Origin of the sequence: Acidovorax sp. 59, assembly GCF_002754175.1 — a bacterium.
GTDB classification, from domain to species: Bacteria; Pseudomonadota; Gammaproteobacteria; order Burkholderiales; family Burkholderiaceae_C; genus Acidovorax; species Acidovorax delafieldii.
On sequence record NZ_PEET01000001.1, the window covers coordinates 4317270 to 4430771 of the forward strand.

At 66.6% G+C, this 113502-nt stretch carries 105 protein-coding genes and 1 riboswitch (2 of these 106 running past the window's edge); of the genes, 49 read left to right on the plus strand and 56 right to left on the minus strand.

Annotated elements, in window-relative coordinates:
- From glcF to CLU87_RS19790, 6 genes are all read right to left on the minus strand, one after another.
- Window positions 1-113 carry the beginning of a glycolate oxidase subunit GlcF gene (gene glcF / locus CLU87_RS19765; protein ID WP_099731534.1) on the minus strand. The gene continues 1141 nt to the left of window position 1, outside the view, so only the first 113 of its 1254 coding nucleotides appear in the window; it begins with the start codon at window positions 111-113; its stop codon lies off the left edge, out of view.
- Between the two features lie 45 nt (window positions 114-158).
- Window positions 159-980, minus strand: coding sequence for a YoaK family protein (locus CLU87_RS19770; RefSeq protein WP_099732258.1), 822 nt, complete (start codon window positions 978-980; stop codon window positions 159-161).
- A gap of 43 nt (window positions 981-1023) precedes the next feature.
- Entirely contained in the window at window positions 1024-2151 is a 1128-nt protein-coding gene (gene glcE / locus CLU87_RS19775) for a glycolate oxidase subunit GlcE (RefSeq protein WP_099731535.1), read from the minus strand.
- 257 nt (window positions 2152-2408) lie between these two features.
- Window positions 2409-3956, minus strand: a complete 1548-nt coding sequence (amt, locus tag CLU87_RS19780; RefSeq protein ID WP_056057224.1) for an ammonium transporter — start codon at window positions 3954-3956, stop codon at window positions 2409-2411.
- Between the two features lie 36 nt (window positions 3957-3992).
- Window positions 3993-4331 carry a P-II family nitrogen regulator gene (glnK, locus tag CLU87_RS19785; protein ID WP_015012094.1) on the minus strand — a complete coding sequence of 113 codons (339 nt, stop codon included), beginning with the start codon at window positions 4329-4331 and terminating at the stop codon, window positions 3993-3995.
- A 43-nt stretch (window positions 4332-4374) separates the two neighbouring features.
- On the minus strand, window positions 4375-5085 hold the full coding sequence (locus tag CLU87_RS19790; protein WP_056057222.1) for a TorF family putative porin: 711 nt from the start codon (window positions 5083-5085) through the stop codon (window positions 4375-4377).
- A gap of 214 nt (window positions 5086-5299) precedes the next feature.
- On the opposite strand from CLU87_RS19790, the gene CLU87_RS19795 reads away from it, so the two are divergent.
- Both CLU87_RS19795 and CLU87_RS19800 read left to right on the plus strand, forming a co-directional pair.
- Complete coding sequence (locus tag CLU87_RS19795; RefSeq protein ID WP_099731536.1) at window positions 5300-6844, plus strand: YifB family Mg chelatase-like AAA ATPase; 1545 nt, start codon at window positions 5300-5302, stop codon at window positions 6842-6844.
- Between the two features lie 182 nt (window positions 6845-7026).
- Window positions 7027-7524, plus strand: coding sequence for a MarR family winged helix-turn-helix transcriptional regulator (locus tag CLU87_RS19800; RefSeq protein WP_056057218.1), 498 nt, complete (start codon window positions 7027-7029; stop codon window positions 7522-7524).
- Window positions 7525-7566: 42 nt separating this feature from the next.
- On the opposite strand, the gene CLU87_RS19805 is transcribed toward CLU87_RS19800, so the two are convergent.
- The gene (locus CLU87_RS19805) at window positions 7567-8454 is read right to left on the minus strand and encodes an amidohydrolase family protein (RefSeq protein WP_056057215.1); all 888 of its coding nucleotides are present in this window, start codon (window positions 8452-8454) and stop codon (window positions 7567-7569) included.
- A gap of 160 nt (window positions 8455-8614) precedes the next feature.
- Here CLU87_RS19805 and CLU87_RS19810 point away from each other — a divergent pair, with 160 nt between their 5' ends.
- The 6 genes from CLU87_RS19810 to CLU87_RS19835 all read left to right on the plus strand — a co-directional run bounded on the left by CLU87_RS19810 (window position 8615) and on the right by CLU87_RS19835 (window position 16918).
- Window positions 8615-9397: a crotonase/enoyl-CoA hydratase family protein gene (locus CLU87_RS19810; RefSeq protein WP_099731537.1), complete on the plus strand. Its 783-nt coding sequence runs from the start codon at window positions 8615-8617 to the stop codon at window positions 9395-9397.
- Window positions 9398-9437: 40 nt separating this feature from the next.
- Window positions 9438-11315, plus strand: coding sequence for a feruloyl-CoA synthase (locus CLU87_RS19815; RefSeq protein WP_099731538.1), 1878 nt, complete (start codon window positions 9438-9440; stop codon window positions 11313-11315).
- A 29-nt stretch (window positions 11316-11344) separates the two neighbouring features.
- Window positions 11345-12109, plus strand: a complete 765-nt coding sequence (locus CLU87_RS19820; RefSeq protein ID WP_099731539.1) for an SDR family NAD(P)-dependent oxidoreductase — start codon at window positions 11345-11347, stop codon at window positions 12107-12109.
- Between the two features lie 98 nt (window positions 12110-12207).
- Window positions 12208-13197, plus strand: coding sequence for a Bug family tripartite tricarboxylate transporter substrate binding protein (locus tag CLU87_RS19825; protein WP_056057208.1), 990 nt, complete (start codon window positions 12208-12210; stop codon window positions 13195-13197).
- A 124-nt stretch (window positions 13198-13321) separates the two neighbouring features.
- Complete coding sequence (locus tag CLU87_RS19830; RefSeq protein WP_099731540.1) at window positions 13322-15049, plus strand: acyl-CoA dehydrogenase family protein; 1728 nt, start codon at window positions 13322-13324, stop codon at window positions 15047-15049.
- 153 nt (window positions 15050-15202) lie between these two features.
- Window positions 15203-16918, plus strand: a complete 1716-nt coding sequence (locus tag CLU87_RS19835) for a tannase/feruloyl esterase family alpha/beta hydrolase (RefSeq protein WP_099731541.1) — start codon at window positions 15203-15205, stop codon at window positions 16916-16918.
- A gap of 58 nt (window positions 16919-16976) precedes the next feature.
- On the opposite strand, the gene CLU87_RS19840 is transcribed toward CLU87_RS19835, so the two are convergent.
- From CLU87_RS19840 to pobA, 5 genes are all read right to left on the minus strand, one after another.
- On the minus strand, window positions 16977-17426 hold the full coding sequence (locus CLU87_RS19840) for a carboxymuconolactone decarboxylase family protein (protein ID WP_099731542.1): 450 nt from the start codon (window positions 17424-17426) through the stop codon (window positions 16977-16979).
- A 537-nt stretch (window positions 17427-17963) separates the two neighbouring features.
- Window positions 17964-18608 carry a DUF2971 domain-containing protein gene (locus CLU87_RS19845; RefSeq protein ID WP_158236089.1) on the minus strand — a complete coding sequence of 215 codons (645 nt, stop codon included), beginning with the start codon at window positions 18606-18608 and terminating at the stop codon, window positions 17964-17966.
- 67 nt (window positions 18609-18675) lie between these two features.
- A complete protein-coding gene (locus CLU87_RS19850) occupies window positions 18676-19821 on the minus strand; it encodes a hypothetical protein (protein ID WP_099731544.1) in 1146 nt (381 codons plus the stop codon).
- A 344-nt stretch (window positions 19822-20165) separates the two neighbouring features.
- Window positions 20166-20435 carry a hypothetical protein gene (locus tag CLU87_RS19855; protein WP_099731545.1) on the minus strand — a complete coding sequence of 90 codons (270 nt, stop codon included), beginning with the start codon at window positions 20433-20435 and terminating at the stop codon, window positions 20166-20168.
- 313 nt (window positions 20436-20748) lie between these two features.
- Window positions 20749-21921: a 4-hydroxybenzoate 3-monooxygenase gene (gene pobA, locus CLU87_RS19860; RefSeq protein ID WP_099731546.1), complete on the minus strand. Its 1173-nt coding sequence runs from the start codon at window positions 21919-21921 to the stop codon at window positions 20749-20751.
- Between the two features lie 213 nt (window positions 21922-22134).
- Between pobA and CLU87_RS19865 the strand changes: the two genes are divergently transcribed.
- From CLU87_RS19865 to CLU87_RS19875, 3 genes are all read left to right on the plus strand, one after another.
- Window positions 22135-23016, plus strand: a complete 882-nt coding sequence (locus CLU87_RS19865) for a helix-turn-helix domain-containing protein (RefSeq protein ID WP_099731547.1) — start codon at window positions 22135-22137, stop codon at window positions 23014-23016.
- A gap of 110 nt (window positions 23017-23126) precedes the next feature.
- Complete coding sequence (locus CLU87_RS19870) at window positions 23127-23504, plus strand: VOC family protein (protein WP_099731548.1); 378 nt, start codon at window positions 23127-23129, stop codon at window positions 23502-23504.
- A gap of 38 nt (window positions 23505-23542) precedes the next feature.
- Window positions 23543-23971 (plus strand): VOC family protein, encoded by a 429-nt coding sequence (locus CLU87_RS19875; RefSeq protein WP_099731549.1) that lies wholly within the window; start codon window positions 23543-23545, stop codon window positions 23969-23971.
- Window positions 23972-23979: 8 nt separating this feature from the next.
- Here the strand turns inward: CLU87_RS19875 and CLU87_RS19880 are convergent, their stop codons facing one another.
- Window positions 23980-24429 (minus strand): Lrp/AsnC family transcriptional regulator, encoded by a 450-nt coding sequence (locus CLU87_RS19880; RefSeq protein ID WP_099731550.1) that lies wholly within the window; start codon window positions 24427-24429, stop codon window positions 23980-23982.
- A 101-nt stretch (window positions 24430-24530) separates the two neighbouring features.
- On the opposite strand from CLU87_RS19880, the gene CLU87_RS19885 reads away from it, so the two are divergent.
- On the plus strand, window positions 24531-25151 hold the full coding sequence (locus CLU87_RS19885; RefSeq protein ID WP_099731551.1) for a LysE family transporter: 621 nt from the start codon (window positions 24531-24533) through the stop codon (window positions 25149-25151).
- Between the two features lie 101 nt (window positions 25152-25252).
- Entirely contained in the window at window positions 25253-25792 is a 540-nt protein-coding gene (locus CLU87_RS19890; RefSeq protein ID WP_233193825.1) for an EVE domain-containing protein, read from the plus strand.
- Window positions 25793-26240: 448 nt separating this feature from the next.
- On the opposite strand, the gene CLU87_RS19895 is transcribed toward CLU87_RS19890, so the two are convergent.
- From CLU87_RS19895 to CLU87_RS19955, 13 genes are all read right to left on the minus strand, one after another.
- Window positions 26241-26951, minus strand: coding sequence for a hypothetical protein (locus tag CLU87_RS19895; RefSeq protein WP_233193826.1), 711 nt, complete (start codon window positions 26949-26951; stop codon window positions 26241-26243).
- A gap of 162 nt (window positions 26952-27113) precedes the next feature.
- Complete coding sequence (locus tag CLU87_RS19900; protein ID WP_099731553.1) at window positions 27114-30857, minus strand: molybdopterin cofactor-binding domain-containing protein; 3744 nt, start codon at window positions 30855-30857, stop codon at window positions 27114-27116.
- Window positions 30854-31360, minus strand: coding sequence for a (2Fe-2S)-binding protein (locus CLU87_RS19905; protein ID WP_099731554.1), 507 nt, complete (start codon window positions 31358-31360; stop codon window positions 30854-30856). Before CLU87_RS19905 ends, CLU87_RS19900 begins: the two co-directional genes overlap by 4 nt.
- Before the next feature lie 21 nt (window positions 31361-31381).
- Window positions 31382-32554, minus strand: a complete 1173-nt coding sequence (locus CLU87_RS19910; protein ID WP_082522292.1) for an ABC transporter substrate-binding protein — start codon at window positions 32552-32554, stop codon at window positions 31382-31384.
- A gap of 120 nt (window positions 32555-32674) precedes the next feature.
- Window positions 32675-33400 (minus strand): bifunctional nicotinamidase/pyrazinamidase, encoded by a 726-nt coding sequence (gene pncA / locus CLU87_RS19915; protein WP_099732261.1) that lies wholly within the window; start codon window positions 33398-33400, stop codon window positions 32675-32677.
- Between the two features lie 75 nt (window positions 33401-33475).
- Window positions 33476-34219, minus strand: a complete 744-nt coding sequence (locus CLU87_RS19920) for an ABC transporter ATP-binding protein (RefSeq protein ID WP_099732262.1) — start codon at window positions 34217-34219, stop codon at window positions 33476-33478.
- Window positions 34220-34221: 2 nt separating this feature from the next.
- A complete protein-coding gene (locus tag CLU87_RS19925) occupies window positions 34222-35004 on the minus strand; it encodes an ABC transporter ATP-binding protein (protein ID WP_099731555.1) in 783 nt (260 codons plus the stop codon).
- On the minus strand, window positions 35001-36908 hold the full coding sequence (locus CLU87_RS19930) for an ABC transporter permease (protein ID WP_056057173.1): 1908 nt from the start codon (window positions 36906-36908) through the stop codon (window positions 35001-35003). The genes CLU87_RS19925 and CLU87_RS19930 overlap by 4 nt, the downstream gene beginning before the upstream one ends.
- A gap of 167 nt (window positions 36909-37075) precedes the next feature.
- Window positions 37076-38287, minus strand: coding sequence for an ABC transporter substrate-binding protein (locus tag CLU87_RS19935; protein ID WP_063461057.1), 1212 nt, complete (start codon window positions 38285-38287; stop codon window positions 37076-37078).
- An 80-nt stretch (window positions 38288-38367) separates the two neighbouring features.
- On the minus strand, window positions 38368-38952 hold the full coding sequence (locus tag CLU87_RS19940) for an amino acid synthesis family protein (protein ID WP_099731556.1): 585 nt from the start codon (window positions 38950-38952) through the stop codon (window positions 38368-38370).
- A gap of 55 nt (window positions 38953-39007) precedes the next feature.
- A complete protein-coding gene (locus CLU87_RS19945) occupies window positions 39008-39649 on the minus strand; it encodes an amino acid synthesis family protein (RefSeq protein WP_099731557.1) in 642 nt (213 codons plus the stop codon).
- Between the two features lie 21 nt (window positions 39650-39670).
- Window positions 39671-40591: a UPF0280 family protein gene (locus CLU87_RS19950; RefSeq protein WP_099731558.1), complete on the minus strand. Its 921-nt coding sequence runs from the start codon at window positions 40589-40591 to the stop codon at window positions 39671-39673.
- A gap of 152 nt (window positions 40592-40743) precedes the next feature.
- Window positions 40744-42363, minus strand: coding sequence for a 6-hydroxynicotinate reductase (locus CLU87_RS19955; protein ID WP_099731559.1), 1620 nt, complete (start codon window positions 42361-42363; stop codon window positions 40744-40746).
- Between the two features lie 175 nt (window positions 42364-42538).
- On the opposite strand from CLU87_RS19955, the gene fdxA reads away from it, so the two are divergent.
- From fdxA to CLU87_RS19975, 4 genes are all read left to right on the plus strand, one after another.
- Window positions 42539-42868 carry a ferredoxin FdxA gene (gene fdxA, locus CLU87_RS19960; protein WP_056057161.1) on the plus strand — a complete coding sequence of 110 codons (330 nt, stop codon included), beginning with the start codon at window positions 42539-42541 and terminating at the stop codon, window positions 42866-42868.
- Between the two features lie 66 nt (window positions 42869-42934).
- A complete protein-coding gene (locus tag CLU87_RS19965; protein WP_056057159.1) occupies window positions 42935-43711 on the plus strand; it encodes a ferredoxin--NADP reductase in 777 nt (258 codons plus the stop codon).
- A gap of 50 nt (window positions 43712-43761) precedes the next feature.
- The gene (locus tag CLU87_RS19970) at window positions 43762-44478 is read left to right on the plus strand and encodes a TetR/AcrR family transcriptional regulator (RefSeq protein WP_056057157.1); all 717 of its coding nucleotides are present in this window, start codon (window positions 43762-43764) and stop codon (window positions 44476-44478) included.
- A gap of 68 nt (window positions 44479-44546) precedes the next feature.
- Window positions 44547-45734 (plus strand): amidohydrolase family protein, encoded by a 1188-nt coding sequence (locus CLU87_RS19975; protein WP_099731560.1) that lies wholly within the window; start codon window positions 44547-44549, stop codon window positions 45732-45734.
- Between the two features lie 83 nt (window positions 45735-45817).
- On the opposite strand, the gene CLU87_RS19980 is transcribed toward CLU87_RS19975, so the two are convergent.
- Both CLU87_RS19980 and CLU87_RS19985 read right to left on the minus strand, forming a co-directional pair.
- Entirely contained in the window at window positions 45818-46609 is a 792-nt protein-coding gene (locus CLU87_RS19980) for a glycine zipper 2TM domain-containing protein (RefSeq protein WP_099732263.1), read from the minus strand.
- 316 nt (window positions 46610-46925) lie between these two features.
- Window positions 46926-47900 (minus strand): YihY/virulence factor BrkB family protein, encoded by a 975-nt coding sequence (locus tag CLU87_RS19985; protein ID WP_099731561.1) that lies wholly within the window; start codon window positions 47898-47900, stop codon window positions 46926-46928.
- 327 nt (window positions 47901-48227) lie between these two features.
- Here CLU87_RS19985 and CLU87_RS19990 point away from each other — a divergent pair, with 327 nt between their 5' ends.
- From CLU87_RS19990 to CLU87_RS20005, 4 genes are all read left to right on the plus strand, one after another.
- Complete coding sequence (locus CLU87_RS19990; protein ID WP_056742279.1) at window positions 48228-49001, plus strand: SDR family oxidoreductase; 774 nt, start codon at window positions 48228-48230, stop codon at window positions 48999-49001.
- A 70-nt stretch (window positions 49002-49071) separates the two neighbouring features.
- A complete protein-coding gene (locus CLU87_RS19995) occupies window positions 49072-50763 on the plus strand; it encodes a long-chain fatty acid--CoA ligase (RefSeq protein WP_099731562.1) in 1692 nt (563 codons plus the stop codon).
- A gap of 105 nt (window positions 50764-50868) precedes the next feature.
- Complete coding sequence (locus tag CLU87_RS20000; protein ID WP_099731563.1) at window positions 50869-52023, plus strand: serine hydrolase; 1155 nt, start codon at window positions 50869-50871, stop codon at window positions 52021-52023.
- A 238-nt stretch (window positions 52024-52261) separates the two neighbouring features.
- The gene (locus CLU87_RS20005; protein ID WP_099731564.1) at window positions 52262-52804 is read left to right on the plus strand and encodes a shikimate kinase; all 543 of its coding nucleotides are present in this window, start codon (window positions 52262-52264) and stop codon (window positions 52802-52804) included.
- 123 nt (window positions 52805-52927) lie between these two features.
- Here the strand turns inward: CLU87_RS20005 and CLU87_RS23210 are convergent, their stop codons facing one another.
- Window positions 52928-53353 carry a hypothetical protein gene (locus CLU87_RS23210; protein ID WP_143227305.1) on the minus strand — a complete coding sequence of 142 codons (426 nt, stop codon included), beginning with the start codon at window positions 53351-53353 and terminating at the stop codon, window positions 52928-52930.
- Window positions 53354-53560: 207 nt separating this feature from the next.
- Here CLU87_RS23210 and CLU87_RS20010 point away from each other — a divergent pair, with 207 nt between their 5' ends.
- Window positions 53561-54040, plus strand: a complete 480-nt coding sequence (locus tag CLU87_RS20010) for a VOC family protein (protein ID WP_099731565.1) — start codon at window positions 53561-53563, stop codon at window positions 54038-54040.
- A gap of 111 nt (window positions 54041-54151) precedes the next feature.
- On the opposite strand, the gene CLU87_RS20015 is transcribed toward CLU87_RS20010, so the two are convergent.
- On the minus strand, window positions 54152-55075 hold the full coding sequence (locus CLU87_RS20015) for a LysR family transcriptional regulator (protein ID WP_056742290.1): 924 nt from the start codon (window positions 55073-55075) through the stop codon (window positions 54152-54154).
- A gap of 158 nt (window positions 55076-55233) precedes the next feature.
- Between CLU87_RS20015 and CLU87_RS20020 the strand changes: the two genes are divergently transcribed.
- The gene (locus tag CLU87_RS20020; RefSeq protein WP_056742291.1) at window positions 55234-55635 is read left to right on the plus strand and encodes a RidA family protein; all 402 of its coding nucleotides are present in this window, start codon (window positions 55234-55236) and stop codon (window positions 55633-55635) included.
- 75 nt (window positions 55636-55710) lie between these two features.
- Here CLU87_RS20020 and metH read toward each other — a convergent pair whose 3' ends face one another.
- From metH to CLU87_RS20035, 3 genes are all read right to left on the minus strand, one after another.
- Window positions 55711-58464, minus strand: coding sequence for a methionine synthase (gene metH / locus CLU87_RS20025; RefSeq protein WP_255409870.1), 2754 nt, complete (start codon window positions 58462-58464; stop codon window positions 55711-55713).
- Between the two features lie 20 nt (window positions 58465-58484).
- Window positions 58485-58584, minus strand: a riboswitch (S-adenosyl-L-homocysteine riboswitch).
- Window positions 58585-58625: 41 nt separating this feature from the next.
- Window positions 58626-59381, minus strand: coding sequence for a hypothetical protein (locus tag CLU87_RS20030; RefSeq protein WP_099731567.1), 756 nt, complete (start codon window positions 59379-59381; stop codon window positions 58626-58628).
- 252 nt (window positions 59382-59633) lie between these two features.
- The gene (locus CLU87_RS20035) at window positions 59634-60089 is read right to left on the minus strand and encodes a PACE efflux transporter (RefSeq protein ID WP_099732264.1); all 456 of its coding nucleotides are present in this window, start codon (window positions 60087-60089) and stop codon (window positions 59634-59636) included.
- Window positions 60090-60163: 74 nt separating this feature from the next.
- Between CLU87_RS20035 and CLU87_RS20040 the strand changes: the two genes are divergently transcribed.
- Window positions 60164-61105: a LysR family transcriptional regulator gene (locus CLU87_RS20040; RefSeq protein ID WP_099731568.1), complete on the plus strand. Its 942-nt coding sequence runs from the start codon at window positions 60164-60166 to the stop codon at window positions 61103-61105.
- Between the two features lie 33 nt (window positions 61106-61138).
- On the opposite strand, the gene CLU87_RS20045 is transcribed toward CLU87_RS20040, so the two are convergent.
- Window positions 61139-61975 carry an MBL fold metallo-hydrolase gene (locus CLU87_RS20045; RefSeq protein ID WP_099731569.1) on the minus strand — a complete coding sequence of 279 codons (837 nt, stop codon included), beginning with the start codon at window positions 61973-61975 and terminating at the stop codon, window positions 61139-61141.
- Between the two features lie 98 nt (window positions 61976-62073).
- Here CLU87_RS20045 and CLU87_RS20050 point away from each other — a divergent pair, with 98 nt between their 5' ends.
- Both CLU87_RS20050 and CLU87_RS20060 read left to right on the plus strand, forming a co-directional pair.
- Window positions 62074-63063 (plus strand): GlxA family transcriptional regulator, encoded by a 990-nt coding sequence (locus CLU87_RS20050; RefSeq protein WP_199170852.1) that lies wholly within the window; start codon window positions 62074-62076, stop codon window positions 63061-63063.
- Window positions 63064-63378: 315 nt separating this feature from the next.
- Complete coding sequence (locus tag CLU87_RS20060; protein ID WP_099731571.1) at window positions 63379-64290, plus strand: PPK2 family polyphosphate kinase; 912 nt, start codon at window positions 63379-63381, stop codon at window positions 64288-64290.
- A gap of 57 nt (window positions 64291-64347) precedes the next feature.
- Here the strand turns inward: CLU87_RS20060 and CLU87_RS20065 are convergent, their stop codons facing one another.
- Window positions 64348-65100 carry a hypothetical protein gene (locus CLU87_RS20065; protein ID WP_099731572.1) on the minus strand — a complete coding sequence of 251 codons (753 nt, stop codon included), beginning with the start codon at window positions 65098-65100 and terminating at the stop codon, window positions 64348-64350.
- Between the two features lie 282 nt (window positions 65101-65382).
- Here CLU87_RS20065 and CLU87_RS20070 point away from each other — a divergent pair, with 282 nt between their 5' ends.
- From CLU87_RS20070 to CLU87_RS20080, 3 genes are all read left to right on the plus strand, one after another.
- Window positions 65383-66690, plus strand: a complete 1308-nt coding sequence (locus CLU87_RS20070) for a Glu/Leu/Phe/Val dehydrogenase (protein WP_056057120.1) — start codon at window positions 65383-65385, stop codon at window positions 66688-66690.
- 295 nt (window positions 66691-66985) lie between these two features.
- Window positions 66986-68671 (plus strand): class I adenylate-forming enzyme family protein, encoded by a 1686-nt coding sequence (locus tag CLU87_RS20075; RefSeq protein WP_099731573.1) that lies wholly within the window; start codon window positions 66986-66988, stop codon window positions 68669-68671.
- Window positions 68672-68679: 8 nt separating this feature from the next.
- The gene (locus CLU87_RS20080) at window positions 68680-70206 is read left to right on the plus strand and encodes an MFS transporter (RefSeq protein WP_099731574.1); all 1527 of its coding nucleotides are present in this window, start codon (window positions 68680-68682) and stop codon (window positions 70204-70206) included.
- Between the two features lie 19 nt (window positions 70207-70225).
- On the opposite strand, the gene CLU87_RS20085 is transcribed toward CLU87_RS20080, so the two are convergent.
- Window positions 70226-71392 (minus strand): hypothetical protein, encoded by a 1167-nt coding sequence (locus CLU87_RS20085; RefSeq protein ID WP_099731575.1) that lies wholly within the window; start codon window positions 71390-71392, stop codon window positions 70226-70228.
- Window positions 71393-71599: 207 nt separating this feature from the next.
- Here CLU87_RS20085 and CLU87_RS20090 point away from each other — a divergent pair, with 207 nt between their 5' ends.
- Entirely contained in the window at window positions 71600-72244 is a 645-nt protein-coding gene (locus CLU87_RS20090; RefSeq protein WP_099731576.1) for a hypothetical protein, read from the plus strand.
- Window positions 72245-72308: 64 nt separating this feature from the next.
- On the opposite strand, the gene CLU87_RS20095 is transcribed toward CLU87_RS20090, so the two are convergent.
- From CLU87_RS20095 to CLU87_RS20115, 5 genes are all read right to left on the minus strand, one after another.
- The gene (locus CLU87_RS20095) at window positions 72309-73019 is read right to left on the minus strand and encodes a hypothetical protein (protein WP_099731577.1); all 711 of its coding nucleotides are present in this window, start codon (window positions 73017-73019) and stop codon (window positions 72309-72311) included.
- Window positions 73020-73086: 67 nt separating this feature from the next.
- Complete coding sequence (locus CLU87_RS20100) at window positions 73087-74463, minus strand: SH3 domain-containing protein (protein WP_233193827.1); 1377 nt, start codon at window positions 74461-74463, stop codon at window positions 73087-73089.
- Between the two features lie 21 nt (window positions 74464-74484).
- Window positions 74485-75924, minus strand: coding sequence for a tRNA 5-hydroxyuridine modification protein YegQ (gene yegQ, locus CLU87_RS20105; protein WP_099731578.1), 1440 nt, complete (start codon window positions 75922-75924; stop codon window positions 74485-74487).
- A 36-nt stretch (window positions 75925-75960) separates the two neighbouring features.
- Entirely contained in the window at window positions 75961-76911 is a 951-nt protein-coding gene (gene ttcA, locus CLU87_RS20110) for a tRNA 2-thiocytidine(32) synthetase TtcA (RefSeq protein WP_099731579.1), read from the minus strand.
- Window positions 76912-77088: 177 nt separating this feature from the next.
- Complete coding sequence (locus CLU87_RS20115) at window positions 77089-78153, minus strand: homocysteine S-methyltransferase family protein (RefSeq protein WP_056057104.1); 1065 nt, start codon at window positions 78151-78153, stop codon at window positions 77089-77091.
- Between the two features lie 185 nt (window positions 78154-78338).
- On the opposite strand from CLU87_RS20115, the gene recQ reads away from it, so the two are divergent.
- Complete coding sequence (recQ, locus tag CLU87_RS20120; protein ID WP_099732267.1) at window positions 78339-80198, plus strand: DNA helicase RecQ; 1860 nt, start codon at window positions 78339-78341, stop codon at window positions 80196-80198.
- A 140-nt stretch (window positions 80199-80338) separates the two neighbouring features.
- On the opposite strand, the gene CLU87_RS20125 is transcribed toward recQ, so the two are convergent.
- Window positions 80339-80767 carry a hemerythrin domain-containing protein gene (locus CLU87_RS20125; RefSeq protein ID WP_099731580.1) on the minus strand — a complete coding sequence of 143 codons (429 nt, stop codon included), beginning with the start codon at window positions 80765-80767 and terminating at the stop codon, window positions 80339-80341.
- 72 nt (window positions 80768-80839) lie between these two features.
- Window positions 80840-83137, minus strand: coding sequence for a nitric-oxide reductase large subunit (locus CLU87_RS20130; RefSeq protein ID WP_099731581.1), 2298 nt, complete (start codon window positions 83135-83137; stop codon window positions 80840-80842).
- Between the two features lie 238 nt (window positions 83138-83375).
- Between CLU87_RS20130 and norR the strand changes: the two genes are divergently transcribed.
- The 5 genes from norR to CLU87_RS20150 all read left to right on the plus strand — a co-directional run bounded on the left by norR (window position 83376) and on the right by CLU87_RS20150 (window position 89473).
- On the plus strand, window positions 83376-84941 hold the full coding sequence (norR, locus tag CLU87_RS20135; protein ID WP_099731582.1) for a nitric oxide reductase transcriptional regulator NorR: 1566 nt from the start codon (window positions 83376-83378) through the stop codon (window positions 84939-84941).
- A 121-nt stretch (window positions 84942-85062) separates the two neighbouring features.
- Complete coding sequence (locus CLU87_RS20140; RefSeq protein ID WP_099731583.1) at window positions 85063-86262, plus strand: threonine ammonia-lyase; 1200 nt, start codon at window positions 85063-85065, stop codon at window positions 86260-86262.
- 88 nt (window positions 86263-86350) lie between these two features.
- Window positions 86351-86497, plus strand: coding sequence for a hypothetical protein (locus CLU87_RS23375; protein ID WP_165836532.1), 147 nt, complete (start codon window positions 86351-86353; stop codon window positions 86495-86497).
- 92 nt (window positions 86498-86589) lie between these two features.
- Window positions 86590-87297, plus strand: coding sequence for a 7-cyano-7-deazaguanine synthase QueC (gene queC, locus CLU87_RS20145; protein ID WP_099731584.1), 708 nt, complete (start codon window positions 86590-86592; stop codon window positions 87295-87297).
- Between the two features lie 304 nt (window positions 87298-87601).
- Window positions 87602-89473 (plus strand): phosphoenolpyruvate carboxykinase (GTP), encoded by a 1872-nt coding sequence (locus CLU87_RS20150; RefSeq protein ID WP_099731585.1) that lies wholly within the window; start codon window positions 87602-87604, stop codon window positions 89471-89473.
- Window positions 89474-89659: 186 nt separating this feature from the next.
- On the opposite strand, the gene CLU87_RS20155 is transcribed toward CLU87_RS20150, so the two are convergent.
- The gene (locus CLU87_RS20155; RefSeq protein WP_056057089.1) at window positions 89660-90100 is read right to left on the minus strand and encodes a hypothetical protein; all 441 of its coding nucleotides are present in this window, start codon (window positions 90098-90100) and stop codon (window positions 89660-89662) included.
- A 137-nt stretch (window positions 90101-90237) separates the two neighbouring features.
- Between CLU87_RS20155 and CLU87_RS20160 the strand changes: the two genes are divergently transcribed.
- The 5 genes from CLU87_RS20160 to CLU87_RS20180 all read left to right on the plus strand — a co-directional run bounded on the left by CLU87_RS20160 (window position 90238) and on the right by CLU87_RS20180 (window position 94250).
- Window positions 90238-91215, plus strand: coding sequence for a LysR family transcriptional regulator (locus CLU87_RS20160; protein ID WP_015012001.1), 978 nt, complete (start codon window positions 90238-90240; stop codon window positions 91213-91215).
- Window positions 91216-91227: 12 nt separating this feature from the next.
- Window positions 91228-92073: a metallophosphoesterase gene (locus tag CLU87_RS20165; protein WP_099731586.1), complete on the plus strand. Its 846-nt coding sequence runs from the start codon at window positions 91228-91230 to the stop codon at window positions 92071-92073.
- Window positions 92074-92186: 113 nt separating this feature from the next.
- Window positions 92187-92609: a universal stress protein gene (locus CLU87_RS20170; RefSeq protein ID WP_015011999.1), complete on the plus strand. Its 423-nt coding sequence runs from the start codon at window positions 92187-92189 to the stop codon at window positions 92607-92609.
- A 191-nt stretch (window positions 92610-92800) separates the two neighbouring features.
- The gene (locus tag CLU87_RS20175; RefSeq protein ID WP_056057084.1) at window positions 92801-93256 is read left to right on the plus strand and encodes a fasciclin domain-containing protein; all 456 of its coding nucleotides are present in this window, start codon (window positions 92801-92803) and stop codon (window positions 93254-93256) included.
- 55 nt (window positions 93257-93311) lie between these two features.
- The gene (locus tag CLU87_RS20180; RefSeq protein WP_099731587.1) at window positions 93312-94250 is read left to right on the plus strand and encodes a fasciclin domain-containing protein; all 939 of its coding nucleotides are present in this window, start codon (window positions 93312-93314) and stop codon (window positions 94248-94250) included.
- 101 nt (window positions 94251-94351) lie between these two features.
- Here the strand turns inward: CLU87_RS20180 and CLU87_RS20185 are convergent, their stop codons facing one another.
- Window positions 94352-94975: a TetR/AcrR family transcriptional regulator gene (locus tag CLU87_RS20185; protein ID WP_082522288.1), complete on the minus strand. Its 624-nt coding sequence runs from the start codon at window positions 94973-94975 to the stop codon at window positions 94352-94354.
- Between the two features lie 116 nt (window positions 94976-95091).
- Window positions 95092-96003, minus strand: a complete 912-nt coding sequence (locus CLU87_RS20190) for a LysR family transcriptional regulator ArgP (RefSeq protein ID WP_056057711.1) — start codon at window positions 96001-96003, stop codon at window positions 95092-95094.
- A gap of 176 nt (window positions 96004-96179) precedes the next feature.
- On the opposite strand from CLU87_RS20190, the gene CLU87_RS20195 reads away from it, so the two are divergent.
- Complete coding sequence (locus CLU87_RS20195; protein WP_099731588.1) at window positions 96180-97517, plus strand: D-amino acid dehydrogenase; 1338 nt, start codon at window positions 96180-96182, stop codon at window positions 97515-97517.
- Between the two features lie 48 nt (window positions 97518-97565).
- Window positions 97566-98141: a flavodoxin family protein gene (locus CLU87_RS20200; protein ID WP_099731589.1), complete on the plus strand. Its 576-nt coding sequence runs from the start codon at window positions 97566-97568 to the stop codon at window positions 98139-98141.
- Window positions 98142-98186: 45 nt separating this feature from the next.
- Here the strand turns inward: CLU87_RS20200 and CLU87_RS20205 are convergent, their stop codons facing one another.
- Window positions 98187-98945 (minus strand): YdcF family protein, encoded by a 759-nt coding sequence (locus CLU87_RS20205; RefSeq protein WP_056057075.1) that lies wholly within the window; start codon window positions 98943-98945, stop codon window positions 98187-98189.
- Window positions 98946-99006: 61 nt separating this feature from the next.
- Window positions 99007-99798 carry an alpha/beta fold hydrolase gene (locus tag CLU87_RS20210; RefSeq protein ID WP_099731590.1) on the minus strand — a complete coding sequence of 264 codons (792 nt, stop codon included), beginning with the start codon at window positions 99796-99798 and terminating at the stop codon, window positions 99007-99009.
- A 104-nt stretch (window positions 99799-99902) separates the two neighbouring features.
- Here CLU87_RS20210 and CLU87_RS20215 point away from each other — a divergent pair, with 104 nt between their 5' ends.
- Both CLU87_RS20215 and CLU87_RS20220 read left to right on the plus strand, forming a co-directional pair.
- The gene (locus tag CLU87_RS20215; protein ID WP_015011990.1) at window positions 99903-100424 is read left to right on the plus strand and encodes a flavin reductase family protein; all 522 of its coding nucleotides are present in this window, start codon (window positions 99903-99905) and stop codon (window positions 100422-100424) included.
- Window positions 100421-101011, plus strand: coding sequence for an MOSC domain-containing protein (locus CLU87_RS20220; RefSeq protein ID WP_099731591.1), 591 nt, complete (start codon window positions 100421-100423; stop codon window positions 101009-101011). Before CLU87_RS20215 ends, CLU87_RS20220 begins: the two co-directional genes overlap by 4 nt.
- Window positions 101012-101051: 40 nt before the next feature.
- Here CLU87_RS20220 and yccS read toward each other — a convergent pair whose 3' ends face one another.
- From yccS to minC, 4 genes are all read right to left on the minus strand, one after another.
- On the minus strand, window positions 101052-103250 hold the full coding sequence (yccS, locus tag CLU87_RS20225; protein WP_099731592.1) for a YccS family putative transporter: 2199 nt from the start codon (window positions 103248-103250) through the stop codon (window positions 101052-101054).
- Between the two features lie 172 nt (window positions 103251-103422).
- Window positions 103423-103689 carry a cell division topological specificity factor MinE gene (gene minE / locus CLU87_RS20230; RefSeq protein WP_015011987.1) on the minus strand — a complete coding sequence of 89 codons (267 nt, stop codon included), beginning with the start codon at window positions 103687-103689 and terminating at the stop codon, window positions 103423-103425.
- 2 nt (window positions 103690-103691) lie between these two features.
- The gene (minD, locus tag CLU87_RS20235; protein ID WP_099731593.1) at window positions 103692-104507 is read right to left on the minus strand and encodes a septum site-determining protein MinD; all 816 of its coding nucleotides are present in this window, start codon (window positions 104505-104507) and stop codon (window positions 103692-103694) included.
- 47 nt (window positions 104508-104554) lie between these two features.
- Window positions 104555-105319 carry a septum site-determining protein MinC gene (gene minC, locus CLU87_RS20240; RefSeq protein WP_056057065.1) on the minus strand — a complete coding sequence of 255 codons (765 nt, stop codon included), beginning with the start codon at window positions 105317-105319 and terminating at the stop codon, window positions 104555-104557.
- A gap of 173 nt (window positions 105320-105492) precedes the next feature.
- Here minC and CLU87_RS20245 point away from each other — a divergent pair, with 173 nt between their 5' ends.
- Window positions 105493-106416, plus strand: a complete 924-nt coding sequence (locus tag CLU87_RS20245) for a DMT family transporter (RefSeq protein WP_099731594.1) — start codon at window positions 105493-105495, stop codon at window positions 106414-106416.
- A gap of 102 nt (window positions 106417-106518) precedes the next feature.
- On the opposite strand, the gene CLU87_RS23280 is transcribed toward CLU87_RS20245, so the two are convergent.
- Window positions 106519-107031, minus strand: a complete 513-nt coding sequence (locus tag CLU87_RS23280; protein ID WP_158236090.1) for a hypothetical protein — start codon at window positions 107029-107031, stop codon at window positions 106519-106521.
- 55 nt (window positions 107032-107086) lie between these two features.
- A complete protein-coding gene (locus tag CLU87_RS20250) occupies window positions 107087-108232 on the minus strand; it encodes an MFS transporter (RefSeq protein ID WP_369804344.1) in 1146 nt (381 codons plus the stop codon).
- Window positions 108233-108298: 66 nt separating this feature from the next.
- On the opposite strand from CLU87_RS20250, the gene CLU87_RS20255 reads away from it, so the two are divergent.
- Window positions 108299-109180, plus strand: coding sequence for a LysR substrate-binding domain-containing protein (locus tag CLU87_RS20255; protein WP_099732269.1), 882 nt, complete (start codon window positions 108299-108301; stop codon window positions 109178-109180).
- Window positions 109181-109298: 118 nt separating this feature from the next.
- Here CLU87_RS20255 and CLU87_RS20260 read toward each other — a convergent pair whose 3' ends face one another.
- Together CLU87_RS20260 and pssA are read right to left on the minus strand one after the other, a co-directional pair.
- Window positions 109299-110141, minus strand: a complete 843-nt coding sequence (locus CLU87_RS20260) for a PhzF family phenazine biosynthesis protein (RefSeq protein ID WP_099732270.1) — start codon at window positions 110139-110141, stop codon at window positions 109299-109301.
- A gap of 42 nt (window positions 110142-110183) precedes the next feature.
- Window positions 110184-110810, minus strand: coding sequence for a CDP-diacylglycerol--serine O-phosphatidyltransferase (pssA, locus tag CLU87_RS20265; RefSeq protein WP_056057700.1), 627 nt, complete (start codon window positions 110808-110810; stop codon window positions 110184-110186).
- A 273-nt stretch (window positions 110811-111083) separates the two neighbouring features.
- On the opposite strand from pssA, the gene CLU87_RS20270 reads away from it, so the two are divergent.
- Window positions 111084-113036, plus strand: coding sequence for an AMP-binding protein (locus CLU87_RS20270; RefSeq protein WP_099732271.1), 1953 nt, complete (start codon window positions 111084-111086; stop codon window positions 113034-113036).
- Between the two features lie 90 nt (window positions 113037-113126).
- A protein-coding gene (locus tag CLU87_RS20275; protein WP_056742365.1) for a tripartite tricarboxylate transporter substrate binding protein crosses the window boundary here: on the plus strand, window positions 113127-113502 show its beginning. The gene runs 626 nt beyond the window's last position; the window shows 376 of its 1002 coding nt (coding positions 1-376); it begins with the start codon at window positions 113127-113129; its stop codon lies beyond the right edge, outside the window.

Here is a 113502-nt window from a genome sequence, read left to right on the forward strand (position 1 = left end):
TAGGTGGGGCAGGTGGCGGTGCAAAAGCCGCAGTGCACACATTTGCGCAAGATGGATTCGGCCTCCAGGCCATCGGCGCGGGCGCGGTATTCGGGGGAGAGCTGGGTTTGCATGGGGTGCAGCCTGGGCGAAGAGACAAAAATTTCGGCGGAGGTTGGTCAGCGCGCGGCCGGTGGGTCCGCTGGCGGGGCCAGGCTGGGGTCGCCCGGCGCGGCCGGCGCCGAGGGCTTGCGCAAGGGGCGGCGCAGCCTGGCGCGGTCGGCCCACAGCGGGGGCAACGACAAGGCCAGCAGCACCAGCGCCAGCGGCACCACAAACACAAAGCCCACGTGCTTGAAGCCCGCAGCCCCCGCAATACCGCCCACCAGAAACATGCCCACCAGCCCGGCAAACAGCCGCAGCCGGGCCTGGTTGGCACGCACCTGCGATTCGGGCGCAGTGCCCGTGCGGTTCCAGTAGAGCATCTTGCCCATCTCGATGCCCAGGTCGGTCACCACGCCCGTCATGTGGGTGGTTCGGATCTGGGACGAGGACATCTTGGTCACCGTGGCGTTCTGCAGTCCCATGATGAAGGACAGCAGCAGCACCGTGAGTGGCACCGCAAAAGGCGTGGGCCAGCTGAGGGTGATGGCGCCCACCAGGCCAAACAGCAGCATGAGCACGGACTCCAGCAGCAGCGGCAGCGCGTAGGTGCTGCGCAGCCTGCGCTGGCGCGCCCAGTTGACCATGATGGCCGTGGTGCCCGCCCCCGACATGAAGGCCCAGAGCGCGCCCACGGCGCCCAGCACCAGCTTCATCTGCCCCAGCACCAGGTTGTCGGCCAGCGACGACAGGAAACCCGTCATGTGCGAGGTGTAGAGGTGCACCACCAGAAACCCCCCGGCATTCACCGCCCCGGCGTTGAACGCCAACAGCAGGCCCAGCACCTGGTTGCTCGCAACCGTGCGGTGGTGTCCGGTGAGGTGAAAAAGGCGTCGCATGGCCAGGGTGGCGGTGGTGGCTGTGAGCGGGGGGTTGGCCTGCCTACCAGGCCCGCGCCATGCGGCCGGGGTTGAAGATGCCGGCAGGGTCAAAGCTGTGCTTGAGGCGGGCGTGGATTTGCTCCAGCGCCTTGGATTGCAAGTCAAAAGCACCGCTGGCGCCGGATTTATTTGCCTCGGCAGCTACAAAAAGAGAAGCACGCCCACTCGCCGCCCGTGCGGCTTCGCGCAGCGCGTCTCCGGCGGACTCGGGGGCCTGCACCCAGCGCAACGCCCCATGCCATTCCACCAGGGGCTGCACGCCGCCGGGCAAGGCCAGCACCGGCGCGGTGGCGGGCACCGACAGGCGCCACAGGGCGTGGTCGGGGCGCGTGACCCGGTCGGCGAACCACGGCAGGGTCTGCTCGCGGCAGGCGGTCCAGTCAGCGGCCACGGTGGCGTTGTCCATGCGCGTGCCACCCATGGTTTTGCACGCGGCCTCCACCGCCGCCACGGCGCCGCGCAGGCGCACATAGAGCGTGCCCACGCCCTGATCCTGCACCCAACAGCTGGCGTTGAGGGGTAGCGGCTGGCCGCCCCAGGCGTGCAGCTTGCGCAGGGCGTCGGCCTGGTTGATGCCCTCGAACCGGAGCGTAGCCTCGCCGGGCGCCACGGGCAGCACCTTGAGGCTCACTTCGGTCAGCAGCCCCAGCGTGCCCCAGGCACCGGCCATGAGGCGCGCCACGTCATAGCCCGCCACGTTCTTCATGACCTGGCCGCCGAAGGTGAGCAGCTCGGCCTTGCCGTTGAGCAGGGTCACGCCCAACAGATAGTCACGCACCGCCCCCACGCTGGCGCGCGCCGGGCCCGACAGGCCGGCCGCCACCATGCCGCCCACGGTGGCAGCGCCCGAAGGGGGCTTGGCGAAATGCGGGGGTTCAAAAGGCAGGCACTGGCCCTGCTCGGCGAGCGCGGCCTCCAGCTCGGCCAGCGGGGTGCCGGCCCGCACGGTGACGACCAGCTCGCTGGGCTCGTAGCTCACGATGCCACGCAGCACCCGGGTGTCCAGCACCTCGCCGTGCAGCGCCAGGCCATGGAAGTCCTTGGTGCCCCCGCCACGGATGCGCAACGGGGTCTGGTCGGCGGAGGCAGCGCGCACGCGCTCAGTGATCGGGGCGAGGGAAAAGTCCATCCGTGCATCGTAGCGGCAGCGGTCCGCCGCACGGCATGCAGGGGGCGTGAATTTTTTGAACAGCGGACGTGCAAAGGACTGGCGGATGCCACGGGACCTTTGGCCCCCTGGCGCGCCAGTCCCACACGCGTCACCCACCGGTACGAAAAAAGCCCGCCGGTGGTCGGCGGGCTGAAGTAACCAGAGGAGTAACTCGCTTGTTCTTATTGCGACGCCACGGTGCCACCAGACACCGCAGCGCGTAGGGCGCAGAGCGATCAGCGGTTGTACGCCGTTTCGCCGTGCGAGGTGATGTCCAGACCTTCGCGTTCGTCTTCTTCCGAGACACGCAGGCCCACCGTCAGGTCAACCACCTTGTAGGCCACGAAGGACACCACGCCCGACCACACGATGGTCAGCAGCACGGCCTTGGCCTGTGTCCACACCTGGGCAGCGATGGAGTAGTCGGCAGAGGTCACCATGGTGGCGGTCACCCAGTCGGCCACGTAGCCAGGGCCACCCAGACCAGGGGCGTTGAAAACGCCGGTCAGCAGGGCACCCACGATACCGCCGATGCCGTGCACGCCGAACACGTCGAGCGAGTCGTCCGCACCCAGCAGCTTCTTGAGGCCGTTGACACCCCACAGGCAGGCAAAACCACCCACCAGACCGATGACCAGCGCACCGCCGATACCGACGTTGCCTGCAGCCGGCGTGATGGCCACCAGGCCCGCCACAGCACCCGACGCTGCACCCAGCATCGAAGCCTTGCCGCGCATCAGCGCTTCACCCATGCACCATGCCAGCACGGCTGCAGCGGTAGCCACCAGCGTGTTGATGAAGGCCAGGGCTGCAAAACCGTTGGCTTCCAGGGCAGAGCCGGCGTTGAAACCGAACCAGCCCACCCACAGCAGCGAGGCACCGACCATGGTCAGCGTCAGGCTGTGAGGCGCCATGGCTTCCTTGCCGTATCCAATGCGCTTGCCCACCATGAACGCACCCACCAGGCCCGCCACAGCGGCGTTGATGTGCACCACGGTACCGCCAGCGAAGTCCAGAGCACCCCACTGCCAGATCTGGCCTGCCTTGCTGGTCATGGCGTCGGCCACTTCCTTGGAGGCGTAGGCATCAGGACCCATCCAGAACCACACCATGTGGGCGATCGGCAGGTAACTGAACGTGAACCACAGGACCATGAACAGCATGACGGCGCTGAACTTGATGCGCTCTGCGAACGCACCGACGATCAGGGCGCAGGTGATGCCGGCGAACGTGGCCTGGAAGGCGGCAAACACCACTTCCGGAATCACGACACCCTTGCTGAACGTGGCAGCGTTGGCAAACGTGCCTGCGGCGTTGTCCCAGATGCCCTTCATGAACAGCCGGTCGAAACCACCGATGAAGGCACCGCCTTCGGTGAAGGCTAGGCTGTAGCCGTAGATGAACCACAGCACCACGATCAGCGAGAACGTGACCATCACCTGCATCAGCACGGACAGCATGTTCTTGCTGCGCACCAGGCCACCGTAGAACAGCGCCAGGCCGGGCAGGACCATCAGGATCACGAGGATGGTGGAAGTCATCATCCACGCGGTGTCACCCTTGTTGGGGACAGGAGCAGGCGCTTCTGCGGCGGGCGCTGCAGGCGCAGCGGCGGCAGCAGCAGCCGGTGCAGCCGCTGCGGCAGGGGCAGCAGGGGCTTCAGCCGCTGGTGCAGCCGCAGCGGGTGCCGAGGCCTCTGCCGTGGCGGGCGCCTGGGCGAGGACAGCCGATCCGCCGGATAGCAGACTCAGCCCCAGAATGAAGGAAGCAAGCAGTTTTTTCATGGCGTTTCTCTTCTTGGATGGGATGCGGCCTCGCCCTTACAGGGCTTCCTTGCCGGTTTCGCCAGTGCGGATGCGCACCACCTGCTCCAGGTGGGTCACGAAAATCTTGCCGTCACCGATCTTGCCGGTGCGCGCTGCGGTCTCGATGGACTCGATCACGCGGTCCACCAGGTCGTCGGCCACGGCGGCCTCGATCTTGACCTTGGGAAGAAAGTCCACCACGTACTCTGCACCGCGGTACAGCTCGGTGTGGCCCTTTTGGCGGCCAAAGCCCTTGACTTCGGTCACCGTGATGCCTTGCACGCCGATGTCGGAGAGCGCTTCGCGCACTTCGTCGAGCTTGAAGGGCTTGATGATGGCTGTCACCATTTTCATTTTCAGTTCCTCCGGAATGGGCGCCACCGGCGCCCATTGAGACTTACAGGGTTTTGGTGAGCGTGACGATCACGCGCGACTTGTTGACCGGGCCGTAGAAGGCCTTCTTGGTGGCGCCAACCACGGCAGCGCCGAGGGACACGCCGCCGCCGAAGTCGTACGAACCGCCCAGGCTGTAGTCCATGAAGTTGGGGGCCGTGATGTCACCACCAAAGCGGGTGAAGCCGACCGACGCCTTCAGCGTGGTGCTGGGGGCCACTTCCTGGGCAAACGCCAGGTTCAGGTAGCCGGTGTTGCGGCCCTTCATGCCAGGACCTGCGTAGGCAAAGTAGTCCTTGGACAGGGTGTGCGAGTACTTGGCCGTCACGGGGCCGAAGGTGGCAGCGCCATAGACTTCGGTGGTGTTGCCCGCGCTGTTGCCGGGGTAGATGTAGGTCAGCAGGCCCACGTCCAGGTCCACGTCACCGGCCTTGAACTTGTAGCCGCCGTAGATGTCGGATTCGAGCGAGTTGCCGGACAGCCAGTTGACGCTGGAGTTCCAGTTGCCCACGTAGAAGCCGGTTTCGCCGAAGGTGTAGTCAAAGCCGCCTTGCAGTGCGGGCTTGACGGCCTTGACCTTGGACGTGTCCTGGTCCTGGCCACGGAACTTGTAGTTCGTGGTCAGGCTGACGTTGGCGGTAAGCTGGGCGCTGGCCAGCATGGGAAGGGTTGCAACAAGGGCAACGCCCAGGGTCTTGATGATGGCGCGGGTCATGTTTCCTCCGGTTGGACAAAGTAGGGACAAGCGCTTTAAGCACGGACCGTGCCACACCAAGGTGCACGGCGCGCTGCACGGTTGCGTTGCGTTACAACAATCCCCAGTACAGTGGCGGTGACCGCGTCCGGCATGTTGCACCCAACTGGTGCAGACATCCAACGGGCCGCGCTAAAAAACCGCAAAACGCACCCATCTGGGGAGAAATCGCTTCATGAGTCTTGCTTTGGTGCAAAGCCGCGCCCTTCTGGGGCTGCAGGCGCCTGCAGTCACCGTCGAAGTGCATCTGGCCAACGGTTTGCCCAGCTTCACGCTGGTCGGGCTGGCCGAGGTGGAGGTGAAAGAAGCCCGCGAGCGCGTGCGCTCCGCGCTGCAGAACGCGGGGCTGGAGTTCCCGTCGAACAAGCGCATCACCGTCAACCTGGCCCCCGCCGACCTGCCCAAGGATTCGGGCCGCTTCGATCTGCCGATTGCGCTGGGCATCCTCGCCGCCAGCGGTCAGGTGGATGCCAGCCGCCTGGCAGGCTACGAGTTTGCGGGCGAGCTGTCGCTGTCCGGCGAGCTGCGCCCCGTGCGCGGCGCGCTGGCCACCAGCCTGGCACTGCAGACCCAGCAGATTGACGCACAGCTGGTGCTGCCGCCCGGCAGCGCCGAAGAGGCCGCCCTGGTGCCCGCCGCGCGCGTGGTGCGTGCGCGGCACCTGCTGGATGTGGTGCGGGCGTTCCTGCCACCCGGCAGCACGGCCGGTGGCGATGCCGATGTGGCCAACGACGGCTGGACCCGCCTGCAGGCCACCGCGCTCACCGCCAGCACCACCGGGCCCGACATGGCCGACGTGAAGGGCCAGGCGGGCGCCAAGCGCGCGCTGGAGATTGCAGCGGCTGGCGGCCACAGCCTGCTGATGGCCGGGCCACCTGGCTCGGGCAAGTCGATGCTGGCGCAGCGTTTTGCCGGGCTGCTGCCCGCGATGACGGTGGATGAAGCGCTGGAGAGCGCCGCCATTGCCAGCCTGGCGGGGCGCTTTCGGCCCGAGGCTTTTGGCGTGCGCCCCACCGGCCAGCCCCACCACACGGCCAGCGCGGTGGCGCTGGTGGGCGGTGGCTCGCCACCCCGGCCGGGCGAGATCTCGCTGGCCCACCAGGGCGTGCTCTTCCTTGATGAACTCCCGGAATTCCCCCGCGCTGCGCTAGAGGCTCTGCGCGAGCCGCTAGAGACCGGCCACATCACCATCGCCCGGGCAGCGCAACGCGCGGAGTTTCCGGCCCGGTTCCAGATGATCGCGGCGATGAATCCGTGCCCCTGCGGCTTTCTGGGCTCCACGCAGCGCGCCTGCCGCTGCACGCCCGACCAGGTGCACCGCTACCAGGCCAAGCTCAGCGGCCCGCTGCTGGACCGCATCGACCTGCATGTGGAGGTGCCCGCCCTGCCCGCCGAGCAGCTGGTGCAGGCGGCTGCGGGCGAGTCCACCGCCAGCATCCGCGCCCGGGTGGAGCAGGCCCGCGCCAAGGCGCTGGCGCGCCAGGGCAGCACCAACCAGGCGCTGCAGGGGCAGGCCATCGACGCCCACCTGCACCTGGACGATGCGGCCGCCAAGTTCCTCAACACCGCTGCCGCGCGCCTGGGCTGGTCGGCACGCAGCACGCACCGGGCGCTGAAGGTGGCGCGCACCATCGCCGACCTGGCCGGCGCGCCCACCACCGAGGTCAGCCATGTCGCCGAGGCCGTGCAATACCGCCGCGTACTGCGCAGCCCGGTGTGAGGGGCGCTGGCGGCCCTTGAGGCACATCAGCACCTTGACCGAGGCAGATATCAAATTGATAGCACCTGGCGCATGTATCACTAGCGCCTGCGGCTGATTTTGATCAAAAAGAGGGTGCGCAGCACCCAGCGGGCGCTGCGCACCGGCCGCAGGGGCCCGGGCGCCCGGCACAATCTCCCCCCATGTCCAGCGTCCGCTCCCCCAAGAAATCCCCGTCGGTCCCCGCCCCCACAGACACCGCAGCCCCCGCCAACGAGCCCGTGGACACCGGCTTTTTGCGCACGCTGGTGGGCTACAACACGCGGCGCGCGGCGCTGTCCATCATTGCCGTGTTCATGGAACGCATGGCCGTGTACGACCTGAAGGTGGTGGATTTCTCGGTGCTGTCACTGGTGGCGCACAACCCGGGCATCACCTCGCGCCAGCTGTGCGCCACGCTCAGCGTGCTGCCGCCCAACATGGTGGGCTTGATTGCGGCGCTGGAACGGCGCGGCCTGATCGAGCGGCGCCCGCACCCGAGCGATGGGCGCGCCATGGGCGTGCACCTGACGCCCGCCGGGGTGGAACTGACGGCGCAGGCCGAGCAGACGGCCGCGCAACTGGAAGAAGACGCCACCAACCGCCTGACGGCGGCCGAGCGCAAGACGCTGATCCGGCTGCTGCAAAAAGTCTACGACTGATCCAGCGGCCGCTCAGCCGGCCACAAGAGGCCTGGATGCGTATCAGGCGGCCGGCGCTGCCGGGGCCTTGTCCAGCCCCAGCAAGCGCACCGCGTTGCCCTTCAGGATGCCGGGCATCACCTCGGGCTTGAAGCCCGCTTCCTGGAAGTCCTTCATCCAGCGCTCGGGCGTGATCAGCGGGTAGTCGCTGCCGAACAGCACGCGGTCCTTCAGCAGCGTGTTGGCGTACTGCACCAGCTGCTTCGGAAAATACTTGGGACTCCAGCCCGACAGGTCGATCCAGACATTGGGCTTGTGCGTGGCGACCGACAGCGCCTCGTCCTGCCACGGAAAGCTGGGGTGGGCCATCACGATCTGCATGTCGGGGAAGTCAATCGCCACATCGTCCAGGTGCATGGGGTTGCTGTACTCCAGCCGCAGGCCGCCGCCGCAGCGCATGCCGCTGCCAATGCCGCTGTGGCCGGTGTGGAAGATGGCGGGCATGCCGTACTCGGCGATCACCTCATAGATAGGCCAGGCCATCTTGTCGTAGGGGTGGTAGGCCTGCACCGTGGGATGGAACTTGAAACCCTTGATGCCGAACTCCTCGATCAGGCGGCGGGCTTCGCGCGCGCCCATCTTGCCCTTGTGGGGGTCGATGCTGGCGAAGGCCGTCATCATGTCGCTGTTGGCCTTGGCGGCCTCGGCGATCTCTTCGTTGGGGATGCGGCGGCGGCCCATCTTGGACTCGGCGTCCACGGTGAACATCACCAGGCCAATCTTCTGCTCGCGGTAGTAGGCCACCGTCTCGGCAATGGTGGGGCGGCGGCCGTTCTTGAAGTACTTGTCGGCGGCGCGGTCGTACTCCTCGCCGTAGTTGTCAAACGGGTTCCAGCAGCTCACCTCGGCGTGGGTGTGGATGTCGATGGCGATCAGATTGGCGTGGTCCATGCGTGTCTCCTGGGTTGGCGCCCGCCGGTGCAGCGTCAAACCCCCAGCATGCGCCACGGCGCGTGACGCAGATCAAGGGTAAACACCAATAAAAAACGGGCTTGGCTTGCTTGAATTGGTTATGAACTATAACCACAATTCAACCAACACGAAAGCCTCTATGACCCATCCAGACATCCATTTCGAGCTGCGCGGCGACCACCAGGAAGTGGCCGTGATCCGCCTGACCCGCGCGGCCAAGCGCAACGCGCTGAACGACGGCCTGATCCTCGCGCTGCGCGACCTGTTCGAGAAAATGCCCAGCACCGTGCGCGCGGCCGTCATCGATGGCGACGGCCCCCATTTCTGCGCCGGGCTGGACCTGTCGGAGCTCAAAGAGCGCGACGCCGGCCAGGGCCTGCACCACTCGCGCATGTGGCACGCCGCGCTGGAGCGTGTGCAGTACGGCCCCGTGCCGGTCATTGCTGCGCTGCATGGCGCCGTGGTGGGCGGCGGGCTGGAGCTGGCCAGCGCCTGCCATATCCGAGTGGCCGACGAGTCCACCTTCTACGCACTGCCCGAGGGCTCGCGCGGCATCTTCGTGGGCGGCGGCGGCGCGGTGCGCATCCCCAAGCTCATTGGCGCCGCGCGCATGACGGACATGATGCTCACCGGCCGCGTCTACAACGCGCAGGACGGCGAGAAGGTCGGCTTTGCCCAGTACCTCGTGCCCGAAGGCCAGGCCTTTGAAAAGGCCTTCGAGCTGGCCGTGCGCGTGGCGCAGAACGCGCCGCTGACCAACTACGCGCTGATGCACGCCCTGCCCCGCATTGCCGAGCAGCCCGCCGACCAGGGCTTCTTCACCGAAGCCATGATGGCCGCCATCGCCCAGAGCGCCCCTGAAGCCAAGTCCCGCCTCGCCGACTTCCTGGAAGGCCGCGCCGCCAAGGTCCGCAAGGACTGAGCCCGCCCCCAGTCACCCCTTGCCCCTGCTGGAACCCCCTATGAGCGACCTCTCCACCCCCCTCGCCCCGGCCCGCTACCGCCCCGTGACCTTCGGCGTGACCCGCGTCAGCCTGCGTGACGGTGCACCGGGCGTGCGTTACCTGCAGGCGGACCTGCCCCTGGGCGCCTTTGCGCGCCGCGTGACGGACTACCTGGTGCACTGGGCGGAGACCACGCCCGACCACAGCTTTCTGGCACGCCGCGAACAGCTGCCAGGAGGCAAGACGGGTGACTGGCAGCATGTGAGCTACGCCCAGGCGCTCGACGCCGCGCGCAGCATCGGCCAGGCCCTGCTGGACCGGGGCCTGAACGCAGAGCGCCCGGTGGTGGTGCTGAGCGAGAACACCGTCGAGCACGCCCTGCTGGCGCTGGGCTGCATCTACGCCGGTGTGCCCTACTGCCCCGTGTCGCCCGCCTATGCCACCGTGAGCCAGGACTACGACAAGCTGCGCCACGTCATCGACACCCTCACCCCCGGCCTGGTGTTTGCCGCCGACGGCGCACGCTACGGCAAGGCCATCGCAGCCACCGTGGCGGCCGATGTCGAAGTGATCCTGGCCCAGGGCGCGCTGGAGGGCCGCAAGGCCGGCACCTTCCAGAGCCTGCGCCACACCACCGCCACCCCGGTGGTGGACGCGGCCATGCACGCCACCGGCCCCGGCACCATCGTGAAGTTCCTGTTCACCAGCGGCTCCACCAAGATGCCCAAGCCGGTCATCAACACCCAGCGCATGTGGTGTGCCAACCTGCAGCAGATCACGCTGTCGCTGCCCGTGCTGGCCGAGGCCCCGCCCGTGCTGGTGGACTGGCTGCCGTGGAACCATACCTTCGGCAGCAACCACAACTTCGGCCTCACGATGATGCACGGCGGCACGCTGTACATCGACGACGGCAAGCCCACGGCGGCACTGATTGGCGAGACCCTGCGCAACCTGCGCGAGATCGCACCCACGGTGTACTTCAACGTGCCCACCGGCTTTGAAATGATTGCCGAGGCCATGAAGACCGACGCCCAGCTGCGCGCCAACCTGCTGTCGCGCGTGCGCCTGTTCTTCTACTCCGGCGCCGGCCTGGCCCAGCCCGTGTGGGACAGCCTGCACGCCACGCAGGAAGCCGCCATTGGCGAGCGCATCGTGATGTGCACGGGCCTGGGCATGACGGAATCCGCCCCCTCGGCCATGTTCTGCAACAGCCCCGACGTGCGCTCCGGCCACATCGGCGCGCCCGTGCCTGGCATGGTGCTCAAGCTGGTGGAGGTGGACGGCAAGACCGAGGTGCGCTACCGCGGCCCCAACGTCACACCCGGCTACTGGCGCTCCGACGCCGCCACGCGCGACGCGTTTGACGACGAAGGCTACCTGTGCACCGGCGACGCCGTGAAGTGGATCGACGAGAACAACATCCACCGTGGCCTGGCGTTTGACGGCCGCATTGCCGAGGACTTCAAGCTCTCCACCGGCACCTTCGTGAGCGTGGGCCCCATGCGCGCCAAGATCATCGTGGCGGGCGCGCCCTACATCCAGGACGTGGTGCTCACCGGCCTGAACATGAAAGAAGTCGGCGCCCTGCTGTTCCCCTCCCCCGCCTGCCGCGAAGTCGCCGGCCTGGGCCCGGACGCCCCCTGGGCCGACGTGGTGGCCCACCCCGCCGTGCGCCAGCGCATCGAGGCGGTGCTGGACGGGCTGGCCCGCGAAGCCACCGGCAGCGCCAGCCGCGTGGCCCGTGCGCTGCTGATGGCCGAGCCGCCCTCCATCGACAAGGGCGAGATCACCGACAAGGGCTCCGTCAACCAGCGTGCCGTGCTCAAGCACCGCGATGCGCTCGTCACGGCCTTGCACGACGACACGGCACCGGGCATCCTCAAGCCCGGCGCCTGAAACCCCACCCCGAACAGGACAGACCCACCATGCAGATTCAAGGACAAGCCGCCCTCGTGACCGGCGGCGCATCGGGCCTCGGCGAGGCCACCGCACGCGAACTGGCCCGCCTGGGCGCCAAGGTGGCCGTGCTCGACCGCAATGCCGAGCTGGCCGAAAAGGTCGCCGCAGACATTGGCGGCGTTGCCTGCCCCTGCGACATCACCGACGCCGCCAGCGTGACCGCCGCGCTGGAGAAGGCCGCTGCCGCCCACGGCCCTGCCCGCATCCTCATGAACGTGGCCGGCATTGGCAGCGCCAAGCGCGTGGTGCAACGCGACGGCAGCGCCGCCCCGCTCGAAGACTTCGTGCGCGTGATCAACATCAACCTCATCGGCAGCTACAACGTGAGCCGCCTGTTTGCCGCCGCCTGCAGCAAGCTGCCCGTGCTGGACAACGGCGAGCGCGGCGTGATGATGTTCACCGCATCCGTCGCCGCCTTTGATGGCCAGGTGGGCCAGCAGGCCTACAGCGCCTCCAAGGCGGGTCTGGCCGGCATGACACTGCCCATGGCGCGCGACCTGGCGCAGCACGCCATCCGCGTGTGCACCGTGGCGCCCGGCCTGTTTGCCACGCCGCTGATGAAAGAGCTGCCCGAGGCCGTGCAACAGTCGCTGGCGGCCAGCATCCCCTTCCCGCCACGCCTGGGCAAACCCGAAGAGTTTGCCGAGCTGGCTTGCCATATCGTGACCAACGGCCACCTGAACGGCGAAGTCATTCGCCTGGATGGCGCCCTGCGCATGGCGCCGCGGTAAACGATCAGCGCCACACATCAGTAAATAACAAGAGGGCGCGAAAGCGCTCCAGCTTGACCCCCGAGATTTCCGTCAGACACACACCAGGAGACATCAGCATGACCACCACCCGCCGTCAATTCGTTCAGGCCCTTGGCGCCAGCGCCGCGCTGGGCGCCTTCCACCCCTTTGCCGCCCATGCCCAGGTGGACCAGGTGAAGGTGTACTTCGGCTTCCCCGCCGGCAGCTCGGGCGACACCGTGGCCCGCCGCGTGGCCGAGAAGTGGGCTGGCAGCGCGTTCAGCAAGAACCCTGGCGTGGTGGAAAACAAGCCCGGCGCGGGCGGCCGCATTGCGCTGGAGACGCTCAAAGCTGCGCCAGCAGACGGCTCGGTGCTGGCCGTGGCACAGGTGTCGGCCCTGGCCAACTACCCGCACATCTACAGCAAGATGAACTACACCGACAAGGACTTCGCGCCCGTGTCGATCGCAGCCATCATGCACCACGGCCTGGCCGTGGGCCCCATGGTGCCCGCCAGCGTGAAGAACGTGAAGGACTTCCTGGCCTGGGCCAAGGCCAACCCCAAGGACGCCAGCTACGGCTCGCCCGGCGCGGGCTCCACGCCCCACTTCCTGGGCGCACTGCTGGGCATCAACAGCGGTGTGGACCTGCGCCACGTGCCCTACCGTGGCTCCATCCCTGGCGTGACGGACGTGGTGGGCGGCCAGGTGGCTGCCATGGTCACGCCGCACGGTGACTTCATCGCCAACTACAAGGCTGGCAAGCTGCGCATCCTGGCCACCTCGGGCCCCAAGCGCTCCATCTACGTGCCGGATGTGCCCACGTTTGCCGAACAGGGCTTCCCTGAGCTGACCACCGAAGAATGGTTTGGCTTCTACGCCCCGGCCGCCACGCCCAAGCCGGTAATTGCTGCCGCCAACGCCGCCATCAACGCTGCGCTGAAGGAAAAGTCGGTCATCGACAGCCTGGCCATCGTGGGCCTGATGCCCCATGGCTCCACCCCTGAAGAACAGGCCCGCTGGCAAAAGGCCGAGTACGACAGCTGGGGCCCGCTGATCAAGAAGATCGGCTTTACCGCAGAGTCCTGATTTCCCCTGCGCCGCAGGTCCGGACTGGCACCCCAGTCCGGGCCGCCGCATGGCAAAAAATAGAAGAAACAGCCGCTAGCGCCCAACCGTCAAGCGCAAACAGCTACTAATAAGAGAGCAAACCATGCAAGCCCGCCAGACCCTTGCCGACATCCAGCACCTGCTGACCACCGTGCTGAAGGCGCCCACGCGCTGGCAGGGCCTGGCGCCGTTTGCGGATACCGACGGCGACCTGGCGGCCCAGGTGCTCGACGAGGCGGCCAAGTTTGTGGACAGCGCCATCGCCCCGCTGCAGCGCAGCGGCGACGAAGAAGGCTGCCGCTTTGACGGTGGGCGCGTGCACACACCCGCAGGTTTTCGCGATGCGTACCAGGCCTTCTGGCAGGCGGGCTGGCCGTCGCTGTCTTGCGCGCCCGACGATGGCGGCCAGGGCCTGCCTGCGGTGCTGGAGTGTGTGCTGTTTGAATGGCTGGCCGGTGCCAACCACGGCTGGACCATGGCGCCCGGCCTGCTGCACGGCGCGTACGAATGCATCAAGCACCACGCCAGCGATGCCCTGAAGGCGCAGTACCTGGAGAAGGTCGCCACCGGCGAATGGCTGGCCACCATGTGCCTGACCGAAGCCCACGCCGGCAGCGACCTGGGAATGGTGCGCACACGCGGCGTGCCCCAGCCCGACGGCAGCGCGCGGGTGAACGGCAGCAAGATTTTCATCTCCGGCGGCGAACACGACCTGACGGACAACATCGTGCACCTAGTGCTGGCCCGCCTGCCCGATGCGCCTGCGGGGCCCAAGGGCCTGTCGCTGTTCCTGGTGCCCAAGATTCTTCAGGATGGAAGCCACAACGCCGTGGTCTGCGAGCGCATCGAAGAAAAGATGGGCCTGCACGGCAGCCCCACCTGCGTGATGCGCTTTGACGACGCCACCGGCTGGCTGGTGGGCGAGCCGAACAAGGGCCTGAACGCCATGTTCGTGATGATGAACGCCGCCCGCCTGCACGTGGGTCTGCAGGGCATTGGCCTGCTCGAAGCCGCCTGGCAAAAGGCCAGCACCTATGCGGCCGAGCGCCGCCAGATGCGCGCGCCCGGCGCCAAGGACACCAGCCTCATTCAAGACCACCCCGCCATCCGCCGCATCCTGCACACGCAACGCGCCTGGATCGACGGCGGCCGCGTGCTGGCCTACCACACGGCCCTGCAACTCGATGTGGCCAAACACAGCACCGACGCCGGCGAACGCGCCGCCGCGCAGCGCTGGTGCGCGCTGGTCACGCCCGTGCTCAAGGCCGCGCTCACCGACCAGGCCTTTCACGGCGCCAGCGCCTGCCTGCAGGTGTTTGGCGGCCACGGCTATGTACGTGAATGGGGCATCGAGCAGATCGTGCGCGACGCGCGCGTGGCCATGATCTACGAGGGCACCAACGAGATCCAGGCCATCGACCTGCTGGTGCGCAAGGTGCTGGCCGATGGCGGCCAGGGCCTGGCAACGCTGCTGACCACACTGCCCGGCGCAGCCCCCAGCGCCGCTGCCAGCGCACGCCGCCATGCGCTGGTGGAGATCACGCAGACCCTGGCGATTGCCGCCCAGTCCGACCCCGAGCTGCCCTACTGGGTGGCCGACGACTACCTGCGCGCCGTAGCGCTGGTGCTGCTGGAATGGGCCTGGGCCCAGATCGGCGCCGCCCGCTCCCACCGCACCGAGCAGTCCACCGCCGCTACAGACCGCTGGACCCCACCCGCTCAGGCCTTCGCCCAGTGGGTGCTGCCCGAGTTCGATCTGCGCACCACCATCCTGCGCCAGCGCATTGCCCAGGCGTTTGAATTCAGACCCCAGGAGGCCGCAAGCGCATGATTCATATGCACTAGCAGCTCCTGATTCAGTAGCAAAACACAAGCTTCATCCATCTCCCTCCCACAGCGTGTTGAGGCCACGTTGCGGGGTTCCTTGCGCCTCAAAAAAACCACTGGAGACAACACCATGCGCTTGAAGATGAGAAGAAACCGGATGCGTGCCCACCACCCCCTGGCACTCTCGGCTGCGGCTGCTGCCTTGCTCATGGGCTGTGGCGGCTCGTCCGATGCCGCCCTGCCCCAGCTCTCCGCCGCCACACCGGCCACCCTGCAGTCGTGCGCCACGCTCGCCAGCAGCCTGGCGTTGCCCGACACGCGCATCACCTCGGCCGAGCAAGTGCCCGCAGGCCCCATCACCGTGCAGGGCGTGACCACCCAGGCGCCTGCGCACTGCCTCGTCAAAGGCAAGATGAAAGAGCGCACCGGCCCCGTGGACGGCGCCAGCTACGCCATCGGTTTTGAAATGCGCCTGCCCGTGGAGTGGAACGGCCGCTTTCTGCACCAGGCCAACGGCGGCCTGGACGGCAGCGTGGTCACCGCGCTGGGCTCGGTGAGCGGCGGCGCCCCCGTGGCGCCCGCCCTGGTGCAGGGCTTTGCGGTGCTCAGCTCTGACGCAGGCCACAGCGCACCCACGCCCTTCTTTGGCGTGGACCCGCAGGCCCGGCTGGACTACGGCTACCAGGCCGTGGGCACCCTCACCCCCATGGCCAAGAACCTCATCAAGAGCGCCTACGGCAAGGCGCCCGACCGCTCGTACCTGGCCGGCTGCTCCAACGGCGGCCGCCACGCCATGGTGGGCGCGTCGCGCTATGCCGAGCAGTACGACGGCATCCTGGCGGGCAACCCCGGCTTTCACCTGCCCAAGGCCGCCACCACGCAGCTGTGGAAGGCCCAGCAATACGCCAAGGTGTCCACCAAAGACGCCACCACCGGCCTGCCCGACCTGACCACCGCCGTGAGCCCGACCGAGTTCAAGCTCATCAGCAGCAAGATCGTCGCCAAGTGCGACGCACTGGACGGCGTGGCCGACGGCCAGGTCAACGACGTAGCCGCCTGCCAGGCCGCCTTCAACCTGCAGACCGACGTGCCCACCTGCACCGGCGCACGCGACGGCAGCTGCATCACCAGCGAGCAAAAGGGCGTGCTGGCCAGCATCTTTGCAGGCCCCAAGAACAGCAAGGGCGAGGCGCTGTACACCGGCACCTGGTTCGACCCCGGCGTTGCGGGCGCCAACTTTGCATCGTGGCACTTTGGCGCGCCCGCCACGCGTGACGCCGGTGCGGTGGCCTTCATCTTCACCTCGCCCCCATCCACCGTGGCAGCGTTCACCGCCATCCCCGGCATGCAGTACGCGCTGAACTTCAGCATGGAGACGGACTACCCCAAGATGTTCGCCACCAACACCACCTACACCGAGTCGCCCTGGTCGTACATGACCCCGCCCAATGAAGCCGACCTGAGCGCCCTGAAGAACCGGGGCGCCAAGATGATCGTCTTCCACGGCGTGGCCGACGGCGTGTTCTCGCCCATGGACACCGCCAACTGGATGGACCGCCTGCAGGCCAACCACAGCGGCAAGGCCGACGCCTTTGCCCGCCTGTTCCTGGTGCCCGGCATGAACCACTGCTCCGGCGGCCCCGCCACCGACCAGTTCGACATGCTGGCCCCGCTGGTGGCCTGGGTGGAACAAGGCAAGGCACCCGACAGCGTGACGGCGAAAGTGCGCGGCGCAGGCGCCAACGTGATCAACGCCGAGCTGCCCGCCAGTTGGTCCGCCAACCGCACCCGGCCACTGTGCGTGTACCCCAAGGTGGCCCGCTACAACGGCACGGGGGATGTGGAGAGCGCAAGCAGTTTCAGCTGCAAGTGATGGGCGCTTGAAAAGCGGGAAGCCCAGCGCAAGCGGGGCTTCCTCTTTTCTTTTCCTTTTACGCCTTGGCGCGAGGCTTCATGCGAAAGCTGACGCCCATGCGGTTGATGGCATTCATGGTGGCAATCGTGAGCGTCAGGTCCACCAGGTCCTTCTCGCCAAACACGGCCAGCGCGGCCGCATAGGCCTCATCAGAGGCATGGGTCTCGCTCACGCGCGTCACCTCCTCGGCCCAGGCCAGCGCAGCGCGCTCCTGCTCGGAGAACAGATACGCCGCCTCATGCCACACGGGGACGAGCACCAACTTCTCCACCGACATGCCTTCGGCCAGCAGGTCACGCGTGTGGATGTCGATGCAGTGCGCGCACCCGTTGATCTGCGACACGCGCAGGAAGACCAGGTGCGTCAGCAAGCTGGGCAGGCCCGTGCCCTGGGTGACGAAGTGGTGCAGCGTCCCGATGGCCTTGGCACCCTCGGGCGATACGTTGAACCAGACAGCGCGATTCATACAGCAGTTCCTTCACATTGAATGTTGAGCAGAGGGCGATATCGACCTCCTGCTACCAAGACGTGTGATGTGAGGGTGCTGTGACAGATGCTGGCGAAACGGGTGCGGATCTCGCCATAACCGCCTGGGTAGCACTGGGCAAGACATCCGACAGCGTGACCGCTAAGGTACGCAGCGCAAGTGCCAATGTGGTCAACAACGAGTTGTCCGCGAGCTGGTCTGAAAGCGGAATCGGGCCGCTGCGCTACAACAGGACGAGGGACGTGGAGAGTGCTAGCAGTTTTAGCTGCGAGTTGGGATATTGAAATTGGGAAGCCCGGCTTGTGCCGGGCTCTTTCCTCTCACAAGAATCCGGCGAAAAAACCTGCTCAGCGAAGTAACAGGCGTTCGTAGCTGTCCGCAACGGCGAGAGATGGGCAGTGCTGATTTGCAAGCAGCTTGGCAGCGGTGCCAGGTATCAATTCCGTGCCATCAAACGGGACCTGTCAGCTAGGAGCGGCCAATCGACACTGTCTGTTCACGCGATCTACCCAATTGCTAGATATTGAGTTCTTCGTCTGCCTTCGTTGCTTGCTTGTTCTCAAGAACCTGGAAACGCGAAAAGGCTATGCGTGATTGAATAACCCTGATTTCGCCCTCACCGGAGACTTTCTTGGCAAGATTTCGAATGTCGCCAATCTTGTAGTTGCTGCGCGGCCCAAGAATAATTTCCCGGAACTTGAGGTCCTTGGAAAACGGTACGAAATACATGCCACCCTCGCATTCACTTGGATCCAAGTCTACGAACATTCGGCACTCCTTTTCGTAGCGCCAATCGGCGAACTTTGTCGCAATGAGCATATCCACGGTTCCCTGGACAGGCTTCTTGGTTTTGGGATCAAGCTGGAGATCGAACAAGCGAGTCGCATAGTTCACGTCAGTGAGCAATTCAGAGGGTATATCGAAGCCTAGAGCCATCCCGGAGTGCTTTTCTGCATAGTGCCCCCACATAAGCGGACTTTTCCAATCCTGGGTGAAGCAAATCAGGCCCTTGGTCCTGTTTAACTCGTCCCGCGTTTCCCTAAAGGCCTTTCGCACCACCGTGTTGTTAACGTTGACACCCATCAGTTCGAACGGGTCATTCAGTTCGTTAAAGCGCGATACCTTAAGCCGCTGCATTGATATACAGGCAATGCCAGTCATTGAGCCTGTCAAGTAATAAAGTCGCCTAATCTTCTCCATCGCATCCCCCCGCTCTTGAATCACTTTTTTATACCTCACGTAGCTCTCTGCCGAGTCGCACGTAATGAATATCCGTTAGGACCACCTGCCAGTACATGTGCCCCTCTGCGTCGCGAGCCGTGATGTCGTACGCGAAGAAAAGCTCGACATTCTGAAGCTCGTCCTTATCGCATGATGTAAGGGTATACAGGCCCTCATTGGCGAGAACGACTTTAACAATGCGCCCCATAAGCCAACTCGTGAACAAAAGATGATTCCAGAGGGACCAGACTGGGTCGGGGTGCTTTTGGGATTCAGTTTTACCGTGCGCACCTTCGTTCCGCCAGTGGCAAAAGTCTTCGATCCACGCAGAGAAAGGGCGCAGCTCACTCTTCCATCGACCCTGCCACCTACTGGGCTCAATATGCACGTTGTGCCACTTGACCGGACCCAGATGCGGGGCCAGGAGCTTTACCAATTTGGCCTTCAGGTCCGACGTCTTATGACTGGCTCCTAGCAGCGTCTCTAGTGCGGCACGCATGAATACGATTTCCGCAGAGGGTGGAACGTCGTTAGAGTCGGTGTTGGCTTTATTGAACAGAGTGATTGCGTCCAATATGCGGTTCCGCGTATGTCCGTCCGGGACATTTAGCAGAGCAAGGGCAAGGTTGTTATCTATGTTTAGCGAGTACCTTTCCGAGACATGCAAGGGCCGCAAGAAGAGCGGCTTACCGGTGCCGCCGGTCATGTAGTTCATGCTGTTCCCATCACGGCGTCGAGTAGTTATCGCCGTAGCCGCTGGGTTGTCTTCTGAAAAGTGCTGTGCAATGGCAATCAAGCTATCGGCGTTGCAATAGTTCCGGTGCATGCCAAACTGCCGCGCAGAAAGCGCGGCAAAGGTCAGCAACTGCGTTTGCTCCAACCGCTCTTGAATTTCTCTATCGATGAGCAAGCTTTTGCGCTCGTTATCCCCAGCCCATCGCAGGATGAGCGCTTTGCGCACCGGCACCGTGGAATCTGGGTTCTGAGCGAAGGCTCGATCAGCATAGTTTCCAATGATGGCATCAAGGCTACGTTGCGTGGTGTCACCCAGAGGGCCAGGACACGCTTCTCTTTCATACGGAACAAAAGCAATTGGTCCGACTTGGCCTGCCTCTTCGACATACGTCCACGGCATAAAAAACAGGGTGGGCATGTTTCTCTTTCATTTTTTGCGAAGTGTCCCATACCCCTATCCGCAGGCCCGACAGTGACAATCTGTGTGAGCACAGGCGCCGCTTTAGAAAATCCTGATCCAGGCTTAGGGGTGGCTATCAGGCACTTATGCCAGCCCACTTGACATCTGCGAAATACATTGACTAAGAGACTGCAGAGACGTTATCTAAGGCGCGCGCGGATACTCAAAGCCGAACCCAAATAGTTATCCGGCCACGACCGCAGTGCCTTCTTGGATAAGAGTCCTTGCGCAGTCGCTTCTAGTCGTAGGCCAGGGACTCGGGGAAGGTGTGCTGGGCCTTCCAAATGCGGGGCGGCAGCCGCCTACTCCGCCGCGCCCGGCGTGCGTTCAGCCGGCGCCCGCGATCTGCGGGCCTCTTCTTTCGCCTTCTTCCCTTGGTCGTGGTGCCACTTGATGGCGTAGAACATGCAGGTGCCAAACACGAGCACCTTGAAGGTGATGAAGACTATCGGGACCCAATCCATTTGTGATGGCTTTCCAAGTTGTTGATGGGCGCCCACTACCGTCAAGTGCAGTGCCTCAAAACGCTGCGTCAGCAGCTTCATCGTGTTCAAGCCATCGTCGATTTGCACATCGACAGCACGGGGCCAATGATCTGAAAACTTGGTGCGATGCTATCGAGCCTGCTGTGCGGGCGTAAGCATCAGTTCTGCCTAAATTATGCGTAGCAGATGGAGATTGCCGTGCACGGGGGAGCTGCATAGAAAGCGGCTTTGTCATTGGGTCCCGCAAGGGGGCCGCAGTACGCAAGCCGTAGGGCGCGCCGCGTGAGCAGACGGAACGCCGGTTGCACGCAACGCCTACCGGGCACACACAAAAGAAGAAGCCTGCATGAGAGAACCCCATGCAGGCCTTTGATTAGATAGCAGTGCTACTGCCAGGTGCTCAGAACGGCAACCCCACATAGTTCTCCGCCAGCGATCCCAGCGCCTTCTCCGACGAGAACAGGTACGCCAGGTCCGTGTCCTGCAGCTTCTGGTCGTACGCGATGGAATCCGGGAAGGTGTGCAGCATGGTCGTCATCCACCACGAGAAGCGCTGGGCCTTCCATACGCGGGCAAGGGCCTTTTCCGAGTATTTGTCGAGGCCGGTGCTGTCGCCATCCTTGTAGTGCGCCACCATGGCGTGGTACAGGTAGTAGATGTCCGACGCCGCGCTGTTCAGGCCCCGTGCGCCTGTGGGCGGCACGATGTGGGCGGCGTCGCCCGCCAGGAACAGGTTGCCGTAGCGCATGGGCTCGGCCACAAAGGAGCGCAGGGGGGCGATGGACTTTTCGATGGAGGGGCCGGTGATGAGCTGCTCGGCCACTTCGGCGGGCAGGCGGCGCTTCAGCTCGGCCCAGAAGGCTTCGTCGGACCAGTCTTCCACGTTGTCGGTCAGCGGCACCTGGATGTAGTAGCGGCTCAGCACCTGCGAGCGCAGCGAGCACAGCGCAAAGCCGCGTTCGTGCTTGGCGTAGATCAGCTCGGGCGAGACGGGCTTGGTGCGCGAGAGCACGCCCAGCCAGCCGAAGGGGTAGACCTTTTCGTATTCCTTGAGCACGTCGCGCGGGATGGACTTGCGGCTCACTCCGTGGAAGCCGTCGGCGCCGATGACGAAGTCGCAGTCGATGCGCACCACCTCGTCGCCACTGCGGTAGGTCACATACGGGTTGGCGCTTTTCAGGTCGTGCGGCTGCACGTCTTCGGCGTTGTGGATGACGACGCCCTTCATACGGTCGCGCGCTTCGTACAGGTCGCGCGTCAGCTCGGTCTGGCCGTAGACCACTACGGAGCTGCCGCCGCTGTACTTGTGCAAATCGACCCGGTCCATTTGGCCGTCGTGGGCAATGATGAAGCCGTCGTGGATCTCGCCTTCCTTGTCCATGCGCTCGCCGCACTGGGCCTCGCGCATGAGTGCGGCAAAGCCATGCTCCAGCACGCCGGCGCGGATGCGGCCCAGCACGTATTCACGGCTTTGGCGCTCCAGCACGATGGTGTCGATGCCCTTGAGGTGCAAGAGCTGCGAGAGCATGAGGCCCGAGGGGCCTCCGCCGATGATGCAAACCTGGGTTTTCATGGTGTCTCCTTTGTGGCGAGCGACTCACAAAACTCCCCTGGCGTTGTTGTCCCGCCTTGCCGTACTACTTGTACTGTCTGCGGCAGGACGCCTGGCCAGGGCGCTTCGCTGAGTTGTGTGAGCCGCTCTGTTGGGTTGATGACATGGGTCAAAACGACCACCCAAAGATACGTGGCACAGTCGCCGCGTTGAATGGACGGATGGAGCCAGAACATGCACTTTTCGAACATCGGAACCATCCACTCGTACAGCCTGTTCGGCGAGTCGCAGCACCTGCCCGATGTGCTGCACTGCGAGACGATTGCCGAGCGATCGGCGCTGCACGACTGGGAGCTGGCGCCGCACCGGCACACGCGGCTGCATCAGGTGCTGCTGATCACCTCGGGCGGGGGCGTGGCGCACCTGGATGGCGAGCGGATTGCGCTGTTTGCCGGTGCGCTCATCAACGTGCCGCAGGGGCATGTGCACGCATTCCGCTTTACGCAGCACACGCAGGGCTGGGTGGCCACGCTGGCCGATGAATTGATGGACGAGATTTTTGTGCGCGTGGGCGATGTGCGGCGCGACCTGGCGCGGCCCGCCGTGGCGCCTGCGCCGCCAGAGTTGCACCAGGCCATCGGCCAGGTCTGGCAGGAGTTCTCGGGCCGCGCCAAGGCGCGTGCGCTGGTGCTGCGGGGCCTGAGCGCCACGCTGCTGGGCTGGGTGGCGCGCGCGATGGACGAGCACAGCCCGGACGACACCCACGCGCCAGAGTCCAGCCTGGTGCAGCGGCTGGAGGCGCTGATCGAGGCGCATTTTCTGGAGCACTGGCAGGTGGCCGACTACGCGCGGGCGCTGGCCGTGTCGCCCACGCACCTGAGCCGCGTGGCGCGTGCTGCCACGGGCGTGTCGGCCCAGCGGCTGATTGAGGCGCGCCTGATGCGCGAGGCGCGGCGTAACCTGGCCTACACGCACCTGGGCGTGGCCACCATTGCCTACACGCTGGGCTATGCCGACCCGGCGTACTTCACCCGCGCCTTCACGCGCGATGCGGGGCTGTCGCCGCGTGCGTTTCGGGCGCAGGTGGCGGCGTCCGCGCCCGCTCCGGCAATGTGATGCGGGGTGACAGGCTGCTGACACTCCGCTGTCAGCAGCCCCCGCTCACCATCGGGGCTTCGTTTGTTTGTCTGTTCGTTGATTCTTTCTTTCACACACAAGGAGCCCCCATGAAAAACGCTATCGCCTGGTTTGAGATCCCCACCACCCAGCTGGACAGCGCCCAGGCCTTTTACGAAGCCGTGCTGGGCCAGCCCATGCGCCGCGAGAACATGGGCCCGAGCGAAGGCGCCGTGTTTGCCTACGACCCTGAGGCCGATGGCGCAGGCGGCGCGCTGATGATGGGCCCCACGGCGCCCCAGGTGTCGGGCAGCGGCACGCTGGTGTACCTGGACGCATCGCCCTCGCTCGACGCCGCGCTGGAGCGCGCGGTGGCCCAGGGCGGCCGCGTGGCCCTGCCGCGCCAGGCGCTGCCGCCGGGCATGGGCTTCTTTGCACACATCCACGACCTGGATGGCAACCGCGTGGGTCTGCACGCGCTGGCTTGAAGCCACAACGCACCGACGGTCTACGAAAGGAGCACAGCATGGAAGCGCAAGAAATCCACCGGGGCAGGCTGTTTGACCATGTGCAGCTGGTCGTGCGCGACCTGGCGGCCAGCCAGGCCTTCTACACGGCGGTGCTGCAGGCCCTGCAGGTGCCCATGGGCGGGGCGGACGAGGGCTACTTCTGGGCCGACGAGCTGTTTGTGTCGTCGGCCGACAGCCCTGCCGCTCAGGGTCACCTGACCGGCCGCACGCACCTGGCGTTTCAGGCCCGGGACCGGGCGATGGTGGATGCCTTCTACCAAGCTGCGCTGGCCCACGGCGGCATCGACAACGGCGCGCCGGGCGAGCGGGCTTACCACCCCGGCTACTACGCCGCGTTTGTGCTGGACCCGGATGGCAACAACATCGAGGCGGTGTTCCATGGCGACGCGCAGCGCAGTGCGGCGTCGGTGAAGATCACGTTCTGAGGGGTGGGTCAGCCCGCCTCAGGGCGGGCCAGGCCGCGCAGCGGGATGGGGGTGGAGAACACGATGGACGTGCGCGTTTCGCCATAGCCGTTGATGTCGCCCAGAAAGCGCTCCAGATCGGGCAGGTCGCGCGCCACGACCTGCATCACATACGAGTCGTTGCCGCTGACGTGGTGGCATTCGAGCACCTGGGGCGACTGGCGCAGCTTGTCGATCAGCGCCTTCTTGCCGGGCTGCGGCACGTTGATGCCCACCACGGCGCGCACGCCGTAGCCGACCTTGGCGGGGTCGACATCGGCATGCACGCCGCGCACCACGCCCGCCTCCTGCAGGCGGCGCAGGCGCTCCAGCGTGGCGGGCACCGACAGGCCCACGGCCTCGGCCAGTTCCTTGAGCGAGGCGCGGCCATCGGCCTGCAGCGCGCTGATCAGGCGCCAGGCTTTGTCATCGACTTCCATAAAAGCCTTTATCGATTGGCACAGAAAAAACCGAAACCAATTTCTGGATTCGCCGAATTTTCTGCATTCTCCACCGCCCGCCGCCGGCCTAGCATCGGTGCATGGACTTGACCTCACTCACCGTGTTTCTGCAAGCCGCCGTGATCGGCGTGCTCATCGCGGCCCCTGTGGGCCCCATTGGCCTGCTGACCATGCAACGCACCCTGGAGCGGGGCCTGGCAGCCGGGCTGGCCACGGGCCTGGGCGCCGCTGCGGCCGATGCGGTGTATGGCGCCGTGGGTGCCTTCAGCGTGCGCTGGCTCATCGATGGGCTGACGCAGGCCAAGACGCCGCTGGCGCTGGGCGGCGGCGCACTGCTGCTGGTGCTGGCCTGGCGCACCTGGCACGCGCCGGCGGCCCACACCGCAGCCCCGGCCCGCGATGCGCGGGGGCTGCTGGGCCTGGCGGCCGGCACGTTTGCGCTGACGCTAGCCAACCCGGCCACCATCGTGTCGTTCATTGCGGTGTTTGGCTCGCTGGGTGGCGGCCGGCCCAGCCTGCCGTCTCCGCTGTGGATGGTGGCGGGCGTGCTGGTGGGCTCTGCCGCCTGGTGGCTGCTGCTGACCGGCGCGATTGCCTACCAGCGCCAGCGCTTTACGCCCGCCTGGCGCCAGCGCATCAACCGGGCGTCGGCCCTGCTGCTGGGCGGGTTTGCACTGTGGCAGTGGGGGCAGCTGGTCTGAGAACCCGCGCGCTGCTGACAGGGATGCTGCAAAGGTACTGACACTGCGGTGTCAGCAGCACGCCCGCACCATCGGTGGCTTCTTTGATCAGGAGCTTTCTCATGACCGACGCCGTGCTGCAACACCCCCTTTGGCCGGATGCCGCGCCTGCGCGCAACGACATGCCCCTGCCGGCAGCGCCCCCTGCAGCCGCCACGCGCCGCAACTGGATCGCCGTGGCCTGCGCCCAGCACGCCCGCCGGGGATGCGCCACGCCGGGTGCGGGCTACATGCAGGTGTGCCATGGCAAGGTGGCGCCGCTGCAGCGCATACGGCCCGGCGACCGCGTGGCGTATTACGCGCCGACGGTGACCATGGGGGGCAAGGACCGGCTGCAGGCGTTTGTCTCCATCGGCATCGTGTTGCCGGGCGCGCCGTATGCGTTTGACATGGGCGGCGGGTTTGTGCCGTCGCGGCGGGATGTGGCCTATGTGCCTGCGCGTGAGGCGGCGATTGCGCCGCTGCTGGACGCGCTGGAGTTTGTGGACGACCGCCAGCGCTGGGGCAGCAAGTTCCGCTTTGGGCTGTTGGCCGTCAGCGACCGCGACATGCGCCTGATTGCGCAGGCGATGCAGGCCGAGCTGCAGTTACTACATTTTTGATAGCTATTCAGGCAATCAGCACTAGCGCATCCGGCCCAAAAGGCTTCAAACGGATCGCAAAAAGCCCCGTGGGGCCCTCGAACAGCCGCAGGCAGGCGTCAGCACACCGCCATCAGCGTGTCCACCACCCGGCGTTGGGCGGCGGTCAGGGCCGTATAGCCTTCGCGCAGCAGTCGCAGCACGATCGCGTGGATTTCAATTTCGCTAGCGGGCATGGTCTTCTCCTTGAACGGACAACAGTGGGCGGCCGCCGCAGGGGCTGGCCGATGACATGGGCGCCAGCCACGACAAAAAGAGGCGGGCGCCCGGGCCTGCCCCACCATGGACCAAGCCCCGATGCCACTGTGCCGAGGAGGCGGCGCAGGCGGTGGCGCGATAAACGGGGAAGTTCGCGGCCTTTTTCGCGCGCCGCAGCCAAGCCGAAGCGCCTAGGGACCCTCTGCACGAATCAGGGCGAGGTGGCCCCAGGCACGTAGGCGTCGATGACCGGCGGCTCGCTGTCCCCCGCAGCGGTCCGGGCCAGCTTGAACCAGGTCCAGGTCTCCACATCGGGCGCGTCGTAGCTGCCGTAGGACTGTCCACCCCACGAGAAGTACGAGCCCTTGTTGCCCGTGCTGACGGTGCGCTTGCCCACGGCCAGCCCGCCATCCTTGAGCAGCGCCAGCCTGAAACCCTGCAGCACGCCCGAGGCCCCAGGCTCCTTGTCCGGCGACACGGTCTGCGGGACCAGGTCGAGCATGCCGGAGCTGCAGCGGGCCTGCGCGCCGCTGTAGGTGACGAGGCTCCACTGCCGGGTGAGCGAGGTGCGCACGTTGCGCGCGCGGTTGACGGTGCGCGTGCGCAGCGTGGTTTCGCCGCGCTGCTGCTGCACCCAGACCTGCATCTCGGCCGAGCCGGTGAAAAACGGCAGGCTGCCCCGCACGCCAGCGGGCTCCACCGGCGGCCAGGCGTACACGCCTTGCAAGGACGGGCAGCCGAACCAGCTGCTCTGCACGGGGCCAAACGCCGGAGGCGGCTTGGGCGACCCCTGCACATCCGGCCCGCAGGCCGTGAGGGCCAAGCAACACAGGGCCAGCGTTGCGGCGCCGCCGATGCGCTGCACGCGCCGGTGCGGGGTGCGCAAAGCACTGTGCGATGGCAAGGGAGCGGCAGCTGTCATGGTGTCAGGGCGGTGGTGCAGCCCGATTGTCGGGCCGAACACTGCACCTGCGGTCGCTCTATTTTTGATAGCAGTTTGCGCATATTCCACTAGCGCCTCAGCACCCAAAGGCTCCAAAACCGTGTTGACGATCGCCCAGAGGGGGGCTGCGAGATCGCCAGGCTACGGATGTGCAGGCCCCGCCCGCACACGGGCCAGCGCCTCGGGCACATCGCGCCACGCCGGGCGGCCGGGGGCGTAGCGCTGGCGCATGTAGCCCGCCAGCTCGGTGATCTGCGCGTCGCTGAGCGCGTGGCCAAAGCCGGGCATGAAGCCGATGTCCCGCGCGGCGGGCTCGCGGATGCCGTGCACGATGACCTGCAGCAGGTTGTCGGGTCGGTCGCTGTGCAGGTTGCTGTTGAGCGCTAGGGACACGTTCACGCCCAGCAGGCGCGGCCCATCGCCGTCGTGGTGGCAGGCCGCGCAGGCGCCATCGAACAGCCGCTGTGCCTGGCCGGGCTGCGGGGCCAGCGCGGCGGCCTGGGCCACGGCGGCTTGGGCGCGCTGCTGCGGGTCAGACACTGGCAGGGTGGCTGGCTGGGTAGCCGCTTCCGTAGCGGTGAACGAGGCCAGGTAGCTTGCCATGGCGCGGATGTCGTCGTCCGGCAAGTGGGCCAGCTCGCGCACCACAGGCGCCATGGGGCCGGAGGCGCTGCCGTGCTGCGGGCTGTGGCCGTGGCGCAGGTAGCCGTACAGCGCATCGGCCGTCCAGGGCACGGGCGCCTTCGACAGGCCGGTGAGCGCAGGCGCCTCCCAGCCATCAATCATGGCCCCGGAGAGGAACGCAGCCCCGCCCAACTCGGCCCCCAGCGCATTGCGCGGCGTGTGGCAGGCGCCGCAGTGGCCCACGCCCTGCACCAGGTAGGCGCCCCGGTTCCATTCGGGCGGGCGGGTCGGGTCGGGCTTGAACGGCGTGGCGTCGTGGAACAGCGCGTTCCAGCCCGCCATGAGGGGGCGCACGCTGAAGGGGAAGGTCAACTGGGTCTTCGGCACCTCGGCCCGCACGGCCGGCTGCGCCATGAGGTAGGCGTACAGCGCGGTCAGGTCGTCGTCGCTCATCTTGGCGAACGAGGTGTAGGGGAACGCGGGGTACAGGTGCTTGCCGTCACGCGAGATGCCTTCGCGCATGGCGCGCTGGAAAGCGCTGAAGGACCACTGGCCGATGCCGGTCTCGGCGTCGGGCGTGAGGTTGGTGGTGTAGACCTTGCCGAACGGCGTGTCCATGGCGCGGCCACCCGTGTTGGGCGTGCCGCCCGGGGCGGTGTGGCACACCACGCAGTCGCCCGCAGCGGCCAGCAGGCGGCCCCGCTCGATGGTGGCAGCGTTGTAGACCGAGGCCCCTGCCGTCTGCACCACGGGCGCGATGGAGGGGCGCCAACCCAGCAGCGCCGCGCCCATGGCGATGCCACCGGCGACGAGAGCCAGGGCGCGCGCCCAGGGGCTGCGCTGGGTGGGCCATGTGGCGCTGGCGGGCACGGTGGGTGCGGGCAGCTCCAGCGTGGGCAATACCTCGGCCTGCTCAGTGGGTGCGGTGCTGCCTGCAGCCGCCTCGCCTGCGCCACCGGGCAAGGGGTTGAGCCCGGCACGCACCACCTCGGGCGTGAACGGCGGCGCGCGAAAGCGCACGCCCGTGGCGTCAAAAATTGCATTGGCAATGGCCGCCGTGCCCGGCACAGACGACGACTCGCCGGAGCCCAGCGGCGCCTCGTCCTGCCGGGGCATGTGCATGACCTCGATGACCGGCACCTCGCGGAAGCTCAGGATGGGGTAGCTGCCCCACTCGCGGTTGTCCACGGCCTGCTTGACGGGCTCGAACGTCACCTGCTCCTTGAGCGCGCGGCTGGTGGTCTGCAGCACGTTGCCGTGCACCTGCTGCTCCACACCGGCGGGGTTCACCATCAGGCCCGCATCGTGCCCCACGACCACGCGGCGCACATGCACCTCGCCGGTCTTCTTGTTGACCTCCACATCGGCCACCCAGGCGGCCCAGGCGGCGCCAAAGCCGGGCCATTTGCTGTGGATGTAGCGGGCGTAGGCAAAGCCCTGGCCCTGCACCCAGTCCCCATCCAAGGGGCGCTGCTGGGGGCCGGTGCGGCGAATCCAGCCCGCCTTCTCGGCCGTGGCCTGGACCAGCTCGGCAGCGCGCGGGTCGTTCAGCAACTGCAAGCGAAACTGCACCGGGTCCACCCCCGCCGCCGTGGCCAGCTCGTCCACATAGGACTCGTGCGCAAACGAATTGGGCAGCGCCGACACGCCGCGCAGCCACGACGCGCGCACGATGGGCGGCATGTCGTTGACGGCCACGCGCAGGTTGTCGTACTGGTAGGGCGGGCGCGCGGTGCGGTCGCCCATCTCGTAGGCCTGGGCCACGGGCTCGATGGTGCGGGTGAGCAGCAGGGCCAGCGTGGGTGCGCCGTTGGAGGGGTAGGACGTTTCAAAGTCGTACGCCGCCACGGTGCCATCGGCCTTGAGCCCGCCGCGCACCTGCATGAGCTGCGCCGTGCCCTTGGGCTCCCACAAATGCTCCTGCTCGCGCGTGAGCTGCACGCGCACCGGGGCACCGACGGCGCGCGAGAGCAGCGCGGCATCGGCGGCCACGTCATCGGCACCGTTGCGGCCATAGCAGCCTGCGGCCTCCATGCGGATGAGGTCGATGTCCACATCGGCCAGGCCCATCAGGCGAGCCAGGTCGGCGCGCAGCACATGGGGGTTTTGCGTGCCTGCCCACACGGTCATGCGCGGGCGGCCGGTGCTGTCATCACTGCGCCATTCGGCCACCGCGCAGGACGGGCCGATGGAGCCATGCATCTGGTACGGCCACACGTAGGTGCGCGGCATCGGCTGGCCGTTGGCAGACAGCGCGGCCAGGGCACCCTCCACATCGCCCTCGTCCACCAAGCGGCGCTGCGTGGCGGGGTTGGCGCGGATGGCTTGTTCCAGCGCCTCGGCGCTGTCCTGGCGCGGAAAGCCGGGCCAGTCCTTCCAGCGCACTTTCAGCTCGCGCAGCGCCTGCTCGGCCTGCTCCTCGCGCTCGGCGACGATGCCCACAAAGTCGCGGACCACCACCACGGCGCGGATGCCGGGGATGTGGGCGATGGACTGCTGGTCTACCGATTCGAGCGTGTTACCGATGAAGTCGCCATGGTCGGCCCCCGCATACGGCGGGCGCACCACGCGGCCGTGCAGCATGCCGGGCACGCGCATGTCGTGCACAAACACCAGCTCGCCACTGACCTTGGCGGGGATGTCCACGCGTGGCACGGACTGGCCGACCACGGTGTAATCGGCGGCGGCCTTGGTGGGCGTGGCGTCCACCAGATCCAGCGTGGTGTGCGCGCCCGCCAGCAGCGCGCCGTAGGCCACTTGGCGCGATGGGTCTGCAGTGACCTGCACGATCCCCGCACGCACCTGCAATTGATCCACTGGCACGCCCAGCCGCTCTGCGGCCTGGGCCACCAGCCAGTGGCGCGCCTGCGCAGCGGCGATGCGCAGGGGCTTGGCGTGGATCTGGATGGATGCGCTCGCGATGGTGGCGCCCTGGTTGGGCGCGCGGGTGGTGTCGCCCAGCACCATGTTCACCTGGGCCAAAGGCACATCCAGCTCTTCGGCCACGATCTGCGCGAGTGCGGTGCGGATACCGGTGCCCAGGTCCACATGGCCGTTGAGTGCGGTCACGCTGCCGTCGTCCCACACGGCGACCAGTATCTCCACGCCCTCGGCCGGGTTGCCCGCCACCAGGGCGGGCTGGCCCTTGACGGGCGGTGGTGCGGGCGGCGGGTTGCGCACCACCAGCAGCACGCCCTGGGCGGCATGGAAGTCGGCGCGGGTGAGCGGGCTGTGGGCGCGCAGGGGTGGAGGCGTGTTCATGCCTGGGCCTCGCGCATCAACTGGGCCGCGCGCAGTACGGCGCGGATGATCTCGACATGTGTGCCGCAGCGGCACAGGTTGCCCGACAGCTCGCGGCGCACGGCGGCTTCGTCGGGGTCAGGATTGCGCTCCAGCAAGGCCACGGCCATCATCACCATGCCGTTCAGGCAATAGCCGCATTGCGCGGCCTGCTCATCCACAAAGGCTTGCTGCACCGGGTGAAGTCCTGCGGTGCGGCTGCAGCGTCCGGGCAGCCCTTCCAGCGTGGTCACCTCGCGACCTGCCACGCCCTGCGCCGGGATCACGCAGGCCCGCGCGGCAATCCCATCCACCAGCACCGTACATGCACCACACTGCCCCAGGCCACAGCCGTACTTGGGGCCGTTGAGCGACAGGTCGTTGCGCAGCACGTGCAGCAGCGTGGCGCTGGCCAAGGTGCTCTGCGGCAGGGCAAACGGCTGGCCATTAACGACGACCGGGGAGAGTGAAGCGGGCGCGTGCATGTCTCGGTGGGTTGTTCTCAGTCAACGTCGCAGCGACCCGCTGCGCGTGTACATCTCCAGGTCCACAAAGTTGGAGCCATTGTGGTTGCCCGGGCCGTACACCAGCGGAAAGTCGCCGATCTTGGTGGTGCCCATGTCTTCCATGGCCTTGATGAAGCCTTCACGCGTGAGCGCTTTGCCTGCGCGCTTGAGGCCCTCCACAAACACGCGCGCGGCGATATAGCCCTCCAGCATGGTGTAGCTGTCGATCTTTTCGCCCGCGTCCGCGCGGTCCTTGCGGTAGTCGGCCACGATGGCCAGGCGGCTGGCCTGCGGCGACGGCACGATGCTGGCCGTGACCAGCCCTTCGATGCCGCCGTTCAGGCGCTGCGCAGAGCCCGGTGCGTCGGTGATGCCCACCGAGATGGTGTACAGCGGCGACGCCGCGCCCGCCGCCCGGTAGTCGCGCAGGAACACCTCCACCATCTTGCCCGCCATGATCATCACCACCGCGCCCGGCTGGGCCTTGGTGAGCTGCGCCACCTGGGGCTTGGCGTCGGTGGCGGCGATCTCCATGGGCACGGAATCGACCACCTTGACCTTCAGGCCCTGAGCGATCTGCAGGCAGGTGTCGAGGTTGGATTTGCCAAACGCGCTGTTCTGGTAGATGACGGCGATGTTGTTGATGCCCAGCGTGGCGAGGTGGCCCACGATCTTGCGCAGCTCGGTCTCATAGCTGGCGCGCACGTGGAACAGGTAGCGGTTGTGCGTGGTGCGAAACGACGTGGTGCCCACCAGCGGCGCGAACATGGGCACGCCCGCCTTCTCTGCCAGGGGCATGGCGGCGATGAGGTTGCCGGTGGCCACGTAGCCGATCAGGGCGAAGACCTTGTCTTCGTCAATCAGCTTGGCCGTGTTCTCGGCGGTCTTCTTGGGTTCGTACGCGTCATCGTGCGACACCAGCTCCAGCGTGCGCCCCTGCACGCCGCCGGTCTTGTTCACCTTGTCGAACGCCAGCGCAATGCCCGCCTTGTAGTCCACCCCGAAATCCTTGGCCGGACCGGTGAACACGGCCGACTGTCCCACCTTGATGCGGGTGTCCGTCACCCCGGTCTCGGCAGCAGCCGGGCCCGCGGCCCCCAGAGCAGCGGCGGCCAGGGCCGTCAGCACCACACGGCGGTCGATGCTCCCCTCCTCCATCCCACGACATTTCATGAAACGCTCCTTACATCAAAGGCGCAAGTTTCCCTGCAAGCGGAGCGGCTGCGCAACCATTTCTGCGGGGTGTTGTGAATCCGTCAAACCCCGGCGCCGAAGCACCGGGGCGGTGCGCCGTCAGGCGACATCGATGTCGCTGGACTGGATGCGTTTGACGCCCTTGGCCTTCATGTTTTTCCAGGCAGCGTCGAGCGATCCGTTGAGGTCGATGGCGCGGGTCGCATCTTCGACCACATAGCTTTCGAAGCCCAGGCGTTTGGCGTCGAGCGCCGTCCAGGCCACGCAGAAGTCGGTGGCCAGGCCGGTGACAAACACGGTCTTGATGCCACGCTGCTTGAGGTAACCCGCCAGGCCGGTGGAGGTCTTGCGGTCGGCCTCTTCAAAAGCCGAGTAGCTGTCCACATGCTGGTGAAAGCCCTTGCGCAGGATCACCTGGGCCTTGGGCACCTGGAGGTCTTTGTGCAGGGCGGCATCGTCGGTGCCCTGCACGCAATGGTCGGGCCACAGCACCTGCTGGCCGTAACTCAGCTTGGTGGTTTCAAACGGCTTCTTGCCCGCATGGGTGCTGGCAAAAGAGGCGTGGCCCTGGGTGTGCCAGTCCTGCGTGACCACCACGTTTTCAAACGCTGTGGCAATGCGGTTGATGACGGGCACCACCTCATCCCCCTTGGCCACGGGCAGCGTGCCGCCCGGGACAAAACAGTTCTGCACATCGACCACGATGAGCGCCGCTCGCTCACCGGGTTTGATCTTGCCTGCCGCCCAGCTGGCAGGGAAGCTGACCCCGGCCACGGTGAGCGCGGCCGATTGAAGAAGAAAGCGACGACGTTGCGCAGTTTGCATGGTGAACACTCCGGTTGGGAACGCACTGACACATCGGCCATGGCCCGGTAGGGCCAGGGCCGGGGAACTTCTGCTTCACACGCTGAGGTAGGCGCGGCGCACCTCTTCGTTGGCGGCCAGCTCTTCCATGCTGGCCTGGTAACGGATCTGGCCCTTTTCGAGCACGTAGGCGCGGTCGGAGACCAGCTCGGCAAAGTGCATGTTCTGCTCGGACAACAGGATGCTCACGCCCTGCTCTTTCAGCTCCAGGATCATGTGCGCCATCTGCTCCACGATGACGGGCGCCACACCTTCGGAGGGCTCGTCCAGCAGCACCAGATAGGGGTTGCCCATGAGCGTGCGGGCCACGGTAAGCATCTGCTGCTCGCCACCGCTCATGCGGCCGCCCGGGCGCTGGGGCATCTCGCCCAGGTTGGGAAAGAGTTTGAACAGGCGCTCGGGCGTCCACACCGGGGCGGCTGTGCCATCGGGCCAGGTGCGGGCGGGTTGGCGGCCCACTTCCAGGTTCTCCATCACCGTGAGGTCGGTGAACACGCGGCGGTCTTCGGGCACAAAGCCCAGGCCCAGGCGGGCAGCGTCGTGCGGATCGGTTCTGGACAGGTCCTTGCCCATGAACTGAATGCTGCCCTTGCGCTTGGACAGCATGCCCATCAGCGTCTTGAGCGTGGTGGACTTGCCCGCGCCATTGCGGCCCATCAGCGCAACCACTTCGCCCCGGCGCACGTCCAGGTCCACGTCGTACAGGATTTGCGCGGCACCGTACCAGGCCTGCAGGCCCTTGGCCTGGAGCAGCAGTTCTTTGGGGTTGTGGGTCGTCATGGTCATGCCGCCTCCGCATTGGCTGCGGCTTTCTTCTCAAACGTCTTGCCGGTGCCGAAGTAGACCTCCTGCACCTTGGGGTGGTCGCGCAGCTCCAGCGGCTTGCCCTCGGCAATCAGCCGCCCGCGCGCCAGCACGATCATGCGGTCCGCATAGGCAAACACCACGTCCATGCTGTGCTCGGTGAAGAGCACGGCCATATTGCGGTCGATCACCAGCTGCTTGGTCAGCGCCATGAGTTCGTTGCGCTCCTTGGGCGCCATGCCGGCGGTGGGTTCGTCCATGAGCAGCAGCTTGGGAGCGTTGGCCATGGCAATCGCCAGCTCTACGCGCTTCACATCGCCATAGGCCAGCACGCTGCAGGGCCGGTCGGCCTGCGACTTCATGCCCACCTGGTCGAGCAACGCCAGGGCTTCTTCGCGCTTGTGGTCGGCAGCCCTGCGCCACATGGAGAACAGCAGGCCGTCGTTGGAGATCAGTGCCATCTGCACGTTCTCCACCACCGTCAGCGATGCAAAGGTTTCGGCGATCTGGAAAGTGCGGCCCACCCCCATGCGCCAGATGTCGCGGGGCTTGCGGCCCACCAACTCTTGCCCGTTGAGCTGGATGGAGCCTGCATCGGCAGGCAGCTGGCCGTTGACCATGTTGAAGGTGGTGGACTTGCCCGCGCCGTTGGGGCCGATGAGTGCCAGCAGCTCGCCCGCAGCGAGTTCGAAGTGGATGCCATCCACCGCCTTGACGCCGCCAAACGATTTGCCCAGACCGGTGACTTTGAGGAGGCTCATGCTGCGCCCTCCTTGGTGTTCTTGGCGTCGCGCATGTTGTCAAAAATCTGTTTGATGGTGCCCGCGATACCCTGCGGAAACAGCAGCACCAGGATGAGGATGATGGCGCCCAGCATGGCGCGCCAGTAGTCGGTGTTGCGCGCCACGGTGTCGTGCAGCCAGGTGAAGGTGACCGCGCCCACCACGGGGCCCGCCAGCGTCTGGATGCCGCCGAGCAGCACCATCACCAACCCGTCCACCGATTTGCCCACGGCCAGCGACTCCGGCGAAATGCTGCCCTTGGAGAACGCATACAGCGCCCCTGCCAGCCCTGCAGCCGTGCCCGCCACCACAAACGCCGCCCACTGCATGCGCTTGACGTCGATGCCGATGGCGTCGGCGCGCAGCACAGAGTCGCGCCCCGCGCGCAGCGCATAGCCAAACGGCGAGAACAGCACGCGGCGCAGCCACCACACCCCTGCCCCCACCAACGCCAGCGTGAGCCAGTAATACATGCGCTTGTCTGCCAGCCAGGCCGCAGGCCACACGCCTGTGAGGCCGTTGCTGCCCCCCGTGAAACTGTCCCACTGGTAGGTGATGGCCCAGGTGATCTGGGCAAAGGCCAGCGTCAGCATGGCCAGGTACACACCCGACAGCCGCACCGCAAACCACCCGTAGACAAACGCCCCGGCCGCCGCCACCAGCGGCGCCACCACCAGTGCGATCTCCATCGGTAGCCCGAGCGAGCGCACCAGCAGGGCCGCGCCATAGGCGCCCAGCCCGAAGTAGGCGGCATGGCCGAAGGAGTGCATGCCCGCAGGCCCCATGATGAAGTGAAGGCTGGCCGCAAACAGCGCTGCGATCAGCAGGTCAATCAGCAACACCGTGGTGTACGGCGACTGCGCGGTCAGCAGCGGGGCTGCCGCCAGCAGCAGGCCCAGCACGGCGGCCGCCACCAGGTAGGCCCTGCCAGGCCGACGCAGCGGCTCCTCCTGCATGCCCACGTAGCGGCTGGGCGCCTGCGGCCTGCCGAACAGGCCCCACGGGCGCCAGACCAGCACCACCGCCATCACCAGAAAATCCACCACCAGGGTCAGCTTGGAAAACGACACACTCAGGCCAAACACATCGACCACACCCAGCCAGATGCAGATGGCCTTGATCTCGGAGATCAGCAGAGCGGCGGCGTACGCGCCCGGAATGGAGCCCATGCCACCCACCACCACCACCACGAAGGCGGCACCGATGGTGTGCAGGTCCATCTCCAGCGTCGCGGGCTCACGCGGCAGTTGCAGTGCGCCACCCAGCCCGGCCAGCATCGCGCCCAGCGCAAACACGGCCGTGAACAACCAGGCCTGGTTGACGCCCAGGGCGCTCACCATCTCGCGGTCTTGTGTAGCGGCACGCACCAGCGTGCCAAACCGGGTGCGCGTGAGGAGCAGCCAGACCGCACCCAGCACCAGCGGACCGACCACGATGAGGAACAGGTCGTAGCTGGGAAACTGCCGCCCGAGCAGGCTCACGGAGCCTGAAAGGCCCGGCGCGCGCGGGCCCAGCAGTTCGTCAGGGCCCCAGAGCCACAGCACGGCGTCCTTGATGACCAGCACCAGTGCAAACGTGGCCAGCAGCTGGAACAGCTCGGGCGCCTTGTAGATGCGGCGCAGCAGCACCACCTCGATCAGCGCCCCCAGCACGCCGACGATCAGCGCGGCCAGCGGCAAGGCCACCCAGAAGCCCAGGGCACCGCTCAGGCGCTCGACCAGCGAGTACGCGACGTAGATGCCCACCATGAAGAACGAGCCATGGGCAAAGTTCACGATGCGGGTGACGCCAAAGATCAGCGACAGACCCGCCGCCACGAGGAACAGCGACGACGCGCTCGCCAGCCCGTTGATGAGCTGGACGATGAAACCCGAAAAACTCATGTTCGAAAAACCCTCAAGTCATCACCACCCGTGTTGCGCATCGCTTGCAGCACATGAAAGAAGCCAGGCGCGCCCCCGCCAGCGCCACCAGAAATCCGGCTGTGCCGGACTGCCGGTAGCGTCTGCTGGGACCGAGGCGCAGCAGGCGCCTCAGACTCCTAGGGGAATCAATCAGCGCTTCGTGACTTTTTCACGTCGGCAGCGGACGGCTGGTACTTGGCATCGGCGCCATCCAGGTAGACGTAGTCCACCATCACGCCCTTGCCGCCTTCGTTCTTGGTGCGGCCAACAAACGCGCCCATGGTGGCCTGGTGGTCTTCAGGCCGGTAGGTGATCTTGCCGAACGGGGTGTCCACCTGCAGTCCCTTGAAGGCAGCGACCAGCTTGTCGGTGTCGGTGCTCTTGGCTTTGGCAATACCGGCCGCGGCCGACTTGATCATGCTGTAGCCCACCACCGAACCCAGGCGCGGGTAGTCCTTGAACTTGGCCTGGTACGCCTGCTCGAACGCCTTGTGTGCGGGGGTGTTGATGCCGTACCAGGGATAGCCGGTCACCAGCCAGCCGTTGGGGGCCTCGTCTTTCAGGGGGTCCAGGTATTCGGGTTCGCCCGTCAGCACGCTGACCACCTCGATGCCCTTGAAGAGGCCGCGCGTGTTGCCTTCGCGTACGAACTTCGACAAGTCTGCGCCAAACAGTACGTTGAAGACGGCGTCGGGCTTGGCATCCGACAGCGCTTGCACCACGCTGCCGGCGTCCACCCGGCCCAGTGGCGTGGCTTGTTCAGCCACAAACTCCACATCAGGCTGGGCGGCCTTGAGCAGTTGCTTGAACGCCGCCACGGCAGACTGCCCGTATTCATAGTTGGGGTAGACCACGGCCCAGCGCTTTTTCTTCATCTTGGCGGCCTCGGGTACCAGCATGGCGGCCTGCATGTAGGTGCCGGGACGCAGGCGGAAGGTGTACTGGTTGCCACCCTGCCAGGTCATCTTGTCGGTCAGAGGCTCGCCTGCGAGAAAGAAGAACTTCTTCTGCTTGGCAAAGTCGGCCACTGCGAGGCCGGTGTTCGACAGGAAGGTGCCAGCCAGCACATCGACCTTCTCGCGCGACACCAGCTCTTCGGCCACACGAACGGCGTCGCCGGGGTTGGCGTTGTCGTCGCGCGTGATCAGTTCGATCTTCTTGCCATTGACGCCGCCCGCAGCGTTGATCTCATCGACCGCCAGCTCCATGCCTTTCTTGTAGGGCTCCAGGAAAGCGGGCTGCGCCTTGTAGCTGTTGACCTCGCCAATCTTGATCACGCCCTGGGCAAAAACAGGGGCCAGGGTAAGGGCCAATGCAGCCGCAGCCGTGGCACGCATGAGGTTTCGTCGCATCGTCATGGGGAGACTCCTGAAGGATGGTTGGAGAGAGATCGAACGGGGGTGAGACAGAACAGGTGTGTGTTGTACGCGCCCCGGGCTCAGCGCAGGCCGTCAACGCCTTTTATTTCAGAGGCCGTGAGGCCGCCGACACGTGGCAATGGCCGCCCGCTGTCGGTCACGACAACGGCCACCACGATTTCATTGGCCCGCGGTGCATCGGCTACACGGGCTTCCATGGCGTCGAAATGGCTGCGCACGTAAGCCGCATCCTTGTGGCCCAGGGGCACGTCGATGGCCGTGCCGAGGCCGCCCATCTTCTTGCTGGATGGGACCAACGCGGCACCCTTCTCGACAGCCACACGCAGTGGTGCGCCCAGCTTGGGGTGGAGGATGGCGGCGGCGTGCTCCAGCTCGCCCGCCTCGCCCACGATGGCGGCCTTGCCGTAGCTGTGCGCATCGCCCGGGGCAATGCCCAGGGCCTGCACGCAGCGGGCGCCCAGAAGGCCTCCCAGCTCCTCACCGATGGCGATGAGTTCGTCGAGGTTTTCCACATAACGTCCGGCAAAGGGGTTCTCGATCACGGCCATGGCCAGCGCCTTGCGCACCGCGGGCTGAACGTCACGCCCCATTTCCACGCGGACCTCGTCGGTCTGGACGACGATCTTTCGAATCTTGGCTGGCATTTTTTGGCTCCTTGGGATCTTGTCTTGTTCGATGGTGTGCGGGTCGGCGGGCGGCTCAGCGCAGGCCGTTCCACTGGCTGATGTCTGCCGCCTTGAGCCCTCCGACGCGGGCGTGGATGCGCGGGCCCGTGGTCATGGCAAGTATGAACACGATCTCATCAGCGGATGGCGCGCCCGGAACACGCACTTCGATCGCGTCGAAATGGCTGCGTACGTAGCTGGCGTTGATGTGGGTGAGCGGCACATCCAGCGCCGCACCGGGGCCGCCCACCTTCTTGGTGGAAGGCACGATGGACAGCGCATTCGCGGGCTGCCCGGTCTTCTCTTCGGCCTGGCCCTTGGCGTAGGCGTTGCGGTCGCCCTTCCAGCCCAGCAGTTCGCGCATGGCGTAGCCGCCGGGCACATGCCACAGCGCGCCGTGTTCCAACTCACCAGCCGCGCCCACGATGGCGCCTTTGCCATAGGTCTCGATGCGCTCGGCAGGCACCGCCATGGCCTTCAGGAGGCGCTGGGCCATGTCCAGCCCCACGTCCTGCAGCGCGTCCATCATGGGGAGGATGTCGGGCTCGTACCGTCCCGCAAACGGGTTGGTCAGCACCGCGCCGATGGCGCCGCGCAGCAGCGGCACGTCGGCCACCGGCCCGAATTCGTGCCGGATTTCCTCAAGATGGGTGAAAACGCGTCGTATCTGGATCATTCTGGAGACCTGTGCATTTCGTTAAGCAAATACTGAACCAACTTCCGATTCCACCGCCGGATCCCGGGGCCACACCACATCCGCCAGCGCCTGGGGCGCCGAGGTCGCCACGAACTGCCCCTGGCACGCCAGCAGCGCAAACCACAGCAGGCCGCTGGACTGCAATTCTTGCGCTTTTTGCAGCCCCTGGTGCAATGCCCGGGCCACCAGCTCCCTGGGCAAGGCAGGGACCTCCACGGTGACAGGAATGGCCCCCAGGTCACTGTCGTCCCGCACCTGCCACGCGGGCCTGCGCACAATCCGCGCATCGGCCACATCCACCGCGTTGGCCACGATGGTTGCCGCCGCATCGGCCTGCGCCGCCGTACGCGCCAGCACCGTCACGCTGTCCGCAATGCCCAGCGACTGGCTGCGCCCCCGCCAGCCGCTGGTGGCCACACCGCGCACCGGCATGGCGCTGTCGATGCGAATCTGCCCATCCAGCACCAAACCGTTGCGCAACTGTGCCGCATTCAGTGCGGCGATGTCAGCGTACACCCCCACCGTGACCGACTGGCCGGGCGCCAGGTGCAGCGCAATGTCGCCGCCGTTGTTGACCCAGGCGCGGTCTATGCCCGGCTGCTCGTAGCAGGCCAGAATCTCCTGCGCCACTGCACCCGCCACCGCCGCCATCGATGTGATGAAGCCTGCGCGGTAGGGACTGCAGGCGGCCCACATGCGGCGCGCCACCACACCCTGCAACGTGCAGTGCGCAGACACCGGCGCCCGCAGGCCGGGGAGTTCATTCACCAGCTCCTGCAGCAGCCCTTCAAAACGTTGCCACGCGCGTTCGTGCGCCTGGGCCACGGCGTCGCGCGCCCCTTCGGCCTGGAGGATGAGGTCCATCGGACCATGCTGGAAATGCCAGCGGCCATCGGACAGGAGCTTGCGAGCGGCTTGCATGTGCGTTTCAGTACTCACCGCAGGGCGCACCGCCGGCAGCCGTAAACACCGGCGCGGCCCCCGCCAGAGACGCCGAGCAAGGGCCGCCCCGCAGCGAGGGTGTCGTCCCCCTGGAGGGGGAAGGCGCGAAGCGACTCAGGGGGTGTTTCATATCAACCCAGCAGAGGTGGGCGACCCAGCGGCCACGGATTGGCGGCGGGCAAGGTCTGCCACACGCGCGCCTGCGGTGCACCATCGTTGTGCCACGCACCGCGCTCCAGCACTTCGCGCAGGCTGCGGATCTGTTCGGTGTGCCCGCCCAGCGCTTCGTAGTCCGCACGGCGCATGCTGAACTCGATGGGTGCCACGATGGCGGGGGTGGGCACGGTGCCAAAGCTGTTGTCCGGCATGCGCAGCACGTCGGCCATCACGGTAATACCGCCGCCCGGCCATACATAGGCGGGGGCACCGCCACAGGTCACGTTGACCAGCGCGTTTTTGATGGAGCGCGTGAGCAGCACCGGGTTCTCGGTGACCCCTGCGCGCAGACTACCGCCGGCTCCGCCAAGGAACAGCACAGACGCCAGCGAAGGCTCGCAGTTTTCGCCGATGCGGTCCACGATGCGGCGCACCTCGGCAGGCATCTCGGATTCAACCGGATGGAGTTGCTCGTCCAGCACGTACCAGGAGGCATGCTCCCCGGTGGTTGAGGTCATCAACAAGCGCAGCCCCGGCCAGGCCACGGATTCGTCCCAGCCCTCGATGATGGACAGCGGGTCGGCAATGTCGGTGCCGCCCCAGCCGGTGCCCGGGTTGGCCACCTGAAAGTAACGGCCCGGTGTGGACTTGCGCCCGCGCATCTGAATGCCCGAAGGCTTCATGTCGAGGCAACGGCCCGCCTGGTGCTCGGTGAGCACGCCGGTGATGTGGTCGTCCACCACCACCACCTCGTCCGCATGGCCGAAGAACTGGCGCGCAAAGATGCCAATGGCCGCAGAGCCGCAGCCCACGCGCATGCGCTGCTCGGCCACACCGTTGACGATGGGCGCACGCCCCGCCTGGATAACGAGCTGCGAGCCGCCGTCGATGGTGAACTCCACCGCCTGCTTGTTGCCCAGCGCCTGCATCATCTCGGCGGTGATGCGGCCTTCCTTCTTGGTGCCACCCGTGAGGTGGTGCACACCGCCCAGCGACAGCATCTGCGAGCCGTACTCTGCCGTGGTCACATGGCCCACCACCTCGCCCTTGCAGCGCACGTTGGCCTGCTCGGAGCCGAGGAAGCGGTCGGTGTCGATCTTCACCTTGAAGCTGCAGTAGCTGAAGATGCCCTCGGTGACCACGGTGACCATGTCCACGCCATCGATCAGGGAACCCACGATGAAGGGCGCCGGCTTGTAGTCGGGGTAGGTGGTGGACGAGCCCACGCCCGTCACGAACACCTCTTCAGACAGCAGCAGATCGCCGTTCCATGTGGGTGCTGGAGCCACCTCCGTCCCTGCACCTTCAGCAGCCTCGGCGCGGCCCGCGAATGGCACCAGCGTGGCCTCGCCCGCGTCCAGCGTCTTGCGCAGCAAAACCACCGGGTCCAGCCGCACCAGCACGCCCGCCTGGTTGGCGTAGCGGTCGCAAGCGCCTGCGCGGCCTTCGGAAATCTGGCACAGCACCGGGCACGCATTGCACTCGACCTTGGCAGCGTTCATGCGCTCGTTGCGCGGCCGGGCGCGCTCGAGCACCTGCGGCAGATCCGGCGCATCCATGCCAGGTAGCCCGTCGGTCTTGGTGTGTTCAGTCATCGTGGCGGCCCATTCATTGCATTGTGGCAAGTGCTTGTACGCGCATTGCATTTTGTGTAGCATTCACTTAACTTAAATGTTGTGAACACTACATTCGATGTCAATGTAGCGGAATCGATCAGACTCTGCAATGGTGTTTTTGCGCCCCCAAAAATGGTGCATGAGGAGCCCCAAAATGACGCACGTTGTGACAGACGCCTGCATTCGGTGCAAGTACACCGACTGCGTCGATGTGTGCCCGGTCGATTGCTTCAAGGAGGGCCCCGAATATCTCGTGATCGACCCTGACGAATGCATCGACTGCGCGGTGTGCATTCCGGAGTGCCCGGCCAACGCCATCTATGCCGAAGACGACCTGCCCGAAGGCATGGAAATCTTTCTGCAGTTCAACAAAAAGCTGGCGCCCACGCTCCCCACAATCACCAAAAGAAAAGCGGCTTTGCCAGATGCGGAACAATGGAGGGTTGTGAGCCACAAGCTTTCAGGCCTGAACATTGCGCTGTAGAGCGCATGGGGCCCTGCTCTTCAGCCAAATTCCTTATTTGCTTCCAACTTTTCCATCTAACGCACCATGAGCGCCTTTCTTGACGAACGCGTCCTGACGGTCCACCACTGGACGGACCGCCTTTTCTCCTTCACCACCACGCGCGACACCGCGCTGCGCTTCTCCAACGGCCATTTCACGATGATTGGCCTGCGCGGCGAAAACGGCAAACCCCTGCTGCGCGCCTACAGCATCGTGAGCCCCAACTACGAAGAGCACCTGGAGTTCCTCTCCATCAAGGTGCCCGACGGCCCGCTGACCTCGCGCCTGCAGCACATCAAGGTGGGCGACACCATCGTGGTCGGCAAGAAGCCCACGGGCACCCTGCTGATCGACTACCTGCTGCCCGCCAAGCGCCTGTACATGCTCTCCACCGGCACGGGCGTGGCCCCGTTCCTGAGCTTGATCCGCGACCCCGAGACTTATGAGAAGTTCGAGGAAGTCATCCTGGTGCACGGCGTGCGCGAGGTGAAGGAGCTGGCCTACCACGACTACATCACGCAGGAGCTGCCACAACACGAGTTCCTGGGCGAGATGGTCACCAAGCAGCTCAAGTACTACCCCACCGTGACGCGCGAGCCTTTCAAGCACCAGGGCCGTGTGACCACCGTGATCGAAAACGGCCAGATGGCCCGCGACCTGGGCCTGCCCGCACTCAACCCCGCCGAAGATCGCGTGATGATCTGCGGCAGCCCCGAAATGCTGCGCGACCTCAAGCACATGATGGAAGAGCGTGGCTTCAAGGAAGGCAACACCACGAAGCCCGGCGACTTCGTGATCGAGCGCGCGTTCGCAGAGCAGTGATCCCCCGGCGGCCCCCTTACCGGGGCCCGCCTCATCCACCAGGACCCGCCATGTCTGCCACTCCCACCAAGACCCGGACCGCGTCCACCCGCGCTGCCTCTGCCCGAAAGACGGGCGTGCGCGAGCAGGCCGCACAGACCACGCGCGACAACATCCTGAAGGCGGCGACCAAGGTGTTCGCCCGCTACGGCTACGAAGGCGGCAGCGTGGAGAAGATCTCCAAGGCGGCCAAGTCCTTCGACCGGATGATCTATTACTACTTCGGCAGCAAGGAAGGCCTGTTCATCGAGGTGCTGGAGGAAACCTACCGGCGCATGAACGACGCGGAATCCAAACTGGACCTGGACACCGCCAAGCCGGTGGAGGCGCTGCAGGCGGTGATCCGCTTTGTGGTGGGCTACTACCGCAAGAACCCCGAGTTCATCACGCTGCTCAACACCGAGAACCTGCACAAGGGCAAGCACATCTCCAAGTCGATGCGCGCCCGTGAATACTCGTCGCCCGCCATCGAGGTGATCCGCCGCGTGCTGGAGAGCGGCCAGGCGCAAGGGCTGTTCCGCAAGGACGTGTCGGCGCGCGACGTGTACCTGCTGATCGCCGCCACGGGCTACTTCTACATGTCCAACCGGCACACGCTGTCGGCCTTTCTGGGCGAAGACCTGGAGACGCCCGACGCGCTGGCGCACTGGGAATCCTTCGTCATCGACAGCGTGCTGCGCACCGTGGCACCCGGCCCCAGCCTGCCCAAGGGCAGGGCAGCGGCCTGAATCAACAAGAGATTTTTCCCTGCGGGGTGCCGCGTGGTGCCCCGCCCACCACCCCACGAGGAGAATCCATGGCAGAAGCAGCAGCAGGCAGCAAATCGGGCAAGGTCGTCATCCAGAACATTGGTCTTTTGTTGTCGGGCGACCTGGACCACCCCATCCTCGACGCCGACACCATCGTGGTGAATGACGGCCTCATCGTGGCCGTGGGCCGCTACAAGGACTGCGACACCGACCACGCCAACACCGTGATCGACGCACGCCAGACCTGCGTCGCCCCGGGCCTGATCGACAGCCATGTGCACCCCGTGTTTGGCGACTGGACGCCGCGCCAGAACCAGATCGGCTGGATCGACTCGACCATGAACGGCGGCGTGACCACCATGGTCTCGGCCGGTGAAGTGCACCTGCCCGGCCGGCCCAAGGACATCGTGGGCCTGAAGGCGCTGGCCATCACCGCGCAGCGCTCGTTCGACAACTTCCGCCCCGGCGGCGTGAAGGTGATTGCAGGCGCCCCGGTCATCGAGAAAGGCATGACCGAGCAGGACTTCAAGGACCTGGCCGACGCCGGCGTGACGCTGCTGGGCGAAGTGGGCCTGGGCTCCGTCAAGGCGGGCTACGAGGCCCAGCAGATGGTGGCGTGGGCGCGCAAGCACGGCATCCAGAGCACCATCCACACGGGCGGCCCGTCCATCCCGGGCTCGGGCCTGATCGATAAGGACGTGGTGCTGGAGGCCGATGCCGACGTGATCGGCCACATCAACGGCGGCCACACCTCGCTGCCCTGGAAGCATGTGTGCGAGCTGTGCGAGAAGTCGTCCCGCGCGATCGAGCTGGTGCACAACGGCAACGAGAAGATCGCCATCCAGGCCGCGCGCGCGGCCATCGAACTCAAGTGCCCGCACCGCGTGATTTTGGGCACCGACGGCCCGGCCGGCTCGGGCGTGCAGCCGCTGGGCATGCTGCGCATGATTGCGCTGATCTCCAGCTTCGCCGACATCCCCGCCGAGCTGGTGTTCTGCTTTGCCACGGGCAACACGGCGCGCATCCGCAACCTGAACTGCGGCCTGATCGAGGTGGGCCGCGCGGCCGACTTCGTCTTCATGGACCGCGCCCAGCACACCGCCGGCGCCACGCTGCTGGAGAGCGTGCAGCTGGGCGACATCCCGGGCATTGGCATGGTGATGATCGACGGCCTGGTGCGCTGTGGACGCAGCCGCAACACCCCGCCTGCGACCGAGATCCCGGTGGTGCTGTAACCCGCCCGCCAATCAGCCATCGACTGGAAAAAACAAAAGCCCGCGTTTGCGGGCTTTTGTTTTGGGGGAAGCGACTGCCGGGCTCAGTAGGTGTCCGACACCCGCACCGCACCCGGCTGGGGCTGCGGCTGCGCATAGGGGTCGGCAGCACGGGCCGAGCCGCCCTGGTCCACGCGGAAGCCCTTGCCCTGCAGTACCACGGGCGTGCCCACAGCAGTGGGTTCAGCGCGCTGGAAGTGGCGCAGCGAGCCGTCTTCCATGCGCACCGCCACCTGGTACACCGTGTGGGTGCGGGTGCGCTCTTCGACCTTGTGGCCCACATAACCACCGCCCACGGCACCTAGCACGGTGGCAGCGGTGCGGCCGCTGCCCTTGCCGATCTGGTTGCCCACCACGGCGCCCAGCACACCGCCGGCCACGGCGCCCACGCCCGTGGCGGGGGCAGCTTGTTGAACCGCCTGCACCGATTCGACACGGCCGCAGCTGCGGCACACAGGGGCTGCAGCACGCACGGGCTGGGCAGCGCCCCCGGGGGCCATGCCACCCGCCATGTCACCGGACCGGCCTGCGCTGCCGCCGGTCTGCGGACGGTAGTTTGCTCCGCTATTCATAGCATTCTGGGCAGGTACAACCGGCGCTTGGGCCCGTTTTTCTTCAATGATCTCGGATTCGGGCGTGCCTGGGGCCGCCGCCAGCGCGGCGGGGGCTGTCGCATCGGCTGCCGAGGGCGTGCGGTTTTGCATCACCAGGGTGGCACCCAAGGCCAGCACGCTCACGCCCAGCGCGCCAATGGCCGCCCACATCCATTTCAGGGCCGGTCCGGCGGGGGCTGCAGCGGGTACGGGCGAGGCAGGAGAAGAAACTGTCAGGTTCATGGTCATGTCCTTGTTCATGTCGGAGAAATCCGCAGGGGGCGGCAGGTAGATGTGCGCTGCATATCCGCTACGGAATGGGGCCGTGGTGTTTCAACGGCCTGGATGGTGCAAAGGTACACAGCGGGGGGCGCTGCGGTGTGGCCGGTTTGTAAGCGGCAGTAAGCAGCGGTAAACCACCTTGGCCAGCACTTGCGGCGCCAGGCCCCGCGCATGGGCCCTGCCCGCACAGCCCGGCAGCGCAACGGGCACCATCGCAGCGGCCCGAACGATCCGGGCGCCGCGCTGGCCCCGGCTTGTTGTGCGCTGTTGCCAACATTTACAGCTCCTGCACCCGCGCGCGGGCTGCGGCCGTCCACCGGGCCCAGCCCACCGGTCGGCGCGGCCCGGGGTGCAAGGCCTGCTCCAGCGCCTGGGCGCAGCTGGCAGAAAAAAGCAGGATGGCCGATGAAAAATAGATCCACATGAGCAGCACCACCAGCGAGCCCGCCGCACCATAGGCCGACACCACGGCTGCTGTGGACAGGTACCACGCCAGCAGCTGCTTGCCCACCGTGAACAGCGTGGCCCCCACCACGGCGCCCATCACCAGGTAGCGCAGCGACGGCTTGGGGCCCGCGCCGATGCGCATGAGCCCCACAAACAGGGCCACCGCAAACCCGAAGGCAATGGCTTCGTTGACGACCTGCAGCAGCGGTGCCAGGGGCGCCAAGGTGGGCAGGTGTGCCACGGTCAGCCGCTCTCCCGCCCAGCCCGCCAACAGGTGGATCAGCGTGGACAGCGCCAGCGACACCATGAGCAAAAAGCCCAGCGCCAGCACATAGGCCAGCCCCCGCAGCCGCAGCGACGCCATGCGCCACCACGCGGCCCGCTCGGGCGGTGTGTAGCCATCCCGGCGCCACAGTCGCTCCAGCGCCGACTGCAGCTCCACAAACACCCCGGTGGCGCCCGAGACCAGCACCACAAACCCGATGGCCGATGCCAGTCGCCCCTCGGACGGGGCCTGGGCGCTGGCCATGGCCTGGCGCACCACATCGGCCACCTGCTGACCCATCACCGACTGTACCTGGGCAACCAGGCTGCTCTCCAGGTAGCTGCGGTCCACCCACCAGCCCAGCACGCCCACCAACAGCAGCAGCAAGGGCGCCAGGCTCAGCATGCCGTAGAACGACATGGCCGCGCTCATGCGCAGCCCATCGGCGTCCAGCCACATCTGCGCGGCGCGCCAGAACGGCTGCACCAGGCGCCACAGGGGCAACAGGGGCTGGGCGATGCGGGCAAGCGAAGTCGCCATCAGGGACGGAGGGGGCGCGGTCATCCCCGCGAGCGTAAGGCCTGGCGGCGGCCCCATCCATCCGCCGCAACCGCGAGGCGGGGTAGGCGCTGTCCCACACGCACCGTGCCGGATGCATCGCACAGAGTTTCAAAGGTGACAGCACCGGTTTTACACGGTGCCTGGGCAGGGCTAGCATGGGGCGCTGTCGGTTGACTCGACCGCCATTGACACAGCGGCCACCGCCGCCCCAGCCGCACCTCCTCACCCCCCTGCGGGCCACAAGCCGTCGGGCCGGTCTTGGCATTCATTCACCTTCACCCCTCTCTGCACGAAAGCGTTTTTTCCATGAGCGTCAAGCAACTCTTCGATCTCACCGGCCAGGTCGCCCTGGTCACCGGCGGCTCGCGCGGCCTGGGCCTGCAGATGGCCGAGGCCCTGGGCGAAATGGGCGCCAAACTCGCCATCACCGCGCGCAAGGCCGATGAGCTGGCCGAGGCCAAGAAGCACCTGGAGGCGCAGGGCTACGAGGTGCTGACCGTGGTGAACGACCTGCAAAAGACCGAGGACATCCCCGGCCTGGTGGACCAGGTGGTCGAGCGCTTTGGCACCATCGACATCCTGGTCAACAACGCCGGCGCCACCTGGGGTGCCAAGGCCGAGGACTACCCAGACGCCGCCTGGCACAAGGTGATGGACCTGAACGTGAGCGCACCGTTCTTCCTGTCGCGCGAAGTGGGCAAGCGCTGCATGATCCCGCGCGGCAAGGGCTCGATCATCGTCACGGCCTCGGTGGCCGCGCTCAAGGGCACGCCCCCGGGCATGAACACCATTGCCTACAACACCTCCAAGGCCGCCGCGCTGCACTTTGCGCGCACGCTGGCGTCCGAATGGGGGCACTACGGCGTTCGCGTCAATGCGATCTGCCCCGGCTTCTTCCCGAGCAAGATGGCCAGCGGCCTGATCGAAAAGCTGGGCCCTGCGATGATCGAGCGCACGCCCCTGCGCCGCATTGGCGGCGAAGAGGACCTCAAGGGCGCGGTGGTGTTCCTGGCGTCCAATGCCTCGCGGCACATCACGGGTGAGTCCATCGTGGTGGATGGTGGCGCCAGCTTGATCTAACGCCCCCTGAGGCGCGACCTGCTTCGTCAGGTCTGCGCCCCGCACGAACCAACCCAGCGTTCCGTATCCCATGTCCGACCGCCACCTCGCCCATTGGCCGCCCGGCCTGTCGCGCCACCTCACGCTGCCGCAGACCCATCTGTTCCACAACGCCGAGGTGTCGGCCGCGCGTTACCCGGACAAGCCTTTTCTGGTGTTCTACGACACGCTGGTGACCTTCCGGCAGTTCCAGCAGCAGGCGGAGCACATTGCGGGCTTCTTGCAGCAGGTGTGTGGCGTGAAGGCGGGCGACCGCGTGCTGCTGTACATGCAGAACAGCCCGCAGTGGATCCTGGCGTTCTACGGCATCCTGCGCGCCAACGCGGTGGTGGTGCCGGTGAACCCCATGAACCGCACCGACGAGCTGCGCCACTATGTGCACGACAGCGGTGCCACCGTGGCCTTTGTGCCGCAGGACCTGCATGCGCAGGCCCAGCCGTTGGTGGATGTGGCGGGGGGCGAAGGCAAGCTGAAGCACCTCATCGTGGCCGCCTACAGCGACTACCTGCAGGTGCCCACCGACCTGCAGGTACCCGCGTTCGTCTCCGCTTCGCGCCAGACCATTGATGCGCCGGGCGTCACGCTGTGGAGCGACATGCTCGCGCAGCAGCGCGCCCCCGGCCCCATCACCACCGGGCCGGACGACCTGTGCGTGATGCCCTACACCTCGGGCACCACGGGCCACCCCAAGGGCTGCATGCACACGCACCGCAGCGCCATGAGCACGCTGGTGGGCGGCGTGCAGTGGTTTGCGCGCACGCAGGATTCAACCTACCTCGCGGTGCTGCCGCTGTTCCACGTCACCGGCCTGTCGGGCAGCATGAACGGACCGCTGTTTGTGGGCGCCACCGTGGTCGTGCTGCCGCGCTGGGACCGTGACGCGGCCGCCCAGCTCATCCAGCGCTACCGAGTCACCATCTGGCAGGCCATCTCGACCATGGTGGTGGACTTTCTGGCCAACCCGCGCATTGCCGACTACGACATCAGCAGCATCCAGGCCATACGCGGCGGCGGCGCGGCCATGCCCAAGGCCGTGGCGCAGCAGCTGAAGGACCTGACCGGACTGGACTACGTGGAGGGCTACGGCATGTCTGAAACCATGGCCGCTACCCACATCAACCCGCCGCACCGCCCCAAGCCGCAGTGCCTGGGCATCCCGGTGTTTGACGTGGATGCGCGCGTGGTGGACCCGGCCACGTTCGCCGAACTGCCACCGGGCGAGATTGGCGAGATCGTGGTGCACGGCCCGCAGGTCATGCTGGGCTACTGGAACAACCCGCAGGCCACGGCCGACAGCTTTATCACGCTGGACGGCAAGCGTTTTCTGCGCACGGGCGACCTGGCGCAGGTGGACGAGGACGGTTACTTCTTCATGGTGGACCGGCTCAAACGCATGATCAACGCCTCGGGCTTCAAGGTCTGGCCCGCCGAGGTCGAGGCCATGATGTACGCCCACCCTGCGATCCAGGAGGTGTGCGTGATCGCCGCCCACGACGAGCGCCGGGGCGAGACGGTGAAGGCCCTGGTCGTGCTGCGCGACGCCTTCAAGGGCCAGGTGAGCGAGCAGTCCATCATCGACTGGAGCCACGAACACATGGCCGCCTACAAAAGCCCGCGCATCGTCCAGCTGGTGGACAGCCTGCCCAAGTCCGGCACGGGCAAGGTGCAATGGCGCGAGCTGCAAGAGCAGGAACGCAGCCGTGCCGCTGGCACGGCGTCCTGAGCCCCATTAACGGCCTACCCCATACGCTCTTTTTTTGATAGCTGCCAGCGCAATATGCACTAGCGCTACCGGCCCAAATTGCCTCAAAACCCGCCTCCATCTGCCATGAACCCCTCTGCCATCGCCCGCCTGCGCTCCGTGCTGCAAACCCATGTGGACCAGGGCCTGCTACCCGGTGCCGTGGCCCTGGTCCATCACCAGGGCCACACCGTGCTGCACACGGCGGTGGGCCACCAGCGCCCGCCCAGCGCCGAGTCGGCGGTGCCCGCGATGGCGCCCGACACGGTGTTCCGCATCTACTCCATGACCAAGCCCATCGCCTCGCTGGTGGCGATGATGCTCATGGAAGAAGGCCGCCTGCTGCTGTCGCACCCCGTGTCGCACTACCTGCCCGCGTTTGCTGGCCAGCGCGTGTACGACGAAACCACCGGCACCACCGCCCCCGTGCAGCGCGAGGCCACGGTGCACGACCTGCTGCGCCACACCGCCGGCCTGAGCTACGCGTGGGAGGCTGGTACGGTGCCCGACGCCTACCGCGCCGCCCGCGTCGGCTCGCGCCGCCATAGCAATGCGGATCTGGTCGCGGCGCTGGGCCCCCTGCCCCTGGTCCACCAGCCCGGCACCCGCTGGGAATACAGCCGCGCCACCGACGTGCTGGGCGCGGTGCTGGAGGTGATTGAGGGCGAAAGCCTGGGCGCCATCCTGCAGCGCCGCGTGTTTGGCCCGCTGGGCATGCACGACACGGGCTTTTCGGTGCCTCCCGCGCAGCAGCACCGCTTGGCCGAGGCCTTTGAGCGCGACCCGCAGACCGGCATCGGCATGCCACTGATCGACGTGACCGCGCCGCCCGTGTTCGAATCGGCCGGTGGCGGGCTGGTGTCCACCGCCAGCGACTACGCGCGCTTCTTGCAGCTCATGCTGGGCCGGGGCACCGCCCCCGGGCCCGATTGCCCGGTGCGCTTGCTGGGCCGCGCCACGGTGGACTTCATGACCGCCGACCACCTGGGCGCCCTGCCCGTGGCGGGTGACATCCTGCCCACCGGCTACGGCTTTGGCCTGGGCGTGGCCGTGCGCACCGCCACCGGCCAGGCCACGCGCCCCGGATCGGCCGGGCACTACAGCTGGAGCGGCCTGGGCGGCACCTTCTTTTTTGTGGACCCCGCGGAAGACCTGTTCGCCATCCTGCTCACGCAGGCGCCCGGCCAGCTGCGGTACCTGTGCGAGCTGTACCCGGCGCTGGTGTATGCCGCTCTTCAATAAGACACCCCCCTGAGGAGCTTTGCTCCTTCACCCCCGCTCTCGCGCTGCGCGCGGGCATGGGGACAACGCCCTCGCTGCGGGGCGGCCCTTGCTCGGCGTCTCTGGCGGGGGGAGCGCCAGTTCCAACCGCTGCGCATGGCAACAGAGGTCCCGGCTTACACTCGGCGTCCAGTCACGGCACGCAGTGGCCTCCCATACCCGCTGGCAAACCCGTCCCCCAGATCTCTTTCTTGAACCTATGCAGATTCGCTGCGCACTGGTCGGCATGCCCGGCTCGGGAAAATCCACCGTTGGCCGGCAACTGGCCCACCGGGCGGGTGTGCCCTTCATCGACCTGGACCACCGGCTGGAACAGACCCTGGGCACCACCATCCGCAGCTTCTTCGAGGCCGAAGGCGAAGCCCGCTTTCGCGACATCGAATCCCAGGTGCTGGCCGACGTGGCCCAGCAGCCCGGCGGCATGGTGCTGTCCACCGGCGGCGGCGCCGTGCTGCGCCCCGAGAACCGCGAGGTGCTGCGCCAGTTCGGCAACGTGCTGTACCTGCGCGCCTCGCCCGAAGAAATCTTCAAGCGCGTCAAACACGACAAGACCCGCCCCCTGCTGCAAGGCGGCAACCCCATGGACAAGCTGCGCGACCTCTACGCCCAGCGCGATCACCTGTACCGCGAGACCGCCCACTACGTGATCGAAACCGGGCGGCCTTCGGTGCACACGCTGGTCAACATGGTGATGATGCAGTTGGAGATGGCGGAGAGTGCGGGTGGGACGGGGTCGCGCTGAAGGGCAAGACAATTTGCGGCTCCAAGCACGGTTAAAGGCCTATCGGTTCAGACAACCAACGGCAGACAACGGCCAAGAGCCGTCGGTTGCATCACGGATAAGCATTCACTCAGCAATTGATGCTCAGGGGGCCGGCGCCGCACGGCGTAGCTCTTCGCGAAGCAGCTCAAACTGGCGCACGTAGTAGGAGCGTGGAAGCTCTTGCTGAATGTCAAAGGCCGGTGAATTTAGACGTTGCTCAGCTTCTTGAAGCACGCTCTCAACTAAATTTGGCGCTGCAAATGCCTTGATCAAACTCTGTGCATAGAAGAGCAGTGGTTGCGGACTAAACGGATCAAGCAAAGCCGCTTCTCGGTACAGCTGGTGTGCTTTGTCAGGGTAACCAGCACGAGCCTCCACTTCGCCAAGGTTGTGTAGCAGGAACCCCAAAGATTCGTTGTCGCCTGCATCTCGCGATTGAGCGATGAGCTTCTCAAAGCCTACTCTGGCAGCAGCGTAATCGTTGGCTGTTGCTGCGAAGACAGCCGCGCGGTAATCGGGGTTGTTCATTGACGCATTTTTATAGTAACTCTCAGTTGCGGTTGATTTACAAGGCAACCTGAATCACAGACCGCTTTGGGGAACCAAAGCCCACCGTCGGCTTCGGGCCCATTCCATCCCAATCTCAAAGAGCTATTCGACACCGCACAAACTGCCAAAATCTCGGCTCCATCCCGCTCAGCCCGATCATCCTCCGGTTCCCAACAGGAGCACCCCATGTCCCCCAAAACCACCCTCTGCCTCTGGTTCAACGGCACGGCACTGGAGGCGGCGACGTTCTACGCAGCCACCTTTCCCGACAGCGCCGTGGGGCGGGTGATGCATGCGCCCGGCGACTACCCCGCAGGCCAGCAGGGTGACGTACTGACGGTGGAGTTCACGGTGCTGGGCATCCCATGCCTGGGGCTGAATGGCGGCCCGGCCTTCACGCACAGCGAGGCGTTTTCGTTCCAGATCGCGACGGACGATCAGGCTGAAACCGACCGGCTGTGGAACGCGATTGTGGGGAACGGCGGGCAGGAGAGCGCCTGCGGCTGGTGCAAGGACCGGTGGGGGCTGTCGTGGCAAATTACGCCACGGGTGCTGACGCAGGCCATCAACGACCCGGACCGCGCGGCAGCCAAGCGGGCCTTTGAAGCGATGATGGGCATGCGCAAGATTGACGTGGCGGCAATTGAGGCGGCGTGGCGTGGGTGACGTGGGTGATGGCGGTGCCGCAGATTTTTCACTTGGTGTGGTGAATTTTTGACTCAAAACCCTGCCTTGCGCCTGTCCAGCAATCTCTCTTAGCTATTTATTCAATAGCACTTACCTGCTGCGCCCCATCACCGGCGCATGCAGCGCCATCAACCCCGCCACCCATTCAATGAACACCCGCACCTTGGCGCTCACATGCCGTTGAGGTGGGTAGGCCACGTACAGCGGCATCGGCTCCAGCGTCCAGTCCTGCAGCAGGGGCACCAGCTCGCCTGTGGCCACGTGGGGGCGGGCCATGTAGTCGGGCAGCCAGAGCACGCCCAGGCCCGCCAGGCCTGCGGCCAGGTAGGCGTTGCCGTCGTCCACAGCGCAGATGTCGTGGCCCTGGGCGTGCACATGTTCGGTGCCGCGGCGCATCTCGAAAGGCAGAGGCTGGCCGGTGCGCGCCCACAGAAAACCCACGGTGCGATGATGAGGTCCTTCCAGCGCCTGCGGGTGCTCGGGCGTGCCCGCGCGCTGCAGGTAGCTGGGGGCGGCGTACACGCGCAATTGCAGGTCGCCCACATGGCGTGCGACGAGCGCCGGGTTGGTGAGGGCGCCGCCGCGCACCACGCAGTCCACGTTGTCGCCCACCATGTCCACTGGGCGGTCGCTCACGCCCATGTGCAGGAGGATGTCGGGGTACTGCGCGTGGAACGCGGGCAGCGCGGGGATGAGGACCAGGCGCGCAAGGGGGCTGGGCACGTCCACCCGCAGGCGGCCCCGGGGCGCGGCGGCGGCGGTGGAAACGCTGGCATCGGCATCGTCCAGGTCGGCCAGCAGGCGCACCACGCGCTCGTAGTAGGCAGCACCATCGGGCGTGACCTGCACGCGCCGGGTGGTGCGGTGCAGGAGCTTCACGCGCAGGCGCGCTTCGAGCTGCTGCACCAGTTGCGTGACGGTGGTGCGGCTCAGGTGCAGGGTGAGCGCAGCTTTGGTGAAGCTGCCGGATTCCACAACGCGGGCAAAGGCCTGCAGGGCGTCAAAACGGTCCATGGCGTACAGGTAGTTGAGGCGTGCCGAGGGGGCTGCATGCCCGCCATTGTTTGGCGATCAGGAACAGTGGTGCGCAGATTAGCCGGTTTATCGAAACAACGCGCGCTTCTACAGTGCCTTCATCGCAATCATCTGCCCTGCAGAACGAAAGGAATCCCATGCCCCACCGTGATGTTGTCTTCCCCGCAGGCCGCCAGGCGCTGTACGAGCGCAACCGCTATTCGCCCGCCGTGCGCGCCAACGGCTTCTTGTTTGTCTCGGGCCAGGTGGGCAGCCGCGAGGACGGCTCGCCCGAGCCCGACCTGAAAGCCCAGGTGCGCCTGGCGTTCAGCAACCTCAACGCCGTGCTGCACGCTGCAGGCTGCACGTTTGATGACGTGGTGGACGTGACGATGTTCGTGGTCAACCCGGAGGCGAACTTCGAGACCGTCTGGGGCGTCGTGCCCGAGTTCTGGGGCGAGGCGCCCTACCCCACGCTCACCGGCATCGGAGTGACCTGGCTGTACGGGTTCCAGTTCGAGATCAAGGTGATCGCGAAGCTGCCTGGCTATAAGGGCTGATGGGCCGGGACATTTGAATCAAACAGGCTTCCAGCGCTTATCGAACAAGCTCTGGAAGCTATTCAATTCATAGCATCACAGGTTCGGCGCCAGCAGCCGCTCCAGCACCTTCTCGTCCATGCCCCGGCGCTGGGCCATGTCGTGCAGTTGGTCTTCGCCAATCTTGCCGACGTTGAAGTACACGCTGTCGGGGTGGCCGATGTAGAAGCCGCTCACGCTGGCGGCGGGCATCATGGCCAGGCTTTCGGTGAGCGACATGCCGATCTCGCCAGCCTGCAGCACGCGGAACAGGTCGGTCTTGGCGCTGTGGTCGGGGCAGGCGGGGTAGCCGGGCGCGGGGCGGATGCCCTGGTACTTCTCGGCAATCATGTCGTCGTTACTCAGCGCTTCACCGGCAGCGTAGCCCCACAGGTCGGTGCGCACGCGGTGGTGCAGGGCTTCGGCAAAGGCTTCGGCCAGGCGGTCGGCCAGGCTCTTGAACATGATGGCGGAGTAGTCGTCCAGCGCGTCGATGAAGGCCTTTTCTTTCTTCTCGATGCCCAGGCCCGCCGTCACGGCAAACATACCGGCGTAGTCGGCAATGCCGCTGGACTTGGGCGCCACAAAGTCGGCCAGGCAGCGGCTGGGGCGGGTCACGCCGTCGATGGTGTGCTTTTCGGCCTGCTGGCGCAGGCCGTACCAGGTCATGGCCACTTCGGTGCGGGTGTCGTCGGTGTAGAACTCGATGTCGTCATCGTTCACGCTGTTGGCGGGCAGCAGGGCCATCACGCCGCTGGCCGTGAGCCACCGGCCTTCGATGATCTTCTTGAGCATGGCCTGCCCATCGGCAAACACGCGCGTGGCTTCCACGCCCACGATCTCGTCGGTGAGGATGGCGGGGTACGGGCCGGCCAGGTCCCAGGTCTGGAAGAACGGGCCCCAGTCGATGTACTTGGCCAGCTCGGCCAGGTCGAAGTTCTTGAACACGCGGCGGCCCAGCGCGCGGGGCACAGCGGGCTGGTAGGCCGACCAGTCCACGGGCGTCTTGTTGGCGCGGATCTTGGCCAAGGGCCACAGGGGCGTGGCCTTTTTGTTGGCGTGCTGGGTGCGCACCTTGTCGTAGTCGGCGTTCAGCTCATCCACGTAGCTCTGCACGCCGTCGCCCAGCAGGCTTTGCGCCACGCTCACGCTGCGAGACGCATCGGGCACGTAGACCACGGGGCCTTCGTAATGCGGAGCGATCTTGACGGCGGTGTGCACGCGGCTGGTGGTGGCGCCGCCGATGAGCAGCGGTATCTTCTTGATGCGGAAGTGGTCGTCCTTCTGCATCTCGCCGGCCACGTACTGCATCTCTTCGAGGCTGGGGGTGATCAGGCCCGACAGGCCCACGATGTCGGCCCCCTCGACCTTGGCGCGCGCCAAAATCTCGTGGCAGGGCACCATCACGCCCATGTTCACCACCTCAAAGTTGTTGCACTGCAGGACCACGGTGACGATGTTCTTGCCGATGTCGTGCACGTCGCCTTTCACGGTGGCGATGATGATCTTGCCCTTGCTGCGCACATCGCGCCCGGCCAGTTCGTCCTGGCGCTTTTCTTCTTCGATGTAGGGGATCAGGTGGGCCACGGCCTGCTTCATCACGCGCGCGCTTTTCACCACCTGGGGCAGGAACATCTTGCCCGCGCCGAACAGGTCGCCCACCACGTTCATGCCGTCCATGAGCGGGCCTTCGATCACGTGCAGCGGGCGGCCGCCCTTGGCCAGGATGGCGCGGTAGGCCTCTTCAGTGTCTTCGGTGATGAAGTCGGTGATGCCATGCACCAGGGCGTGGCTCAAGCGTTCGCCCACGGTCTTGGGGTTATCCGGCGTGCCGCGCCATTCGAGCTTCTTGCTCTCGTCCTTGGCGCCGCTCTTGGCGGTTTCGGCGATCTCCACCAGGCGCTCGCCCGCGTCGGGGCGGCGGTTGAGCACCACGTCTTCCACACGCTCACGCAGCACGGGCTCCAGGTCGTCGTACACGCCCACCATGCCCGCGTTGACGATGCCCATGTCCATGCCCGCCTGGATGGCGTGGTACAGGAACACCGTGTGGATGGCCTCGCGCACCGGGTCGTTGCCGCGGAAGCTGAACGACACATTCGACACACCGCCCGACACCTTGGCGCCCGGCAGGTTCTGCTTGATCCAACGCACGGCCTCGATGAAGTCGACCGCGTAGTTGTTGTGCTCCTCGATACCGGTGGCCACCGCAAAGATGTTGGGGTCGAAGATGATGTCCTCGGGTGGGAAGCCCACTTCATCGACTAGCACGCGGTAGGCACGTTCGCAGATCTCGATCTTGCGCGCGTAGGTGTCGGCCTGGCCCACTTCGTCAAACGCCATCACCACGGCCGCAGCGCCATAGCGCTTGACCAGGCGCGCCTCGTGCTTGAACTTCTCCACGCCCTCTTTCATGCTGATGGAGTTGACGATGCCCTTGCCCTGGATGCAGCGCAGACCGGCTTCGATCACCTCCCACTTGGAGGAGTCCACCATGATGGGCACGCGCGCGATGTCGGGCTCGGACGCGATGAGCTGCAAAAAGCGCACCATGGCCGCCTTGCTGTCGAGCATGGCCTCGTCCATGTTGATGTCGATGACCTGAGCGCCGTTCTCTACCTGCTGGCGCGCCACGGCCAGGGCCTCTTCGTACTGGCCGTTCAAGATCATGCGCGCGAACGCCTTGGAGCCGGTGACGTTGGTGCGTTCGCCGATGTTGACGAACAGCGTGCCCTCACCGATGGAGACGGGCTCCAGGCCGGACAGCTTCATGGGGGGCAGGGACGGGGCAGACGCGGACATAGGACTCACCTGTGCAGGGGCAGCAGAAAAACAGGTGAGCGTCGTTGCGGTGGGGCTTGAATAGCTTTTGGGTACCCAAGCCTGACGGCCCCGTCGTGGTGAGAGGCCGCTGCAACGCTCCTTGGGCAGATGCGGATTTTACCGGGTGATACGAGCTGGCGTTCGCCGCATCAGCGCACAGGCAGGAATTGCAAAAAGGTGCCGCCCACAATGCCCTGCACGTAACTGATGGCAGCGCGGCGGTACTTTTCGGTGGTGAACGCGGCCAGCAGGTCCAGCGGCGCGATGATCTTGCCGAACTCGCGCTCGAAGCTCAGGTTGCGGCCCTGCTGGCCGATCTCGTCGGCCAGCAGCAGGGGCTGGCCTTGGGCGTTGCGGCGCTGCGCCAGCAGCCACACGGCGGTCTCGACGTTGCGCGCGGCGTTGTAGAGGTGCTGGGCATCCATGCCGTCGAGCAAGAAGAACTCGGTCTTGCCGCCGTGGGCCGTGATGATCATGTCGGCCGTGGCGTAAATGAAGGCCGCCACGCGGTCGCCCGCGAACTCGGGCGCCAGGGCAAGCGCCATGGCGGCAATGTCGCGGCGGCCCTGCAGTGGGGCCCAGGGCTGGCGCTGCAGCACGGCGGTGCGCAGCTGCTCCAGCGCCTGTTCGCGGCTGGTGGCGCTGCCCTTGCGCCATTCGGCGGGGTTGCGGCGGTAGAGCTTGTCGGCCAGGCGCAGCAGGCCGTCCAGGTTCTCCTGCATGGCCAGGGTGGCCATGCGGTTGGCGTCGGACTGGGCCAGTTCGGCGGCATGGGTGGGCGCACCCTTCACCTCGCCGCGCGGCGTGGGAGCGTTGCTGGTGCAGCCTGCCAGCACGCAGCAGGCCGCCACACCGGCCCAGCGACCCCGCAAACCCCGCAGCAGCAATAAAAACGGCCCTCGCATGGGGCCGATTATGGGTGGCCGCTGAGCGCCTATGAGGGCCGCTGCACGGCGGTTGACATTGTTTGAAGAAGCGCGCGCTGGGAGTCTGCGCGGCAGAGGGCATCGAAGCGAAACGTGCGAAAACCGAGGATCGCGTGGAGCTACCGAGAAGCCCAGGGGGGTCCCTGGGCGCAGGAGGTAGTGCCGCTCGGGACCGGCTTATCGCGCGTTGCATCCGATGCCCCCTCTGTCGCGCAGACTCCTGGGCCCCTGTTACGCCGCCGCCATGGCCGATGCGGGCAGGCCGAACAGGTGGTCAAACACCCAGTTGAAGACAAAGGTGTAGCAAAGGAAGAACACGATGAGTCCCAGGTCCATCACAAACGCGTGCCACAGGCTCACGCCAAACCACCAGGCAAACAGCGGCACCAGTGTGAACACCAGGCCGCCCTCAAACCCGATGGCGTGCGCCACGCGCCGCGCCACGCTGCGCCCGCGCACGGGCTGGCGTGCCTCCCAGCGCTCGAACGCCCAGTTGAAGACGATGTTCCAGACGATGGCGATCACCGAGGCCGCCACCGCCACCACGCTCGAATGCCCCGCGCCCTGGCCCGTGAGCAGCGCCAGGCCCACCGTGGCGGCGCCGATGGCGATCAGCTCGTACAGGGTCACGTAAATCACGCGGCGCTTGACGCCTTGCAAGCCAAAAAGAGTGGGTGTCTTGTCCATGGCCAGTACTTTATATTCGCCGTACTGACACATAAAGTCAGCTTGTTTCAGTTTTCTTGACAGATCAAACCGCCATGGCCTTCAACTCTGACAGCGTGCAGGTGTTTCTGACCGTGCTCGACCACGGCTCGTTCTCGGCCGCCGCGCGGGCCTTGTCGCGTGTGCCGTCGGCCGTGAGCATGACCATTGCCCACTTGGAGGCCGAGTTGGATGTGCAGCTGTTTGACCGCAGCGGACGCGAGCCCCGCCCCACCGCCGCCGCCCGCGCGCTGGAGCCCCAGGCGCGGCTGCTGGCGGGACAGCTGCAGCAGCTCAACGCCCAGGCGCTGGCGCTCACCCAGGGGCTGGAGGAGCGGCTCACGCTGGCCATTGCGCCCGAGCTGCTGGCCTCGCGCTGGACGGAGGCGCTGGCTGCATTGGCGCAAGAACACCCGCTGCTGCAGATCGAGGTGCTGGCCGCGCCGCAGGTGGATGCGCTGGCGCTGCTGCACAGCGGCCGCGCGCAGCTGGCGCTGGTGTTCGAGCGGCCCAGCATCGACGGGCGCGAGGGCTTTCAGGAGGTGGGCACCGAAACCCTGGTGGCGGTGATGGCGCCGCAGCACCCGGTGCTGGTGGCCGCCCGTGCTGCCGCCCAAGCGCGCGGCGCACCATCAGAAGACGCCATGCTGCGCGAGGAGCACCTGACCACCACGCGCCAGATCGTGGTGGCCAGCCGCGACCTGGCGCAGACCGACCCGCGCTTTGTGTTTGCCCGCCACCACTGGCGCACCGACAACCACCTGGCCGCACTGGGCCTCATCGAAGCCGGCCTGGGCTGGGGCTGGCAGCCGCGCGCGCTGGTGCAATCACGCATCGAGGCAGGGCGGCTGGTGGAAATGCCGTTCGAGAACCTGAGCAACGGCACCGCGCTGTGGGTGGACGTGGTGTGGTCCAAGGAGCGGCCGTTGGGCCTGGGCGCTGCGCGGTTTGTGGCGCTGATGCGGGACCAGCGGGCGCTGGAGACCGAGCTGGCGTGATTTATGGCCCTTTTGGGCGGTAGCGCTAGTCGATCATGTCGTTGCAGCTATCAAATTCATAGCAATTCTTTGGACAAAGGGTCCGGGGTATTCGCGGCACTCGCCGTCCTCGGGCACCCACAGGCGGTGCGCCCACCCGCCGCGCCGCGCCAGGGCGCGCACCTGGGCACGGGTGGTGGGGCAGTGGTCCAGGGCCTCCAGGTGGTTGACCACCACGGCGCCAGTCATCAGTGCGGCCGCCTGTGCGACCTCGGCGGCGTCCATCAGGATGTCCGTGCCCAGGTCAAACCGGGCGCCACCGGCGGGCAGTACAGCCACACCGGGCTGCAGGCGCTGCAGGCAGTCGCGCACTGGGGGCGTCAGCACCGTGTCGCCGGCCAGGTACACGCTGGGCTCGCCCGGCAGCTCCAGCAGGTAGCCGTGGCCGTGCTCCATGAAGCGCGCCACCCAGCCCCGGCCGTGGGTGCAAGCCACGGGCGTGACCTGTCCGCCCAGCGCAAAGGGCTGGCGGCCCTCGCCCGCCAGCGGCAGCACCTGCAGCCCACGCTGCGCCAGGTATGCGGCGTCGTGTGGCATGCACAGGACGGGAATCTGGCGCTCCCGCAAAAATTGCTTACCCGCGCGGTCCAGGTGGTCAAAGTGCCCACGCTGGCAATGGGTGATGAGCGCGTGGGTCACGCGCTGCAGCGCCGCGTCGGCCTCGGCGGGCAAGTCCACCAGAGGGTTGCGCTGGCGCCGGGTGCCCAGGTAGCGCAGCGCGGGCAGGCTGCCCCGGGGCGCGAGCATGGGGTCCACCAGCAGGCCGACGGGGCGACCCGCGTGCTGAAACTCGAGCAGAACGGTGGCGTTGCGCAATTGGGTGATGAGCATGGGGTGCTTTCAGTGGGAAGGGGTGTTGCCATTGTTGAAAAGCAGGCCTCCCCCGAAAATGGCGCAGATTGACAATTTCTTGCCTTTTTGTGCCACCCATGGTTTCGCCACCCTCTCCACACCAGCCGCCTTTGCGCGTGGCGCTGCTGCTCTACCCGGGCTGCATGCCCGCCGGCCTGTTTGCGGCGGCGGACATGGCACGCGCCGCCAACCTGCGCGCGCAGGCCAGCGTGATGGACATCTGCTGGACGGGGGTGGACCTGTCGCCCGTGCCCACCTGGCAAGGCCCCGCGCTGGCCCCCACCGTGGCGCTGCAGCATGCCGAGGCCGATGTGGTGCTGATGCCGGGCCTGTGGCTCTCGTCGCCCGACCAGCTGCAGGGGCCGCTGCTGCAGCTGGCTCCGGTGGTACAGGCCTTGCGCGCGCTGCCCCGGCGCACGCAGGTGTGGAGCTACTGTGCTGGCGTGGTGCTGGCGGCTGCCAGCGGGCGGCTGCGCGGCCAGGGCGCCACGGCCACCTGGTGGTTGCGTGCGGCGCTAGAGCAGCAATTTGCGCCGGTGGACTGGCGCTTTGACGAGCCGCTGGTGGCTGGCCCCACCGCCACCACGGCCGCCGGGGCCAACGGCTATCTGCCGCTGATGCTGCACGCGCTGGCCGCCCGCCTGCCGCCCCAGGCATTGACCGACCTGCAGGAGCTGCTGATGCTGCCCCGCCCCCGCACGGCGCACCCCGCATTTGCCGGGCATGACCTGATGACGCTGGCCGACGCCGACCTGCGCCGCGCCATGCTGTGGGTGCAGCGCAGCCCCGCCGCCGATCTGCGACTGCCTGCGCTGGCCCAGGCGCTAGGCCTCTCGCCCCGCACGCTCGCGCGGCGGGTGCAGGCCCACACGGGCCTGACGGCGGCCTTGTGGATGCGCCGCATCAAGCTGCGCCAGGCCAGCGAGGCGCTGTGCGACACGCCGCTGCCGCTCAAGCGCATTGCCGAAGACCTGGGCTTTGCCAGCGAGGCCGGGCTGCACCGCGCGTTCCGCCAGGCCACGGGGCAGACGCCGCTGGCCTACCGCATGGCACATGGCGCGCGCTAAGGGATCCTCTGCACGAATCGAGCGGCAAGTGGCCGCTGCGGATCGGGATGGGCTACAAGGCGCAAAACGCAGCAATAGCCGTAGCTATTGCGAGTATTTGCAACGCCGCAGACCACCCGAGGCCGCAGATGCACACGGCGCGGTGATTTGTACAGAGGGTCCCTAAACGGCTCCCGCGGCAATTTTCAAGCTCAATCTGCTCCAAGCGCTAGTGAATCATGCGCAATCAGCTATGAACTTGATAGCATTATGTTTTCGTAGAAGGGGAGACCGCGCCCCCACTGCTGACGTACGATGGCCCATCGAGGAGCCCGCATGAACCACCCGTTTCACAGCAGCAACAAAGACGTGGCCCAGCGCTGGTCGCAGTGGCAGCCGGACGCGCCGCAGCACGACGACGAGAAGCGGCCCGACGGCCAGCCCGAGCGGCGCAAGGCCGGCAAACACCGCCGCACGGTGGCGCTCAAGGACTTTGATCCGTCGGCCAAGCCGTTTTCGCTGGGCGACAAGCTCAAGGACAAGGCCGCCACCGAGTCGATTGCGCAGGAGCTGGACACGCTGCAGAACCTGTTCTATGCCGACAAGCGCTACAAGCTGCTGGTGATCCTGCAGGGCACGGACACAGCCGGCAAGGACGGCACCATCCGGGGTGTGTTTGGCCGCATGAGCGCGCTGGGCGTGCACGCCGTGGGCTGGAGCGCCCCCACCGAGGCCGAACGTGCCCACGACTACCTATGGCGCATCCACCAGAAGGTGCCCGGCGCGGGCGAGATCACGGTGTTCAACCGCAGCCACTACGAGGACGTGCTGGTGCCCGCCGTGAACGGATGGATCACCCCCGAGCAGCACCACCAGCGCTTTGGCCACATCAACGACTTCGAGCGCATGCTCACGCACACCGGCACCATCGTGCTCAAGTTCATGCTGCACATCAGCGCTGACGAGCAGCGTGAACGCCTGCAGGAGCGCCTGGACGACCCGGCCAAGCACTGGAAGTTCTCGATGAGCGATATCGAGGCACGCAAGCAGTGGAGCCAGTACCAGAAGGCCTACGAAATGCTGCTGGCCGCCACGCACACGCCCTGGGCGCCGTGGACCATCGTGCCTGCCAACTCCAAGACCCACCGCAACCTGATGATCGCCACGCTGGTGCGCGAAGTGCTCACCGGCCTTGACCTGCGCTACCCCCCGGGCGACCCGGCGCTGCAGAAGATCCGCATCGAATAGGCTCCGCACCGCTACGCACACGGCAGCGGGCGGCGCGGAGACAGGCTGCGCATGCCATCACTGGCCCGGCGGGCATTCGGGGATGCGGCCCCAGGCGTCGCCGCAGAAGTTCTGCCGTGTGCGGGTGAGGCAGCTCGCGCGCGACAGCTCGTTGCTCATGGCCGCGCACTGGGCCAGCGCACCGCGCAAGCGGGCCAGGCTGTCGCCGGGCGACGGCGCGGGCGCTGCGGGCGGCGGCCACGGTGCGTTGTCGGCCGGTGCCACTGTGCGTGGCTTGCCGGTGGCAGGCAGCGATGCCGCATCGGCCACGCGGGGCGCGGTGACAGGCGTGAAAGGCGGCGCAGAGGCCGCAGATGCAGACGACGCTGCAGCAGCGGCACTGTCTGGTGCGGACGCAGCGGCTGCCAGGCGTGCGCGTTCGGATTCAATGATTTCCTCCACCGGCTCGGGGCGGGAAGGTGCAGACTCCGCAGTGCCTGCGGTGCCGGGCACTGCGGCGGGGGCTGCGACGGCCGGGGCCTGCTGCGGGGGCGGCACGGCATCGGGCCGGCCCAGCAGGTACCAGGCCGCGGCGCCCGCCACCACCAGCAGGGCCACTGCGGCGCCTGCGTAGGCCATGGCCGGTCGCTGGCGCGCCGGGCCCGCAGCAGGGTGCTCGTCGTCATCGAACACAAACTCCATCGGCGCCGGTGCAGCGGGGGTGGCGAGGTTGGCCTCTGCCTCCAGGGGGTGGGCGCACTTCACGCACCAACGCGCCGTAGGGTGGTTGGGCGCCTGGCACTGCGGGCAGGCGGTGTAAGTCACGCTCATGGGATTTCCCTCTCTTTTTTCATGGTCCCGGCGGTCCGGTGTGTGCCCGGTGCAGCGCCTGGTTCTGCGCCGGGCTGGCCGAGTCTAGGCGCAACGGGCCGCCGGGCAAGGTCCGGGCCCACGGGTCGCTACCCCGCCGGTAGATTGCCGCACTGCAGCATGGGACGGGGTTGCGCACAACTATGCATCAAATGCATAACCCACAAACACACCGGCCTTGGACAGTGCCCGGGCCGAGGCATAAGCTTCGCAGCCTGAACTGATCCCACAAGGAAATTCACCATGTCAAACCCCGTCGGCGCCCCCGCCGCACAATCCCACCCCCTGCCCTCGTACCTGCAGGCCGACCACCTCGGCCCCTGGGGCAACTACCTGCAGCAGGTAGACCGCGTCACCCCTTACCTAGGCAGCCTGGCGCGTTGGGTGGAAACGCTCAAGCGCCCCAAGCGCATCCTGATCGTGGACGTGCCGATCGAGCTGGACAACGGCACCATCGCCCACTACGAAGGCTACCGCGTGCAGCACAACCTGAGCCGCGGCCCCGGCAAGGGTGGCGTGCGTTTTCACCAGGACGTGACGCTGTCGGAAGTGATGGCCCTGTCGGCCTGGATGTCGGTGAAGAACGCCGCGGTGAACGTGCCCTACGGCGGTGCCAAGGGTGGCATCCGCGTGGACCCCAAGAAGCTCTCGATGGGTGAACTGGAGCGCCTGACGCGCCGCTACACCAGCGAAATCGGCCTGCTGATCGGCCCATCCAAAGACATCCCCGCACCCGACGTGAACACCAACGGCCAGATCATGGCCTGGATGATGGACACCTATTCCATGAACGTGGGCGCCACCGCCACCGGCGTGGTCACCGGCAAGCCCGTGGACCTGGGCGGCTCGCTGGGCCGTGTGGAAGCCACCGGCCGTGGCGTGTTCACCGTGGGCGTGGAAGCCGCCAAGCTGACCGGCCTGGCGCTCGACGGTGCCCGCGTGGCCGTGCAGGGCTTTGGCAATGTGGGTGGCATTGCCGCCAAGCTGTTTGCCGAAGCGGGTGCCAAGGTCGTGGCGGTGCAAGACCACACCGGCACCATCTTCAACAGCAAGGGCGTGGATGTGCCCGCCCTGCTGGCGCATGTGAAGACCCGTGGTGGCGTGGGCGGCTTTGCCGGCGCCGATGTGATGAAGGCCGAAGAGTTCTGGGGCGTGGATTGCGAGATCCTGATCCCTGCCGCGCTGGAAGGCCAGATCACCAAGGACAACGCGGGCCAGATCAAGGCCAAGCTCGTGATCGAAGGCGCCAACGGCCCCACGACCACCGAGGCCGACGACATCCTGCACGACAAGGGCGTGCTGGTGCTGCCCGATGTGATCGCCAACGCCGGCGGCGTGACAGTGAGCTACTTTGAGTGGGTGCAGGATTTTTCCAGCTTCTTCTGGAGCGAGGACGAGATCAACGCCCGCCTGGTGCGCATCATGCAAGAGGCCTTTGCGGGCATCTGGCAAGTGGCGCAAGAGCACAAGGTGAGCCTGCGCACCGCCACCTTCATCGTGGCCTGCCAGCGCATCCTGCACGCCCGCGAAATGCGCGGCCTGTATCCGTAAGCCCTCGCCCGCCCCACCGGCCCGCCCCTTACCCGGGACAGGCCGTCACACCACCGCCAGCCGCTGCGATCCAGCCCTGGCGGTTTTTCTTTGCCCAGGCCTTGCGCAGCCACCGTGGCTGTTGCGCCGTGGCGACGCAACAAGCGCGCACAACGGCCGTTCAAGGCCCCAGAACGACCGCGCAGCCGCCGCAGAAACCAAAAGATACGCACACATACAAATGGTGATCTTTCCACCGGACCTTGCGTGAAAAACTGCCTGGACTTCGCACTCACGCCGTCTTCGGGAGATTCTGGTGGCCCTTCCATCCCTGCGCAGCCTGCTGGCGCGCTTTCTGCTCAGCCGCCTGCGCACCGCGCGCTCCGTGGCCCGTCTGGCGTACCGCCTGCATCCCCACAAACCCGCGCTCATCGACCGACGCGGCACCCTCACCTATGCGCAGTTGCAGGATCGCGTGTACCGCCTGCAGGCCTGGATGCAGGCCCAGGGCGTAAAAAAAGGGGACGTGGTCTTCACCTGGATGCCCGAGACCGGAGAGCAGTACGAAACCCGCCTGGCCACGTTCGAGAACGGCACCATCTTTGCCAGCTTTCACAAGCACCTGCCGGCCGAGGCAGCGCTCACGACCATGGGCCGCGTCAAGCCCACCGTCTTCATCCATGACCCGCTGCTGAGCGCGCCCATCCTGCAGGCCGTGCGCGAGCAGCTGCCCGGCCTGCGCGTGCTGGCGCTGGGGGATGACTACGAGCGCGCCCTGGCGCAGCAGACCCCCTCTGCGGGAACGGCCGACGTGCACGAGGACGATGTGTTCGCGCTGCACATGACCTCAGGCACCACGGGCCTGCCCAAGTCCATTGGCTACAGCAACCGCAAGTACCTGGACAGCGTGCGCCTGATCTCCCGCGCCATCGACTTCAAGCCGCCCGCCAACGGGCCGGACGTGAACATGCTGGGCCTGCCGCTCACCGGCCCGGGCTCGGGCCTGGTGCTGCCCACGCTGCTGGCGGGTGCGGCGCTGGTGATGCCTGAAGACTTCCGCGCCACCACGCTGGCCGGGCTGATCCAGAAGCACCGCGTGTCGCGCGCTTTCCTGTCGCCCTCGGCCATCATCGACCTGCTGGACGAGCCCACGCTGGGCCAGTACGACCTGTCGTCGCTGACCCATGTGCCCTACGGCTCGGAGATGATGCCCGCGCCCAAGATCGCCGAGGCCATCCGCCGCTTCGGGCCCATCTTCCAGCAGGGCTACGGCTGCCTGGAGGCCCTGCCCCCCATCACCTGGTTGCTGCCCCATGAGCATGTGGACGCGCAAGGCAACCCGCTGGGCAACGACATCCTCTCCACCGTGGGCCGCGTGATGCCGGGCGTGGACGTGGTCATCCGCGACGAGCAGTTTGCGCCGCTGCCGCTGGGCCAGATGGGCCTGATCACCGTGCAGACGCCGGTGCGGTTTGTTGGCTACTGGCTGGACCCGGAAAAGACCAGCGAGACCCTGCGCGACGGCTGGGTGGTGATGGGCGACCTGGGCTATTTCGACGCCGCCGGCTACCTGCATGTGCTGGGTCGCAGCGCCGACCGCGTAGTGCGCCACGGCCAGGCACTCAACCCGCGCGAGATCGAGGAAGTGGCGCACTGCCACCCGGCCGTCAAGGAAGCTTGCCTGGTGCAGCATGGCACCGCCGCCGTGCTGGTGGCCAGCCTGCGGCAGAGCTGGCGCAACGACCGGGGCACCCAGGCCCTGGAGCACGACCTGGCGGAGTTCCTGGTGCAACACCTGCCGCCCGAGATGCGGCCCGACGATGTGCGCCTGGTCACCGAAATTCCGCGCAGCTTCCTCAACAAGATGCTGCGGCGCGAGGTGCGCCTGATGCTGGAAGCCATGCCGCCGCGCAGCAGCGCGGCGCACACGGCGCGCGCAGAGCCTGTGGCGGGCTCGATGGCGACTGCTCCCCGGGCTGAAATGGCATCCGCGCACCCATGACAGCCCCCATGAACATGCAGCACACCCCACACATCCGGCTGAGCCTGGGCACCAAGCTCGGCTACGCGGTGGGCAACGTCGGCCTGCAGATGCTGATTGCGGCCATGAGCTTCCTGCTCATGATCTTCTACACCGATGTGGCCCTGGTGCCTCCGGCCGTGGCCGGTGCGGCGCTGCTGGTGGGCAAGGTGTGGGACACCATCAACGACCCGCTGTTTGGCTGGCTGACCGACCGCACGCGCTCGCGCCACGGCCGCCACCGCGTGTACCTGATCTACGGCGCCCTGCCCCTGGCGGTGGTGGCTGCCGCCGTGTGGATGGTGCCGCCAGGCCTGAGCCCCTGGGCAGCGTTTGTGTGGATCGCCGTCACCTACACCTTGTTCGACACCGTGATGACGCTGGTGCAGCTGCCCTACCAGGCCATGGCCGCCAACATGACGCAGGACTACGACGAGCGCACCAGCCTCACGGCTTTTGCATCCATGGGTGCCCTGCTGGGGTTTTTTGCGGGCAGCGTGTTCATGCCCCTGCTGGTACGGGCCGCGCCCGATGCACGCACGGGCTACGCACTGGCAGGCGCCTGTTTCGGGCTGGCCGCCGGGGTCGCTGTGGCCGTGGTGGCCTGGCGCGTGCGCGAGCCCGCCACCACCGGCGACTTATCGCCTGCGGCCCCAAACCCTCCAGCAGCCACACCCGGCTGGGCGTCGGTACGCAGCACCCTGCTGGCCACGCTGCGCAACCGCCCGTTTGTGATGCTCGTGAGCGCAGCCGGGCTGGTGCGGCTGGGCCTCACGCTGGTGCAGGCCTCGCTCGCTTATTTCGTCATCTACCAGCTGCAGGGCGACAAGGGCGACCTGCCACGCTTCATGGGCATCCTGCTCGCGGTGGTGGGCGTCTCGCTGTTCGTCTGGAAGCGCGTGGTGGACCGCTGGGAGAAAAACCGGGCCTACATCCTCGGGCTGGTGTTCTGCTGTGCGGGGCTGGTGGCGCTGTACTGGGTGGGCCCAGGCCAGCAGGCCCTGGTGACGGGCATCCTGGTGGTGGTGGGCATTGGCATGGGCGCGCACTGGATCGTGCCGTTTGCCATGGTGCCCGACACCATCGACCACGGCCACATGCAAGCGGGCGAACGCCAGACCGGCATGTACTACGGCCTCTATGGTCTGGTGGACAAGCTGGCCCGCACCCTGGCCACTGTGCTGGTGGCCGGCATGCTGGAGCTGACCGGCTATGTGCCCAACGTGGCCCAGTCGGCCCAGGCGCTGCAGGGCATCACGGCCATGACGGGGCTGCTGCCAGCGCTGTGCCTGGTGCTGGCCATTCCGCTGCTGATGGCCTACCCCATCACCCGCGCCCGCCATGCAGACCTGGTGCGCAGCGTGGGCGCTGCCGCCACGGCGGAGGCGGTCAGTACGACAGCGGTGGTCGCAGCGGTCGCAACCCCAGCGCGCCAGAGCGAACACACCGCCCGCCCTGCGTGGGCGCCCTCCCGCTCGCTGCCCAGTGGTGGGCACGACTTCGCACACAGTCGTTAGAGAACATCCGGGAGCGCCCTCAGGCAGACGGCGCTGGCCCCACGGGCTCGGGAGGCAACACGCCGCGCATCGCGAGGCAGAAGGGCTGCACGCACTCGGCCCGCGCGGCGTAGGGGCAGCCCACCGTCTCGCACAGGCCCGATGCCCCGTTGCGCGCACGCTCGTCCTCGCGCGGCACCTGGCCGCTGGCCTGCAGCACGGCCATCTGGGTCCAGGGATCCAGGCGGCCGGTGGTCTGCTGCAGCATGTCCCGGCCATACACGGTGGCAGCCAGTTGCGGCTGCAGGTCCAGCACCAGCAGCGCGCTGGTGCGCGGCGCGGCAGCATCCATGCCCTGCAACACCAAGGCCATCACCCCCGATTGCAACGCCTGGCCACCGCCCGCAAAAGGCACCTGCAGCGCGCCGCCCGCAGCGGTGGCGCCCGCGCCCAGGCTTGCGCTGACTTGCGCCGCCGCCGCGCCCGCAGCGGCAGGTGACGCCTGGGCCGCCAGCCACGGCACCGGGGCACGCAAGGTGAGCGCCAGCCCGCGCGGCCCCTCGGGGGTCGACACCACGCCCTGGCGCACCAGCCAGGTTTGCAGCGGCGGCTGGTCGGCATCCAGCGCGCCGCTCTCCAGCGCCTGCGCCATGCCGATGGGCCAGGGCTGCGCGGCCACCACGCGCTGCGGCACTCCAGCCTGGGCAGTGACCTGCGCCACCAGGGCACTCACCATCCGCAGCAGCGGTGCGCTGAGGCCCGACGCGGGCCAGGCCGTGCCACTTGTGGCGGAGGCAGCGGACGCCGCGACATTGCCAGACGTAGCCGGGGTTGCGCCACGGGGCAGCGCCGATGCCCCCGGTGGCGAGGCCCGCGCGGCCCCCTCACCCCTTGCGCCCTGCAAGCGGCCATCGGCCCCGCCCGCCCGGCGCGGGTCGAAGCCCGCCGCCAACTGTTCGCGCGCCTGGGGCGAGATGCTGGCCTGGTCCGCCGGTGTGGGCAGCGGCCCGCCGGGCGGACTGGGTGAGGTGACCGAGGGCGGCGGCGCGCTGGGGTCTGCCGTGGGCAACGGCGAGGGTGCGGCGGGTAAAGCAGGTTTGGGCTTGTCCAGCCCCAGCAACGCCGTCTGCCGCTGCAGCGCCGCCTCGGCCAGGAACTGGGCCACGGGCGGCAGTGCCGTGCGGGACGGATCGATCGGGAGGGTCATGCCGGGTTGCCTGGGGAATGGATGTCCGATTCTGTAGTGATTCGTCCGGCGTGAACAGGCCATGGTGCGGGCAGGCCTGCCGCGCGCATCAGCTATCAACTACATAGCAAAAGGTGCAATAAAGTCCTGCGCTACCGGCACTTTTTGCCCACAATCCGGTTCCACCGCCCGCCGCCTTGCCTCTCAGTGCGCAGCCACCTCCCCGCCATGCACCCGCACACCACCGCCCGCTCGCGCCTTGTTGATCGCCACCCCACGCCCCACACCGGGGTTGCGCCTGCACTGCTGATGGCCGTGCTGGGCTTCCTGCTGTTCAGTGGGTGGATGTATGCGCCGCAGTGGGAGCGCGCCTTCCGCTCGGACGGCTCGCCGGTGTCGTGGCTGTCGAGCGCGCTGCTGCTGGCGCTCAGCATCACGGCCCTGCGGATGGTGGGGGACCGCGCCCTGCCCCAGCAGCTGGGCGCCTGGCTGGCGCTCTCGTTTTTTGTACTGGCGCTGGACGAGCAGTTCATGCTGCACGAGCTGTGGAAGTTCCGCTGCCATGAATGGACGGACGCCTGCCGCTGGGCCCCCGTGCGCGAAGCCCCCATGCTGGCCGTGGCGGTGGTGGGCCTGCTCACCATGGCTTGGCTGCACCGCGCCTTGCTACACACCGGCACCCGCGCCCTGCTGTGGGCGGGCCTGGCTGTGGGCTGGCTGGCGATTGGTGTGGACCAATGGCCCGAAGTGCAAGCGCGCTGGCCCCGCCTGCCCGAGCTGCCATCCCTTCTGGCCACGCTGGAAGAAGGGCTGGAAGTGGTGGCCGAGGCGCTGGTGTTGGGGGCGTTGTTGCGTCAGCCAGGGCAGCGATAAGAGGGAGGCGCCGTGCAGATCCGCTGGCAGACGGATGAGAGCCATGCCCGACGTTCAGCAGTACTCAGCTGAACTGCTCATAAAGCACATCAATCGGGCTCGTGGCGACCTTGGCCTGGAGCGGAAAAATCTCCCAGGGAGTTTCAACGCTCATGTCATCAAGGCGAGCCAACAATTGATCCCGCACAGCCGCTTTCACTTCCTGTCGCCAGTTCAAGACCTGGCCCCAGGTTGAACTCCCATTCAAATGCAATGGAAACCGCACAGCTTGCACTGATGCGCTATAGGCCAGAGGAAAGAGCCGCCTGTAGGCGTGAAGGTTGTAGAGCCACGAAACGCCACGCACTGTTGTAGCCATTGGCGCACCTCGCTGAACATGTGCAAACAAGTCGCGCAGGTCTGACATCCTCGCGCCGACGTTCTCAACGGCCAATGGACTGGAATTGAGTCCACTTGGCGGTAGAAAGTGGATGCGCAAGGTACCGGTGGCATCGGGCGGGTCGTACGAGAAGCAGCCAAACGACCGTTCGAGTTCGGGGTAGGAGTGGGGCCGCTGGTACTCGGCGCACAAGGCGAGTTGGGCAGCATGGTCACTGCCTGTGCTTTGAACTCTGGCCAAGAAGCGATGCCATTGAGCCTCGCTGGCGTTGCCCCAAAGGTTCAGCCTGCGTCGCAGGTTAGTACAACGGTCAATGGCCACGTCAATTGGAACCGCCGCTTTCACCGCATAGTGCGCGGCAAACTTCAATTGAAGAGAAAAATAACATTCAAGCATTGAATTGGACGGTGACACTGGCTCGCCGACTGCTGCTCCCAGCCGAACGTTGTCCAGCAGCCTCCCCTCACGTGCACTCCTGATCCACCCAATACCCCGCCGGAAACCACTGGCCGTTGATATTGAGGTACCAGCGCCATTCAAAGATGGGCTCAAAGCTCATGCCGCCCGGCGAGGGGGTGTCGATGCGCAGGATGTCCGCCACGCCGTCGCGGTCCAGGTCGATCTCGTGCACCGTCACCGCTGTTTTCTTGCGCTCGGGCTGGGGCCGGTAGGGCGGGTCGGCGGGCATCATCCAGCTGGTGGCATAGCGCCTGGAGCGCACCTTCACCGCATCGGGCGGCAGCCTGCCGGGCACCACCAGGCGCACCAGCACGTCGGCCGACTCTGACACCTTGGCATAGCCGCGCACGGCAGTGGTCTCATCGTTTCGCGGGTCGTCAAAGCCCTTGCCCGGGTAGTGGCCGCCGCAATAGTGGTCTGCATTGCTGATGTCCCAATACCGCCGCTCCATGGTGCGGGCGCCCACCAGGCCCTGGTGCGTGATCGCGTACAGCGTGAGCGCCGGGGCAAAGGCCAGATCGGCACCGCCCACGTCCCAGAAGCCGGTCATGAACTCGATCTCGGGTCCGCTGTGGCGGTTGAAGCTGCCATAGGGCACAGCGGTGGGCTCCACGGCAATGCGGCTGCTCGCCACGGCCGCGATGCCGTCGGCCTCGGTCTCGTGCAGCAGGGCCACGCTGGTGTGGCTGCGGAAGTACGACGGAGCAATGGCAGGCAGCGTGGGGGCGGATGCCAGGGGCGCCACGGCCGGGATATGGTCCACGGCGCGGGTGGCCAGCTTCAAGTTGTCCAGCGGGTTGACGGGGCGGCCCCGGTCGATCTCCTGCTCGGGCCGCAGCAACACGCCGCCGCGCATGAGCTTTTTGGCAGCCTCCCATTCGGGGCGCAGGGGGTACTGCACGGGCATCCGGGGCGTGTGGCTTTTCGCCAGCGCGGGCAGCTGCAAGGCAGCCGGGCGCGGCAGGGCGTTGCCATAGGCCCGCATGCGGTTGGCGGACGGCGCCACCCAGAAGGCGCGGGCGGCGTCCTTGCCCGCCTGGGCCAGGGTCAGGGGCTGGTCGGCCAGCAGGTTGCAGGCCACATGGGCTTGCAGGGGCTCAGGCAAAGGCGGGCCCAGGCGCGCATCGCCCGTGTAAAGCACGGCGCACCAGCCGTCGCGCTCGGTGAGCTGCTGCAGCACGGTGTTGGCGGGCACCTGGGCCACGATGCGCGCCTGCGACTGGGCAGCATCGCGCAGGTTGACCCACGAGCCCTGCACATAACGCTGCTTGGCGGGCGCCACAGCCGGCGTCTGGGCATTGACCGGGCCTACGAGAACTGCGCCCAGTAAAGCAGCCATGGTCCAGTGGCGAGGCCGTGTGGCGTGCACCAAGGTCTTCATGCTCCAGCCCCTGCGAGAGAGTTACACCGCCAATGCAGGCTCTGCCGCTGCAGCAGGCGGTTGCGATTCAATCACCCGCGCCAGCAGCGCGCCGCTGTAGCGCGCGGGCAGCGGGATCCAAACGCGCACCGGGCTGCCCTGGGCGACCTGCACGGGCTGGCCTTCCACATTGCGCATCTCTTGCAGGCGCACCGTAGTGTTGCCGCTGGGGTGCACCACTTCAATCAGGTCACCCACGGCAAAGTGGTTCTTGGTTTCGACCTGTACCCAGTCTCCAGACAGCCCCACATCGGCCTGTCCTTCGGCACCCAGCACCTCGCCCACATACTGGCTGCGCTGCGTGGCCGAGTGGCCGTTGATGTAGTTCTGGTAGTCGTTGCTGGGGCGGCGCTCCAGCAGGCCGCCGGTGTAGCCGCGGTTGGACAGGCCTTCCAGCTCGATCAGCAGCTCGGGGTTGAAGGGGCGGCCCGCCACGGCATCGTCAATCGCGCGGCGGTAGACCTGGGCGGTGCGGGCCACGTAGTACAGGCTCTTGGTGCGGCCTTCGATCTTGAGCGAGTCCACGCCGATCTGCGCCAGGCGCGCCACGTGCTCCACCGCACGCAGGTCCTTGCTGTTCATGATGTAGGTGCCGTGCTCGTCTTCCATGATGGGCATCATCTGCCCAGGGCGGCCCGCTTCTTCGATCAGGTAGACCTTGTCGGCCTTGGGGTGGCGCTCGCCGTTGCCGGTGGTGGAGGCAAACGATTGTTCCGCCTTCTGCTGCGCGGCCTCGAAGTTGAAGTCACCTTCCATTTTTTGCGCAATGGCTTCGCCCGTGGTGGGGTCGATGTCGGCGTCGTGCGTGGCGTAGTTCCAGCGGCAGGCGTTGGTGCAGGTGCCCTGGTTGGGGTCGCGGTGGTTGAAGTAGCCGCTGAGCAGGCAGCGGCCCGAGTACGCAATGCACAGCGCGCCGTGCACGAACACTTCCAGCTCCATGTCAGGGCATTCCTGGCGGATCTTTTCGATCTCGTCCAGGCTCAGTTCGCGCGAGAGGATGACGCGCTCCACGCCCATCTTCTGCCAGAACTTCACCGCCGCCCAGTTGGTGGTGTTGGCCTGCACCGAGAGGTGCACCACCTGCTCGGGCCACTTTTCCTTGACCATCATGATCAGGCCCGCGTCGGCCATGATCAACGCGTCGGGTTGGCAGTCGATCACGGGCTCGATGTCGCGCAGGTAGGTGCGGATCTTGTCGTTGTGCGCAATCAGGTTGCTCGTCACAAAGAACTTCTTGCCGCGTGCGTGGGCTTCGTCAATGCCTTGCTTGATCTGCTCCAGGCGGAACTCGTTGTTGCGCGCGCGCAGCGAGTAGCGCGGCTGGCCGGCGTACACCGCGTCGGCGCCAAAGTCGTAGGCGGCGCGCATCTTGTCGAGCGAGCCAGCAGGCAGGAGGAGTTCGGGGGCTTTGAGCGTGGTCATGGGGTGGCCCAATCTAAAAATCGTCGGGGGTCGGGTTCAGCGGGGCATCAGGGGCAGGCCCGCGAGCATGCCCACGGCCTGCGCAGGCAGTTCTTCGGCGTCAAAGGCCTTGTCACCATCGGCGTCGGCCACGCCGTTGGGTACCAACCCCTTGAAGTCGAACTGGCGCGGGTCCATGAAGTGCGAGGGCACCAGGTTGCGCAGCGCCACGGCCATGTTCTCGATGCGGCCGGGGTAGAGCTGCTGCCAGTCGCGCAGCATCTGGCCGATCTGCTTGCGCTGCAGGTTCTCCTGGCTGCCGCACAGGGTGCAGGGGATGATGGGGAACTGGCGGTGCTCGGCCCAGCGCGTGAGGTCGTCCTCGGCCACGTAGGCCAGCGGGCGGATGATGAGGTGGTCGCCCCGGTCGCTCTGCACCTTGGGCGGCATGCCCTTGAGCTTGCCGCCGAAGAACATGTTCAAAAAGAACGTCTGCAGCATGTCGTCGCGGTGGTGGCCGAGCGCAATCTTGGTGCAGCCCAGCTCGTCGGCCACGCGGTACAGAATGCCCCGGCGCAGGCGGCTGCACAGGCTGCACATGGTCTTGCCTTCGGGGATGTGCTCCTTGACGACGCTGTAGGTGTCCTGCGTTTCGATGTGAAAGGGCACGCCGACCTGCGTCAGATACTCCGGCAGCACGTGGGCCGGAAAGCCGGGCTGCTTCTGGTCGAGGTTGACGGCGATCAGCTCGAACTTGTGGCCGTTGCGCTGCTGCAGCATGCGCAGCACGTCGAGCATGGCATAGCTGTCCTTGCCGCCCGAGACGCAGACCATGACCTTGTCGCCGTCTTCGATCAGACCAAAGTCGGTGATGGCCTGGGCCACCTGGCGCACCAGGCGCTTTTCGAGCTTGAGCGCGGCGTGGGCGGCAGCCTTGGCAGCCGCTGCGGCAGCGTCGTCGTCGCCCTCCACAAAGGAAGAGGCGGGCGGGGTGGCGGTATCAAGCATGGAATGGACGGACCAGACGGCGAAACGGGATGGCGCAATGAAGGGGGGATTGCAAGGTTGCCGCACCCAGCGGCGCCTTGCAATGGGCTGCCGCACTGCGCTGGTACGGCATTGACTACTATTTTTATAGCTACCAGCGCATATGGAACAGGCGCTAGCAGCCAATTCGACTCAAATTCAGGCTTCTGCGGGGTAGAACATCTTGCGAGTGGGCACATCGGCCACCGCCTTGGCAATGGCGCCAATGTGGTCTGGCGTGGTGCCGCAGCAGCCGCCCAGGATGTTGACCAGCCCCTCGGCCGCAAACTCGTGCACCAGGCGGCTGGTGATCTCGGGCGTTTCGTCAAAGCCGGTGTCGCTCATGGGGTTGGGCAGGCCGGCGTTGGGGTAGCAGCTGATGAAGGTGTCCTCGGCCACCCGGTTCAGCTCCTGGATGTAGGGGCGCATCAGCGTGGCGCCCAGGGCGCAGTTCAGGCCAATGGCCAGCGGGCGCGAGTGGCGCACGCTGTGCCAGAAGGCCGTGACCGTCTGGCCCGACAGGATACGGCCCGAGGCGTCAGTCACGGTGCCGCTGATGATGAGCGGCAGGCGCTCGCCGCTCTTTTCAAAGAACTCGTCAATCGCGAACAGCGCCGCCTTGGCGTTCAGGGTGTCGAAGATGGTCTCGACCAGCAGCACGTCGGCGCCGCCTTCGACCAGCGCCTCGGTCTGCTCGTAGTAGGCAGCGCGCAGGGTTTCAAAGTCGATGTTGCGCGCACCGGGGTCGTTCACATCGGGGCTGATGCTGGCCGTCTTGGGCGTGGGGCCAAGGGCGCCGGCCACGAAGCGGGGCTTGTCGGGCGTGCTGTATTTGTCGCAAGCGGCGCGCGCCAGCTGGGCCGAGCGCAGGTTCATCTCGCGCGCCAGCTCGGCCATGTGGTAGTCCTCCTGCGCCACAGTGGTTGCGCCGAAGGTGTTGGTCTCGATGAGGTCGGCGCCAGCTGCCAGATACCGCTCGTGGATATCCCGGATCACGTCGGGCCGGGTGATGCTGAGCAGCTCGTTGTTGCCCTTCACGTCGTAGGCAAAGTCCTTGAACCGGTCCCCCGCACCATCTGGCCCGGTGTAGCCCTCGCCCCGGTACTGCGCCTCGCCCAGCTTGAAGCGCTGGATCATGGTGCCCATGGCGCCGTCGAGGATGACGATGCGTTGGGCGAGGATGTCGGGCAGTTGCGCAGCGCGCGTGTAGTGGAGGGCTTGCATAGGCCCCTATTGTAGAAAGTGCGGCCCCTGCGCCCTTGCAGCGCACAATATGCGCCTGCCGCGCTCAGGGCCAAGCCCTGGCGCGCCAGAAAATACTGGCCGTATCGGCACCAAGCGCTTGATTTATATGCGCTTGCAGCTATCTATTTCAGAGTATCCGCTTGTCCTCTCGCCCGTCTCCCGCGCTGTCCCCTGCCCATGCCGTTTTGCAGGACGTTTTTGGCTACGAGCAGTTTCGCGGCCCGCAGCAGGCCATTGTTGAGCACGTGATCGCCGGTGGCGATGCGCTGGTGCTCATGCCCACCGGCGGCGGCAAGAGCCTGTGTTACCAGGTGCCGGCCATCGTGCGCCAGCGGCAGGGGCGCGGGGTGACCATCGTGGTCTCTCCGCTGATCGCGCTGATGCACGACCAGGTAGGGGCACTGCACGAGGCGGGGGTAGATGCGGCCTTTTTGAACTCCACGCTGAGTTTTGATGAGGCACAGGATGTGGAGTTGCGCCTGCAGACTGGCGACATCACCCTGCTGTACGCCGCGCCCGAGCGGCTGAATACGCCGCGTTTTCTGGGCCTGCTCGATAGCCTGTACGAAGGCGGTCACCTCTCGCTGTTTGCCATCGACGAGGCGCACTGCGTGAGCCAGTGGGGCCACGACTTTCGCCCCGAATACCGCGCGCTCACGGTGCTGCACGAGCGCTATGCGGGCGTGCCACGCATTGCGCTCACGGCCACGGCCGACGACCTCACACGGGCCGACATCATCGAGCGCCTGCAGCTCGAAGACGCGCGCCTGTTCATCAGCAGCTTTGACCGGCCCAACATCCGCTACACGATTGTCGAGAAGAAGGACGCCACCACCCAGCTGCTGCGCTTCATCGAACGCGAGCATGCGGGCGAGGCCGGCGTGGTGTATTGCCAGTCCAGGAAGCGCGTGGAAGAGCTGGCCGCCACGCTGAGCGACGCGGGCATCACCGCCCTGCCTTACCACGCGGGGCTGGACACGAAAGTGCGCCAGAAGAACCAGGACCGCTTCCTGCGCGAGGAAGGCATCGTGATGGTGGCCACCATTGCGTTCGGCATGGGCATCGACAAGCCCGATGTGCGTTTTGTGGCCCACGTGGACATGCCCAAGAACATCGAGGGCTACTACCAGGAAACGGGCCGTGCAGGCCGCGACGGGCTGAACGCCGACGCCTGGATGGCCTATGGCCTGAACGACGTGGTCAACCAGCGCCGCATGATCGACGAGAGCCCGGCGGGCGAAGAGTTCAAGCAGGCGCTGCGCGGCAAGCTCGATGCGCTGCTGGCGCTGGCCGAAGCCACCGACTGCCGCCGCGTGCGGCTGCTGGCCTACTTTGGCGAGCAGTCCACGCCCTGTGGCAACTGCGACAACTGCCTGAACCCACCGGCGGTGTGGGACGCCACGGATGCGGCACGCAAGCTGCTGTCCACCATCTACCGCGTGAACCAGGCCAGCGGCATCAGCTTTGGCACGGGGCACATCATGGACATATTGCGCGGCAAGAAAACAGAGAAGGTGGCGCAGTTCGGGCACGAAAAAATCTCCACCTTCGGCATTGGTGCGGACCTGACAGAGCCCCAGCTGCGCGGCGTGCTGCGCCAGCTGATCGCCACCGGCGCGTTAGGCTTACAGAAGGTGATGCTGGACAGCGGCCACAGCTTTGACACGCTGTGCCTCACCGAGGGCTCGCGCGCGGTGCTCAAGGGCGAAGTGCCGGTGCAGCTGCGCGAATCGGTGTCGTCCGCCCCCGCCAAGCGCACGCGCAAAGGCAGTGCCCCCCCGGCCGCCGCTGCCAACCTGGGACCCGATGCACAGGTGCGCTTCATCAACCTCAAGGCCTGGCGCGCCGAGGTGGCACGCGAGCACAACCTGCCCGCGTATGTGATCTTTCATGACGCCGCGCTGGCAGCCATTGCCGAGCGCAACCCCACATCGCTGGACGACCTGCAGGGCATCAGCGGGATGGGGGCGAAGAAGCTGGAGGCGTATGGCACCGAGGTGCTGAGGGTCAGCCAGCAGGGCTGACCCTCTGTCGAAGGCTCTAAGAAACCAGCGACAGATGCCAAGGTCAAAAAAAACCGGCCTGTCAGGCCGGTGAAGGAAGGTGCCCAAAGGCCCTACCGATGGATGGGGGGAAATCCTGGTACGCGCGGGTATTTCGTCTTTCAAGCGCAGGCGATGGCCTCCTCTTCCTCGATGCGCGGATAGAAGTCATGGTCTTCGCGCTGCATGCGCTCGAACACACGCCGCAGCACCACGTTGGCCTCGTTGCGAAAGCCCTGGGCATCGCGGCGCACGGCCTCGGCGGTGTTCCAGCGGCGCGCAAACGCGTCGTAGGCGCTGGCAATCGATGCCATCTCGCTTTGGTACTGGCGGCCCAGGCGCGCCAGTTCGGCGTTGCCGCCGCGCCGCAGTGCGGGGTACAGCACCTGGTCTTCCACGGCCAGGTGCAGCTTGATGGTGCCGCTCATCGCCACGATGCCCTGCGCGATGGCGCTGGCATTGGCCTCCACGCCCGCCTGGGCCAGGGTGCGCAAGGTGGCGATGCTGCGCAGGATGTCGGTGTGCTGGTGCTTGAATTTGTCGAGGTTCATGGTCAGTCCTTGTGGGATGAATGAAGGGCCTGCGCTGCCGCCGAGGGTGATGGCAGCAGCGCGTGGCACGGATCAGCGGCGGGCCTCCGCCAGGTAGGTCCCTGCGGTGGCTGCCGGTGCCCGCGAGCCAAACACGCCGCTCACAACCTGCCAGGCCATGGCCAGCGCACCCACGATGAAGACCACGTCGCCGAAGGTGCGCACCCAGCGCAGCGTCTGGATGAAGGGCTGCTGCATGAAGGCCTCGCCCCGGGCGTACCACAGGCCTTCACTCACGCTGGCGTGGAACTGGAACAAGCCGATGGGCAGCAGGCTGGTGGCGATCATCAGCACCAGGCCCGCGTTGAGCCACCAGAATCCCGTCTTCATGAGCCGTTCGCTGAACACCAATTGCGGGCGGATGTAGCGCAGCACCAGCAGCGTGAAGCCCAGCGCCAGGAAGCCGTAGACACCGAACAGCGCAGCGTGGGCATGCACCGGCGTGGTGTTCAGGCCCTGCACGTAGTACAGCGAGATGGGCGGGTTGATCATGAATCCGAAGACGCCCGCGCCCAGCATGTTCCAGAAGGCCACGGCCACAAAACACATCAGCGGCCAACGCAGGCGGGCCATCCAGGGCGTCCGGTGCTGCAGGCGCCAGTGTTCCCAGGCCTCGTGGCCGAGCACGACCAGGGGCACCACTTCGAGCGCGCTGAAGGCTGCGCCTACCGCCATCACCGGTGTGGTGGTACCCGCAAAATACAGGTGGTGGAAGGTGCCAGGCACGCCGCCCAGCATGAACAGCGAGGCCGAGGCCAGGCTGGCCGTGGTGGCCATGCGCACCGACACGAGCCCCAGCGTGGAGAAGATGAAGGCCAGCGCCGTGGTGGCGAAGACTTCGAAGAAGCCCTCGACCCACAGGTGCACCACCCACCAGCGCCAGTACTCCATCACCGAGAGGTGCGTGCGTTCGCCGTAGAAGAAGCCCGCGCCGTAGAACAGGCCGATGGCTACCACCGATGCCGTCAGCAGCGCCAGCAGGTTCTTGTCGCCGCCGGGGGTGCGCAGCGCCGGCACGATGCCACGCAGCATGAGCACCAGCCAGAAGGCGATGCCGGTGAACTTGCCGATCTGCCACAGGCGGCCCAGGTCCACGTATTCATAGCCCTGGTGGCCGAGCCAGAAGTTCCACTCGGGCGGCATGATCTGCGCGATGGCCAGGTAGTTGCCGACGAACGAGCCCACCACAACCACGACCAGCGCCCAGAACAGGATGTCCACGCCCAGCTTCTGGTAAGCCGGGTCCTTGCCGCCGTTGATGAGCGGCGCGAGGAACAGGCCGGCCGCCAGGAAGCCCGTGGCGATCCAGAACAGCGCGCTCTGGATGTGCCAGGTGCGCACCAGCGAATACGGGAACCACTGCGACACGTTGATGCCGTAGAACTGCTGGCCCTCCACCGTGTAGTGGGCCGTGAAGCCGCCCAACATCACCTGGAAGCTGAACAGCGCGACGATGAGGAACAAATACTTGCCCAGCCCGCGCTGCGACGGCGTGAGCGGCACGCGCGAGAGCGGGTCGTGCTGGGGTGGCGTGGGCTCCACCTCGTCGTGTTTGCGCAGGAAGGACCAGCCCCACACAAGGAAGCCCACGCCCGCCATCATCACGACCACGCTCATCACCGACCAGACCATGTTCTCGGCCGTGGGTTGGTTGCCGATCAGCGGCTCGTGGGGCCAGTTGTTGGTGTACGTTGCACCGGATCCCCCATCCTTGCCAGGCCGCTCGGTGGCGGCGGCCCAGGCCGTCCAGAAGAAGAAGCCCATCATCTGCGCGCGCCGCTCGGCGCTGGGCAGGGTGTTCTCCTTCATCGCGAAATGTTCGCGCGTCTTGTGCAGTGCGGGGGCATCGCTGAAGAGCTGGTCGTAGTACAGCGCCGTCATCGCGATCGCGTCGGCCCGCACCGAAGACACGGTGGCCACTCCCGTCTCCGGGTTGTAGGTGTTCGTGCGGTACTCGGTCTTCATGCGGTCGCGCAGCACGGCCTGGGCGGCGGCGTCGATGTCGGCAAACGGCTTGCCGTGCGCGCGCTCGGCCGCGACGTCAAGCCAGTTGAGCAGCTCGCGGTGCAGCCAGTCGGCCGTCCAGTCGGGTGCCTGGTACGCGCCGTGGCCCCAGATGGAACCCAGTTGCATACCGCCCACCGACTGCCAGGCGGTCTGACCGTCGAGGATGCTGTCGTGGGTGTAGAGCACTTCGCCCCCGGCCGTGGCGATCTTGGCGGGGATGGGCGGCGCGGTGCGGTAGACCTCGGCGCCGTAGTAGCCCAGCAGGCTGAAGGTGACGATGAGCACGCCAATCAGCGTGAACCAGAGCTTGCGGTAGTTACCCATGGCGGGCCTCCTGCTTCAAGAGAACAACAACGAAAGGGCGGCGCCAGCGTGCGCTGACGGCATGGGGTCGGGGTTTTGTGGTCATGGCTTTTCTGAACGAGTGAATCGGTGTCACTGCCCACATCGCAAGCGCCGGGCCAGGGTCGCAGGCCTATCAAATCAACCACTTACACCAGTCATGGTTTTTTTGACCATTCCTTAATGGGGTTTAATTCACCCATTAAAGGTAAATATCACCATGGACGATAGCCCCCTGCTGGCCGACCTAGCCACCGACCTGCCCCAGGCCGTGCGCCTGCAGCGGCTGGCCGACCACCTGCGCACGCGCTTTCAATGCGGCGCCGTGGCCCTGCTGCAGCTGGAAGAAGACCACCTGCGCCCCGTGGCCGTGGAGGGCCTGGTGCGCGAGGCGCTGGGCCGGCGTTTTGCGGTCGGCCAGCACCCCCGGCTCGCGGCCATCCTGGCGCGGCGCGAGGTGACCTGCTTCGACCACGACAGCACCCTGCCCGACCCCTACGACGGCCTGCTCGACACCCTGGTGGGCGAGCCCCTGCCCGTGCACGACTGCATGGGCGTGAGCCTGTGGGTGGACGGCCAGCCCTGGGGTGTGCTGACGCTAGACGCACTGCAGACCGGCACCTTTGGCGCGGCCGCACGTGCCGCGCTGGCCGACTGCAAGGTGCTGGTGGAGGCGGCCGTGCGCATCTCGCGGCTGGAGCGAGAGGTGCAGGCGCTGCGCAGCGCCCCCCACACCCGCAGCGCCGACGACGAGCGCACCACCCGCGCGGGCGATGGCGACATGGAGATCGTAGGCCAGAGCGAACCCTTGCTGCGTCTGCTGCACGAGCTCACGGTGGTGGCGGGCTCGGACCTGCCGGTGCTGTTGCTGGGCGAAACCGGTGTGGGCAAGGAGCTGTTTGCACGCCTGCTGCACCGCCAATCCACGCGCCGCGCCAAGCCGTTGGTGCATGTGAACTGCGCGGCCCTGCCCGAGTCGCTGGCCGAGAGCGAACTCTTCGGCCATGTGCGCGGCGCGTTCTCAGGAGCAGTGACGGACCGCCCCGGGCGCTTTGAGGCGGCCGAGGGCGGCACGCTGTTCCTTGATGAGGTGGGCGAGCTGCCGCTGGCCGTGCAGGCCAAGCTGCTGCGCACGCTGCAGAACGGCGAGATCCAGCGCCTGGGCGCCGACCGCCCGCGCCGTGTGGACGTGCGCGTGATCGCCGCCACCAACCGCAATCTGCGCGAGCAGGTGCGCGACGGTGCATTCCGCGCCGACCTGTACCACCGGCTGTCGGTGTACCCCGTGCCTATCCCGCCGCTACGCGAACGCGGCAACGATGTGCTGCTGCTCGCGGGCCGGTTTCTCGAGCTGAACCGTGCGCGCCTGGGCCTGCGCAGCCTGCGCTTGTCTGCCAGCGCACAGGACGCACTGCGCCGCTACCCTTGGCCCGGCAACATCCGCGAGCTGGAGCATGTGGTCAGCCGCGCCGCCCTCAAGGCCCTGAGCCGCGGCGTGAACCGGGCTGACATCGTGACGCTGGAGCCTGCACTGCTCGACCTGGACGCCGACGCCGCCAGCGTGGCCCATAACCCTCTGGACGCCGGCACTCCCGCAGTGGCCACCACTTCGCCCACCCCCGCCACCGCCGAGGGCCCGCTGCGCGACGCCGTAGATGCCTGCCAGCGGCACACCATCACGCAGGCCCTCGCCCGCCACCATGGCAACTGGGCCCAGGCCGCGCGTGCGCTGGAGGTGGACGCGAGCAACCTGCACAAACTGGCGCGCAGGCTGGGCCTCAAATAGGTAATCAAAATTGATAGCATTCAGCGCATGAATTTCTGGCGCTTGCGGCACTTTTCATTCATTTTCTTGCCCGGCACCCGCCACGGTGCTCCCCCGGCCCGCGTTGCGCCACAATCGGCCCATGCTGACCCTTCAAGACATCCGCGACGCCGCCACCCGCCTGCAAGGCCAGGTGCTGGACACCCCCTGTGTGGAATCCAAGACGCTCTCGCAGATCGTGGGCGCGCAGGTCTTCCTCAAGTTCGAGAACCTGCAGTTCACCGCGTCCTTCAAGGAGCGCGGCGCCTGCAACCGGCTCACGCTGCTGACGGACGAGGAGCGTGCGCGGGGTGTGGTGGCCATGAGCGCCGGCAACCATGCCCAGGGCGTGGCTTACCACGCGCAGCGCCTGGGCCTGCGCGCAGTGATCGTGATGCCGCGCTTCACCCCCGGCGTGAAGGTAGAGCGCACGCGCGGGTTTGGTGCCGAGGTGGTGTTGCATGGCGACACGCTGGAAGAAGCCCGCGCCCACGCCTATGCGCTGGCGGACGCGCAGGGCCTGACCTTTGTGCACCCGTATGACGATGAAGGCGTGGCCGCCGGCCAGGGCACGCTGGGCCTGGAGATGCTGCAGGCCGTACCCGACCTGGACGCCCTGGTGATCGCCGTGGGCGGTGGCGGGCTGATCTCGGGCGTGGCGACGGCGGCCAAGGCGATCAAGCCCGGCATCGAGGTCATTGGTGTGCAGACCGCACGCTTCCCGGCCATGGTCAACGCCGTCAAGGGCACGCACCACCCGCAGGGAACATCCACTATCGCCGAAGGCATTGCCGTGGGCACGCCGGGCAAGATCACGCAAGAGATCGTCAAGCGCCTGGTGGACGACCTGGTGCTGGTGGACGAAGGCGACATCGAGCAGGCGGTGCTGATGCTGCTGGAGATCGAAAAGACCCTGGTCGAAGGCGCAGGCGCCGCCGGCCTGGCGGCGCTGGTGCGCTACCCCGAACGCTTCCAGGGCAAGCGCGTGGGCCTGGTGCTGTGTGGCGGCAACATCGACCCGCTGCTGCTGGCGGCCATCATCGAGCGCGGCATGGTGCGCTCGGGGCGCCTGGCGCGCATCAAGGTCAGCGCACGCGATGTGCCCGGCGTGCTGGCGCGCATCACCGCCACCGTGGCCGACGCGGGCGCCAACATCGAGGAAGTGCACCACCAGCGCGCCTTCACCATGCTGGCCGCGCAGAACGTGGAGATCGAACTGGTGCTGCAAACCCGGGGCAAGCCCCATGTGGATGAGGTGCTGGGACAGCTCCGCACGGCGGGCATGCAGGCCGACCTGATCTGAGAGCCTGTTCATAGAGACCACAGGGTTTTGCCCCTGCACAGGTTCTCGCGGCTAGAATTGCGCAAGTTTTAAGCATCTGGAGCCCACCATGTCTGACCACAACACCTCGCACGCCCCCGCAACACCATCGAACGACCCTGTGGAAAACGTCGTTCACGTGGTCCCCGTGGTGCTGCCGGTGGTGGGCGGCATCATGATGTTCCTGCTGGCATTCATCGCCGTGATGATGGCCTGACCGCTCCGGCAGGCCTCCACCACAGCCCCGCAGTGCGGGGCTTTTTTTCGTCCAGCCCCCACTCCCGCCCTCGTTTGACCTGGAGAACCCCCATGAGACCCGGACACGCACTCGTCCTCTTTTCCGGAGGCCAAGACTCCACCACCTGCCTGGCCTGGGCTCTGGAGAACTTTGCCCATGTCGAAACCATCGGCTTTGACTATGGCCAGCGCCACCATATCGAACTGCAGGCGCGGCAGACGGTGCTGTCATCGCTGCGCGCGCAGTTTCCACAGTGGAACGCCCGGCTGGGCGATGACCACATGCTGGACCTGGCGGTCCTGGGCCACATCAGCGACACGGCGCTGACGAGCGACACCGAGATCCAGATGACCGCCGCCGGCCTGCCCAACACTTTTGTGCCCGGGCGCAACCTGCTGTTCTTCCAGCTGGCGGCCGCCGTGGGCTACCGGCGTGGCCTGCACACCCTGGTGGGCGGCATGTGTGAGACCGACTTTTCGGGCTACCCCGACTGCCGTGACGACACGCTCAAGGCGCTGCAGGTCGCGGTGTCGCTGGGCATGGGACAGCGTTTCACCTTCGATACCCCACTGATGTGGCTGGACAAGGCCGAGACCTGGGAACTGGCCCGGTCGCTGGGCGGGCAGGCGCTGGTCGATCTGATCGTGAACGATTCGCACACCTGCTACCACGGCGTGCGCGACACGCTGCATGCCTGGGGTTATGGCTGCGGCACCTGCCCGGCCTGCGCGCTGCGCAAAAGCGGCTATGAGCGCTGGAGCGGTGCCACGACCGCCTAGCCCCAGAGCCCAGGGATATGGGGCTAGAATCATGCATAAACCTATGTTATTTTTGCATGGTTTTGACCCCTGTCTGACAGACAAACCGGCGGCAGATTCATAAAATTGACATCCCAGCCGACCCGCGGAATCCGTGGAACTAGCCTCCACCCGTGGGGCTGACACACGCTCCCGCCCGCCGACTGAGCACGAAAGCCGTTTTTTCAAAGGCAGCGCTCAGCACCGCAACTGCGCCAGGCCTCGCCGTGACCCGCCCGGTCCGCTTCCTTTGAAAAAACGTTTTTTCAACTTAGGAAGCTCCCCGATGAACGCACCCACGATGCAGGGCCTGAATCTCAACGCCCCCGCTTACGTCAAAAACGCCCGGCTGCTCGCCTGGGTGGCCGACATGGCCGCCCTGTGCAAACCCGACAGCATCTACTGGTGCGATGGCTCCAAGGAAGAGTACGACCGCCTGTGCCAGCAGCTGGTCGATGCCGGCACCTTCAAGAAGCTGAACCCCGCCAAGCGCCCCGGCAGCTTCCTGGCCTGGTCCGATCCATCGGACGTGGCCCGTGTGGAAGACCGCACCTACATTTGCTCGGCCGCCAAGGAAGACGCCGGCCCCACTAACAACTGGATGGCTCCCGCTGAAATGCGCGCCACGCTGCAGCCACTGTTTGACGGCTGCATGAAGGGCCGCACCATGTACGTGGTGCCGTTCAGCATGGGCCCACTGGGCAGCCACATCGCCCACATCGGCGTGGAGCTGACCGACAGCGCCTACGTGGCCGTGAACCAGCGCCTGATGACCCGCATGGGCAAGGCCGTGTACGACGTGCTGGGTGTGGAAGGCGAGTTCGTGCCTTGCATGCACACCGTGGGCGCGCCCCTGGCCGAAGGCGAGAAGGACACGACCAGCTGGCCTTGCAACCCCAAGGTCAAGTACATCGTGCACTACCCCGAAACGCGCGAGATCTGGTCCTATGGCTCGGGCTACGGCGGCAACGCGCTGCTGGGCAAGAAGTGCCTGGCCCTGCGCATCGCGTCCACCATGGGCCGCGACCAAGGCTGGCTGGCCGAACACATGCTCATCCTGGGCGTGACCAACCCCCAAGGCAAGAAATACCACGTGGCAGCAGCCTTCCCCAGCGCCTGCGGCAAGACCAACTTCTCGATGCTGGTGCCGCCCGAGGCGGGCTTTGCTGGCTGGAAGGTCACCACCATCGGTGACGATATCGCCTGGATCAAGCCCCATGCCGACGGCAAGATGTACGCCATCAACCCCGAGGCAGGTTACTTTGGCGTGGCCCCCGGCACCAACATGCACACCAACCCCAACTGCATGCGCAGCTTGGACAAGGACGTGATCTTCACCAACGTGGCCCTGACGGACGACGGCGACGTGTGGTGGGAAGGCATGGAAAAGGACACCGGCAAGCTGCCCGACCACCTGATCGACTGGCAAGGCAAGGACTGGACGCCCCAGATCGCCAAGGAAACTGGCGCCAAGGCCGCCCACCCCAACTCGCGCTTCACGGTGGCTTCCACCAACAACCCCGCACTGGACGCCCAGTGGGATGACGCCAATGGCGTGGCCATCGATGCCTTCATCTTCGGCGGCCGTCGCTCGACCACGGTGCCCCTGGTGACCGAAGCCCGTAGCTGGACCGAAGGTGTGTACATGGCTGCCACCATGGGCTCCGAGACCACTGCCGCTGCGTTTGGCGCCCAGGGCGTGGTGCGCCGCGATCCGTTTGCCATGCTGCCGTTCTGCGGCTACAACATGAGCGACTACTTCCAGCACTGGCTCAACATGGAAGGCAAGATTACCGCCACCGGCAAGGCGCTGCCCAAGGTGTTCTGCGTGAACTGGTTCCGCAAGGACGAGGCCGGCAAGTTCGTCTGGCCCGGTTATGGCGACAACATGCGCGTACTCAAGTGGATGATTGACCGCATCGAAGGCCAGGCCCAAGGCCAGGAAACCATGTTCGGCGTGGCCCCGCAGTACGCAGAGATCAACTGGACGGGCCTGGACTTCAGCGCCCACAAGTTTGACGCCGTGACCAGCATCGACAAGGCGGCCTGGGCCGAAGAGTTCAAGCTGCACGATGCACACTTCGAACAGCTGGCCTACCACCTGCCAAAGGCGCTGCTCGATACCAAGGCGCAACTGCAAAAGCGTTTGGCAGCCTGACGCTGCGACATTCAGTCAAGGAAGCTGACCATTCAAAGCCGTCCCGCCCTTGCGGGGCGGCTTTTTTTCGTGCGGACACTGCAAGAACAGACTGCACGCGGGGCGCAACGGGGCATAAAAAAAGCCGTGGCGTTGGCCACGGCTTTGAATGGGAGTCTCTGCGCAGCGTGCGCCGCGCAAAATGCTTCAGTAGTACTTGCGGATGCTGTTCACAGTGGGAATGCCCATGGCATGGTTCAGTTCAGCCATGATCCGTGGGTCCTTCAGGGCGACTTGCCAGGTGCGCTGATCTTCAGCAGCGCGGCGACGGCTTTCAGCCCATGCCAGCGCAGTGCCGCGCAGCGCAACACCGGCGCGGCGGGCGGGGCTGGTCAGGAGCGCCAGGGCCGCAAAGGCCACGAGCCACAGCACCATCCAGGCAGCCAGCAGGTGGCCTTCGGTCCAGGTGTCGATGACTTGGTTGGCCACCACCAGCAGCGCGGAGACCACGGCGGCCAACAGCAGGGAGGCTGCGCCACGCGCGCCGTCAAAATGGGCGGCAGCGCTCTTCAGAGCGGCGGCTGCGTTTTCGGCCCGGACAACGCCGGGGTGTTCGGTGGGGTACTCAACGTGTGCAAAGGCGGTCATTTCGGTTTCCCTTTTCTAACGCTTGTGGCGAGATTGCCGGGCGATGGGGTGATATTAGGGTTTACCCTTTGCATGTTCAAGTTTATATTTTGAATCATTGATATTCATATCAGTGATGAATATGCTCTCGGGTGACCATGACTCCCCTGAACTTCCGCTCCCTGGACCTGAACCTGCTGCGCGTCTTTGACGAGGTGATGGCCGAGCGCAGCCTCACCCGGGCCGCGCACAAGCTGTCTATCACCCAGCCGGCCGTCAGCAATGCCATGCGGCGCCTGCGCGATGTGGTGGGCGATGAACTGGTGGTGCGCAGCGGCCAGGGGGTGGAGCCCACGCCACGTGCGCTGGCCCTGTGGCCGCCCGTGCGCGAGGCCCTGGCCCATTTGCAGGAGTCCCTGGCGCCGGGGCACTTTGACCCGGCAACGGCGGAGTCCACCTTTGTGCTGGCGATGGCCGATGCCACGGCGGCGACGCTGGTGCCGGCCCTGGTGGAGATCATCGAGCGCGAAGCCCCCGGCATCTCCATCCGCGTGCTGCCGCTGACCACGCGCGACCCCCGGCGTCTGCTCGAAGAAGAGGCGGCCGACATGGCTGTGGGTTACTTTCCAGCGGCACTGGCCGACCTCACCGCGCGGGCGCAATCAGGCGGCGTGGTCGCCTTTGAAAGCCGCCGGCTGTACGACGGCGAATACGTGTGCGTGATGCGCCAGGGCCACCCTCTGGCCGACGCGCCCCTGACGCTGGACACATACTGTGCAGCGCGGCACATGCTGGTGAGTTTTTCGGGCCGGCCCTTTGGTTTCATCGACGAAGCCCTGGCGTCGCTGGGCCGCGAGCGCAAGGTGGTGATCACGGTCAACCAATTCTTCACGGCCGGTCGGGTGGTGTCGGGCTCGGACCTGCTGACCGTGCTGCCGCGCCACTTTGTGCCAGTGACCGGCATCGCCGACGCCTTGGTGCAACGGGCTTTGCCGCTGGACGTGCCCGCCGTGCACGTGGATGCCCTGTGGCGCCGGCGCGGCCCCCAGCAGGCTGCAATGACCTGGCTGCTGCAGGCGCTTGCACGGTCAGCACGGCGCACCTTTCCGGGGCAGGACCTGCACGGCACGCCTTAGACTGCACGGCTGATGAATATCCAGCTTTTGTCCGACCTCCATCTGGAGGCACACCCCTACTTTGTGCCCGAGCCCGCCCTTGGCGCGGATGTGCTGGTGCTGGCGGGGGACGTGGGCTCCTACCAGCAGGGCTCTCAACTGGACGACGACGACTTCGGCCTAGCCCGGTTTTCGCCGTTGTCCCAATATGCAGGCTGGCCGACCCCCGTGCTGTTTGTGCCCGGCAACCATGAGTACGACGCCCAGGACTTCGATGCCGCGCACCTGCGGCTGCGCCGGACCTGCGACCGCCTGGGCATTGCGTGGCTCGAACGTGAAACCCTGGTGCTGCAAGGCGTGCGCTTTGTCGGCACGACGCTCTGGAGCGATTTCGACGCGCTGGCCGACCACGAAGGCACCACCGACCTCACGCGCCGGCTCAAGCTGCGCGACAAGGCTTTTCGCGCGGCCAACTTCTACCTGCGCAAGACCGGTGGCACGCGCCACGCGGAGCCGTTTCTGGCCGAACCCATGCGCGATCAGGCGCTGGTCTGCCAGCAGTGGCTGCGCGATGCGCTGCAGCAGCCATTTGACGGTGCCACCGTGGTTGTCACCCACTTTGCGCCCAGCCTGCGCAGCGCCGACCCCCGCTACGGCCTGGTGCCTGGCACGGCGGGGTTTTGCAACGCGCTGGACGACCTGCTGATGTACACCCCGCTGTGGCTGCACGGCCACCTGCATGCGCCCAGCGACTACACCGCCCAGGGCACGCACAGCGATGGCTCCGCCTGGCAGTGCCGGGTGGTGGCCAACCCGCTGGGTTATGCGCGCAAGGGCGAGCAGATAGCGTTTCAGCCGCGCTGCATGGTCACCGTATGATCGGTGCGCGGTTCGTACGAATCCGCCACGCGCCGAACAGAACAACATGACCCAGGTCAAGACAACAGGCACCCGCGCAGAGTAGTCTGCTTCATCCTTTTTCGGAGAACACCATGAACATCCTGCTTGCTGTCGATGGCAGCGCCTACACCAAGAAAATGCTGGCCTACCTGGCCACCCACGAAGAACTGCTGGGCGGCACCCACACCTACACCGTGCTGACGGTGCAGGCCCCGCTGCCTCCCCGTGCACGCGCCGCGCTGGGCAAGGAAGTGGTCGACAACTACCACGCTGAAGAAGCCGAAAAAATCCTCGCCCCGGTGTGCAAGTTCCTGGGCCGCCACGGGGTGGATGCCAAGCGCAGCGTCAAGGTCGGCGCGGTGGGCGAGACCATTGCCAAGGTGGCAGACACCGGCAAGTTCGACCTGCTGGTCATGGGCTCGCACGGCCATGGCGCCATCGCCACGCTGGTGATGGGCTCGGTGACCACCCAGGTGCTGGCCCACAGCAAGGTGCCGCTGCTGATCGTTCGCTGAACGCACAGGTCCACAGCGCACAACGGCGCAACGCCCACCCCAAAGCCCTGCCTTGCAGGGCTTTTTTTCATCTCGTTACGACTAAAGGGTTACTGAATAACCAATCAGTTTACTTTCGTACCAAATGGTTATACATTCGCGCCACGCCCATCTTGGCGTGTCATTTCCATCGAAACCGAGAGGAACGACCCATGAAGAAGACCCTGATTGCACTCGCTTTGACCGCTGGCGCCACCTTCAGCGCCATGGCGCAAGACATCGTCGATACCGCCGTGAAGGCGGGCAACTTCAAGACCCTGGTAGCCGCCGTGCAGGCCGCCGGTCTGGTGGACACCCTCAAGGGCCCCGGCCCGTTCACAGTGTTTGCCCCCACCGACGAAGCGTTCGCCAAGATCCCCAAGGCCACGCTGGACGGCCTGCTGGCTGACAAGGCCGCACTAACCAAGGTGCTGACTTACCACGTGGTGCCCGGCAAGGTCATGGCCAAGGATGTGAAGGCGGGCAAGGTCAAGACCGTGCAAGGCCAGGAACTCACCGTCACCACCAACATGGGCGTGATGGTCGACCAGTCCAAGGTCATCGCCGCCGACGTGGCCGCCAGCAACGGCGTGATCCATGCGATCGACACGGTGCTGATGCCCAAGTAAGCCACTGGCACCACCGCTCTTTTCACCCACCATCCATTCACGAGGAGAAGCCGCCATGAACACCGTATTCAATCGCCGCACCGTCCTGATGGCCGCCGCGCTGGGCGCCAGCACCACCCTGTTGCAGGCCTGCGGGGGCAGCGACGACGAACCCCAGCGCAACATCGTCGAGCTGGCGCAAAACACCCCCGAGCTGAGCATCCTGGTCGAAGCCGTGGTCGCAGCAGGCCTGGCGCCCACGCTGAGCACAGGCACGCTCACCGTGTTCGCGCCCACCAACGCGGCGTTTGCGGCGTTGCTGACCGAACTGGGCGTGACCAAGGAAGCGCTGCTGGCCAACAAGCCCCTGCTGACCGCCGTGCTGACCTACCACGTGCTGGGCAGCAAGGTGATGCGGGCTGATGTGCCTCTGGGCAAGGCGATCACGCCGGTGTCGGGCGGCTTCTTCAAGATCGAGTCGAACAACGGCCTGAAGATCACCGACGGCCGCAACCGCGTGAGCACCATCACCAGCACCGACATCCAGGCCAGCAACGGCGTGGTGCATCTGGTGGACAAGGTGCTGCTGCCCGCCGACAAGGACATTGTGGCCACGGCCTCGGCCCTGCCGGACTTCAGCATCCTCGTCGAGGCCGTAGTGGCCGCGGGCCTGGTGAGCACACTGCAAGGCGCGGGCCCTTTCACTGTGTTTGCCCCCACCAACGCCGCGTTTGCTGCGCTGCTGACCGAGCTGGGCGTGACCAAGGACGCGCTGCTGGCCAACAAGACCCTGCTGACCCAGGTGCTGACCTACCACGTGGTGCCCGCGCGCGTGCTCAAGGCCGAAGTGCCCGTCAATACCGCCATCACCACCGTGCAGGGCCAGACCTTCACCATCAACGCCAGCTTGGTGATCACCGACCAGAACATGCGCACCAGCAGCATTGTGGCCACCGACGTGTTCACCAGCAATGGAGTGATCCACGTGGTGGACAAGGTGATCCTGCCCAAGTGACAGGACCGCAGGTGCTGCCTGGCCCCACCGGCGCAGCACCCACACAGCAAAAAGCCCGGCGTGCCGGGCTTTTTGCTGTGTGGCCTATGAAGCCGCCCGGCTCAACGCGCCGCCAGGCCGTCAAAACAGGTGCGCACCACCAGGTCCACGATTTCGGCGTCCGAGTACTGCCCGCCTTCCTTGAGGAAGCTCACCACCGGGTCGCACGCACGCGCATACAGGGTGTACAGCACGACCAGCGGTGGCAGCGTGGGGCTGATCACCCCCTGGGCCTGGGCCTGGGTGATCCATTCGCCGATCTGGTCGCTCACGGCCACCAGTCCGTTCAGGTAGTCCTTGTTGGCCATGAGCACCGCACGCAGCGTGGAGTTGCGGCTGGGCAGCAGGGGCATCTCGTTGGTCAGCAGCCGCTCCAGCGACCAGCGCACCAGCGCATGCAGCTTTTCCAGCGGCGGCATGTCGGCCGGCAACCCTGCCAGATAAGCCTGTACGCGCCCCAGGATCTGCACCATGGCGGCGCTGCACAGCTCTTCCTTGCTGCAGAAATGCTTGTACAGGCTGGCCTTGGCGATACCGACGGCGTTGGCCACGTCGTCCATGGTCATGGCGTCGAAGGCTTTTTCGCCCAGCAGGCGGCAGGCGGACTGGAGGATGGCATCCTCGCGGGCCTGATGCATCTGCTCCTTGAAAGAGACTTTGGGTTGCGGCGTTTGCATGGCATCCATTTTATACATTGCAGTAAAAAAATAAATGACTAAGTTGCAATGCAACTACGTCGTTCACGTTTTTGACAGCACAAACCGTGCCTTGCGCCCCGCATGTGGCGAACAGCAAGGCCGTGTCAGGACACCAGCGCCTGGGCCGCGGCGCCTGTCAGCGCTGCCGACAATGCATCCAGCAGCTCGGACTCCAGGTTCCAGCAATGCCAATAGAGCTGGATCGGCAGTGAGCGGCCTGGGGCCAGGTCCACCATGCTGCCGTCGGCCAGCGCCTGCCGCGCCATCAGCTCGGGCATCACCCCCACGGCCCAGCCAGCGGCCACCGCACGCATCTGCGCCTCGGAGCCCGGCACAAACAGGTGGTTGAGCGCCACGCGCTTGAGCCCGAACGCACGGGCCACAAACTCGGCCGCCATGTCGTCCTTGCGGTTGAACGACAGAAACGACACGTCGCGGAAGTTGTGGGGCGTCAGCCCCTGCGGCAGGTACTGCTGCGCGTAACTGGCCGACGCCACAGCCACATAGGGCATGGCCCCGAGCGGCACCATCTTGCAACCGCGCAGCGCCTGCTTGAGCGTGGTCACACAGCCCAGCACCTGGCCCGAGCGCAGCCATTCCTGCGTGAAGTCCTGGTCGTCCACGATGATTTCGAGCGGCAGGCGCTGGCGCACGAGGTCGTGCAGCGCGCCCATGGCCCAGGTGGCAATGCTGTCGGCGTTGATGGCAATCGAGATGCGCTCGTCTTCGCGCGAGCCCCCCGGCGCGCTGGGCGCCAGCTCCTGCAGGTCGCGCTCCAGGTCGGCGCGCAACAGGCGCATCTGCTTGGTGTGCTTGAGCAGCAGCTGCCCGGCCGACGTGGGCCGCAGCGGGCGGCTGCGCACGATGAGCACCGAGCCCACCTGCGCCTCCAGCGCGCGCAGGCGCTGCGAGACGGCCGACTGCGTGACGTTCAGGCGCTGCGCGGCGCGCTCGAAGCCGCCCTCTTCGACGATGGCGGCAAGGCATTCCAGGGCGGCGGGATCGTAGGTGCTCATGGTCTCGGGCTCGAACAAAAGAGGGTTGTCTCCGCAGCGCTATTCATTAGGTGCGCTGATGTTTTTGGAGTAAGTTTAATTTTGCTTTTAGTTGAATGCAATGTCGCGCACACTGCGCCCCATCGTGTCCCGCACTGGGGCGTGTGGCACGCAAAGGCTCACAAGGCATTCCGCATATGAAAACCATTGTTCTCGGCGCCGGCATCATCGGCATCAGCACGGCGTGGCACCTGCTGGAACGCGGTCACGAAGTCATCGTGATCGACCGCCAGCCCGATGCCGCGCTCGAAACCAGTTTTGCCAATGCGGCACAGATCTCGGTGAGCTACTGCGAGCCCTGGGCCAACCGCGAGGCGCCGCTCAAGGCGCTCAAGTGGATGTTCGACAAGGAAGCGCCGCTGCTGTTTCGCCCGCAGATGGACTGGCAGCAATGGCGCTGGGGCCTGCAGTTCCTGGCACAGTGCAACGACGCGGCGTTCGAGCGCAATGTGCAGCAGATTGTGGCGCTGGGCGCCTACAGCCATGCGGCGCTGAAGGACCTGGTGAAAACCACGGGCATCGAATACAACCGGCTCGAACGCGGCATTGCCCACTTCTACACCGACCAGAAATCCTTCGACGCCGCAGGCCATGCGGTCGAACTGATGCGCAAGCACGGCGTACAGCGCCGCCTGGTGAGCCGCGATGAGCTGCTGCAGATCGAACCGGCCTTCAAGGCCTATGGCGACAAGATCACCGGCGGCACCTACACCAGCACTGACGAGAGCGGCGATGCACGGGTCTTCACCCAGGAACTGGCCCGCCGCTGCGCAGCGCGCGGCGTGCAGTTCCTGTACGGCCACGATGTGCGGCGGCTGAACAAGATTGGTAATGCTATTGATTCAGTAGCAGTCATGCCAAATTCCACTAGCGCAAGCGGCAAAAAAGACTTCATATTGAAGGCGGACGCCATCGTGGTGGCCTGCGGCTCGTACAGCGCACCGCTGCTGCGCAGCGTGGGCGTGGACCTGCCGATCTACCCCGGCAAGGGCTACAGCGCGACCTTCCCGCTGCTCAAGCCCGAGGGTGCGCCCATGGTCTCCACCATCGACGACGGCAAGAAGATCGCCATGAGCCGTCTGGGCAACTTCCTGCGCGTGGCGGGCACAATCGAGCTCAACGGCTGGGACCTGACACTCGACAGCTCCCTGGCCCGCGCGCGCTGCCACATGCTCTCGCGCCGCATCGAGGCCATCCTGCCCGGCGTGTGCGACACCCGCACGCCCGAGGAAGGCGGCAACCCGCAGTACTGGACCGGCCTGCGCCCCGCCACGCCCACCAACATCCCGTTCATCGGTCGCACCCGCGTGGGCAAGCTCTGGGTCAACGCGGGCCACGGCACGCTGGGCTGGACGCACGGAGCGGGCTCGGGCAAGGCCCTGGCCGAGCTGATCAGCGGCGAGCAGCCCGCGATGAACTTTGGTTTTCTGGGTGCCGAAGCCGTGCGCGCGCCGCGCGCTGTGGTCCCGGCCTGAGGGACGGCGCCCACCCTGCGCCTGCAGACACGGGCCGGTGCCGCTACGATGCCGGCCATGTCTGCACCCCATTACCTCTTCCTCACCACCTCCACCCGCGAACCCGGCCACCTCGGCAACACCGAATGGCTGGCGCGGCAGGCCGCCGCCGCCCTGCCTGCGGGCACGGAGCAAACCTGGCACCACCTCGCACGCATGCAGTTGCCGCCCTTTGTGGACCAGCGCCACACCACCGGCACCTACGCACCGCCTGAGGGCGACATGAAAACCCTTCTGGACGCCACGCTGGCCGCCAGCCACATTGTTTGGGTGGCGCCGGTGTACTGGTACAGCATCCCCTCGCCGCTCAAAACCTACCTCGACCACTGGAGCGCCTGGATGCGTGTGCCAGGCGTGGACTTCAAGGACGCCATGGGCCGCAAGACGCTGTCGCTCATCACCACCAGCGGCGACCGCACCAAGGCCCAGCCCATGATCGATTCGGTGGCGCTGTGTGCGCAGTTCCTGTCCATGACCTGGGGCGGTGCGCTGTGGGGCAAGGGCGGCCTCCCGGGCTCCGTGCAGGCCGATGCGCAGGCGGTGGAGGCGGCCAGCCGCTTCCTGGTCACACCCGCGGCAGGCTGATCTGAGAGCCTGTGGACGATCTCGCAGGGGATCGTCAACGAGCTCTCAGCGGTCCAGCGAAGCACGCTGGGCCACTATGCCCAGCCATTCATGCAGCGCCAGGCTGCTGTCGGACAGGGCCGAGGCGCGGGGCAGCACGCGATAGAGCTTGCGTGACTGCCCCCCTTTGAAGCCCATGGGCGCAGGCAGCACCTGCAGCCCGGCGTGTTCAAAGTCCTTCGCCGCCCGAACCATGTGCCAGCCGTGGGTGACAAGCGCAATGCGCTCGATGCCCGAGGCCTTGAGCAGCACAGCCGATTTTTCGGCGTTGTTGCGGGTGTCGAGGGACTCCACTTCGGTCCAGCGCACGCGGCCCTTGAACTCCCGCTCCACCACGTCCTTCATCACCAGGGCCTCGGCCCGTGTGCCGCCCGTGGAGCCCCCCGTGGCCAGAATGGGCAGGCCGGTCTGCTGCTGCAGGTAGGCGGCATAGCGAACCCGCTCGCGTGCGCCCCGGCTGAGCACGTCCACCCCGTATTCGGGCGCCACGGTGTCGGCGCCGCCACCCAGCACCACGATGGCCTGCACCTTCGCCTCGGGCAACTGGCGCGGCGTGACGGCGGGGTAGCGCTCGAGGCTGCGCACCAGCGCGTCCGACACCGGCGGCCAGGACAACACCAGCACCGACAACAGCGACAGCACCACCAGCGTGTTGCCAGTGCGACGGTGGTACCGCGCCAGCCACAGACCAAACAGCGCCAGCACGATGCTGGACACCGGCGGCAACAGCAGCGCAGACAGAATTTTCTTGAGGGCAAACAACATGGAGAAAGAGGGCAGCGTTCATGCCCGGGCGCGGCGGCCGGGCGAGCCAAGATCAAATGGGTCAGTGCAGCGTGCGCCGGTGGGCCAGAAAATCGAGCAGCGCAGCGTCAAACCCCTCGGGGTCTTCCAGCTGGGGCCAATGCCCCACATGCGGCAGCAGCACCGTCTGCGCATCGGGCAACACCTGGGCCAGCGCCTGCAAGGCTGCGGGGGGCGTGCACCGATCCTGATCACCGCCCACCAGCAGCACCGGCATGGCCAGGTGCGCCAGCGCGGCAGCGCCCCGGTCAAACGTGGGCAGGGCCTCCAGGGCGCGGCGGTAAGCGCCCGGGAACACCTGGCCCAGCGCATGGCCCGCCAGCCGCACGCCTTCGGGCAGGGCGCCGGTGCCGATGCACTGCGGCACCAGGGTCTGGGCCAGTTGCTCCATGCTGCCGCCCGCATCCAGGGCCTTGAGGGCCTGCTCGCGCGGTGCCACCCAGTCTTTCACGGCCTGGGCATCCAGCGCCGGGCCGCCTGCGCACAGCACCATGCGGCGTACCTTGGACGCATCGCGCACCGCAGCCTCCAGCGCCACCATGGCGCCCATGCCGTGGCCGACCAGCGTGACGGGACCACAACGCAGCGCGTCGATCAGCGCCAGACAGCTTTGTGCCAGTGCCTTGAAGGTGTAGGGCTCCACGGGCGCGCTGCGGCCATAACCTGGCATGTCCCAGGCCACGGCCCGGTAGCCCGAGGTGGCCAGGGTCTCCACCTGGGGCGCAAAGGTAAGGTGGTCGCCGTCGGCATCGTGCAGCATGAGCACGGTGGGGCCGGAGCCGAGGGTGGTGAAGGTAGGGAGCAGTGCAGCCATGCGGTGAAAAGCAGAAGTAAACCCCGCAACAGCGCAGCGGAGGGTGGCGCCTGATAATAGGTCCTGTCGCTTGCCCCCACGCCGCCACCGCTGGCGCCGCTTTTGTGAACCCATCGCTCCCCCGCCCCGCCCTCGCCCTGCCACCGAGCTTTTCGACCCGCGAATTCCGCAATGCGCTGGGCATGTTCGCCACGGGCGTGACCATCGTGACCGCCCGCAATGCCGCGGGTGAACTGGTGGGGCTCACGGCCAGCTCGTTCAATTCGGTGTCGCTGGAGCCCCCGCTGGTGCTGTGGAGCCTGTCGCACGGCGCCAGCACCATGCCAGCGTTTGCCAACGGCTCGCACTACGCCATCCATGTACTGGCAGCGGACCAAAAAGACCTGGCCGAACGGTTTGCCACCCGCGGCATTGACCGCTGGGCCGGCCTGGAGCACCGCCCCGGCATCAGCGGCGCGCCGCTGCTGGCCGGTGCCGCTGCCACGTTCGAATGCTTCAACCGCAGCCAGTACAAGGAGGGTGACCACACCATCTTCGTGGGCGAGGTGGAGCGCTGCGAGCACCGCGAGGGCGCGTCGCCCCTGCTGTACCACGGCGGCAAGTTCTACACCGAGCACCCGCTGTGACGGCGCCCTTCATCGTCGTACGCCACGTGAACGTCGGCTCCGCCCGGCGGCTGAAGGTGGGCGAGCGGTCGGTGCTCACCGCCATCGGCAAAACATCCGTCACCGACCCCGTGGCGGTGGGCCCACTGGGGCTGGCGGGTGACGAGCAGGCCGACCTGAGCGTGCACGGCGGTCTGGCCAAGGCGGTGTATGCCTACCCCGCAGCGCACTATGCGTTCTGGCAGGCCCAACGCCGCGAGCGGGGCGTGAGCCTGTTCGACGAGGCGCTGCCACCAGGCTTCATGGGCGAGAACCTCACCATTGACGGACCGCTGGAGCATGAGGTGTTTGTGGGCGATGAGTGGCATTTCCCGGACTGCGTGCTGCGCGTGACGGCCCCCCGCGAGCCCTGCTTCAAGTTCAATGCCGTGATGGGTTTTGCCCAGGCCGGCCGCGCCATGGCGGTGGCGGGCTGCTGCGGCTACTACCTGGCGGTGGACCGGCCCGGCACCATCGCCGCCGGGCAGACCGCCACGCTGGTCGCGGGGCAACGCGGGCTGAGCATTGCCCAGGCATTTGCGGGCAAGTTCGCCAAGCACGCACGCTGACCCGGCTGCGGCAGCATTCGCGCGCCGCACTCCACCCAGGTTATTCCGTGGTCACCAGCTGGCGCGCCTGCGCCTGCAGCTGTGGGAACACCTTGCCTACCAGCTGCAGCTGCGCCGCCATGAGGCTGTGCGCGCTGGGCGCTGCCGGTACCGTGCCCCACTCGCGCAGCACCTGGGCCACTGCCGGGGCGCTGTGGGACTTGCGCACCCGGCCTGACTGCTGCGCGCGCTCCAGCTCCAGCGCCAGTTGCTGCAGGGACGCCAGCAGGCTTTGCGCCAGTTCACGCGTAGCCTCGTCCATGGGCTGGGCCGCCGCACCACCGCGCTGGGCACCCAGGGCCGAAAGGTAGTTGAGCTGGGTGTGCGACAGGCACAGGAAATGCCCCACCACCTCGGCGTTGCCACGTACATGCAAGGGCTCCTTGAGCATGGCGCTGTACGAGTTGGACAGTGCGGCATCCGCATTGTGGGCATTGCGCCGGGCCAGGCGGTAGGCCAGGTGGTCGCACTTGCCGCCCTGGTACTGCGCCAGGATCTCCCGCAGGTACAACGCCTGGGTCTGCAGCACCTGGGCGGCCAGCCGGGGCCAGTGGCGCGACTGCCACGACGGCAGCACCAGCCATGAGGCGACGGCGGCGATCACGCAGCCGACCACGGTGTCGAGCAGGCGCGCGGAGATCACGCCGCTGGCCGCGCCCATCTGGTGAAAGCTGAGCAGCAACAAGGTGGTGACAGCCGCCGTAGCCAGGGTATAGCGGGTGTGCCGCGCCCCAAAAAACACCGCGCCCCCCAGCACCAGCAAGGCGGCCTGCACCAGCTCGCCCGGAAACAGCTGGATCACCGCCCACCCCAGCGCAAGCCCCATGGCAGTGCCCTTGGCGCGCTCCATCAGCCGCGTCTGCGTGGCCGCGTACTGCGGCTGGCTCACGAACACGATGGTCAGCAAGATCCAGTACCCGTGCGGATCGGCCGTGGCCTGCATGAGGGCAAAGCCCACCATGAGGGACAGGCTCAGCCGCAGGCTGTGGCGCAGCCAGGGAGACTGCAGCTGCCAATGCGATCGCAGGCGTGCCCAGGCATCGCGCAGGCTGCGGGGCTCGCGGTCAAACAGTGCGTGGTCCACCGCCACTTCGGCGTTGCCAGCTGGCAGCGCCAGCGCACCGGCAAACACCCCGGCCAGCGCGGTCAGGTTGTCGGCCAACGCATGCAGTGACCGCGACGCCCGGGACTGGGCGGGAAGGGACGCGGCACCGGCGGGCTGCGCCTGGGACTGCAGGTGCGCCACGGCGGCCTGCATGTCCTCAATGGCACGGGCCGTCACGCCCCAGTGCTGGGGCACCGACTGCGCCTCGATGGCCACCGACAGCTTGAGCGCCTGTTCGCCCAGCAGCGTGAGCACGCGCTGGCAGCGGTACAGCACGTCGCTGTGAAAAAACGACTGGGCGAGCAGGTCGTAATGCTCGTGGGACGAACTCACGCGCTCATGCACGTCCTGCGCCGCCAGGTACTGGTGCATGGCCGTTTGCAGCCACAGCGGGGGGGCGCTCGCAGCCATGCGGCTGATCAGGCTCTCCTTGGTGGCGTTGAGGGCGTCCACCACGCGGCCGTTGTGCAGTGCCAGCGCCATGCGGCGGCGCTCCAGATCCACATCCCGCACCGGCTCCAGCAACAGCGCCTTCAGGCGCAGGTATTCGCCCAGCATGGCGTACAGCTTGGCCAGGCGGTAGCGCACCGGTGCACGCGGCAGCACGGCATGCCACAGCACCGACACCACGCCGTACCAGGCCGCACCCGCCAGCATGCGGGGGATGGCGTCACCCGCACCCGCACGGCTGCTGTGGGCGGCCAGCCCCGCATAGATGAACAGGATGAGCGAACCAAAGGCAATGGCGCGGTAGCGCTCGCTCAGCGCCCCCAGCATGGTGATGCCGAAGGCCAGCAGCGCCATCACCCCCATCAGCACCCAGGGCCAGGACACCGCCGCCCAGACTGCCCCCGCCATAAGGCCAAAACACGCCAGCGCCAGGCACTGCGCCCGCAGGCGTGCGCGCCAGCTGTCGTCGGTTTCGGTGAGCGCGCTGGCGATCACGCCCAGCAGCACCGGCATCAACTCGGCCTGCCAGTCGGCCCACCAGCCATAGGCCAGCACGGCGGCCAAGGCCACCAAGGCACGCGCGCCGCGCGTGACGCCTTCGTGGTTGCGTGCACGCTGCCAGCTGAGTTTCCAGGTTGTGTCCACAGGAGCCTTGTTGCCGTGAAATTAGGGATTACCCTAGTACATCTAGCAATTGTCAGGCCAAATCAGGCCACGCCGGCCCAAAAAGAAACCCTGCCGCGCAGGGTTGCGGGGCAGGGTCTGGGGCGCGATACCGGGGCACGATGGGAGTGCGTAGCCCGGTGGCGGTGGCTGCCTATCGCACGGTATCGGGCAGCTCGATCTTGACTTCCAGCACTTCCAGGTTGTCCTGGCGCTCCAGGTGCACCTTGAGGTCGTCGGGGTTGATCTTGACGTACTTGGAGATCACCGCCACCAGCTCGCGCTGCAGCGCGGGCAGGTAGTCGGGCTCGGACGCATTGCGGCCGTTGCGCTCGTGCGCCAGGATGATCTGCAGCCGCTCCTTGGCAACGCTGGCGGTTTTTTTCTTCTCGCCGAGCAGGAAGGACAGAAAAGAAGCCATGGCTATTTGCTCCCGAACAGGCGTTTGAAGAAGCCGGGCTTTTCGGCGTCAATGAAACGCAGCGGCTTGTCCTGCCCCAGGAAGCGGTCGATCACGTCCTTGTACGCCTCGGACACGTCGGTGCCTTGGGCATGGATGGCGGGCGTGCCCTGGTTGGACGACTGCAACACCACTTCCGACTCGGGAATCACGCCGATCAGTTTGATGCGCAGGATGTCCTGGATGTCTTCCAGGCTCAGCATCTGGCCGTCCTGCACTCGGCTGGGGTTGTAGCGCGTGATGAGCAGGTGTTCCTTGATGGGCTCGCCGCCGTCAATCGCACGCTTGGTCTTGCTGCCCAGCATGCCCAGGATACGGTCGGAGTCGCGCACCGAAGACACCTCGGGGTTGGTCACCAGCAGCGCCTCGTCGGCGAAGTGCATGGCCATCAGGGCGCCGCTTTCAATGCCGGCAGGCGAGTCGCAGACGATGTATTCAAAGTCCATCGCGGCCAGGTCCTTGAGGACCTTCTCGACGCCATCTTGCGTGAGCGCATCCTTGTCGCGTGTCTGGCTGGCGGCCAGCACAAACAGGTTGTCGCACTGCTTGTCCTTGATGAGCGCCTGGTTCAGGTTGGCCTCCCCATGGATGACGTTGATGAGGTCGTACACCACGCGGCGTTCGCAGCCCATGATGAGGTCCAGGTTGCGCAGGCCGACGTCAAAGTCGATCACGGCGGTCTTGTGGCCGCGCAGGGCGAGGCCGGTGGCAAAGCTGGCGCTGGTGGTGGTCTTGCCCACGCCACCTTTGCCGGAGGTCACGACGACGATTTTGGCCATGTGTTGCTGATTCTCTGTGGGGTTGGTACGAATGGGGAATGAAGGGGTCAGGCCAGCGGCTCGATGAGGAGCTTCTCGCCTTCCAGCCGCACCTGGGCCGGCTTGCCGCGCACATCGGCAGGCAGCTCGGTCTCGGTGGTGCGGTAAATGCCTGCAATGGAGACCAGTTGCGGCTCCAGGCAGGTCGAAAAGATGCGGGCTTCCGTGTTGCCCCGCGCACCGGCAATTGCGCGGCCACGCAGCGGGGCATAAACGTGGATGTTGCCGTCGGCAATCACCTCGGCGCCAAAGCTCACCACGGCCATCACCACCAGATCGGCGCCGCGCGCATAGACCTGCTGGCCAGAGCGCAAGGGCTTGTCCACCACCACGGTGCCGGGGCCGGGCATGGGCACTTCACGTACCACTTCCACCTCGACTTCGCGGATCACCTCACGCACCACCTCCTGCACCGGCGCTGGCGCCTCGGCACGCGCGGGAGGCGCGTCGGGTGCTGCGGCCAGGCCCGCGGCGCGCGCAGCCTCCATCTGGGCAGTGCTGCCGCCGCGCACGGCCACGGGCAGGGTGTTGTGCTGGCGCAGCGCGGCTGCGATGGCAGCAAAGTCGATGGGTGCTTCGGCCTCACGCACGGGCGCCAGGTCGATCAATACGGGGTCGTTGTCAAAAAATCCCGGGGCGTCGGCCACGCGCTCGGCCAGGTCGGCTACGAACTGGGCGGCGTCGGTGGTCTTGAGCAACACCGCCACCACTGGCAGCGAGGCGCTCTTGAGGTCAAAGCTGGAGCGGGACTGCGCCGCCGTCGTAAGGGCCATGAGGGGGGATAGGAAAAAGGAGCGCGGTAACCTGTTTCAGAAGGCGCAAAGTGTACCGTGGGCCTGTGTAAGCGTCCGTATGCGCTTTTTCGGCATTCACAGCGGACTGCAAGAAGGACAACGGATGCACCCAGGCGACCGGCAGACCCACCGCGCCCTTTGATAATGCGCCGATGCCTTCCGCCCGCAAAACACACATCGACGCCCTGGCTATCTCCCTGCTGCTCGCCTGCTGCATGTTCTGGGGGTTCCAGCAGGTGCTGGTCAAGGCCACAGTGGCTGAGGTGGCGCCCGTGTTCCAGGCCTTTGTGCGCTTTGCGCTGGCCACGGTCGCGGTAGCGGTCTGGTGCTTGTGGCGTGGTGTAGGCCTTTCCGGCGCGGGCGAGCCCGCCGGGGCCACCCGTGCCGGACTGCTGGCGGGGGCGTTGTTTGCCGGCGAGTTTGCGTGCATCTATCTGGGCCTGCAGTACACCACCGCCTCGCGGCTCACGGTGTTTTTGTATGCATCGCCCTTCTGGGTGGCACTGCTGCTGCCGCGTTTCATCCCCGGTGAGCGCCTGCAGGGCTGGCAGTGGCTGGGCCTGGCGGCGGCATTTGTGGGCGTGGGGCTGGCGCTGGGCGACGGGCTGCTGGGCCATGCCAGCATGGCGCTGCCCAAAGGCTGGCTGGGCGATTTGCTAGGACTGGCCGCAGGCCTGATGTGGGCACTGACCACGGTGGTGATCCGCACCACGCCCCTGGCACGCGTGGCGCCTGCCAAGCAGCTTTTCTATCAAGTGGCGGTGAGCACGGCGGTATTGCCAGTGCTATCGCTGGGCCTGGGCGAGGCGTGGGTCTGGCAGTTCAGCGGCTTTGCCTGGGGATCGCTGCTGGTGCAGGCGCTGGTGGGTGCGTTTGTGAGCTACCTCGCCTGGATGTGGATGCTGGCGCACTACCCGGCGACCAAGATCTCGGTGTTTGTGTTCCTCACGCCGGTGTTTGCGCTGCTGTTTGGCGCGCTGTGGCTGGGTGAGCCCGTGACGCCCGGGCTGGTGGCAGCGCTGGTGCTGGTGGCGGCAGGCATCGTGCTGGTGAATCGGCGGCCTGTGGTCGCGTAGTACCCGTAGCAAAAGAGATTGCATAAAAACATCGCCTAACGCCTGATCAAAAAGCACTAGCAGCTGCAATTTTGATAGCAACTCGTGTGCTGGCGGGTATCGTCAGCCAACCCGACTCAGTGCATACCGCGTATCCAGCAACACCTGAATGCGCGCACCCAGCGCGGCGCCTTCATCGTCCTCCAGCCGTGTGAACTGCTGGGTCCAAGCCTCAGACTGCGCAAAATTCGGGAACCGGGGCGGTTCGCCCCACAGCCAGTCCGGGTGGGTGGCCCGGGGGCTTCGGCCGAACAGGTGCAGGTGCATCTTGCGGTGCAGTGCGGGGGTTTTCGGCCCCTGGGGGTGGGCAAGCGGGTTCAGCGCGTTGTTGCTCGCCTCCCAATAGTTCAGGCAGCCACCGGCGAGCTGCGGCAAGGTGTCGAGCATTGCCCGGCCCGTTGCGGCCACCAGGCATGACCAATGTGCCAGCTCTTCGGGCGTCAGCTCGCTGCGTTCCCAGACGGGGCGCGGCGGGTGGACCAGCACATGCCCGCCATCGCTGCGGTGGTTCATGGGCCGCGCGGGCAGGTCGACCGTGCCACCGGCACAGCGGATCAATGTGGTGTGGATGTTCACGGGGACTTCTCCAAAACGGAAGGTTGTAAAAAGGGGGCGATGGCCGATCGGCGCCTCATCCCTCGCTGCGCGGCACCCAGCAGGCGATGGCCGTGGCCGACAGCAGCAAGGCTGCGACGCCATACACCCAGGCGGACGGCGCAATGGGCAGCAGCACACCCGCCAGCACCGGGCCTGTACCAGCGCCCAGGTCTCGCCACACAGACCGGGTGGCCAGGGCCTGGATGCGCCCCGGCCCCGGTGTGCGGCGCGCGACCAGCGGCGGCAACAGCGGCAGCAGCAGGGCCCGCAAAATCACGATGGCCAGTGCGCTGGTCCACAGCCACCCCAGGCCAAAACCCACCAGGGCCAGCGACGTGAGCACCGCAAAACCCACGAGCAGCACTTCGGCGCCATAGCGCTCGGCCAGGTCGCCACCCACCACACTCAGCGCGATCTCGGCCAGATAGCGGACCGACAGCAGCATCCCCGCCACAACCACCGGATGGCCCGACAGCACATCGCGGCCCAGGTACGACAGGCCGATGATGAACAGGCCGTCCAGCACCAACCCCTCAACGAACGAAAAGCGGTCCAGGCGACCCGGCAACCTGTCCCAGCGCTTTGGCGGTGGCGGCAGAGCATGCGGCTGGGCGGGCAAATGCCGCGTGGCCAGCAAGGCGCACAACGCGACGGCGGCAAACACCAAGAAGATCGCCCGGGGCTCCCACCACAGCGCGCAGACACCCCCGGCGGGCAGGGCCAGCATGGGCCCCAGCGCTGCAAAGGCGCGCGACTGCCCGGCACGGCGCGCAGCGCCCACAGGCTCGGCCGTGGCCAGCGCCTGCGTCGCGAGGTTGAGCGCCGCAAAGGCCAGGCCCCACAGCAGCCGCAGGCCCAACAACGCGATGAAGCCGCTGAGGGTGGCGTACCCCAGCGCACACATGGCGGCGGCCAGCACGGCCAGCGAGCAGGTGAGACGCTCGCCATGGCGGGCATAGAACCGCGCCACCGCCCCGTAGCCCGCAATGCGAACGAGGCGGTTTGCGGCCAGCAGAATGCCCGCCTCGAACAGGGTGACGCCAAACGCCGGGGCAAACATCGGCAGCAGCAGGTAGAGCACCGTGTCCCCAGGCAGTGCAAGGCCCAGCGCCAAGGCGGCGCGGCGCGAGTGGTGGTCTGAGGCCAAGGTGTTGTCTGAAGGCTGTGGCATGGCCCGCATGGTGCGCGGCAGTGCCGGGCGCGACAAACGATATTGCTGCGTGCCATGCGTGACAAAATTGCACGCATGCCACCCCGCCTGCCCCCGCTGAACGCCGTCCGCGCCTTTGTGGCGGCGGCGCGGCACCAGAGCTTTACCCACGCCGCGCTGGAGCTGCACGTCACCCACAGCGCCATCAGTCGCCAGATCAAGGCGCTGGAGGCCCACCTCGGCGTGGACCTGTTCGAGCGCAAGACGCGGCAGGTGCTGCTCACGGCGGCAGGGCATCAGTTTCACGCGCAGGTCGGGCCTGCACTCGCGCAGATCGGCGCCGCCGCCCAGTCGCTGCGGGGCGATGCCGGGCTGCGCAGCGTCAAGATCAACGTACGGCCCAGCTTTGCGGTGCGGTGGCTGATCCCCCGGCTGCCGGGTTTTGTGGCCCAGCATCCGGACATTGAGCCCCAGGTCATCACCAGCACGCTGGCGCCAGACCATGCCACCGAGACCTTCGACCTGGCCCTGCGGCGCGGCCCACGCGGTTGGCCGCCGGGCATGCAGGTGCAGCCGTTTCTGGAGGACGAGGCGCTGGTGGTGGGCGCGCCTGCCCTGTTCGCCCAGCGCCCGGTGGCGCAGCCCGAGGCGCTGTCGGCCCATGTGCTGCTGCTGTCCAAATCGCGCAGCAAGGACTGGGAAAGCTGGAAGAAGCTGGTGAACGCGCCAAGGCTCCAGCCCGCCAGCTGCCTGCAGTTTGACCACCTGCACTTTGTGCTGCAGGCAGCCGTGGATGGGCTGGGTTTTGCGGTGGCCCCGGTGTCGTTGATCACCCACGACCTGGCCTCGGGGCGGCTGGTATCGCCGCTGCCCAGCTTGCGGCTGCCGCTCACGCGCCACTACCTGGGCATGGCGCCGGACCCGTCACCGGAGACGCTGCGTTTTGTGCAGTGGCTCCAGGACGAGATCAGCGCCTGAGCGGGAGACCGGGCAGGGCACACAGAGCCCCACGTGCTCGGCTTGCCCGCTTTTTGCACAAATCGGGCGGTAGCGCTAGTGAATCATGTGCCAGCAGCTATATTTTCAATAGCAAAAATCATTCGCCATCGCCCATCCATCGCGCCGTGCCCGACACGCGGATGGAGCTGCCAGCCACCGGCCCGATCTCGGCCCGCAGGCGCGAGCGCATGCCCATGTCTTCGCCCTGCACCACGTCAATGGCACCGCCGTGCGGCCAGCCCAGGTCGCGCAGGTAGCCCGCCAGCGCGGCCGTGGCGGCACCCGTGGCCGGGTCTTCCAGCACGCCGCCCGACGCAAAGGCATTGCGGGTGTGCAGCAGCCGGTCGGACTCCACCCACACCAGCAAAATGGTGACCAGCTTGGCGTTCACCATCAGCGTGCGGCCAACGTCCAGCGCGTAGTGCATGGCCGCCAGTGCCTCGCGACTGCGCAGCGCCAGCGCCAGGTGGTCCGCACCGCCGTGGATGAGCGCGGGCGGAATGCGCGGGTCCAGATCGACCGCGCTGAGGCCAAACAGGGCCAGCGCATCGGCCAGCAGCGCCGCAAGCACAGGCCCGCTGCGCGTGGGGGGCGACTGCAGCGCCGCCTGCACCAGATCGCCCGCGCGGCGGCCTTCGACCGTGATCTCGGCCTGGCTCAGCGACAGCGCAAACACGCCGTCGCCCTCGCGCAGCGCGAGCGCGGCGCCCAGGGCAATCGTGGCGTGGCCACAGAAGGGCACCTCGCTCTCGGGCGCAAAGTAGCGCACCCGCCACCGGCCATCGCCCAGCGGGGCGGCGAACGCGGTTTCAGAAAAACCGACCTCAGCGGCGATGCGCTGCATATCAGCAGGATTGGGTAGCTGGTCACCGATCCACACACCGGCGGGGTTGCCGCCCTGGATGCCGTCGGAGAACGCTGCGATTTTTTGGAGTGCCATGGTGTTCAACATCCACAAAGAAAGGACGCGCTAGCCAGCGGCTCAAAGCTTCGGAATGCGAATCCGGCTGATCATCAGCGACCCCGACACCGCAAACAGCAGCACCAGCGGGTGCAGCGTGAAGCCGCCGATCAGCAGCTTGCCAAACCACAGGTTCTCGCGCACTGCGCCCAGCCAGGCGGCCAGGGCCAGCAGGCCCACCAGCACGATGGAGGTGGGGATGGGAGTGCCCTCGAAGTATTTGACCTTGCCATCGTCGCCCGACAGGGTTTCGGCCGTGACGTTGTAGCGCGCCAGGCGCGACACGCCGCAGGCCACAAAGTAGGCCAGCACGATGCGGTCATACAGGCCCTGCATGCCGCATCCATACGCAATGATGGCCGGGGCCACGCCGAAGGAGATCACGTCGGCCAGCGAGTCCAGCTCGCGGCCCATGGCCGAGCTTTTCTGGCGCCAGCGGGCGATGCGGCCGTCCAGCACATCAAAGATCAGCGCGGCCAGCACCAGGGCACATGCGAAGTACACATGCACCACATTGCTGGTCTCCAGGTACGACATGACCGAGAACAGCGCGCCCACGCCGCAGACCGCGTTGCCCAGCGTGAACCAGTCGGCCAAGTGGAACTCACGGATCATCGAAAAACGTTTGGGCGGCTGCGGTGTGTTCATGAAGTAAAGGCGCGCAGCGGGGCGCGCAGTGGCAATCAACAAGGTCCATTATGGGTGTGCTGCAGCGCCACCGGCGCGTCAAGACGCCTGGTGTCCATCGCGCAGCGGATCGCCTGTATGCCCTGAAAACCTGCCCTGACATCTGCGTGACTGCTTTTGCGCTGGCACACGGACAGACTGTGGGCAAGCGGCGGTCGCCGCCAGGTAGGACGACGCCGCATATGTGCACCGTCGGTGACCGACCTGATTCCCCACAAGACCCGAGACAACCCCATGCGCCACCCCTCGTTGCCCCCACTGCACAGTCCTTTTGCCCCGGGTGCCCCGGTGCGCAGCCTGCAGGATGTACAGCGGCTCGAAGCCCGCCCCCTGGCCGAGGCGCTACCGGTGCAAAGCACCTACGAAATTTTTGTGAATTCGGCGGCGGCGTTTGGCGACAAGACGGCGCTGGCCTTTTTGCCCGCCGCCGACCCGGCTGCCGAACCCATCCGCTGGTCGTATGCGCAGCTGCTCACCGGCATCCACCAGACAGCCAACCTGCTGCACCACCTGGGCGTGGGCCCGCAGGACGCCGTGGCCGTGCTGCTGCCCGGCTGCCTGGAATACCACCTGGCCCTGTGGGGTGGCGAGGCGGCGGGCATCGTGCAGCCGCTCAATCCCATGCTCACCGACGAGAAGATCGCGGCCATGATGACCTTGGCCCGGGCCAAGGTGCTGATTGCCTACGGCGGCGAGGGCGACCTGGGCTACTGGAGCAAGGCCCTGCGCCTGCGCGCCCTGGTACCCACCCTGACCACAGTGCTGCGCGTAGCCCCGCACGACGAGGCAGCGGGCGCAACAACCGCCCTGCCCCCAGGCATGCTCGACCTGGCCGCGCGCCACCAGCACCCGGGCGACCACCTGGTGAGCGGCCGCCGCATTGTGGCCAGCGACATCGCCGCGTACTTCCACACCGGCGGCACCACCGGCGCGCCCAAGCTGGCCCGCCACAGCCACGGCGCGCAGGTATTCACCGCCTGGGGCAGCGTGCAGATGCAGGGCATACGGCCCGAGGACGTGGGCATCAACGGCTACCCGCTGTTCCATGTGGCGGGCGTGCTGCCCGGCTCGCTGGCGGCGCTGTCGGCAGGGGTGGAGACCATCATCCCCACCACCGGCCTGTTCCGCAACCGCGAGGTGATTGCGAACTACTGGCGGCTGGTAGAGCGCTACCGCTGCACCTACCTCTCGGCCGTGCCCACAGTGCTGGCGGCGCTGGCCAACGTGCCGCTGGACGGGGCCGACATTGCCACGCTGCGCTACTGCCGCACCGGCGCGGCCATCCTGGCGCCCGAGCTGGCGGCGCGGTTTGAGCGCCTGTTTGGCCTGCACATCCACGAAAGCCTGGGCATGACTGAGATGGCGGGCATCTCCACCATCACCCCGCCCGGCGTCAACGCGCCCGCAGGCTGCGTGGGCTGGCGGCTGCCGTACACCCAGCTGCGCGTGGTGGCGCTGGATGCGCAGGGCAATGCGTCCGACCAGGACCTGCCGCCCGGCCAGCCGGGCATGGTGCTGTTCCAGTCGCCCAACCTGTTCTCCGGCTTTCTCGATGCAGCCGACACGGCCAAGGCCTTCACGCCCGATGGCTGGCTGGCCACGGGCGACCTGGGCGTTGTGGATGAGCAGGGCCGCCTGCACCTGAGTGGTCGCTCCAAGGACCTCATCATCCGCAGCGGCCACAACATCGACCCCAAGGTGATCGAGGACGCGCTGGGCGCCCACCCCGCCGTGCAGCTGTGCGCCGCCGTGGGCGCCCCCGATGCCTATGCGGGCGAGCTGCCCGTGGTCTACGCCACGCTGGTGCCCGGTGCACCGGCGGTGACCGAGGCCGAACTGCTGGCCTTCACCGCCGAACGCGTGGACGAGGCCGTGGCCCGCCCGCGCTGGGTGCAGGTGCTGCAGACCATGCCCGTGACCAACGTGGGCAAGATCTACAAGCCCGAGCTGCGCCAGCGCGCGGCCTGCCACACGGTGCAGGCGCTGGTCGATGGCGTGTGCGGACAAGCCCCAAGCAGCCCCTGCCCCCAGGTACAGCCCGAGGGCGACAACACCGTGCGCGTGACCGTGGCCCCGGGCCCCGACGCCGACGCGCTGCAGACCCGCCTGCGCGAAGTGCTCGCGCCCCTGCCCCTCACCGTGCACGTCACCACCGGCCCCGCCCCAGGGAGCCCCCAGACCGCATAGGCCCATGGCGTGACAGCCAGGCCCCGGCCCGCCACCATGCATCGCGGAGCCCGCTGAGTGATTTTTATAACCATGACAGGAGACAAACCCATGCCCTTCCACGCCCTGACCCGCCGTTCCTGGCTCGGCGCCGCCGCGCTGGCCGCTGCCACCGCCTGCACCGGCACCGCCGCCTGGGCGCAGGCCGCCTATCCCAACAAGCCCATCAAGGTGGTGGTGCCCTTCGCCCCCGGCGGCGCCACCGACGTGCTGGCGCGCGTGCTGGCCGAGAAGATGGCCGTGGGCCTGGGCCAGCCCATGGTCATCGACAACAAGCCCGGCGCGGCCGGCATCATCGGCACCGACGCGGTGGCCAAGGCCGCACCGGACGGCTACACCCTGCTGCTGGCGCTGAGCAACTCCATGCTCACCAACCAGTTCCTGTACACCAAGCTGCCGTACAGCCCCGAGAAGGACATCGCGCCCA

Bases quoted from the DNA above. Each gene is read 5' to 3' on its own strand.
- pncA (WP_099732261.1), bottom strand. From the start codon at position 33,400: ATGCAAACTGCGCAACGTCGTCGCTTTCTTCTTCAATCGGCCGCGCTC.
- CLU87_RS19845 (WP_158236089.1), bottom strand. From the start codon at position 18,608: ATGACTGGCATTGCCTGTATATCAATGCAGCGGCTTAAGGTATCGCGC.
- CLU87_RS19900 (WP_099731553.1), bottom strand. From the start codon at position 30,857: ATGAACACGCCTCCACCCCTGCGCGCCCACAGCCCGCTCACCCGCGCC.
- minE (WP_015011987.1), bottom strand. From the start codon at position 103,689: ATGGCTTCTTTTCTGTCCTTCCTGCTCGGCGAGAAGAAAAAAACCGCC.
- glcE (WP_099731535.1), bottom strand. From the start codon at position 2,151: ATGGACTTTTCCCTCGCCCCGATCACTGAGCGCGTGCGCGCTGCCTCC.
- CLU87_RS19930 (WP_056057173.1), bottom strand. From the start codon at position 36,908: ATGAGTTTTTCGGGTTTCATCGTCCAGCTCATCAACGGGCTGGCGAGC.
- CLU87_RS19870 (WP_099731548.1), top strand. From the start codon at position 23,127: ATGAAAAACGCTATCGCCTGGTTTGAGATCCCCACCACCCAGCTGGAC.
- CLU87_RS20095 (WP_099731577.1), bottom strand. From the start codon at position 73,019: ATGCTTGAATGTTATTTTTCTCTTCAATTGAAGTTTGCCGCGCACTAT.
- yegQ (WP_099731578.1), bottom strand. From the start codon at position 75,924: ATGACCACGCTCAAAGCCCCCGAACTCCTCCTGCCTGCTGGCTCGCTC.
- CLU87_RS19955 (WP_099731559.1), bottom strand. From the start codon at position 42,363: ATGACTGAACACACCAAGACCGACGGGCTACCTGGCATGGATGCGCCG.
- CLU87_RS20255 (WP_099732269.1), top strand. From the start codon at position 108,299: ATGCCACCCCGCCTGCCCCCGCTGAACGCCGTCCGCGCCTTTGTGGCG.
- CLU87_RS19790 (WP_056057222.1), bottom strand. From the start codon at position 5,085: ATGACCCGCGCCATCATCAAGACCCTGGGCGTTGCCCTTGTTGCAACC.
- CLU87_RS19770 (WP_099732258.1), bottom strand. From the start codon at position 980: ATGCGACGCCTTTTTCACCTCACCGGACACCACCGCACGGTTGCGAGC.
- glnK (WP_015012094.1), bottom strand. From the start codon at position 4,331: ATGAAAATGGTGACAGCCATCATCAAGCCCTTCAAGCTCGACGAAGTG.
- CLU87_RS20155 (WP_056057089.1), bottom strand. From the start codon at position 90,100: ATGACCGCCTTTGCACACGTTGAGTACCCCACCGAACACCCCGGCGTT.
- CLU87_RS19895 (WP_233193826.1), bottom strand. From the start codon at position 26,951: ATGACAGCTGCCGCTCCCTTGCCATCGCACAGTGCTTTGCGCACCCCG.
- CLU87_RS19975 (WP_099731560.1), top strand. From the start codon at position 44,547: ATGGCAGAAGCAGCAGCAGGCAGCAAATCGGGCAAGGTCGTCATCCAG.
- CLU87_RS20070 (WP_056057120.1), top strand. From the start codon at position 65,383: ATGTCAAACCCCGTCGGCGCCCCCGCCGCACAATCCCACCCCCTGCCC.
- CLU87_RS19940 (WP_099731556.1), bottom strand. From the start codon at position 38,952: ATGCCAGCCAAGATTCGAAAGATCGTCGTCCAGACCGACGAGGTCCGC.
- CLU87_RS19890 (WP_233193825.1), top strand. From the start codon at position 25,253: ATGACCGACGCCGTGCTGCAACACCCCCTTTGGCCGGATGCCGCGCCT.
- CLU87_RS19990 (WP_056742279.1), top strand. From the start codon at position 48,228: ATGAGCGTCAAGCAACTCTTCGATCTCACCGGCCAGGTCGCCCTGGTC.
- CLU87_RS20030 (WP_099731567.1), bottom strand. From the start codon at position 59,381: ATGCGAGGGCCGTTTTTATTGCTGCTGCGGGGTTTGCGGGGTCGCTGG.
- CLU87_RS20065 (WP_099731572.1), bottom strand. From the start codon at position 65,100: ATGAGCGTGACTTACACCGCCTGCCCGCAGTGCCAGGCGCCCAACCAC.
- CLU87_RS20100 (WP_233193827.1), bottom strand. From the start codon at position 74,463: ATGAAGACCTTGGTGCACGCCACACGGCCTCGCCACTGGACCATGGCT.
- CLU87_RS20250 (WP_369804344.1), bottom strand. From the start codon at position 108,232: ATGCGGGCCATGCCACAGCCTTCAGACAACACCTTGGCCTCAGACCAC.
- CLU87_RS20175 (WP_056057084.1), top strand. From the start codon at position 92,801: ATGAAGAAGACCCTGATTGCACTCGCTTTGACCGCTGGCGCCACCTTC.
- queC (WP_099731584.1), top strand. From the start codon at position 86,590: ATGAGACCCGGACACGCACTCGTCCTCTTTTCCGGAGGCCAAGACTCC.
- CLU87_RS19885 (WP_099731551.1), top strand. From the start codon at position 24,531: ATGGACTTGACCTCACTCACCGTGTTTCTGCAAGCCGCCGTGATCGGC.
- CLU87_RS20170 (WP_015011999.1), top strand. From the start codon at position 92,187: ATGAACATCCTGCTTGCTGTCGATGGCAGCGCCTACACCAAGAAAATG.
- CLU87_RS19850 (WP_099731544.1), bottom strand. From the start codon at position 19,821: ATGCCCACCCTGTTTTTTATGCCGTGGACGTATGTCGAAGAGGCAGGC.
- CLU87_RS19920 (WP_099732262.1), bottom strand. From the start codon at position 34,219: ATGACGACCCACAACCCCAAAGAACTGCTGCTCCAGGCCAAGGGCCTG.
- CLU87_RS20185 (WP_082522288.1), bottom strand. From the start codon at position 94,975: ATGGATGCCATGCAAACGCCGCAACCCAAAGTCTCTTTCAAGGAGCAG.
- CLU87_RS20160 (WP_015012001.1), top strand. From the start codon at position 90,238: ATGACTCCCCTGAACTTCCGCTCCCTGGACCTGAACCTGCTGCGCGTC.
- CLU87_RS20050 (WP_199170852.1), top strand. From the start codon at position 62,074: ATGGTTTCGCCACCCTCTCCACACCAGCCGCCTTTGCGCGTGGCGCTG.
- CLU87_RS20060 (WP_099731571.1), top strand. From the start codon at position 63,379: ATGAACCACCCGTTTCACAGCAGCAACAAAGACGTGGCCCAGCGCTGG.
- CLU87_RS19910 (WP_082522292.1), bottom strand. From the start codon at position 32,554: ATGAAATGTCGTGGGATGGAGGAGGGGAGCATCGACCGCCGTGTGGTG.
- CLU87_RS19795 (WP_099731536.1), top strand. From the start codon at position 5,300: ATGAGTCTTGCTTTGGTGCAAAGCCGCGCCCTTCTGGGGCTGCAGGCG.
- CLU87_RS19800 (WP_056057218.1), top strand. From the start codon at position 7,027: ATGTCCAGCGTCCGCTCCCCCAAGAAATCCCCGTCGGTCCCCGCCCCC.
- CLU87_RS19980 (WP_099732263.1), bottom strand. From the start codon at position 46,609: ATGAACCTGACAGTTTCTTCTCCTGCCTCGCCCGTACCCGCTGCAGCC.
- CLU87_RS19935 (WP_063461057.1), bottom strand. From the start codon at position 38,287: ATGACGATGCGACGAAACCTCATGCGTGCCACGGCTGCGGCTGCATTG.
- CLU87_RS20085 (WP_099731575.1), bottom strand. From the start codon at position 71,392: ATGACCCTCCCGATCGATCCGTCCCGCACGGCACTGCCGCCCGTGGCC.
- minC (WP_056057065.1), bottom strand. From the start codon at position 105,319: ATGGCCCTTACGACGGCGGCGCAGTCCCGCTCCAGCTTTGACCTCAAG.
- CLU87_RS20245 (WP_099731594.1), top strand. From the start codon at position 105,493: ATGCCTTCCGCCCGCAAAACACACATCGACGCCCTGGCTATCTCCCTG.
- CLU87_RS20005 (WP_099731564.1), top strand. From the start codon at position 52,262: ATGCAGATTCGCTGCGCACTGGTCGGCATGCCCGGCTCGGGAAAATCC.
- CLU87_RS20165 (WP_099731586.1), top strand. From the start codon at position 91,228: ATGAATATCCAGCTTTTGTCCGACCTCCATCTGGAGGCACACCCCTAC.
- ttcA (WP_099731579.1), bottom strand. From the start codon at position 76,911: ATGCTTGATACCGCCACCCCGCCCGCCTCTTCCTTTGTGGAGGGCGAC.
- minD (WP_099731593.1), bottom strand. From the start codon at position 104,507: ATGGCCAAAATCGTCGTCGTGACCTCCGGCAAAGGTGGCGTGGGCAAG.
- CLU87_RS19840 (WP_099731542.1), bottom strand. From the start codon at position 17,426: ATGAATCGCGCTGTCTGGTTCAACGTATCGCCCGAGGGTGCCAAGGCC.
- CLU87_RS19830 (WP_099731540.1), top strand. From the start codon at position 13,322: ATGCAAGCCCGCCAGACCCTTGCCGACATCCAGCACCTGCTGACCACC.
- CLU87_RS20195 (WP_099731588.1), top strand. From the start codon at position 96,180: ATGAAAACCATTGTTCTCGGCGCCGGCATCATCGGCATCAGCACGGCG.
- amt (WP_056057224.1), bottom strand. From the start codon at position 3,956: ATGAAAAAACTGCTTGCTTCCTTCATTCTGGGGCTGAGTCTGCTATCC.
- CLU87_RS20130 (WP_099731581.1), bottom strand. From the start codon at position 83,137: ATGGGTAACTACCGCAAGCTCTGGTTCACGCTGATTGGCGTGCTCATC.
- CLU87_RS20020 (WP_056742291.1), top strand. From the start codon at position 55,234: ATGCCCCACCGTGATGTTGTCTTCCCCGCAGGCCGCCAGGCGCTGTAC.
- CLU87_RS20180 (WP_099731587.1), top strand. From the start codon at position 93,312: ATGAACACCGTATTCAATCGCCGCACCGTCCTGATGGCCGCCGCGCTG.
- CLU87_RS19835 (WP_099731541.1), top strand. From the start codon at position 15,203: ATGCGTGCCCACCACCCCCTGGCACTCTCGGCTGCGGCTGCTGCCTTG.
- CLU87_RS19925 (WP_099731555.1), bottom strand. From the start codon at position 35,004: ATGAGCCTCCTCAAAGTCACCGGTCTGGGCAAATCGTTTGGCGGCGTC.
- CLU87_RS20040 (WP_099731568.1), top strand. From the start codon at position 60,164: ATGGCCTTCAACTCTGACAGCGTGCAGGTGTTTCTGACCGTGCTCGAC.
- CLU87_RS19905 (WP_099731554.1), bottom strand. From the start codon at position 31,360: ATGCACGCGCCCGCTTCACTCTCCCCGGTCGTCGTTAATGGCCAGCCG.
- CLU87_RS19880 (WP_099731550.1), bottom strand. From the start codon at position 24,429: ATGGAAGTCGATGACAAAGCCTGGCGCCTGATCAGCGCGCTGCAGGCC.
- CLU87_RS19820 (WP_099731539.1), top strand. From the start codon at position 11,345: ATGCAGATTCAAGGACAAGCCGCCCTCGTGACCGGCGGCGCATCGGGC.
- CLU87_RS20045 (WP_099731569.1), bottom strand. From the start codon at position 61,975: ATGCTCATCACCCAATTGCGCAACGCCACCGTTCTGCTCGAGTTTCAG.
- CLU87_RS20090 (WP_099731576.1), top strand. From the start codon at position 71,600: ATGCACCCGCACACCACCGCCCGCTCGCGCCTTGTTGATCGCCACCCC.
- fdxA (WP_056057161.1), top strand. From the start codon at position 42,539: ATGACGCACGTTGTGACAGACGCCTGCATTCGGTGCAAGTACACCGAC.
- CLU87_RS20260 (WP_099732270.1), bottom strand. From the start codon at position 110,141: ATGGCACTCCAAAAAATCGCAGCGTTCTCCGACGGCATCCAGGGCGGC.
- CLU87_RS20015 (WP_056742290.1), bottom strand. From the start codon at position 55,075: ATGGACCGTTTTGACGCCCTGCAGGCCTTTGCCCGCGTTGTGGAATCC.
- CLU87_RS19965 (WP_056057159.1), top strand. From the start codon at position 42,935: ATGAGCGCCTTTCTTGACGAACGCGTCCTGACGGTCCACCACTGGACG.
- CLU87_RS19945 (WP_099731557.1), bottom strand. From the start codon at position 39,649: ATGATCCAGATACGACGCGTTTTCACCCATCTTGAGGAAATCCGGCAC.
- CLU87_RS20080 (WP_099731574.1), top strand. From the start codon at position 68,680: ATGAACATGCAGCACACCCCACACATCCGGCTGAGCCTGGGCACCAAG.
- CLU87_RS20035 (WP_099732264.1), bottom strand. From the start codon at position 60,089: ATGGACAAGACACCCACTCTTTTTGGCTTGCAAGGCGTCAAGCGCCGC.
- CLU87_RS19825 (WP_056057208.1), top strand. From the start codon at position 12,208: ATGACCACCACCCGCCGTCAATTCGTTCAGGCCCTTGGCGCCAGCGCC.
- pobA (WP_099731546.1), bottom strand. From the start codon at position 21,921: ATGAAAACCCAGGTTTGCATCATCGGCGGAGGCCCCTCGGGCCTCATG.
- CLU87_RS20150 (WP_099731585.1), top strand. From the start codon at position 87,602: ATGAACGCACCCACGATGCAGGGCCTGAATCTCAACGCCCCCGCTTAC.
- CLU87_RS19985 (WP_099731561.1), bottom strand. From the start codon at position 47,900: ATGGCGACTTCGCTTGCCCGCATCGCCCAGCCCCTGTTGCCCCTGTGG.
- CLU87_RS19995 (WP_099731562.1), top strand. From the start codon at position 49,072: ATGTCCGACCGCCACCTCGCCCATTGGCCGCCCGGCCTGTCGCGCCAC.
- CLU87_RS20210 (WP_099731590.1), bottom strand. From the start codon at position 99,798: ATGGCTGCACTGCTCCCTACCTTCACCACCCTCGGCTCCGGCCCCACC.
- CLU87_RS20270 (WP_099732271.1), top strand. From the start codon at position 111,084: ATGCGCCACCCCTCGTTGCCCCCACTGCACAGTCCTTTTGCCCCGGGT.
- CLU87_RS19950 (WP_099731558.1), bottom strand. From the start codon at position 40,591: ATGCAAGCCGCTCGCAAGCTCCTGTCCGATGGCCGCTGGCATTTCCAG.
- CLU87_RS20200 (WP_099731589.1), top strand. From the start codon at position 97,566: ATGCCGGCCATGTCTGCACCCCATTACCTCTTCCTCACCACCTCCACC.
- CLU87_RS20000 (WP_099731563.1), top strand. From the start codon at position 50,869: ATGAACCCCTCTGCCATCGCCCGCCTGCGCTCCGTGCTGCAAACCCAT.
- CLU87_RS20190 (WP_056057711.1), bottom strand. From the start codon at position 96,003: ATGAGCACCTACGATCCCGCCGCCCTGGAATGCCTTGCCGCCATCGTC.
- pssA (WP_056057700.1), bottom strand. From the start codon at position 110,810: ATGAACACACCGCAGCCGCCCAAACGTTTTTCGATGATCCGTGAGTTC.
- CLU87_RS19815 (WP_099731538.1), top strand. From the start codon at position 9,438: ATGAGCGACCTCTCCACCCCCCTCGCCCCGGCCCGCTACCGCCCCGTG.
- CLU87_RS20140 (WP_099731583.1), top strand. From the start codon at position 85,063: ATGCTGACCCTTCAAGACATCCGCGACGCCGCCACCCGCCTGCAAGGC.
- CLU87_RS19810 (WP_099731537.1), top strand. From the start codon at position 8,615: ATGACCCATCCAGACATCCATTTCGAGCTGCGCGGCGACCACCAGGAA.
- CLU87_RS19970 (WP_056057157.1), top strand. From the start codon at position 43,762: ATGTCTGCCACTCCCACCAAGACCCGGACCGCGTCCACCCGCGCTGCC.
- CLU87_RS20010 (WP_099731565.1), top strand. From the start codon at position 53,561: ATGTCCCCCAAAACCACCCTCTGCCTCTGGTTCAACGGCACGGCACTG.
- CLU87_RS19805 (WP_056057215.1), bottom strand. From the start codon at position 8,454: ATGGACCACGCCAATCTGATCGCCATCGACATCCACACCCACGCCGAG.
- CLU87_RS23210 (WP_143227305.1), bottom strand. From the start codon at position 53,353: ATGAACAACCCCGATTACCGCGCGGCTGTCTTCGCAGCAACAGCCAAC.
- CLU87_RS20115 (WP_056057104.1), bottom strand. From the start codon at position 78,153: ATGCAAGCCCTCCACTACACGCGCGCTGCGCAACTGCCCGACATCCTC.
- CLU87_RS20205 (WP_056057075.1), bottom strand. From the start codon at position 98,945: ATGTTGTTTGCCCTCAAGAAAATTCTGTCTGCGCTGCTGTTGCCGCCG.
- CLU87_RS19865 (WP_099731547.1), top strand. From the start codon at position 22,135: ATGCACTTTTCGAACATCGGAACCATCCACTCGTACAGCCTGTTCGGC.
- CLU87_RS19875 (WP_099731549.1), top strand. From the start codon at position 23,543: ATGGAAGCGCAAGAAATCCACCGGGGCAGGCTGTTTGACCATGTGCAG.
- CLU87_RS20125 (WP_099731580.1), bottom strand. From the start codon at position 80,767: ATGAACCTCGACAAATTCAAGCACCAGCACACCGACATCCTGCGCAGC.
- norR (WP_099731582.1), top strand. From the start codon at position 83,376: ATGGACGATAGCCCCCTGCTGGCCGACCTAGCCACCGACCTGCCCCAG.
- CLU87_RS23375 (WP_165836532.1), top strand. From the start codon at position 86,351: ATGTCTGACCACAACACCTCGCACGCCCCCGCAACACCATCGAACGAC.